The organism is Streptomyces sp. NPDC007896, from assembly GCF_042959425.1.
GTDB lineage: Bacteria > Actinomycetota > Actinomycetes > Streptomycetales > Streptomycetaceae > Streptomyces.
In genome coordinates this window covers 230,687-345,661 of record NZ_JBIBKX010000010.1, presented here as the reverse complement: position 1 = coordinate 345,661, position 114,975 = coordinate 230,687, and the positions used below count along the sequence as shown (strand labels likewise).

At 70.7% G+C, this 114,975-nt stretch carries 92 protein-coding genes, 5 tRNA genes and 3 pseudogenes (1 of these 100 running past the window's edge); 69 read left to right on the top strand and 31 right to left on the bottom strand.

The features are described from left to right. Positions 1-325: the final stretch of an aminotransferase class V-fold PLP-dependent enzyme gene (locus tag ACFZDJ_RS31160; protein WP_391063770.1), read on the top strand. It extends 845 nt beyond the left edge of the window; 325 of the gene's 1,170 nt are visible here — the last part of the coding sequence; its start codon lies off the left edge, out of view; the stop codon is at positions 323-325. 34 nt (positions 326-359) lie between these two features. Here ACFZDJ_RS31160 and ACFZDJ_RS31155 read toward each other — a convergent pair whose 3' ends face one another. Next, a complete protein-coding gene (locus tag ACFZDJ_RS31155; protein WP_391063768.1) occupies positions 360-1,877 on the bottom strand; it encodes a multicopper oxidase domain-containing protein in 1,518 nt (505 codons plus the stop codon). A gap of 261 nt (positions 1,878-2,138) precedes the next feature. After that, positions 2,139-2,837, bottom strand: a complete 699-nt coding sequence (locus ACFZDJ_RS31150; protein ID WP_384919386.1) for an N-acetylmuramoyl-L-alanine amidase — start codon at positions 2,835-2,837, stop codon at positions 2,139-2,141. Positions 2,838-3,168: 331 nt separating this feature from the next. Between ACFZDJ_RS31150 and mnmA the strand changes: the two genes are divergently transcribed. Then, complete coding sequence (mnmA, locus tag ACFZDJ_RS31145) at positions 3,169-4,296, top strand: tRNA 2-thiouridine(34) synthase MnmA (protein ID WP_390933669.1); 1,128 nt, start codon at positions 3,169-3,171, stop codon at positions 4,294-4,296. A gap of 136 nt (positions 4,297-4,432) precedes the next feature. On the opposite strand, the gene ACFZDJ_RS31140 is transcribed toward mnmA, so the two are convergent. Then, entirely contained in the window at positions 4,433-4,756 is a 324-nt protein-coding gene (locus tag ACFZDJ_RS31140; protein WP_060901251.1) for a DUF427 domain-containing protein, read from the bottom strand. A 50-nt stretch (positions 4,757-4,806) separates the two neighbouring features. On the opposite strand from ACFZDJ_RS31140, the gene ACFZDJ_RS31135 reads away from it, so the two are divergent. The 15 genes from ACFZDJ_RS31135 (at position 4,807) to ACFZDJ_RS31065 (ending at position 23,470) form a co-directional block, all read left to right on the top strand. Beyond that, positions 4,807-5,370 carry a TIGR00730 family Rossman fold protein gene (locus ACFZDJ_RS31135; RefSeq protein WP_384919247.1) on the top strand — a complete coding sequence of 188 codons (564 nt, stop codon included), beginning with the start codon at positions 4,807-4,809 and terminating at the stop codon, positions 5,368-5,370. A gap of 7 nt (positions 5,371-5,377) precedes the next feature. Then, positions 5,378-6,076 (top strand): SDR family oxidoreductase, encoded by a 699-nt coding sequence (locus ACFZDJ_RS31130; RefSeq protein ID WP_101400822.1) that lies wholly within the window; start codon positions 5,378-5,380, stop codon positions 6,074-6,076. Next, complete coding sequence (locus ACFZDJ_RS31125) at positions 6,073-7,068, top strand: methionine synthase (RefSeq protein ID WP_391063765.1); 996 nt, start codon at positions 6,073-6,075, stop codon at positions 7,066-7,068. Before ACFZDJ_RS31130 ends, ACFZDJ_RS31125 begins: the two co-directional genes overlap by 4 nt. 15 nt (positions 7,069-7,083) lie before the next feature. Then, positions 7,084-9,279: an NAD-dependent DNA ligase LigA gene (gene ligA / locus ACFZDJ_RS31120; RefSeq protein ID WP_391063762.1), complete on the top strand. Its 2,196-nt coding sequence runs from the start codon at positions 7,084-7,086 to the stop codon at positions 9,277-9,279. Between the two features lie 260 nt (positions 9,280-9,539). Continuing rightward, a complete protein-coding gene (locus tag ACFZDJ_RS31115; protein ID WP_391063759.1) occupies positions 9,540-11,786 on the top strand; it encodes an EAL domain-containing protein in 2,247 nt (748 codons plus the stop codon). A 529-nt stretch (positions 11,787-12,315) separates the two neighbouring features. Further along, positions 12,316-12,612: an Asp-tRNA(Asn)/Glu-tRNA(Gln) amidotransferase subunit GatC gene (gene gatC / locus ACFZDJ_RS31110; protein WP_010984178.1), complete on the top strand. Its 297-nt coding sequence runs from the start codon at positions 12,316-12,318 to the stop codon at positions 12,610-12,612. A gap of 5 nt (positions 12,613-12,617) precedes the next feature. Continuing rightward, positions 12,618-14,123 (top strand): Asp-tRNA(Asn)/Glu-tRNA(Gln) amidotransferase subunit GatA, encoded by a 1,506-nt coding sequence (gene gatA / locus ACFZDJ_RS31105; RefSeq protein ID WP_168511422.1) that lies wholly within the window; start codon positions 12,618-12,620, stop codon positions 14,121-14,123. Beyond that, on the top strand, positions 14,120-14,362 hold the full coding sequence (locus tag ACFZDJ_RS31100) for a hypothetical protein (protein WP_101400827.1): 243 nt from the start codon (positions 14,120-14,122) through the stop codon (positions 14,360-14,362). Before gatA ends, ACFZDJ_RS31100 begins: the two co-directional genes overlap by 4 nt. Positions 14,363-14,378: 16 nt before the next feature. Then, positions 14,379-15,896: an Asp-tRNA(Asn)/Glu-tRNA(Gln) amidotransferase subunit GatB gene (gatB, locus tag ACFZDJ_RS31095; protein ID WP_391063756.1), complete on the top strand. Its 1,518-nt coding sequence runs from the start codon at positions 14,379-14,381 to the stop codon at positions 15,894-15,896. A gap of 245 nt (positions 15,897-16,141) precedes the next feature. Further along, positions 16,142-18,397, top strand: a complete 2,256-nt coding sequence (locus ACFZDJ_RS31090) for an MMPL family transporter (RefSeq protein ID WP_391063753.1) — start codon at positions 16,142-16,144, stop codon at positions 18,395-18,397. Then, entirely contained in the window at positions 18,375-18,941 is a 567-nt protein-coding gene (locus tag ACFZDJ_RS31085; RefSeq protein WP_067370891.1) for a GNAT family N-acetyltransferase, read from the top strand. Before ACFZDJ_RS31090 ends, ACFZDJ_RS31085 begins: the two co-directional genes overlap by 23 nt. Positions 18,942-19,005: 64 nt before the next feature. Further along, on the top strand, positions 19,006-19,611 hold the full coding sequence (locus ACFZDJ_RS31080; RefSeq protein ID WP_391063750.1) for a hypothetical protein: 606 nt from the start codon (positions 19,006-19,008) through the stop codon (positions 19,609-19,611). A 198-nt stretch (positions 19,612-19,809) separates the two neighbouring features. Next, the gene (locus tag ACFZDJ_RS31075) at positions 19,810-20,007 is read left to right on the top strand and encodes a hypothetical protein (RefSeq protein ID WP_391063748.1); all 198 of its coding nucleotides are present in this window, start codon (positions 19,810-19,812) and stop codon (positions 20,005-20,007) included. A 104-nt stretch (positions 20,008-20,111) separates the two neighbouring features. Next, positions 20,112-23,195, top strand: a complete 3,084-nt coding sequence (locus tag ACFZDJ_RS31070) for an AAA family ATPase (RefSeq protein ID WP_391063746.1) — start codon at positions 20,112-20,114, stop codon at positions 23,193-23,195. Between the two features lie 47 nt (positions 23,196-23,242). Next, entirely contained in the window at positions 23,243-23,470 is a 228-nt protein-coding gene (locus ACFZDJ_RS31065; protein WP_391063862.1) for a DUF6191 domain-containing protein, read from the top strand. Between the two features lie 10 nt (positions 23,471-23,480). On the opposite strand, the gene ACFZDJ_RS31060 is transcribed toward ACFZDJ_RS31065, so the two are convergent. Continuing rightward, positions 23,481-24,632, bottom strand: a complete 1,152-nt coding sequence (locus ACFZDJ_RS31060; RefSeq protein WP_390933660.1) for a PQQ-dependent sugar dehydrogenase — start codon at positions 24,630-24,632, stop codon at positions 23,481-23,483. Between the two features lie 114 nt (positions 24,633-24,746). Beyond that, on the bottom strand, positions 24,747-25,754 hold the full coding sequence (locus ACFZDJ_RS31055; RefSeq protein ID WP_390933659.1) for an aldo/keto reductase: 1,008 nt from the start codon (positions 25,752-25,754) through the stop codon (positions 24,747-24,749). Between the two features lie 76 nt (positions 25,755-25,830). On the opposite strand from ACFZDJ_RS31055, the gene ACFZDJ_RS31050 reads away from it, so the two are divergent. The 6 genes from ACFZDJ_RS31050 (at position 25,831) to serA (ending at position 35,842) form a co-directional block, all read left to right on the top strand. Further along, positions 25,831-26,772 carry an NAD(P)-dependent oxidoreductase gene (locus tag ACFZDJ_RS31050; protein WP_390933658.1) on the top strand — a complete coding sequence of 314 codons (942 nt, stop codon included), beginning with the start codon at positions 25,831-25,833 and terminating at the stop codon, positions 26,770-26,772. A 197-nt stretch (positions 26,773-26,969) separates the two neighbouring features. Further along, the gene (locus tag ACFZDJ_RS31045) at positions 26,970-30,230 is read left to right on the top strand and encodes an EAL domain-containing protein (protein ID WP_391063743.1); all 3,261 of its coding nucleotides are present in this window, start codon (positions 26,970-26,972) and stop codon (positions 30,228-30,230) included. Between the two features lie 226 nt (positions 30,231-30,456). Beyond that, complete coding sequence (locus tag ACFZDJ_RS31040; protein WP_390933656.1) at positions 30,457-32,313, top strand: acetolactate synthase large subunit; 1,857 nt, start codon at positions 30,457-30,459, stop codon at positions 32,311-32,313. 27 nt (positions 32,314-32,340) lie between these two features. After that, a complete protein-coding gene (gene ilvN, locus ACFZDJ_RS31035) occupies positions 32,341-32,871 on the top strand; it encodes an acetolactate synthase small subunit (protein ID WP_054234575.1) in 531 nt (176 codons plus the stop codon). Between the two features lie 115 nt (positions 32,872-32,986). After that, on the top strand, positions 32,987-33,985 hold the full coding sequence (gene ilvC, locus ACFZDJ_RS31030) for a ketol-acid reductoisomerase (RefSeq protein ID WP_168511445.1): 999 nt from the start codon (positions 32,987-32,989) through the stop codon (positions 33,983-33,985). 267 nt (positions 33,986-34,252) lie between these two features. Next, positions 34,253-35,842: a phosphoglycerate dehydrogenase gene (gene serA / locus ACFZDJ_RS31025; protein WP_391063740.1), complete on the top strand. Its 1,590-nt coding sequence runs from the start codon at positions 34,253-34,255 to the stop codon at positions 35,840-35,842. A 69-nt stretch (positions 35,843-35,911) separates the two neighbouring features. On the opposite strand, the gene ACFZDJ_RS31020 is transcribed toward serA, so the two are convergent. Further along, complete coding sequence (locus ACFZDJ_RS31020; protein ID WP_391063737.1) at positions 35,912-38,878, bottom strand: AAA family ATPase; 2,967 nt, start codon at positions 38,876-38,878, stop codon at positions 35,912-35,914. 494 nt (positions 38,879-39,372) lie between these two features. Then, complete coding sequence (locus ACFZDJ_RS31015) at positions 39,373-40,938, bottom strand: MFS transporter (protein WP_391063734.1); 1,566 nt, start codon at positions 40,936-40,938, stop codon at positions 39,373-39,375. A 97-nt stretch (positions 40,939-41,035) separates the two neighbouring features. On the opposite strand from ACFZDJ_RS31015, the gene ACFZDJ_RS31010 reads away from it, so the two are divergent. After that, on the top strand, positions 41,036-41,623 hold the full coding sequence (locus ACFZDJ_RS31010) for a TetR/AcrR family transcriptional regulator (RefSeq protein ID WP_384911722.1): 588 nt from the start codon (positions 41,036-41,038) through the stop codon (positions 41,621-41,623). A gap of 6 nt (positions 41,624-41,629) precedes the next feature. Here ACFZDJ_RS31010 and ACFZDJ_RS31005 read toward each other — a convergent pair whose 3' ends face one another. Then, a complete protein-coding gene (locus ACFZDJ_RS31005; RefSeq protein WP_391063732.1) occupies positions 41,630-42,826 on the bottom strand; it encodes an MFS transporter in 1,197 nt (398 codons plus the stop codon). Positions 42,827-42,873: 47 nt separating this feature from the next. On the opposite strand from ACFZDJ_RS31005, the gene ACFZDJ_RS31000 reads away from it, so the two are divergent. After that, on the top strand, positions 42,874-44,322 hold the full coding sequence (locus ACFZDJ_RS31000) for an aminotransferase class I/II-fold pyridoxal phosphate-dependent enzyme (RefSeq protein ID WP_391063730.1): 1,449 nt from the start codon (positions 42,874-42,876) through the stop codon (positions 44,320-44,322). Here ACFZDJ_RS31000 and ACFZDJ_RS30995 read toward each other — a convergent pair. Both ACFZDJ_RS30995 and ACFZDJ_RS30990 read right to left on the bottom strand, forming a co-directional pair. Continuing rightward, positions 44,319-45,563, bottom strand: a complete 1,245-nt coding sequence (locus tag ACFZDJ_RS30995) for a DNA glycosylase AlkZ-like family protein (protein ID WP_391063727.1) — start codon at positions 45,561-45,563, stop codon at positions 44,319-44,321. The two genes, ACFZDJ_RS31000 and ACFZDJ_RS30995, sit on opposite strands and share 4 nt — an antisense overlap. 96 nt (positions 45,564-45,659) lie before the next feature. Beyond that, complete coding sequence (locus ACFZDJ_RS30990) at positions 45,660-46,967, bottom strand: helix-turn-helix domain-containing protein (protein WP_391063724.1); 1,308 nt, start codon at positions 46,965-46,967, stop codon at positions 45,660-45,662. Positions 46,968-47,130: 163 nt separating this feature from the next. Here ACFZDJ_RS30990 and ACFZDJ_RS30985 point away from each other — a divergent pair, with 163 nt between their 5' ends. The 3 genes from ACFZDJ_RS30985 (at position 47,131) to ACFZDJ_RS30975 (ending at position 50,714) form a co-directional block, all read left to right on the top strand. Next, positions 47,131-48,057 (top strand): proline dehydrogenase family protein, encoded by a 927-nt coding sequence (locus ACFZDJ_RS30985; RefSeq protein WP_054234566.1) that lies wholly within the window; start codon positions 47,131-47,133, stop codon positions 48,055-48,057. Positions 48,058-48,106: 49 nt separating this feature from the next. Next, the gene (pruA, locus tag ACFZDJ_RS30980) at positions 48,107-49,747 is read left to right on the top strand and encodes an L-glutamate gamma-semialdehyde dehydrogenase (RefSeq protein WP_390933650.1); all 1,641 of its coding nucleotides are present in this window, start codon (positions 48,107-48,109) and stop codon (positions 49,745-49,747) included. A 103-nt stretch (positions 49,748-49,850) separates the two neighbouring features. Then, on the top strand, positions 49,851-50,714 hold the full coding sequence (locus ACFZDJ_RS30975) for an alpha/beta fold hydrolase (protein ID WP_391063720.1): 864 nt from the start codon (positions 49,851-49,853) through the stop codon (positions 50,712-50,714). Between the two features lie 31 nt (positions 50,715-50,745). On the opposite strand, the gene ACFZDJ_RS30970 is transcribed toward ACFZDJ_RS30975, so the two are convergent. The 3 genes from ACFZDJ_RS30970 to ACFZDJ_RS30960 form a co-directional block, all read right to left on the bottom strand. Then, the gene (locus ACFZDJ_RS30970; RefSeq protein WP_054234564.1) at positions 50,746-50,952 is read right to left on the bottom strand and encodes a DUF5988 family protein; all 207 of its coding nucleotides are present in this window, start codon (positions 50,950-50,952) and stop codon (positions 50,746-50,748) included. A gap of 155 nt (positions 50,953-51,107) precedes the next feature. Beyond that, positions 51,108-53,042, bottom strand: a complete 1,935-nt coding sequence (locus tag ACFZDJ_RS30965; protein ID WP_391063717.1) for a glycoside hydrolase family 97 catalytic domain-containing protein — start codon at positions 53,040-53,042, stop codon at positions 51,108-51,110. Positions 53,043-53,147: 105 nt separating this feature from the next. Then, positions 53,148-54,104 (bottom strand): LysR substrate-binding domain-containing protein, encoded by a 957-nt coding sequence (locus tag ACFZDJ_RS30960; RefSeq protein ID WP_391063715.1) that lies wholly within the window; start codon positions 54,102-54,104, stop codon positions 53,148-53,150. A 66-nt stretch (positions 54,105-54,170) separates the two neighbouring features. Between ACFZDJ_RS30960 and ACFZDJ_RS30955 the strand changes: the two genes are divergently transcribed. Both ACFZDJ_RS30955 and ACFZDJ_RS30950 read left to right on the top strand, forming a co-directional pair. After that, positions 54,171-55,613, top strand: a complete 1,443-nt coding sequence (locus ACFZDJ_RS30955) for a DHA2 family efflux MFS transporter permease subunit (protein ID WP_391063712.1) — start codon at positions 54,171-54,173, stop codon at positions 55,611-55,613. Positions 55,614-55,818: 205 nt separating this feature from the next. Beyond that, entirely contained in the window at positions 55,819-55,947 is a 129-nt protein-coding gene (locus ACFZDJ_RS30950; protein WP_097286358.1) for a hypothetical protein, read from the top strand. Positions 55,948-56,050: 103 nt separating this feature from the next. On the opposite strand, the gene ACFZDJ_RS30945 is transcribed toward ACFZDJ_RS30950, so the two are convergent. Further along, on the bottom strand, positions 56,051-57,619 hold the full coding sequence (locus ACFZDJ_RS30945) for a fibronectin type III domain-containing protein (protein WP_391063710.1): 1,569 nt from the start codon (positions 57,617-57,619) through the stop codon (positions 56,051-56,053). A gap of 142 nt (positions 57,620-57,761) precedes the next feature. Here ACFZDJ_RS30945 and ACFZDJ_RS30940 point away from each other — a divergent pair, with 142 nt between their 5' ends. The 7 genes from ACFZDJ_RS30940 (at position 57,762) to ACFZDJ_RS30910 (ending at position 62,439) form a co-directional block, all read left to right on the top strand. Then, positions 57,762-58,805 (top strand): 3-isopropylmalate dehydrogenase, encoded by a 1,044-nt coding sequence (locus ACFZDJ_RS30940; RefSeq protein WP_168511468.1) that lies wholly within the window; start codon positions 57,762-57,764, stop codon positions 58,803-58,805. A gap of 265 nt (positions 58,806-59,070) precedes the next feature. Then, a complete protein-coding gene (locus ACFZDJ_RS30935; RefSeq protein WP_384911761.1) occupies positions 59,071-60,159 on the top strand; it encodes a branched-chain amino acid aminotransferase in 1,089 nt (362 codons plus the stop codon). A gap of 279 nt (positions 60,160-60,438) precedes the next feature. Continuing rightward, entirely contained in the window at positions 60,439-60,972 is a 534-nt protein-coding gene (locus ACFZDJ_RS30930; protein ID WP_391063707.1) for a hypothetical protein, read from the top strand. After that, positions 60,973-61,164 carry a hypothetical protein gene (locus ACFZDJ_RS30925; RefSeq protein ID WP_391063704.1) on the top strand — a complete coding sequence of 64 codons (192 nt, stop codon included), beginning with the start codon at positions 60,973-60,975 and terminating at the stop codon, positions 61,162-61,164. A gap of 172 nt (positions 61,165-61,336) precedes the next feature. Next, a complete protein-coding gene (locus ACFZDJ_RS30920; protein ID WP_391063702.1) occupies positions 61,337-61,597 on the top strand; it encodes a hypothetical protein in 261 nt (86 codons plus the stop codon). A gap of 142 nt (positions 61,598-61,739) precedes the next feature. Next, positions 61,740-62,021, top strand: coding sequence for a hypothetical protein (locus ACFZDJ_RS30915; protein ID WP_391063701.1), 282 nt, complete (start codon positions 61,740-61,742; stop codon positions 62,019-62,021). 70 nt (positions 62,022-62,091) lie between these two features. Further along, positions 62,092-62,439, top strand: a complete 348-nt coding sequence (locus tag ACFZDJ_RS30910; protein WP_391063699.1) for a hypothetical protein — start codon at positions 62,092-62,094, stop codon at positions 62,437-62,439. On the opposite strand, the pseudogene ACFZDJ_RS30905 reads toward ACFZDJ_RS30910, so the two are convergent. Continuing rightward, positions 62,386-63,859 (bottom strand): annotated as a pseudogene (locus ACFZDJ_RS30905) (cytosine permease). The gene ACFZDJ_RS30910 and the pseudogene ACFZDJ_RS30905 sit on opposite strands and share 54 nt — an antisense overlap. Positions 63,860-64,002: 143 nt before the next feature. Here ACFZDJ_RS30905 and ureA point away from each other — a divergent pair. The 6 genes from ureA to cimA all read left to right on the top strand — a co-directional run bounded on the left by ureA (position 64,003) and on the right by cimA (position 71,432). Further along, a complete protein-coding gene (gene ureA / locus ACFZDJ_RS30900; RefSeq protein WP_391063696.1) occupies positions 64,003-64,794 on the top strand; it encodes an urease subunit gamma in 792 nt (263 codons plus the stop codon). Further along, a complete protein-coding gene (locus ACFZDJ_RS30895; RefSeq protein ID WP_143609300.1) occupies positions 64,791-66,467 on the top strand; it encodes an urease subunit alpha in 1,677 nt (558 codons plus the stop codon). Before ureA ends, ACFZDJ_RS30895 begins: the two co-directional genes overlap by 4 nt. A gap of 14 nt (positions 66,468-66,481) precedes the next feature. Beyond that, positions 66,482-67,519, top strand: coding sequence for an agmatine deiminase family protein (locus ACFZDJ_RS30890; RefSeq protein WP_390933642.1), 1,038 nt, complete (start codon positions 66,482-66,484; stop codon positions 67,517-67,519). Positions 67,520-67,599: 80 nt separating this feature from the next. Next, positions 67,600-68,136 (top strand): TetR family transcriptional regulator C-terminal domain-containing protein, encoded by a 537-nt coding sequence (locus ACFZDJ_RS30885; protein WP_390933715.1) that lies wholly within the window; start codon positions 67,600-67,602, stop codon positions 68,134-68,136. An 87-nt stretch (positions 68,137-68,223) separates the two neighbouring features. Next, positions 68,224-69,543, top strand: coding sequence for an MFS transporter (locus tag ACFZDJ_RS30880; protein ID WP_390933641.1), 1,320 nt, complete (start codon positions 68,224-68,226; stop codon positions 69,541-69,543). Between the two features lie 284 nt (positions 69,544-69,827). Beyond that, complete coding sequence (gene cimA, locus ACFZDJ_RS30875; RefSeq protein WP_391063693.1) at positions 69,828-71,432, top strand: citramalate synthase; 1,605 nt, start codon at positions 69,828-69,830, stop codon at positions 71,430-71,432. Between the two features lie 612 nt (positions 71,433-72,044). Here cimA and ACFZDJ_RS30870 read toward each other — a convergent pair. Then, positions 72,045-73,913 (bottom strand): lectin, encoded by a 1,869-nt coding sequence (locus tag ACFZDJ_RS30870; RefSeq protein WP_384911789.1) that lies wholly within the window; start codon positions 73,911-73,913, stop codon positions 72,045-72,047. 282 nt (positions 73,914-74,195) lie between these two features. On the opposite strand from ACFZDJ_RS30870, the gene ACFZDJ_RS30865 reads away from it, so the two are divergent. Together ACFZDJ_RS30865 and ACFZDJ_RS30860 are read left to right on the top strand one after the other, a co-directional pair. Then, positions 74,196-77,213 carry a glycoside hydrolase family 3 N-terminal domain-containing protein gene (locus tag ACFZDJ_RS30865; RefSeq protein ID WP_391063691.1) on the top strand — a complete coding sequence of 1,006 codons (3,018 nt, stop codon included), beginning with the start codon at positions 74,196-74,198 and terminating at the stop codon, positions 77,211-77,213. Positions 77,214-77,416: 203 nt separating this feature from the next. Next, on the top strand, positions 77,417-78,763 hold the full coding sequence (locus ACFZDJ_RS30860; protein WP_391063689.1) for a hypothetical protein: 1,347 nt from the start codon (positions 77,417-77,419) through the stop codon (positions 78,761-78,763). 347 nt (positions 78,764-79,110) lie between these two features. Here the strand turns inward: ACFZDJ_RS30860 and ACFZDJ_RS30855 are convergent. Beyond that, positions 79,111-79,203, bottom strand: a pseudogene (locus ACFZDJ_RS30855) (MarR family transcriptional regulator); the annotation flags it as partial. A gap of 168 nt (positions 79,204-79,371) precedes the next feature. Here ACFZDJ_RS30855 and ACFZDJ_RS30850 point away from each other — a divergent pair. Then, complete coding sequence (locus tag ACFZDJ_RS30850; protein ID WP_391063686.1) at positions 79,372-80,418, top strand: FUSC family protein; 1,047 nt, start codon at positions 79,372-79,374, stop codon at positions 80,416-80,418. 135 nt (positions 80,419-80,553) lie between these two features. Here ACFZDJ_RS30850 and ACFZDJ_RS30845 read toward each other — a convergent pair. Continuing rightward, a pseudogene (locus tag ACFZDJ_RS30845) lies at positions 80,554-81,252 on the bottom strand (response regulator); the annotation flags it as partial. Then, complete coding sequence (locus tag ACFZDJ_RS30840) at positions 81,249-82,439, bottom strand: histidine kinase (RefSeq protein ID WP_391063684.1); 1,191 nt, start codon at positions 82,437-82,439, stop codon at positions 81,249-81,251. The pseudogene ACFZDJ_RS30845 and the gene ACFZDJ_RS30840, both read right to left, overlap by 4 nt. A gap of 158 nt (positions 82,440-82,597) precedes the next feature. Here ACFZDJ_RS30840 and ACFZDJ_RS30835 point away from each other — a divergent pair, with 158 nt between their 5' ends. Genes ACFZDJ_RS30835 through ACFZDJ_RS30820 form a run of 4 tightly spaced genes read left to right on the top strand, consistent with a single transcriptional unit; the run spans position 82,598 to position 86,356 of the window. After that, a complete protein-coding gene (locus ACFZDJ_RS30835; RefSeq protein WP_391063681.1) occupies positions 82,598-83,542 on the top strand; it encodes an ATP-binding cassette domain-containing protein in 945 nt (314 codons plus the stop codon). Further along, complete coding sequence (locus ACFZDJ_RS30830) at positions 83,539-85,086, top strand: ABC transporter permease subunit (protein ID WP_391063678.1); 1,548 nt, start codon at positions 83,539-83,541, stop codon at positions 85,084-85,086. Before ACFZDJ_RS30835 ends, ACFZDJ_RS30830 begins: the two co-directional genes overlap by 4 nt. Beyond that, positions 85,083-85,943, top strand: a complete 861-nt coding sequence (locus tag ACFZDJ_RS30825; RefSeq protein ID WP_391063675.1) for an ABC transporter permease — start codon at positions 85,083-85,085, stop codon at positions 85,941-85,943. The genes ACFZDJ_RS30830 and ACFZDJ_RS30825 overlap by 4 nt, the downstream gene beginning before the upstream one ends. A gap of 50 nt (positions 85,944-85,993) precedes the next feature. After that, complete coding sequence (locus ACFZDJ_RS30820) at positions 85,994-86,356, top strand: DUF4180 domain-containing protein (protein ID WP_391063672.1); 363 nt, start codon at positions 85,994-85,996, stop codon at positions 86,354-86,356. Between the two features lie 100 nt (positions 86,357-86,456). Here ACFZDJ_RS30820 and ACFZDJ_RS30815 read toward each other — a convergent pair whose 3' ends face one another. Then, positions 86,457-87,116 (bottom strand): methyltransferase domain-containing protein, encoded by a 660-nt coding sequence (locus tag ACFZDJ_RS30815; protein ID WP_390933631.1) that lies wholly within the window; start codon positions 87,114-87,116, stop codon positions 86,457-86,459. Positions 87,117-87,330: 214 nt separating this feature from the next. On the opposite strand from ACFZDJ_RS30815, the gene ACFZDJ_RS30810 reads away from it, so the two are divergent. From ACFZDJ_RS30810 to ACFZDJ_RS30795, 4 genes are all read left to right on the top strand, one after another. Next, positions 87,331-88,266: an ABC transporter ATP-binding protein gene (locus ACFZDJ_RS30810; RefSeq protein WP_075031636.1), complete on the top strand. Its 936-nt coding sequence runs from the start codon at positions 87,331-87,333 to the stop codon at positions 88,264-88,266. Continuing rightward, complete coding sequence (locus ACFZDJ_RS30805; protein WP_391063670.1) at positions 88,263-89,114, top strand: ABC transporter permease; 852 nt, start codon at positions 88,263-88,265, stop codon at positions 89,112-89,114. Before ACFZDJ_RS30810 ends, ACFZDJ_RS30805 begins: the two co-directional genes overlap by 4 nt. Positions 89,115-89,211: 97 nt before the next feature. Further along, entirely contained in the window at positions 89,212-90,570 is a 1,359-nt protein-coding gene (locus tag ACFZDJ_RS30800) for a histidine kinase (protein ID WP_390933630.1), read from the top strand. Further along, on the top strand, positions 90,567-91,271 hold the full coding sequence (locus ACFZDJ_RS30795) for a response regulator transcription factor (RefSeq protein WP_168511510.1): 705 nt from the start codon (positions 90,567-90,569) through the stop codon (positions 91,269-91,271). Before ACFZDJ_RS30800 ends, ACFZDJ_RS30795 begins: the two co-directional genes overlap by 4 nt. Before the next feature lie 104 nt (positions 91,272-91,375). Here the strand turns inward: ACFZDJ_RS30795 and ACFZDJ_RS30790 are convergent, their stop codons facing one another. Further along, the gene (locus ACFZDJ_RS30790; RefSeq protein WP_391063667.1) at positions 91,376-91,990 is read right to left on the bottom strand and encodes a YceI family protein; all 615 of its coding nucleotides are present in this window, start codon (positions 91,988-91,990) and stop codon (positions 91,376-91,378) included. Positions 91,991-92,598: 608 nt separating this feature from the next. Here ACFZDJ_RS30790 and ACFZDJ_RS30785 point away from each other — a divergent pair. Further along, on the top strand, positions 92,599-94,188 hold the full coding sequence (locus ACFZDJ_RS30785) for an acyl-CoA carboxylase subunit beta (protein ID WP_168511514.1): 1,590 nt from the start codon (positions 92,599-92,601) through the stop codon (positions 94,186-94,188). 57 nt (positions 94,189-94,245) lie between these two features. Then, a complete protein-coding gene (locus ACFZDJ_RS30780; protein WP_067370986.1) occupies positions 94,246-94,440 on the top strand; it encodes an acyl-CoA carboxylase subunit epsilon in 195 nt (64 codons plus the stop codon). Between the two features lie 156 nt (positions 94,441-94,596). On the opposite strand, the gene ACFZDJ_RS30775 is transcribed toward ACFZDJ_RS30780, so the two are convergent. The 8 genes from ACFZDJ_RS30775 to ACFZDJ_RS30740 form a co-directional block, all read right to left on the bottom strand. Beyond that, positions 94,597-95,178, bottom strand: coding sequence for an ATP/GTP-binding protein (locus tag ACFZDJ_RS30775; protein WP_015657622.1), 582 nt, complete (start codon positions 95,176-95,178; stop codon positions 94,597-94,599). After that, positions 95,159-95,749, bottom strand: a complete 591-nt coding sequence (locus tag ACFZDJ_RS30770) for a DUF742 domain-containing protein (protein WP_067370988.1) — start codon at positions 95,747-95,749, stop codon at positions 95,159-95,161. The genes ACFZDJ_RS30775 and ACFZDJ_RS30770 overlap by 20 nt, the downstream gene beginning before the upstream one ends. Before the next feature lie 94 nt (positions 95,750-95,843). Continuing rightward, positions 95,844-96,257: a roadblock/LC7 domain-containing protein gene (locus tag ACFZDJ_RS30765; protein ID WP_030948713.1), complete on the bottom strand. Its 414-nt coding sequence runs from the start codon at positions 96,255-96,257 to the stop codon at positions 95,844-95,846. Between the two features lie 10 nt (positions 96,258-96,267). Then, the gene (locus ACFZDJ_RS30760; RefSeq protein ID WP_391063664.1) at positions 96,268-99,471 is read right to left on the bottom strand and encodes a nitrate- and nitrite sensing domain-containing protein; all 3,204 of its coding nucleotides are present in this window, start codon (positions 99,469-99,471) and stop codon (positions 96,268-96,270) included. Positions 99,472-99,821: 350 nt separating this feature from the next. Further along, entirely contained in the window at positions 99,822-100,397 is a 576-nt protein-coding gene (locus ACFZDJ_RS30755) for an ATP/GTP-binding protein (protein WP_054235412.1), read from the bottom strand. Next, positions 100,378-100,776 carry a DUF742 domain-containing protein gene (locus ACFZDJ_RS30750; RefSeq protein ID WP_054235411.1) on the bottom strand — a complete coding sequence of 133 codons (399 nt, stop codon included), beginning with the start codon at positions 100,774-100,776 and terminating at the stop codon, positions 100,378-100,380. The genes ACFZDJ_RS30755 and ACFZDJ_RS30750 overlap by 20 nt, the downstream gene beginning before the upstream one ends. A 111-nt stretch (positions 100,777-100,887) precedes the next feature. After that, positions 100,888-101,301: a roadblock/LC7 domain-containing protein gene (locus ACFZDJ_RS30745; protein ID WP_010984127.1), complete on the bottom strand. Its 414-nt coding sequence runs from the start codon at positions 101,299-101,301 to the stop codon at positions 100,888-100,890. 9 nt (positions 101,302-101,310) lie between these two features. After that, on the bottom strand, positions 101,311-105,018 hold the full coding sequence (locus tag ACFZDJ_RS30740) for a nitrate- and nitrite sensing domain-containing protein (protein WP_391063661.1): 3,708 nt from the start codon (positions 105,016-105,018) through the stop codon (positions 101,311-101,313). Positions 105,019-105,615: 597 nt separating this feature from the next. Between ACFZDJ_RS30740 and ACFZDJ_RS30735 the strand changes: the two genes are divergently transcribed. The 9 genes from ACFZDJ_RS30735 (at position 105,616) to ACFZDJ_RS30695 (ending at position 110,023) form a co-directional block, all read left to right on the top strand. Beyond that, positions 105,616-105,804 carry a hypothetical protein gene (locus ACFZDJ_RS30735; RefSeq protein ID WP_067370993.1) on the top strand — a complete coding sequence of 63 codons (189 nt, stop codon included), beginning with the start codon at positions 105,616-105,618 and terminating at the stop codon, positions 105,802-105,804. A gap of 384 nt (positions 105,805-106,188) precedes the next feature. Next, complete coding sequence (locus ACFZDJ_RS30730) at positions 106,189-106,977, top strand: fumarylacetoacetate hydrolase family protein (RefSeq protein ID WP_101400869.1); 789 nt, start codon at positions 106,189-106,191, stop codon at positions 106,975-106,977. Continuing rightward, positions 106,970-108,478, top strand: a complete 1,509-nt coding sequence (gene gltX / locus ACFZDJ_RS30725) for a glutamate--tRNA ligase (RefSeq protein ID WP_385377882.1) — start codon at positions 106,970-106,972, stop codon at positions 108,476-108,478. Before ACFZDJ_RS30730 ends, gltX begins: the two co-directional genes overlap by 8 nt. A gap of 191 nt (positions 108,479-108,669) precedes the next feature. Beyond that, positions 108,670-109,425 carry an HAD-IA family hydrolase gene (locus tag ACFZDJ_RS30720; RefSeq protein ID WP_390933627.1) on the top strand — a complete coding sequence of 252 codons (756 nt, stop codon included), beginning with the start codon at positions 108,670-108,672 and terminating at the stop codon, positions 109,423-109,425. Positions 109,426-109,516: 91 nt separating this feature from the next. Then, positions 109,517-109,588, top strand: a tRNA-Gln gene (locus ACFZDJ_RS30715). A gap of 42 nt (positions 109,589-109,630) precedes the next feature. Beyond that, positions 109,631-109,703, top strand: a tRNA-Glu gene (locus tag ACFZDJ_RS30710). A 62-nt stretch (positions 109,704-109,765) separates the two neighbouring features. After that, positions 109,766-109,838: transfer RNA gene (locus ACFZDJ_RS30705), tRNA-Glu, on the top strand. Between the two features lie 20 nt (positions 109,839-109,858). Next, positions 109,859-109,930: transfer RNA gene (locus ACFZDJ_RS30700), tRNA-Gln, on the top strand. A 20-nt stretch (positions 109,931-109,950) separates the two neighbouring features. Next, a tRNA-Glu gene (locus ACFZDJ_RS30695) sits at positions 109,951-110,023 on the top strand. 130 nt (positions 110,024-110,153) lie between these two features. Here ACFZDJ_RS30695 and ACFZDJ_RS30690 read toward each other — a convergent pair. Continuing rightward, the gene (locus ACFZDJ_RS30690; RefSeq protein ID WP_390933626.1) at positions 110,154-110,798 is read right to left on the bottom strand and encodes a MerR family transcriptional regulator; all 645 of its coding nucleotides are present in this window, start codon (positions 110,796-110,798) and stop codon (positions 110,154-110,156) included. 79 nt (positions 110,799-110,877) lie between these two features. Here ACFZDJ_RS30690 and ACFZDJ_RS30685 point away from each other — a divergent pair, with 79 nt between their 5' ends. After that, entirely contained in the window at positions 110,878-111,411 is a 534-nt protein-coding gene (locus tag ACFZDJ_RS30685) for a monooxygenase family protein (protein WP_391063658.1), read from the top strand. 87 nt (positions 111,412-111,498) lie between these two features. On the opposite strand, the gene ndgR is transcribed toward ACFZDJ_RS30685, so the two are convergent. Next, positions 111,499-112,215 (bottom strand): IclR family transcriptional regulator NdgR, encoded by a 717-nt coding sequence (gene ndgR / locus ACFZDJ_RS30680; RefSeq protein ID WP_015036427.1) that lies wholly within the window; start codon positions 112,213-112,215, stop codon positions 111,499-111,501. Between the two features lie 189 nt (positions 112,216-112,404). Here ndgR and leuC point away from each other — a divergent pair, with 189 nt between their 5' ends. From leuC to ACFZDJ_RS30665, 3 genes are all read left to right on the top strand, one after another. Further along, positions 112,405-113,829 carry a 3-isopropylmalate dehydratase large subunit gene (gene leuC / locus ACFZDJ_RS30675; protein ID WP_384911852.1) on the top strand — a complete coding sequence of 475 codons (1,425 nt, stop codon included), beginning with the start codon at positions 112,405-112,407 and terminating at the stop codon, positions 113,827-113,829. 6 nt (positions 113,830-113,835) lie between these two features. Further along, positions 113,836-114,429: a 3-isopropylmalate dehydratase small subunit gene (gene leuD, locus ACFZDJ_RS30670; RefSeq protein ID WP_391063655.1), complete on the top strand. Its 594-nt coding sequence runs from the start codon at positions 113,836-113,838 to the stop codon at positions 114,427-114,429. Positions 114,430-114,695: 266 nt separating this feature from the next. Continuing rightward, a complete protein-coding gene (locus tag ACFZDJ_RS30665) occupies positions 114,696-114,926 on the top strand; it encodes a hypothetical protein (RefSeq protein ID WP_101400876.1) in 231 nt (76 codons plus the stop codon). Positions 114,927-114,975: the final 49 nt, after the last annotated feature.

The window sequence follows — 114,975 nt, the reverse complement described above, 5'->3', positions numbered from 1 at the left end:
CGTGCCCGACGCGATCCTCGGCGGCGACCCCGCGGCCGGGGGCCGGCTGCCCGCCAACGCGCACTTCACGTTCCCGGGCTGCGAGGGCGACTCCCTGCTGCTTCTGCTGGACGCCCAGGGCATCGAGTGCTCCACGGGCTCCGCGTGCACGGCGGGGGTCGCCCAGCCCAGCCACGTCCTGCTGGCCACCGGCACCGACCCCGACCTGGCCCGCGGCACCCTGCGCTTCTCCCTCGGCCACACCTCCACGGAGGCGGACGTCGAGGCGGTGGCCAAGGCGATCGGCCCGGCGGTGGAGCGGGCGCGGACGGCAGGTCTGACCTGACACGCCGGCGCCCGACCGCAGGGCCGGACAGGCGCTAGCTGTCCGTCACCATGAGGGACGCCATCATGCCCTCGTCCTCGTGCTGCAGCAGATGGCAGTGGAGCATGTACATGTAGGTGTTGTCCGAGAAGTCGGTGAACTTCATCGCGATCTCGATGGAACCGCCGCCGACCACCTCGAACGTGTCGTACCAGCCCAGTTGGACGCCCGTCGGATCCTCCCCGTTGATGGAGATCAACTGGAACGGCACATCATGCAGATGGAACGAGTGTTCAAGCTGCGTGCTGTTCTTGACCGTCCACACCTCCTCGGCGCCCAGGGTGGTGCTGATCATCGCCATCGAGGACATGCTCGTCCCGGCGGAGCCGTTGATCGTCATCGTTGTGCCGCTCTGGCCCAGCGTGATCGTCCGGGCGGTGAAGTCGCTGGTGTCGTAACGGGTGATGGTGTTGAGGGTCGGCAGGGTCTCCGGAGTGTCCGAGGTGTCCGGGGTGACGGTCAGGAACTCGTACGTCCCACTGCCGCCGCGCACCCAGCCCGTCGTCACCACGGCCTCCAGGGTCACCGCGTCGCTGAGCTCCATGACGAACTCGGCCCGCGCGCCCGCCACCAGTCGGATCGACGCCACCTCGGTGGCCTCCGTCAGATAGCCCTGGTCGGTGGCGATCTGGGTGAGCGTCGCGCCGTCGCTGCGCTGGACGGTGATGATGTCGGACGGTGAGGCGTTGAGCAGCCGGAAGCGGGTGCGCTTCTTGGTGGCGGTGAAGGAGAGCGTGGTGTCGTCGACGTTCGTGCCGTTGCACAGCAGCGGGAAGCTGAGACCGTTGCTGAGGTAGCCGCTCAGGTTGTACTTGATGTCTCCCGCGCTGTCCGTGGCCAGACACTGCAGGATGATCGGGATGTCGTCGGTGCCGTAGGTGCTGGGCAGGGCCGCGGACGCGTCCGAGTCGTCCTCGACGATGATCATGCCCGCGAGGCCGTGGGTGGCCTGCTCCGCCGTGGTGCCCAGGGCGTGCGGGTGGTACCAGAGCGTCTTCGCCTCGTCCTTGACCGTGAAGGTGGGCGACCAGGTCTTCCCCGCGGCGAAGGCGTTCTGCGGGCCGCCGTCCATGCTGGGCGGGACGTGTGCGCCGTGGAAGTGGACGGTGGTGTCCTCGGTGAGGCTGTTGGTGATGTTCAGCAGGACGGTGTCGCCGGAGGTCCACTTCATGGTGGGGCCGAGGAACGACTGGTTGTAGCCCGCGGTCGTGCTGGTCACTCCGCTGAGCACCTCGCTGGTGCCGGTCTTCGCCTCCAGGGTGAACGTCGTGGTGCCGTCCGAGGTGGTCCCCTCCAGGAGGTCGGGGATGGTCAGCGTGGTGCCTGCGGCGTGCGCCTTGTTCTGTGTCGCGTTCGTCAGTAAGGCGATGGCCGTGCCGCCGGCGGTCACCGCCGCGATGCCCGCCCCGGCCATCCCGCCGAGGAACTTGCGGCGGTGCATGCCCTTGCCCTTGGTCTTGGACTGGCCCTTGTCCTTGCCCGCGCCGGAGGCGGGCTGTGTGGTGTGCGTCATGGCGGTGGACTCTCGACCTAAGGGCTGTGTGAAGACTTGGGTCGACTTAGGAGAACGCCGTCTTCGCTGTGAAATCCGATGACTAAAAGTCAGGATCAACTCCCCTCGAAAGAAGGAGAGTTGACGTGTCGCTGGTCACATCGGCAGCACGGGACGCAATGGACAGGCGCGTCCCGCGAGTGCCTCACAGCATCACGATTAGGTGACTTGAGCCCTGCGTACCGCTGTCTGTGAGCGCACATCGAAAGCGCTCTCTGGCAGCTACGCCCCGGCTGTGCGCGTCGGCTGCGCCGCGGTGCGGGCCTGTCGTACGAGTCGTATGTACCGGTCCCAGTCCCAGTACCGCCCGGGGTCGGTGTGGTCCGTGCCCGGCACCTCGACGTGTCCGATGATGTGCGCACGGTCGACGGGAATGCCGTACCGCCCGCAGACGGCGGCCGTCAGCCGCGCCGAGGCCGCGTACATGGCGTCCGTGAACGACGAGGCGCGCTCGACGAAGCCCTCGTGCTCTATACCGACGCTCCGCTCGTTGTACCCCCGGTTGCCCGCGTGGAACGCCACGTCCAGCTCGCGGATCATCTGGGTGATGTGCCCGTCCTTGCGCACGATGTAGTGCGCCGCCGCGCCGTGTGCCGGGTCCTGGAAGACCTTCACGGCGCTTCGGTAGCTGCCCTGGGTGACGTGGATGACGACCCGGTCTATCCCGTAGTCGTCGGGCCGGTCCGCCCGCCGCCAGTTCGCCGACGAGGCGGCCACCCACTGCGCACCCCGGAAGTCGACGGCACCCGCCACCCGGGGCTTCTCGACGCCGGGCAGCCGCCACCACAGGTGGCCGAGCTCGCCGCGTGCGAGCACCGCTGTGCCCACGGCGGCCGCGGCGCCGCCGATCAGCAGCGCCCGCCGTCCGATCCGCCGGTCGCGGTCCCGGCCGGCACGCCCCTTGGTCTTGTTCGCGCCCACGCCGCCCCCGCCGCCCCCGCTGCTCCCGCTGCTCCCGGAGGATTCTCCGGCTCCGGTGATCCCCGTGGTGCCCACAGCCCCCGTGGTTCCCGTGGTTCCCGTGGTCCCTGTGCCGACCGCGGCCCCCTTGGTTCCCCCGGTCCCTGTGGCCTCGGTGGTCGCCGTGTTGCCTGTGTTGCCTGTGTTGCCTGTGTTCTCTGTGTTCTGCGCGGCCTCACTCATCGCGTCCGCCCCGTCCTTCGTGCCCGCCCGTCCTCCGGCGGTCCCCGTTGCGATCATCAACGGATACCCGCGGGCTTCGGTTCCCGCGGCCCCGTACTCTGGAGGGGCTATGACTGAGACCTCGCAGCGCCCCCGCCCCCTCCGCGTCCTCGCCGCCATGTCCGGCGGCGTGGACTCCGCCGTCGCCGCCGCCCGCGCGGCGGAAGCCGGTCACGACGTGACGGGCGTGCACCTCGCGCTCTCCGCCAACCCGCAATCGTTCCGCACGGGCGCGCGAGGCTGTTGCACCATCGAGGACTCGCGCGACGCCCGCCGCGCAGCGGACGTCATCGGCATCCCGTTCTACGTGTGGGACCTCGCCGAGCGCTTCCGCGAGGACGTGGTCGAGGACTTCATCGCCGAGTACGAGGCCGGGCGCACCCCCAACCCGTGTCTGCGCTGCAACGAGAAGATCAAGTTCGCCGCCCTGCTCGACAAGGCGCTCGCGCTCGGCTTCGACGCGGTCTGCACGGGCCACTACGCCAAGGTGATCGTGAACGAGGACGGCACGCGCGAGCTGCACCGCGCCTCGGACATGGCCAAGGACCAGTCGTACGTCCTCGGGGTCCTCGACGACCGTCAGCTCGCCCACGCGCTGTTCCCGCTGGGTGACACGGTGACGACGAAGGACGAGATCCGCGCGGAGGCGGAACTGCGGGGCCTGGCCGTCGCCAAGAAGCCCGACTCGCACGACATCTGCTTCATCGCCGACGGCGACACCCAGGGCTTCCTGGCGAACCGCCTGGGCAAGGCGGAGGGCGACATCGTCGACGAGTCCGGGTCGGTCATCGGCTCCCACGAGGGCGCGTTCGGCTTCACGATCGGGCAGCGCAAGGGGCTGCGCATCGGCACCCCGGCCGCGGACGGCAAGCCGCGCTACGTCCTGGACATCTCGCCGGTGAACAACACGGTGACGGTGGGTCCGGCGGCATCCCTCGATGTCAGTGGGCTGACCGCCATCAAGCCCCGCTGGTGCGGCGCCGCCCCCACCGGCCCGGGCACCTACACCGCCCAGCTCCGCGCCCACGGAGGCGAGACGGAGGTCGCCGCCGAGCTGATCGACGGCGAACTCGAGGTCACGTTCACCGAGCCGGTCCGCGGCGTCGCCCCCGGCCAGGCGATCGTCCTGTACGACGGCACGCGCGTGGTCGGCTCGGCGACGATCGCGACGACCACCCGCGCGACGGCGAGCGTCTAGGGCCTTTCCGGGGTCTGACCGGCCTCGCCGAAGAACTCCGTCAGGAGCGGGGCGAGGCCGTCCAGGACGCCGTACGTCCCCTGGGGTGCCGTGTCCGCGACCCTGCGCGGCCTCGCGGGCCACCTCGAAGGGTGCGTTACGCCACTTCGACTTCGTAGAAGCAGAAGTGGTCCTTGATCCGGGCGACGTCCGGCTTGGGGTCGGGGTAGGACCAGACGAGGTCGGGGGCGTCGGGCAGGGACCAGTAGGACGCGTCGCCCTTGAAGGGGCAGTGTGTGTGGGTGTCGGAGGTCGTCAGCAGGTCCAGGCGGACGTCCTCGGCCGGTAGGTAGTAACGCACGGGACAGCCGGTCTCGCGCAGCACCAGGGGACGGTCGCTCTCCGCCAGCACCTGGTCGCCGTGCACGACGCGTACCCGCTCCGTGCCCTGTTCGATCGTGATCGTGTGTCCATTGGCCATACCCGTACAGCGCGCGTGGGACCCGGGTTCTTCCCTCGTACCGTAGGCACATGAATATCTGCGTCTTCCTCTCCGCCGCCGACCTCGACGACCGCTACACCCGACCCGCACGGGAGTTCGCCGAACTCCTCGGCAAGGGCGGCCACTCGCTGGTGTGGGGCGGTTCCGACGTCGGGCTGATGAAGGTGGTCGCCGACGGGGTGCAGGAGGCGGGCGGACGGCTGCTGGGCGTCTCCGTGGACTTCCTGGCGGCCACGGCGCGGGCGGGTGCCGACGAGATGGTGTTCGCCCGGGACCTCGCCGAGCGCAAGGCGCTGCTCCTGGCCAAGGCCGACGCCGTCGTGATCATGGTGGGCGGCACCGGGACCCTCGACGAGGCGACCGAGATCCTGGAGCTGAAGAAGCACGGGAAGACCGAGAAGCCGGTCGTCCTGCTCAACACGGCGGGCTTCTACGACGGCCTGAAGGAGCAGTTCCGCCGCATGGACGCCGAGGGCTTCCTGCCGTGCCCGCTCACCGACCTGGTGTTCTTCGCCGAGGAGCCGGTAGGGGCGCTGGCCTACCTGGAGGCTGTGACATCAGCGGCTCCCGCCGCGGGCGTGGGCACCCAGTGATGCGAGCATGGCGTCCATGGCTACACATGTGATCACCGGGGCGGGCTCCGGTATCGGCGCGGCCGTCGCCCGCCGTCTGCACGCGCGCGGGGACGACCTCGTGCTCCACGCGCGTGACGCGGGCCGCGCGAAGGAACTGGCGGCCGAGTTCCCCGGGGCCCGGACACTGGTCGGCGACCTGGCGGACCCGGACAAGCTCTCCTGGGCGTTCTCGCACCAGTCCCTGCCCGAGCGCGTCGACTCGCTCCTGCACATCGCGGGCGTGGTCGACCTCGGCCCCGTCGGGGAGCTGACCCCCAAGTCCTGGCGTCACCAGCTCAACGTCAACCTGATCGCCCCCGCCGAGCTGACCCGCCACTTCCTGCCGCAACTCCGCGTCGCCCAGGGCCACGTCGTGTTCGTCAACTCCGGCGCCGGCCTCGCCGCGCACGCCGACTGGTCCGCGTACGCCGCCTCCAAGCACGGCCTGAAGGCCCTCGCGGACTCCCTGCGCCACGAGGAGCACGCGGGGGGCGTCCGGGTGACCTCCGTCTACCCCGGCCGGACGGCGAGCCCCATGCAGGCGAAGGTCCACCAGCAGGAGGGCAAGGAGTACGACGCCTCGAAGTGGATCGACCCGGAGTCCGTCGCGACGACGATCCTGATGGCCGTCGACCTGCCGCGCGACGCGGAGGTCAACGACCTGACCGTGCGGCCGGGACGATGAGCTTCACCTGGGGCCCCGCCACCGGGGTCGGATCCATGCCCGGCGACGACGCCCGCGAGGCCACCAAGACCGTGACCGGGTCCTTCGAGGACTTCCCGTTCCTGCCCGAGCTGCCCGCCCGGGGACCCGGCGCGGACATGATCGGACGGACCGCCGGGATGCTGGTCGAGCTCTACGCACGCGTGGAGCCCAGCGGCTGGCGGATCGGGGACCGGCCCGGGCGCGACACCAAGCGGGCCAGGTCCTGGCTCGGCGAAGACCTCGACGCGCTGGAGGAGTTCACCCAGGGCTACGAGGGGCCGCTCAAGGTACAGGCCGTGGGCCCCTGGACGCTGGCCGCCGCACTGGAGCTGCGGGGCGGCGAGGCGGCGCTCTCCGACCTCGGCGCCTGCCGGGACCTCGCCGGATCGCTCGCCGAGGGGCTGCGCACGCACCTCGACGAGGTACGGCGCCGGGTGCCCGGCGCCCAGATCGTGCTGCAGCTCGACGAGCCCTCGCTCATCGCGGTGCTGCGTGGCCAGGTGAAGTCCGCCAGCGGCTACCGCACCCACCGCGCCGTCGACCGGCAACGGGTGGAGTCGACGCTGCGGGACGTCGTCGGGGTGCACACCGACGGCCCGGTCGTGGTGCACTCGTGCGCACCCGACGTACCGTTCGCGCTGCTGCGCAGGGCGGGGGCCGCGGCCATCTCGTTCGACTTCTCACTGCTCACCGAGCGTGACGACGATGTCATCGGCGAGGCGGTGGAGGGCGGCACCCGGCTGTTCGCCGGTGTCGTGCCGGGCACGGACGGACCATTGTCAGACCCTGCCGGTAGCGTCATGGGTGTCAGGACGCTGTGGCGCAGGCTGGGGCTGCATCCGGGTCTTCTCGCGGAGGCGGTCACGGTCACTCCGTCGTGCGGACTCGCGGGCGCTTCCCCGCAGTACGCGCGCCGGGCACTCGCCCACTGCGCCCGGGCGGCGAGATCCCTCGCGGACAACCCAGAGTAACGGGAGGACAATACGGTGGCCGGCGACAAGGACGCACAGCCCAATTCCCTGCCCGCCGAGGCGCGGGAGCAGCACGCGCAGCTCGCTGAGCAGATCGAGGAGCACCGCTTCCGGTACTACGTGAAGGACCAGCCGGTCGTCAGCGACGCGGAGTTCGACCAGTTGCTGCGCTCGCTGGAGGCCCTGGAGGAGCGGTATCCCGAGCTGCGCACCCCCGACTCCCCGACCCAGAAGGTCGCGGGCGCGTACGCGACCGAGTTCACCTCCGTCCAGCACCGCTCGCGCATGCTCTCGCTGGACAACGCCTTCAGCGACCTGGAGCTCGCGGCCTGGGCCGAGCGCGTCGCCAAGGACGTGGGCACCCCGGACCACCACTTCCTGTGCGAGCTGAAGGTCGACGGCCTCGCGGTCAACCTGACCTACGAGCACGGCCGCCTCACCCGCGGGGCGACCCGCGGCGACGGCCGCACGGGCGAGGACATCACGCCCAATGTGCGCACGATCGCGGAGATTCCGGACCGCCTCAAGGGCGACCACGTCCCGGACCTGGTGGAGATCCGCGGCGAGGTCTACTTCCCGATGGAGAAGTTCGAGGAGCTCAACGCCCGCCTGGTGCAGTCCGGCGACAAGCCCTTCGCCAACCCGCGCAACGCGGCGGCGGGTTCGCTGCGCCAGAAGGACCCCCGCGTCACCGCGAGCCGCCCCCTGCACATGGTGGTCCACGGAATCGGCGCCCTGGAGGGCTTCGAGGGCCTCACCCGCCTCTCCGAGGCGTACACACTGCTGCACTCCTGGGGCCTGCCGACCACGCGGTACGCGAAGGTGGTCGACGACCTCGACGGCGTACGGGAGTTCATCGCGTACTACGGCGAGAACCGGCACTCCGTGGAGCACGAGATCGACGGAGTCGTCGTCAAGCTCGACGAGATCCGTCTCCAGGGCCGCCTCGGTTCCACGGCCCGCGCTCCACGCTGGGCCATCGCCTGGAAGTACGCGCCGGAAGAGGTCAACACCAAGCTGGTCGACATCAAGGTCGGCGTCGGCCGAACGGGACGCGTCACTCCGTACGCGCAGGTCGAGCCGGTCACCGTCGCCGGCTCAGAGGTCGAGTTCGCGACTCTGCACAACCAGGAGGTCGTGAAGGCCAAGGGCGTCCTCATCGGGGACACGGTCGTGCTCCGTAAGGCCGGTGACGTCATCCCGGAGATCCTCGGGCCGGTGGTGGATCTCCGCGACGGCACCGAGCGTGAGTTCGTGATGCCGGCCGAGTGCCCCGAGTGCGGGACGCCGCTGCGTGCCATGAAGGAAGGCGACATCGACCTGCGCTGCCCCAACGGCCGTACGTGCCCGGCCCAGTTGAGAGAGCGCGTCTCCTACCTCGCGGGCCGGGAATGCCTCGACATCGAGCACTTCGGCAATGTGGCCGCGGCGGCGCTGACCCGTCCGCTGGAGCCCGCCGCTCCGCCGCTCGTCGACGAGGGCGACCTCTTCGACCTCACGGTCGAGCAGCTGCTCCCCATCAAGGCTTACGTCCTCGACCAGAACAGCGGCTTGCCCAAGCGGGACCCCAAGACCGGTGAGGAGAAGGTCGTCACGGTCTTCGCCAACCAGCAGGGTGAGGCGAAGAAGAACACGCTCGCCCTGCTGGACAACATCGCCGAGGCCAGGAGCCGGCCGCTCGCCCGCTTCATCAACGGACTCTCCATCAGGCACGTCGGCCCGGTGGCCGCCGAGGCGCTGGCCCGCGAGTTCCGTTCCATCGACCGCATCGAGCAGGCCACCGAGCAGGAACTCGCCGCGGTCGACGGGGTCGGCGAGATCATCGCGACCTCGGTCAAGCAGTGGTTCACGGAGGACTGGCACCGCGAGATCATCCGCAAATGGAAGGCCGCCGGCGTCCGGTTGGAGGACGAGGGTTCCGGCGAGGACGAGGGCCCGAGGCCGCTCGCAGGACTCACCGTCGTCGTCACCGGCACGCTCGAACACCACACGCGGGACGGCGCGAAGGAGGCCCTTCAGAGCCGGGGAGCGAAGGTGACCGGTTCGGTCTCGAAGAAGACGTCTTTCGTGGTCGTGGGCGACAATCCAGGATCTAAGTACGACAAAGCGATGCAGCTGAAGGTGCCGGTTCTGAACGAGGAGGGCTTCACCGTCCTGCTCGAACAGGGACCGGAGGCCGCCGCGGAAGTCGCCCTCCCGACCGGGGAGTAGCGGTTGAAGACCACCCGTTCGGCGCATATCAGATGCATACGGGTGGCCGGGTCGCATTCGGGCAACCGTCGTCGACCGCTGCCCGTAGAAGCCTTCTGCGGCCTACTGTTGAGGTGTGCGCCTGCCGTGCCCAGCTGCGGTTGGGGCATCCCCTGCTCCACAAGAGTCTGGGGAAGGGTTTTCAGACGCGGTGCCGTTGGCAGTTGTCGCCGGCAACGGACCGCGTGGCGTGGGCACCGCCGGCTGTGAGAGGGACGGGAATGGAACCGACCGAGAGCGCCGCCCCGGACTCACGGCTGCGCCTGCGCCGGATGACCGGCGCGTGGATGGCCGGCCTCCGGACGGGGCGTTCGTCGGAGCGCCTCGGCACGGGCGGGCAGGGCTCCGCACCACCCCTCACCGTAACGGCTCCGGCCCCGGGTGTCGGCAGGCTCACCGCCGGGCGTGGCGGCGGCCTGTCCGGTCACGATCCCGAACGGCGCATCTCCTTGCCCACGCTGCCCGTCGCGGTCGTCGGGATGGCCGCGTTCGTCCTCGGCGGCGGCTTCTACCGGGCGTTCAGCGGCCACCACGCACTCTTCCCGTCCGGCGCGGTCGGCTGGTCGCTGGCCGTACTGACCGGCATCATCGTCGGCCATCTGGTCGCCCTCGGCCGCGCCCGCTGGTGGGGCGGCACGGGCTCCGGCGCCGCGCTCACCCTCGCGGTCCTGCTGCTGTACGGCTGGGTGGCCGCCGGGATGGTCAGCCTGACCGTCGTCGTGCTGGTCGGCGCCGCCCGCCGAGGCCGCTGGCGCCAGGGGGTGTTGCACGGCGCGGTCGACATCCTCGGCATCGGCGCCGGAGCGCTGGTCCTCGCCATGTTCGGGCGGGTGCCGTCCGTGGAGGCGCCCTGGAATCCGGAGAGCTGGAACTTCTACGCCGCACCCGAGGTGGTGCTGGTCGCGACCGCCTATCTCGCGGTCACCCGCGTCCTGCTCTGGTACCTGCACGCGCCGGGCACCGGCGGACTGCCCACCGCCACCCGCACGGCGCTGGTCAGGCAGGGCCTGGTCGCCGTCGCGCTGCTCGGTATCGCGCCGCTGATCTGTGTGGTCGCGGTCGCCCAGCCGATGCTGCTGCCGCTGTTCTCGATCCCCCTCATCGCACTCGACTCCACCCTGTGGATCGCCCGCGTCCGGGCCGAGGAGCAACTGCGCGACCCGCTGACCGGACTGCCCAACCGCCAATGGCTGCTCGAACGGACCTGGACGGCTCTGGACGATGCCGAGCGCATCGGTGCGCGCTCCGCCCTGATGCTGATCGACCTCGACCGCTTCCGTTCCGTGAATGACACGTTGGGGCACCTCGCCGGTGACCGACTGCTCCTTCAGATAGCCGATCGGCTGCGGCTGGCGCTGCCGCGCGGGGCGGAGGCCGCGCGGCTCGGCGGGGACGAGTTCGCCGTGTTACTGCCCGTCGCCGACTCCACCACGTCGGCCACGCGGGTCGCCCGCAATCTCGTCGCCGCCCTCGGCTCGCCGCTCGACCTCGACGGACTCACCCTCGTCCTGGAGGCCAGCGCCGGGCTGGCCGTCTTTCCCGACCACGCGCTGGACGCGGAGGGGCTGCTGCGGCGGGCGGACGTGGCGATGTACCAGGCCAAGCGGGACCGTACGGGGGTGGAGGTGTACGAGTCCAAGCGGGACTCGAACACGCCGGACCGGCTCGGTCTGCTCGGGGATCTGCGCCGGGCGCTGGACGCCGGTGACGTCGAACTGCACTACCAGCCGAAGGTCCGCTTCGACGGACAGGTGGCCGGGCTCGAGGCGCTGGTCCGCTGGGTGCATCCCGAGCGGGGGAAGGTGCCGCCGGACGAGTTCATCGCGATCGCCGAGTCGTCCGGGCTGATGCCGCACCTCACCGAGTACGTGCTGGAGACCGCGCTCGCCCAGGTCGCGCGCTGGCGGGCACAGGGACTGCGCGTACCGGTCGCGGTGAACGTGTCCCCGCGGGACGTCCACACCCCCGGTTTCGCGGGCTCGGTCGCCGCGCGGCTCGCCCGGCACGGGGTCCCCGCGGGGGCGTTGCAACTGGAGATAACGGAGCATGTGCTCCTCGAGGACCCGCAGCGAGCCGCGGACACGCTGGCCGGGCTGACCGGGCACGGCGTGAAGATGTCGCTGGACGACTTCGGTACGGGGTACTCCTCGCTGGTGCATCTGCGGCGGCTGCCGGTGAGCGAGCTGAAGATCGACCGGTCCTTCGTCGCGCGGCTCGCCGTGGACAACGAGGACGCGGAGATCGTGCGCTGCACCGTCGATCTCGCGCATTCGCTGGGGCTGCTCGTCGTGGCGGAGGGTGTCGAGGACGACGAGACGTGGGAGCGGTTGCGGGATCTCGGGTGTGACGCGGTGCAGGGGTGGCTGGTCGCGGCGGCGATGCCTCCGGAGGAGGCGACGGCGTGGCTGCTGGCGCGGGGGTCGCGCGGCTGGCAGCGGCCGCGTGCCGCGCTGCCGGCGGCGGAGTAGTTCCGGCGGTTCGTTGTCGGGTGCCGGTTCGTGGGGCATCCGCCGGGTTCTCCCACCGCCGCACCACCCGTGACGGCCACCCGACAAGCGGACCTCTCCCGTGCGGCTTGTTCGCCGTCGCCGTCGGCGTCCGCACCCCGCCAGGGGCACGGAGAACCGCACCATCAGCCACGGACGGCCCGCAGCTTCATCACGGCGGAGAATGCGGCCCCGACGGGAACGCGGGGAACTGAGCGCCCAGCCATGGACGGTCCGCAGGTTCATCACGGTGGAGGACGCGGCCCCGTCAGGGGCGCGGGGAACTGCGCGATCAGCCGCGGGCGGTTCGCAGGTTCTGGACGGTGGTGTCGGTCCCCGGACGGGTCGGCGCCGACGGCGAGGAACCCCCACCGGCGACTTCCACCTCGTACACGAACCGTCACGGGTGGCGCGGCTGGGAAAGGGGCCTGAGGCAAACCCGGGCGCGGGCATCGGCCCCGGACCCATAGGATTGGGCCAAACCACACACTCTCACCCAGAGGATCGCTGCATGCCTGGCATCACGCGCGAGGAGGTCGCCCACCTCGCACGGCTGGCGCGTCTGGAGCTGAAGGCCGAAGAGCTCGACCACTTCGCCGGCCAGCTCGACGACATCATCGGCGCGGTCGCCCGCGTCAGCGAGGTCGCCGACCAAGACGTACCGCCGACCTCTCACCCGCTGCCGCTGACGAACGTCATGCGCGCGGACGAGGTCCGTCCGTCGCTCACCCCCGAGCAGGCGCTCTCCGGCGCCCCGGCCCAGGAGCAGCAGCGTTTCAAGGTGCCGCAGATCCTGGGGGAGGACTAATCACCATGACGGACACCAACGTCAACATCATCAAGCTGACGGCGGCCGAGATCGCCGCGAAGATCGCCGCGGGCGAACTCACGGCCGTCGCGGTCACCGAGGCCCACCTCGCCCGGATCGAGGCCGTCGACGAGAAGGTGCACGCCTTCCTGCACGTCGACCGCGAGGGCGCCCTCGCGCAGGCCCGCGCCGTCGACGCGAAGCGGGAGCGGGGCGAGAAGCTCGGCCCGCTGGCCGGTGTGCCGCTCGCGCTCAAGGACATCTTCACCACCGAGGGCATCCCGACGACCGTCGGTTCGAAGATCCTCGAGGGCTGGATCCCGCCGTACGACGCGACGGTGACCGCGAAGCTGAAGGCCGCCGACGTCGTCATCCTCGGCAAGACCAACATGGACGAGTTCGCCATGGGGTCCTCCACCGAGAACAGCGCGTACGGCCCCACCGGCAACCCCTGGGACCTCACCCGTATCCCCGGCGGCTCCGGCGGCGGGTCGAGCGCCGCGCTCGCCTCGTTCGAGGCACCCCTCGCCATCGGCACGGACACGGGCGGCTCCATCCGCCAGCCCGCCGCCGTCACCGGCACGGTCGGCGTCAAGCCGACGTACGGCGGGGTGTCGCGCTACGGCATGGTCGCGTTCTCGTCCTCCCTCGACCAGGGCGGTCCCTGCGCCCGTACGGTCCTGGACGCCGCGCTGCTGCACGAGGTCATCGCGGGCCACGACCCGCTCGACTCCACCTCCATCGACGCCCCGGTCCCGCCGGTCGTCGAGGCGGCCCGCAACGGCTCGGTCGCCGGCATGCGTGTCGGTGTCGTCAAGCAGTTCCGCGGCGAGGGCTACCAGGCCGGTGTCGTGCAGCGCTTCGACGAGGCCGTCGCCCTGCTCAAGGAGCTCGGCGCCGAGATCGTCGAGCTGGACTGCCCGTCCTTCGACCTGGCGCTGGCGGCGTACTACCTGATCGCCCCGTCCGAGTGTTCGAGCAACCTCGCCCGCTTCGACGCCATGCGCTACGGCCTGCGGGTCGGCGACGACGGCACGAAGTCGGCCGAGGAGGTCACCTCGCTCACCCGTGAGGCGGGCTTCGGCCCCGAGGTCAAGCGCCGCATCATGCTCGGCACGTACGCGCTCAGCTCCGGCTACTACGACGCGTACTACGGCAGCGCCCAGAAGGTCCGTACGCTCATCACGCGCGACTTCGAGAAGTCGTTCGAGAAGGTCGACGTCATCGTCTCGCCGACCACGCCGACCACCGCCTTCCCGATCGGCGAGCGTGCCGACGACCCGATGGCGATGTACCTCGCGGACCTGTGCACCATCCCGACCAACCTGGCGGGCAACGCCGCCATGTCGCTGCCCTGCGGTCTCGCCCCGGAGGACAACCTCCCGGTCGGTCTGCAGATCATCGCCCCCGCGATGAAGGACGACAGGCTTTACAAGGTCGGCGCCGCAGTCGAGGCCGCCTTCGTGGAAAAGTGGGGGCACCCGCTGCTCGAGGAGGCTCCGTCGCTGTGAGTAAGGCTCTGACCAAGGCCAAGGGCTTCAAGAAGTCCAAGTCCGGCACGTACCTGTCCATCGCGACCACCGCGTTCGGTGCCGTAGGCGTCGCCAAGCAGGCCAAGAAGGCCCGCACGGAGCACGACACGCTGCGACTCATCGACGCGGCCGTGTCCGCCGCCGCCATCGTCACCGGCCTCGCCATTCTCTACCGGGAGCTCAGGCGCCTGGGCGACGACGACGTCCTGCTGGGCTGAGAGGGAAGTTTTCACCGTGACCACCACGACCGACGAGCTGGTGTCGTACGAGGACGCTCTCGCGACGTACGACCCCGTCATGGGCCTCGAAGTCCATGTCGAGCTCGGCACCAAGACCAAGATGTTCTGCGGGTGCTCCACCGAGCTGGGCGCCGCGCCCAACTCGCAGACCTGCCCGACCTGCCTCGGCATGCCCGGCTCGCTGCCCGTCGTCAACGCGACCGGCGTCGAGTCCGCCATCAAGATCGGCCTCGCGCTGCACTGCGAGATCGCCGAGTGGTGCCGCTTCGCCCGGAAGAACTACTTCTATCCGGACATGCCGAAGAACTTCCAGACCTCCCAGTACGACGAGCCGATCGCCTTCAACGGCTACCTCGACGTACAGATGGAGGACGGCGAGGTCTTCCGCGTGGAGATCGAGCGCGCCCACATGGAGGAGGACACCGGCAAGTCCACCCACGTGGGTGGCGCGACCGGCCGTATCCACGGCGCCTCGCACTCCCTGCTCGACTACAACCGCGCGGGCATCCCCCTCATCGAGATCGTCACCAAGCCGATCGAGGGTGCGGGCGAGCGCGCCCCCGAGGTCGCCAAGGCGTACGTCGCCGAGCTGCGCGAGCTCATCAAGGCGCTCGGCGTCTCGGAGGCCCGCATGGAGATGGGCCAGATGCGCTGCGACGTGAACCTGTCGCTGCGCCCGCACGGCCGCGAGAAGTTCGGCACGCGCTCCGAGACGAAGAACGTCAACTCGCTGCGCTCCGTGGAGCGTGCGGCCCGCTTCGAGATCCAGCGGCACGCCGCGGTTCTCAACAGCGGCGGCACGATCATCCAGGAGACCCGCCACTTCCACGAGGACACCGGGTCCACGACCTCGGGCCGCGTGAAGGAGGAGGCCGAGGACTACCGGTACTTCCCGGAGCCCGACCTCGTTCCGGTCGCCCCGTCCCGTGAGTGGGTCGAGGAGTTGCGCGCGGGCCTGCCCGAGCAGCCGCTCGCGCGTCGCAACCGCCTCCGTGAGGAGTGGGGTGTCTCGGCGCACGACATGCAGTCGATCCTGAACGCCGGTGCCATCGACCCGATCGTCGCCACGATCGAGGCCGGTGCGGACGCGGCGTCCGCCCGCAAGTGGTGGATGGGCGAACTGGCACGCAGCGCCAACGAGTCGGGCAAGGCCCTGGAGGACCTGCCCATCACCCCGGCGCAGGTCGCCCGGGTGGCGCAGCTCGTCGCCTCCGGAGATCTGAACGACAAGCTCGCCCGCCAGGTCATCGAGGGCGTGCTCGCGGGCAAGGGAACCCCGGACGAGGTCGTCGACAAGCGCGGTCTGAAGGTCGTCTCGGACGAGGGTGCGCTGACCGCCGCCGTCGACGAGGCCATCGTCGGCAACCCGGGCGTCGCGGACAAGATCCGCGGCGGCAAGGTGGCCGCGGTCGGCGCCCTGGTCGGCGCGGTCATGAAGGCCACCCGTGGCCAGGCCGACGCGGCCCGCGTCAAGGAACTCATCCTGGAGAAGCTGGGCGTCAGCGAGGGCTGAGTACCCGTCAAGTACCCACCTGGGGGGATGCATCGGCTCCGATGCATCCCCCCAGGCGTGCACGGGGCCCCTTGGTGCGACAGAGTTCATCGGATTGTCGTGTGAACTAACTCGCACTCTCGTGAGCAGACCCACGAATGAGAAGAACGATCGCTTCTGGCTGCAAGAGTGATGACGTATTCGTCATGCGTTCTTTGCGGGCAACTCCCGGTAAAGATCCATAAATCACTCAGGGAGCTTGTCCGTTGGCAGCCCTTGCACGCTGGTGTGTACGGCACCGCCTCGTCACCGTTCTGCTGTGGCTTCTCGCCCTCGGCGGGGTGAGCGCCGCCGCGGCCGTCACGGGCTCCGCGTACTCGAACAACTACGAGGCCCCCGGCACCGAATCGGGCCGCGCCGACCGGCTCCTGCAGCAGGGCTTCCCCGGTCTCGGCGGCGACAGCGACACCGTCGTCTGGCGGACCACCCCCGGCACCGTCCGCTCCGCCGCCGTCGAACAGACCATGACCCGCGCCCTCGACGAGATCGCCGCCCTGCCCGGCGTGGCCTCCGTCGTCAGCCCCTACGAAGGGCAGGGCACGGGCCGGATCAGCGGCGACGGACGTACGGCGTACGCCACCGTCACCTTCGACGGCCAGGCCGACAACATCTCCAGGAGCGAGGCGCAGGCCGTCGTCGACGCCGCCAAGGCCGCCGAGACCGACGGGCTCCAGGTGGAGTTGGGCGGCAGCGCCATCGGGCTCACGGAGTCCTCCGGCGGGCACCTCGCCGAGGTCGTCGGCGTGGTCGTGGCCGCCGTGGTGCTCTTTCTCGCCTTCGGCTCGCTCGCCGCCTCCCTGCTGCCCATCGCCACCGCCCTGGTCGGCGTCGGGACGGCGTACGCCTCGATCGTGCTCCTGGGGCACGCGATGACCGTCGCCGACTTCGCGCCCATGCTCGGCACGCTGATCGGCCTCGGCGTCGGCATCGACTACGCGCTGTTCATCGTGACCCGGCACCGGCGCGGGCTCAAACGCGGGCTTGCCGTGGCCGAGGCGGCCCGCAACGCCGTCGCCACCACCGGCCGCGCGGTCGTCTTCGCGGGCGCCACCGTCTGCATCGCCCTGCTCGGCATGCTCATCCTGCGGCTCAGCTTCCTGAACGGTGTCGCGATCGCGGCCTCCTCGACCGTGGTCCTCACCGTCGCGGCCTCCGTGACCCTGCTGCCCGCACTGCTGTCCTTCATCGGCCCGCGCGCCCTCAGCCGACGCGAGCGGCGCAGACTGTACGAGCACGGGCCCCAGCCGGAGCTCCCCACCGGACTCGCCGCCCGCTGGTCGGTGTTCGTGGAGCGCCACCCCAAGCTGCTCGGCGCGGTCGCCGTGGCCGTCATGGCGCTGCTCGCCCTGCCCACGCTCTCCCTCCATCTCGGCACCTCCGACCAGGGCAACAACCCGAGGTCGACGACGACCCGGCAGGCGTACGACCTCCTCGCCGAAGGCTTCGGGCCGGGCGTGAACGGGCCGCTGACCCTGGTCACCCACGTCGGCGGCGCCGAGGACAGGCTCGCCCTCGACAGCCTGGACAGCACGCTCCGGGCGACCGCCGGGGTCGCCTCGGTGACCCCGGTGACGTACGACACCGGGGGCGACACCGCGTACCTCACCGTCGTCCCGCACTCCGCGCCGCAGTCGAAGCAGACCAGCGACCTCGTGGACCGGCTGCGCACCGAGGTGCTGCCGCGCGTCGAGGCGGGCACCGGGCTCGACGTGCGCGTCGGCGGCGTGACGGCGAGCTACGACGACTTCGCCGCCGTCATCGTCGGCAAACTGCCCCTCTTCGTGGGCGTCGTGATCGGCCTCGGGTGTGTGCTGCTCCTGCTCGCCTTCCGCTCGCTCGGCATTCCGCTGAAGGCCGCCGTGATGAACATCGCCGCCGTGGCCGCCGCGTTCGGGGTGGTCGTCGCGATCTTCCAGTGGGGCTGGGGGAGCGAGCTGCTGGGTCTCGGCCGCGCGGGTCCGATCGAGCCCTTCCTCCCCGTGATCATGGTGTCGGTCCTCTTCGGGCTCTCCATGGACTACCAGGTCTTCCTGGTCAGCCGGATGTACGAGGAGTGGCTGGAGACCGGCGACAACCGCCGTGCCGTCCGGGTCGGGCTCGCCGAGACCAGCCGGGTGATCAACTCCGCCGCCGTCATCATGATCTCGGTCTTCCTCGCCTTCGTGCTCAGCGGCGACCGCGTCATCGCCATGTTCGGCATCGCCCTCGCCTCCGCCGTCGCTCTCGACGCCTTCGTCCTGCGCACTCTCCTGGTCCCCGCCCTCATGCATCTGCTCGGCGGCGCCAACTGGTGGCTGCCCCGCCGGCTCGACCGGTGGCTGCCGCGCATCAGCGTCGAACCGCCCGAGTGCCGAGCCGCCCATGAGAGGCTGGCCGCTGCGACGGACGCCGAGGTGGCGGACGTACTGGAGGACGAGCTGGAGAAGGAGCGGCAGCAGGATGTACGCGATATCCCTGGGTGACGACGGCGCGGAACTGCGGCCCCTGGAGCCCTGGCAGGCGGAGGAGTTTCTCGCGCACCTGGACCGGGGGAGGGAGTTCATCGGGCAGTACATCCCCTTCGGTTCCAAGGCCACGGACGTGCCCTCCGCGCGGGAGACACTCCAGCGGTACGCCGACATGCGCGCCGCCGACACCGGGTCCCTGCACGGCCTGTGGCTGGAGGGGAAGCTCGTGGGCGGGGTGCTCTTCCTGAATTTCGACGCCGAGCACGGCAACTGCGAGGTCGGCTGCTGGCTGGAACCCGCCGGCACCGGACGCGGTCTGGTCACCCGGGCGATGCGGATCCTCATCGACTGGGCGGTCGAGGAGCGCGGGATCCACCGTGTGGAGTGGATCGCCGCCTCGGCGAACGTGCCGAGCGTGAACGGCGCCCGGCGGCTCGGGATGACCCGGGACGCGGTGCTGCGGGAGAGCTACCCCCACCGGGGCGTACGCCTCGACATGGAGGTCTGGTCGGTGCTCGCGCCCGAGTGGCGGGCGGCACGCGCGCGTGAGCAACGATGATCTCGGCCGTCGCTCACAACGATCATTAAGAGACTTCTCAGACTCCGTCCGTACGGTGCGGGTCATGGGAACCAAGACAGTTGACGAAGCCGTGGACGCGAACGGCACCGAGGCAAAGAGCGACGAGGAGACCGTGGACGTCACCAAGACCGACGAGGCGCCGGACGCCGAGGTCGAGGAGACCGGCACCGCCGAAGCCGAGGACGCCGAGGACCAGGACGACCTCGACGCCGAGGCACTGGAGGGCGAGGACGCCCCCGAGGCCGAGAAGGGCACCCCCGGCGTCGGCCAGGGCGCCGCCGCCGTCGTCTCCGCCGGCCTTGGCGTCGTGTCCCTCACCGGCAGCTGGGTCGCCACCGTGGCCGCCGCCCGCGAGACCCTCGTCGGCCAGCTGGGGACCTCCTCGACCGCGAGCGTCGCCAAGCAGGTCAAGGAGGTCTACGGCGACGCGTGGGCGACCACCGCGCTGGTCGGCGGCCTCTTCGCGCTGGCCGCGCTGATCGTCGGCGTCGTGGTCCTGGTCCGGCCCGCCTTCGGGGCCCCCGGCAAGCCGCAGGCCGCCTGGATCAAGTCGGTCGCCTGGGCCGGCGTCTCGCTCGGCGTCATCGGCCTGGTCCTCGCCGTCGCCAAGTACTCCGACATCATTCTCGGACTGCCGTCCACCGGCTGAATCCCCGGCTGGATCTCCGGCTGGATCTCCGTACCTCTGAGGGGCCTTAGGGCTGCCGTAAGTCACTTATGGCGGCCCTAAGGCCCTTCGCGTGCGCAAGATGCGGAACTCTCCCGATGTGACGCACCCCCCTGGGAGACGAAGGTTGAGGCATCGCGGAAAGCGATGACGAAACCGACTCCTCACGAGGGACACGACATGTTCGAGTACGAGCTCCATCAGATGCGATCCAACGAGCTGATCCGCGAGGCGCAGAACCACCGCCAGGCGCAGGAAGTCCTCCGTGGCCGTCGCGCCGCCCGCCGCGCCGCCGCGCGCGAGTCCGGGTCGAACGACTCGGAGGGGCAGGCGCATAGCCCGCGTCCCCGCCGGCACCGGTTCGCCCGCGCCGCATGAGCGCGGGGGCGGGGGGCGGCCGTACGGGGGTCGGCCGCCTCCCGGCGAGCGGGGTGGCGGTCGCCCGCTCGATAACCAGTGCCGCACTGTCAGACCCCTGTGCGATGCTCGGGCCCGTGGAAACCAGGTCCGTCAGCCCGGTGTTCGTCGGTCGCACCGACGAACTCGGCGTCCTGCACGACGCGCTCGCCCGTACGGTCACTGGGGGTACCTCCCAGGAGTTCAACACCGGGGGAGAGCCGCAGGCGTTGCTGCTCGGCGGTGAGGCCGGAGTCGGAAAGACCCGCCTGCTCGAGGAGTTCGCCACCGTGGCCGTCCGCGAGGGCGCCGTCTTCGTGTGCGGCGGCTGTGTGGAGATCGGCGCCGACGGACTGCCCTTCGCCCCGTTCTCCACCGCCCTGCGCGCTCTGCGCCGGCTGCTCCCCGACGAGCTCGCCGCCGCGGCCGCCGGACAGGAGGACGAGCTGGCCCGGCTGCTGCCCGAGCTGGGCGAGACCGGCCGCGGCGGACGGCCCGACGAGGAGGGCATGGCCCGCCTCTTCGAGCTCACCGCCCGCCTCCTGGAGCGCGTCGCCGCCGACCGCACCGTCGTCGTCGCCCTCGAAGACCTGCACTGGGCCGACGCCTCCACCCGCCACCTGCTGGCCTACCTCTTCCGCACCCTGCGCAGCGGCCGCCTCGTCGTCATCGCCACCTACCGCGCCGACGACATCCACCGCCGCCACCCCCTGCGCCCCCTGCTGGCCGAACTCGACCGCCTCCGTACGGTCCGCCGCATCGAACTCGGCCGCTTCAGCCGCGCCGAGGTCGGCCGTCAGATCGCCGGCATCCTCGCCCACGAACCCGACCCCGCCCAGGTCGACGACATCTTCGAACGCTCCGACGGCAACGCGTTCTTCGTCGAGGAGCTCGCCGTCGCCGCCCACCAGGGCTGCCGCACGGGACTCACCGACTCCCTGCGCGACCTGCTCCTCGTCCGCGTCGAGGGCCTCCCCGAGAGCGCCCAGCGCATAGCCCGGATCGTCGCCGAGGGCGGCTCCACCGTCGAGTACCCGCTGCTGGCCGCCGTCGCCCGGCTCGCCGAGGACGACCTCATCGAGGCGCTGCGCGCCGCAGTCGGCGCCAACATCCTGCACGCCTCACCCGGCGGTGACGGCTACCGCTTCCGCCACTCCCTGGTCCGCGAGGCCGTCAGCGACGACCTGCTCCCCGGTGAGCGCTCCCGTTTCAACCGCCGCTACGCCGAAGCCCTGGAGGCCGACCCCACACTCGTCCCGGCCGACGAGCGCGCCACCCGCCTGGCCAGTTACTGGTACCACGCGCACGACGCGGCCAAGGCCCTCCCCGCCGTCCTCGACGCCTCCGTCGCGGCCCGCCGCCGCCACGCCCACTCCGAGCAACTCAGGCTCCTGGAGCGCGCGATGGAGCTGTGGGAGGCCACCCCCGAAGCCGTACGGGACGAGCTGCGCCCCATCGACTACGTGGAGGTCTTCCCACCCTGTGGCTGCGACCCGGCCACCACCCCCCTGCGCTACCTCGACCTGATGGCCGAGGCCGCCGTCGCGGGCCGGCTGTGCGGGGAGCGTGAGCGCGCCCTGAAGATCACCAAGCGGGCGCTGCGCGTCCTGGAGGACGAGGACGACCCCCTGCGCGCCGCGTGGTTCTGGATCCAGCGCTCCCGCCTGGTGCAGGCACAGGCCCGCGGGGACGGCTGGACGGAGCTCGCCACCGCCCAGGACCTGGTGCGTGGCCTGCCGCCGTCGGAGGTGCACGCCGAGGTGCTCTCCATGGTCGCCGCCTGGTGCAGTCTGCACGAACCGGGTCCCGGCGCCCTCTCGGCCGCCGAGCGCGCCGTGGAGTACGCGCGCATGGTGGGCGCCCGGGACATCGAGCTGAATGCCCGGCTCACGCTCGGCGGCCTCATGGTCGACGCGGGCGACGTGGAGACGGGCATCGCGGAGATGTACGTGGTCAAGGAACGGGTGCTCCGGCACGCCCCCTCCATGGTCACGGGGCGCGTCCACATCAACCTGCCCTCCCACCTGGAGTCCGTCGGCCGCTCCCGGGAAGCGGTCACGGTCCTGCGCGAGGGCATCGAACTCGCCCGTAAATCCGGGCTGTTGGACACCGAGGCCTGGGTGTGGGGCAACCTCTCGGAGTCGCTCTACGCGCTCGGCCAGTGGGACGAGGCCGTGGAGGCCGCGCGCAACGCCCTGGGTGTCGGCCTCAGCGGCAAACCGTCCGGCTGTGGTGCCATGCGCCTCGCGGATCTCGCGCTCGCCCGCGGCGACCTCGCCGAGGCCGCACGTCAACTCACCGCCGCCCGCGCCCACTTCGGCACCCACGACCCCATGCCGCAGCACTCGCTTCCCCTGGTCCGCACCGCGATCGGCGTCGCCGCCGCAGAGGGACGCCTCCTCGACGCCCGCGCCGCCCTGGAGGACACCCTCGACGCGGGCTTCCCGCCCGGCACCCAGCGCGACGGCTGGCCGCTGCTGCTCGCCGCCGCCACCGCGGAGGCCGACGCCCGCGGACTGCCCGTCGCCGAGGCGGGCCGCGCCGGGACCCTGGAGCGGCTGCGCAAGGCCGCCAAGTCCCTGGCCACCGGAGCACCCGTCTGGCTCGCCCATGAACGGTGGGTACGCGCCGAGCTCCGCCGCGCCGAGGGCACGGCCGACCCGCACGAATGGTCCGAGGCGGTCACCGCCTTCGAACCGCTGGAGCGTCCCTACGACCTCGCCCGTGTCCGTCACCGACTCGCCGAGTCCCTGCTGATCTCGGGAGCCGACGAGGACGACCGGGCCCGCGCCACGGAGCTTCTGCGGCTGGCCGGGGCGGCGGCCGGCCACCTCGGCGCCCGCCCGCTCGCCGACGCCGTCGCGCTCCTCGCCCAGCGGGCCCGCCTCGCCCTGGGCCGCGCCCCCGAGCCGTCGGCCCCGGCTCCCGCCGACCCGGCCGGGGCCCTCGGCCTCACCAGCCGTGAGCGCGACGTCCTGCGCCTCGTCGCCGCCGGCCGCAGCAACCGCCAGATCGCCGAGGAACTCTTCATCTCCCCGAAGACCGCCAGCGTCCATGTCTCGAACATCCTGGCCAAGCTGGACGTCTCGGGCCGGGGCGAGGCGGCGGCGCTGGCGCACCGACTGCGTCTGTTCCCCCAGGAGGCCCCCACCGTCCGGACGGCGGGCTGAGGCATACGCTGGTACGGACCCGGGCCGAGGGAGGCGCCGTGTTCAACATGTTCGAGGAGCTCTTCGCACCAGGCCGCAAGCACACCAACGACGAACGCAAGCGACTCGAACTGAGCCGCGTGGACCTGAACGACGGTGACCCGGGCCGCGGCCCCATAGACCTGACCTCCGGCAAGGTGGTCGTACGGCTGCCCAAGCAGGAGCGAGACCAGGAGCAGGAGGACGGGCGGGACGCCACGGGGGAGGAACCCGTGTCGGAACCGGACGAGTCCTGAGGCCGGACGCCTACTTCACCTCCAGCTCCAGAATCCTGTCGTCGCCCTTCCCGGGGCTGCCGCGGCCGTCCGTCTCGCTCGTCACGAGCCAGAGCTTGTCGCCGCCCGCCGGGACCACCGTGCGCAGCCGGCCGTACTCGCCCTTCAGGAAGGCCTGCGGGGCGGCGGCGGCCTCCGTGCCCTTCAACGGGATGCGCCACAGACGCCGGCCGCGCAGCCCCGCCATCCAGATGGAGCCCTCGGCATAGGCGATACCGCTCGGGGAGGCCTGATCCGTGTGCCACTGGGCGACCGGATTGTGGTATTTGGGGTCGCCGCTCCTGCCCTCGACCACCGGCCAGCCGTAGTTGTCGCCCGGCTTGATCTGGTTCAGCTCGTCCCAGGTGTCCTGGCCGAACTCGGAGGCCCACAGCCGCTGCTTGTCGTCCCAGGCGAGGCCCTGCACATTGCGATGGCCGTACGAGTAGACCACCGAGTTGTCGAAGGGGTTGCCGGGCGCGGGATCGCCGTCCGGCGTCATCCGCAGGATCTTGCCGCCCAGCGCCTTCGTGTCCTGGGCCTGCCCCCGGTCACCCGTCTCGCCCGCCCCCGCGTACAGCATCCGGTCCGGACCGAAGGCGATCCGCCCACCGTTGTGGATCATCCCCTTGGGGATGCCCTTGAAGATCGTGTCCGGCGCCCCGAGCTGCTCCCCGGACGGCTTCTTCTCGTCGTACAGCATGCGGACGATGCGGTTGTCCGAGGCCGTCGTGAAGTACGCGTAGATCATGTGGTCGGAGGCGTACGCGGGGGAGAGCGCGATGCCGAGGAGGCCGCCCTCGCCGGCGGGGGCCACGCCGGGCACCTGGCCCAGTTCGGTCTTCCTGCCCGTCTCCTCGTCGACCCGCGTGATCGTCCCCTCGTCCCGCGAGGACACCAGCAGGCCGCCCTCCGGCAGCGGTGCCAGGCCCCAGGGCGACTTGAGGTCCTCGGTGACGGTGCGCACCACCTTCACCGAGCCCTTGGCGGGCGCGGCCGTCTCGGTGGCCCGCGGGGCGGACGACGCCCCCGTCCCCGTACCGCTCGACGACGGGCTCAGGCCGCCGATCGGCGCCCCTCCTCCGCCACCGGAGGAACAGCCGGCCGTCACCACCAGCGCTGCCGCGGCCAACACGGCCTTCATCACTCGACGTTGCACGATCAGAGGTCCCTTCGACGCGGCGGTCCTACTGTTCATACACCGCGCGAGTCCCAGGGGTTCCCGAACCCGGACACCCGGTCCCTCCGGAGCGGGGCCTCAGTCCCAGGACCCCCGTGCCCCCGGCAGCGCCGCCACCTCCGCCAGGTCCTGCGCCGTCAGCCGCAGCCCGGCCGCGCCCGCGTTCTCCGTGACCCACCGCTCCCGCTTGGCGCCCGGCACCGGGACCACGTGCCGCCCCTGGGCCAGCACCCAGGCCAGCGCCACCTGGGCCGGCGTGACCGGGTTCCCGAGGTGGCCGTGGCGCCGGGCGATGCGCCGCAGCCCGACGAGGATGGGCTGGTTCGCGGCCATCATCTCGGCCGTGAAGCGGGGGTGGCGGGCGCGCAGGTCATCGGGCTCGAACCCCTCGCCCGGGGTGAGGGTGCCGGTCAGGAAGCCGTTGCCGAGGGGCATCGCCGCCAGGAAGCCCACCCCGCGCGCCGCACACCACGGCAGCAGCGCGTCCAGCGCCTCCGTCGACCACACCGACAGCTCAGCCTCCACCGCGCTCACCGGGAAGACCTGCTGCACCCGCTCCAGTTGCCGGATCGTTCCGTCGTGCAGCCGCCCCCCGGAGCGACGGGCGGACCGGGCGCCCACCGCGCACAGCCCGAGCGAGCGCACCTTTCCGGCCGACACCAGGTCGGCCATCGCGCCCCACGTCTCCTCGACCGGAATCTCCGGGTCCGCGCGGTGCAGCTGGTACAGGTCGATCACATCGGTCTGGAGGCGGCGCAGCGACGCGTCGCACGCCCGCTTCACATAGCCGGGGCGCCCATTGGCCACGATGTGCTGCTCGCCCACCAGCAGTCCCACCTTCGTCGACACGAAGGCCTCGGAGCGCCGCTCCTTCAGCACCCGCCCCACCAGCAGCTCGTTGGTGAAGGGCCCGTACATGTCCGCCGTGTCGAGCAGTGTCGACCCCCGGTCGAGCGCCGCGTGCACCGCGCGCAGCGACTCCTCACCGCGCTGTCGCGAACAGGTGTACGCCCAGCTCATCGGCATGCACCCGAGCCCGATCGCCCCCACATCGAGCGTTGCCGCGCCGATCGTCCTGCGCTCCACCTGGCCCTGACCCTCCTTCTCCCGGCACCCCAACCTAACCTCTGCGCGACCAGGCACCTGGCATAGCCTCCTGACCATGACTTCCGATGTGTGGCTTCCCTTTCACGCCGACGAGATCGAGGGCCTCCCCGAGGGCCTGAGCTACCGCTTCTGGGACGGCGACCAGGAGTTTCCCGCGGATCCCGCCGACTGCGAGTTCTACGTCGTCCCCTATATGAAGGCGCTCGGCGTAGGGCAGCGGCCGCTGGCCGAAATGACCTCCCTGCGGGTCGTGCAGACGCTCTCCGCCGGGGTCGACCACGTCCTGAAGGGCGTGCAGTCCCTGCCCCCGGGCGTGCAGTTGTGCAACGCCCGTGGAGTGCACGAGGCGAGCACCGCCGAGCTCGCGCTCACGCTGATCCTCGCCTCGCTGCGGGGCGTCCCCGACTTCGTACGGGCGCAGGACAAGGGGGAGTGGCACTCCGGATTCCATCCGGCGCTGGCCGACAAGTCCGTACTGATCGTGGGCTACGGCTCGATCGGGTCCGCGATCGAGGACCGGCTCACGCCCTTCGAAGTGGCGCGGGTGGCGCGCGTCGCGCGCTCCGAGCGCACCACGGCGCGCGGTCCGGTGCACCCACTCACGGAACTGCCCGCACTGCTCCCAGAGGCCGACGTCGTGGTGCTCTCCACGCCCCTCACCGACAGCACACGGGGCCTGGTGAACGCCGAGTTCCTGGCCCGGATGAAGGACGGCGCGCTGCTGGTGAACGTCGCCCGTGGGCCGGTCGTCGACACCAAGGCGCTGCTCGCCGAGCTGGACAGCGGACGCCTCACCGCGGCCCTCGACGTCACCGATCCGGAGCCGCTGCCCCAGGGACATCCCTTGTGGCAGACGCCCGGCGTGCTCATCAGCCCCCATGTCGGCGGCCCCACCTCCGCGTTCCTGCCGCGCGCCAAGCGGCTTCTGACCGCGCAGTTGAATCGTTTCGTGAACCAGGAACCCCTGGGCAACGTGGTCCTTACGACGGGCGCGTAGCCGGGTTCGGGCACCCTCCGCAGTCCTGCGAATGCGGGCGGTGTCCGCGCGGCCGCTGATCGTCACGGAGCGTAGAGGAACTATGTCCCTGAGTGACGAGACTGGTGTATCGTCCCGACAGGGGCTGCGCCGCGCACCGTTCGGCGCCGGGGATGGACATTCGGACTGCGAGGGGGGCGACGGGCGATGCACGGCCTATGGACCAACGATCCGACGCGGCGGGGCCGCCGACGACCCTGGCGCGCGGCCACGCGCAGACGCGGCCACGGCGGCCATGGTGGTCACGGTGGCCATCACCACCGCGGGCACAGCGGCCGCAGAAGGCATGCGCACCCAGCGCACACGGGCCGGCGGGACCCCGCGCGGACCGGGTGGGCCCGGTGAGCTCCCCCGGGGCGCTGCCGTCCCGGCGGCCCTCGCACGGCGGTGGGACGGGCCTGATTTCGCAACTCGTGCTGGCCCTGGTGTGCGCGGGATACGCCTTCGGTTCCGCGCTCGGCTGGGGCTCCGTGACCCTAGCGCTGTTCATGGGCGACTTCGGGCTGAGCGCCGCCGCGGGCACCGCCGCGGTCTCCTGCTTCCTCTACGCCCGCAGCCGCCGCAGCCGCTTTCGACCCGCGTGGCTGCTGTTCGCGCTCTCCTCCACCATGGCCGCGCTGGGCAACGGAGTCTGGGGTTGGTACGAGGTCGTCCTCGACCGCCAGGTCCCGAGTCCCAGCTACGCCGATCTCTTCTTCCTCTGTTTCGCTCCGCCCGCCATCGTAGGACTGCTCGTGCTAGCCAAGAGGCCTGTGACCAAGGCGGGTTGGGTCTGCCTGGCGCTCGACTCCTGGCTGATCGGCGGTTCCCTGCTCACGCTGTCCTGGAGCCTCGCGCTCGCCCAGGCGGCGAAGTTCGACGGGCCGAGCGTCGCGCACACCGCGCTCTCGCTGGCGTACCCGCTGCTGGACATCGCCCTGGTCAGCATGGTGCTCGCGCTGCACTTCAGGCGCTCGTCGGTGAACCGCTCGGCGGTGAACACCGCGATCGGCGCGCTCGCCCTGACCGTGATGTGCGACGCCCTGTTCACCTCGCCCCTCCTGCACAACAGCTACCACTCCGGGCAGCTCCTCGACGCGGGCTGGTTCGCCGGGTCACTGCTCCTCGCGTACGCCCCGTGGGTCGGTCCCCGGCTCGGGCAGTCGACCGCCGACGGTCACAGCGCGGACGAGCCCCGTAGGGACGGGCACGCACGCGTGGTGCACGAGCACAACCCCAGGCCCCGCCAGAGCGGACCCGGGATCACCCACCAGGGAACTCAGGGATCTCAAGAGCCTCAGGGATCTCAAGAGCCTCAGGGATCTCAGGGGTCTCAGGGGTCTCAGGGGTCTGAGGGATCTCAAGAGCCTCAGGGGCCTCAGGGCGCAGGCCACAACCGGTACCCGACCACCCGCCCGATCGCCGGATCACTGGCCGCGCTCACGCCCTACCTGGCCGCCGCCGTGTGCACGCTGGGCATTCTCTACAACGTCCTGAACGGCCGCAGCGTCGACCGCGTCGTGCTCATCACCGCCGGGCTCGTCGTACTCGCCCTAGTGGTGCGCCAGGGCATCATGCTGCTCGACAACATCACCCTCACCCAGGAGCTGGCCCAGCAGGAGAACCACTTCCGCTCCCTGGTGCAGGGCTCCAGCGACGTCATCATGATCGCCGCACCGAACGGCATCCTGCGGTACGTCAGCCCGGCCGCCGCCGGGGTCTACGGCCGCAACGCCGAGGAGCTCGTCGGCTCCGAGCTCGCCTCCCTCATCCACCCCGAGGACCTCGGCTGTGTGGTGCACGAGGTGCGCCGCTTCCTGGCCGCCAGCCACCTGGAGGAGCCCACCACCCGCATCGAGTGCCGCTTCAAGTCCGGCGACGGCGGCTGGCTCAATGTGGAGTCCACCGTCAACCGACACCACGGCGGCCTCATCTTCAACAGCCGTGACGTGACCGAGCGGGTCCGGCTCCAGGCGCAGCTCCAGCACAACGCCGAACACGATCCGCTCACCGACCTGCCCAACCGCGCGCTGTTCACCCGGCGCGTCCAGCAGGCGCTGTCCGGCCGCCGCTCCACCGACCGCGGCGCCGCACTGCGCGGCACGGCCGTCCTCTTCATCGACCTCGACGGCTTCAAGGCCGTCAACGACACGATCGGGCACCAGGCAGGCGACGAGCTCCTCGTCCAGGCCGCCCGCAGACTCCAGGACTCGGTGCGGCAGGGCGACACCGCCGCCCGCCTCGGCGGCGACGAGTTCGCGGCGCTCATCGTCGGCGACGGCAGCCGTGACCTGAGCGCGCGCGAGCAACAGATCCTGGAGCTCGCCGACCGGCTGCGGATCAAGCTCTCCCAGCCGTACGCCATCGACGGCAACGATGTCCGGGTCGCCGCCTCCATCGGCGTCGGCTTCGCAGAGCCCGGACTGGGGGCGGGCGAGTTGCTGCGCAACGCCGACCTCGCCATGTACCGGGCCAAGGCGGCCGGAAAGGGACGCGTCGAGCTGTACGCGCCCCAGATGCAGCAGGACGTCGTACGGAAGGCGGAGCTGGCCACCCGGCTGCGCTCCGCCCTCCAGGACGGCGAGTTCGCGCTGCTCCACCAGCCCGTGGTCTGCCTCGGGAACGGCCGGATCGTGACGGTCACCGCCCAGGCCCGCTGGCGCTCCTCCCAAGGGGTGCTCTTCACGCCGGCGGAGTTCCTGCGCGTCGCCGAGGACAGCGACAAGACCGCCGAGCTGGGCCGCTGGATGCTCGAGGAGGCGGTCGAGCAGGCCGCCGAGCGGGCCGCCGCGGGTGTCACGGTGCCCGTCGCCGTGCGGATGAGCGCGCGGCGTCTGCTGGACCGCTCGATGCCTCTCGGCTCCGTGGAGGCTCTGCTGACCCGGCACGGGCTCGCCTCCGGCTCCCTGATCGTCGAGCTGGCCGACACCGACCCCCGGGTCTCCCTGGACGAGCTGGAGCGGCGGCTGAACGCGCTGCGGCGGCTCGGCGTCCGGGTCGCCCTGGACGGATTCGGCAGTGGCTACGCGGCCATCACGACGCTCAGGAGGCTGCCCGTCGACGTGCTGAAGCTCGACCGGGGTCTCGTCGAGGGTGTCGTCGAGTCCGCCAGGCTGCACAAGATCACCAGCGGGCTGCTGCGGATCGCCACCGACCTGGGGCTGCAGTCCGTGGCCGACGGTGTGGACCTGCCCGAGCAGGTCGTCGCCCTGCGCGCGATGGGCTGCACGCACGGACAGGGCATGGCCTTCTCCGGGCCGCTCGACGAGTACCGGCTGCGCAGAGCGCTGTCCTGTGGCCACTACCCGGTGCCGCACGGCCCGGCCGAGCCCGCGTTCGCGGGCGGCGGCGCGGGGGTGTATACGAGTGGTGTGCCCGCGGTTCTCGGGGGTGGTGCGGCCCTCCGCTCACATAATGAGACTCCCGTCCCACCCACTTGACAGTCGGTGCGTGCCGGGGGGAGGGTCAATGCCATGCGCACCCGAATTCTCGTACTTGGAAAGCGCGTCGGCTGAAGCTGGTGGCCACCGGACGGACCCGGAACACCCAGCGACCGCACCCGGCGCGCTCCCCTCGCTTGCCTCACGGCACGAGGGGTTTTTTGTTGCACAGGCACCAGTCGTACACCGCACAAAACTCGCAAAAACCCTCAGCATCGAGAAGAGAATGCCGATGACCGAGCAGGCCACCGGGGCCCATCACCCGCAGCCGCGGCCCCGTTCCGGAGGACAGCAGTCCGCCCCCGAGCACGTCACGGGAGCGCAGTCCCTCATCCGCTCGCTTGAGGAGGTCGGGGCCGAGACGGTATTCGGCATTCCCGGCGGCGCGATCCTTCCGGCGTACGACCCGCTGATGGACTCCAGGCGTGTGCGGCACGTGCTCGTGCGGCACGAGCAGGGCGCAGGTCACGCGGCCACCGGTTACGCGCAGGCCACCGGCAAGGTCGGCGTCTGCATGGCGACCAGCGGCCCGGGTGCCACCAACCTGGTCACGCCGATCGCGGACGCGCACATGGACTCGGTGCCGCTCGTGGCGATCACCGGGCAGGTCGCGTCCAAGGCGATCGGCACGGACGCCTTCCAGGAGGCGGACATCGTCGGCATCACCATGCCGATCACCAAGCACAACTTCCTGGTGACCAAGGCCGAGGACATCCCGAGGACGATCGCGGAGGCCTTCCACATCGCCTCCACCGGCCGCCCGGGCCCCGTCCTCGTCGACATCGCCAAGGACGCCCTCCAGGCGCAGACCACCTTCCAGTGGCCGCCCACCCAGGACCTGCCCGGCTACCGCCCGGTGACCAAGCCGCACGCCAAGCAGATCCGCGAGGCCGCCAAGCTGATCACCCAGGCCAAGCGGCCCGTCCTCTACGTCGGCGGCGGCGTCCTCAAGGCCAAGGCCACCGCCGAGCTGAAGGTCCTCGCAGAACTCACCGGAGCGCCCGTCACCACCACCCTGATGGCGCTCGGCGCATTCCCCGACAGCCACCCGCTGCACGTGGGAATGCCGGGCATGCACGGTGCGGTCACCGCCGTCACCGCGCTGCAGAAGGCCGACCTGATCGTCGCCCTCGGAGCCCGCTTCGACGACCGCGTCACCGGCAAGCTGGACAGCTTCGCCCCGTACGCCAAGATCGTCCACGCCGACATCGACCCGGCCGAGATCGGCAAGAACCGCGCCGCGGACGTGCCGATCGTCGGTGACGCCCGCGAGGTCATCGCCGACCTGGTCCAGGCCGTGCAGAAGGAGCACAGCGAGGGTCACGCAGGCGACTACACCGCCTGGTGGAAGGACCTCAACCGCTGGCGCGAGACGTACCCGCTGGGCTACGAGCAGCCGGACAACGGCTCCCTGGCGCCGCAGCAGGTCATCGAGCGCATCGGACAGCTCGCCCCTGAGGGCACCATCTTCGCGGCGGGCGTCGGCCAGCACCAGATGTGGGCCGCGCACTACGTCCAGTACGAGCAGCCCGCGACCTGGCTGAACTCCGGCGGCGCCGGAACGATGGGCTACGCGGTTCCGGCCGCGATGGGCGCCAAGGCCGGTCAGCCGGGCAGGACGGTCTGGGCGATCGACGGTGACGGCTGCTTCCAGATGACCAATCAGGAGCTCACCACCTGCGCCCTGAACAACATCCCGATCAAGGTCGCCATCATCAACAACGGCGCCCTCGGGATGGTCCGCCAGTGGCAGACCCTCTTCTACAACCAGCGCTACTCCAACACCGTGCTGCACTCCGGCCCGGACGCGGACGGCAAGCAGCCGAGCGCCGGCACCCGCGTCCCCGACTTCGTCAAGCTGTCGGAGGCCATGGGCTGCTACGCGATCCGCTGCGAGTCCCCCGAGGACCTCGACAAGGTCATCGCGGAGGCGAACTCGATCAACGACCGCCCCGTCGTGGTCGACTTCATCGTGCACGAGGACGCCATGGTGTGGCCGATGGTCGCCGCCGGCACCTCGAACGACGAGATCATGGCCGCCCGGGACGTCCGCCCCGACTTCGGCGACAACGAAGACGACTGAGACCGAGAGAGAGCCGAGTCCACCACCATGAGCACCAAGCACACCCTCTCCGTCCTCGTCGAGAACAAGCCGGGTGTCCTCGCCCGGATCACCGCCCTGTTCTCCCGCCGCGGCTTCAACATCGACTCGCTCGCCGTCGGCGTCACCGAGCACCCCGACATCTCGCGCATCACCATCGTGGTGAACGTGATCGAGGCGCTGCCACTCGAACAGGTCACCAAGCAGCTCAACAAGCTCGTCAACGTGCTGAAGATCGTCGAGCTGGAACCCGGCTCGGCCGTGCAGCGCGAACTCGTTCTGGTGAAGGTGCGCGCGGACAACGAGACGCGCTCCCAGATCGTCGAGATCGTTCAGCTGTTCCGCGCCAAGACCGTGGACGTCTCTCCGGAGGCCGTCACCATCGAGGCCACCGGCGGCAGCGACAAGCTGGAGGCCATGCTCAAGATGCTGGAGCCGTTCGGCATCAAGGAGCTCGTCCAGTCCGGCACGATCGCGATCGGACGCGGGGCGCGTTCGATCACGGACCGCTCGCTGCGCGCGCTCGACCGATCAGCCTGATCCTTGGTAGGGGCGGTCGGTCATCGCCGACCGCCCGTATACCGAGACCGGAAATCTTCCCTTCCCCCGCCCGCCGTACGGTGGGACGCAACACCGCACACCAAGGAGAACCCCAGTGGCCGAGCTGTTCTACGACGACGACGCCGACCTGTCCATCATCCAGGGCCGCAAGGTCGCGGTCATCGGCTACGGCAGCCAGGGCCACGCCCACGCGCTGTCGCTGCGCGACTCGGGTGTGGACGTCCGCGTCGGTCTGCACGAGGGCTCCAAGTCCAAGGCCAAGGCCGAGGAGCAGGGCCTGCGCGTGGTGACGCCGTCGGAGGCCGCGGCCGAGGCCGACGTCATCATGATCCTGGTGCCGGACCCGATCCAGGCCCAGGTCTACGAGGAGTCCATCAAGGACAACCTGAAGGACGGCGACGCGCTGTTCTTCGGCCACGGTCTGAACATCCGCTTCGGCTTCATCAAGCCCCCGGCCGGCATCGACGTGTGCATGGTCGCCCCCAAGGGCCCGGGCCACCTGGTGCGCCGCCAGTACGAGGAGGGTCGCGGCGTTCCCTGCATCGCGGCCGTCGAGCAGGACTCCACGGGCAGCGCCTTCCCGCTCGCCCTCTCCTACGCCAAGGGCATCGGCGGCACCCGCGCGGGCGTCATCAAGACGACCTTCACGGAGGAGACCGAGACCGACCTGTTCGGTGAGCAGGCCGTTCTCTGCGGTGGCACCGCGGCGCTGGTCAAGGCGGGCTTCGAGACGCTGACCGAGGCCGGCTACCAGCCGGAGATCGCGTACTTCGAGTGCCTCCACGAGCTGAAGCTCATCGTCGACCTCATGTACGAGGGCGGCCTGGAGAAGATGCGCTGGTCGGTCTCCGAGACCGCCGAGTGGGGCGACTACGTCACCGGCCCGCGGATCATCACGGACGCCACCAAGGCCGAGATGAAGAAGGTCCTCGCGGAGATCCAGGACGGCACCTTCGCCAAGAACTGGATGGAGGAGTACCACTCCGGCCTGAAGAAGTACAACGAGTACAAGACGCAGGACGAGAAGAGCCTCCTGGAGACCACCGGCAAGGAGCTCCGCAAGCTCATGTCGTGGGTCAACGACGAGGCGTAAGCCGTACGGCCGAAGGGGCCGGAGCATCCGCTCCGGCCCCTTCGGTCAACCCTGGGTAACGCCCGTGAGCGCGACGTTGTCCACCCCGTCCAGCCACGGACGGGTGATCCTTCCACGGAGGCGCAAGAAGGCCCCCGTAGCGGCACTACACTGCTGCACAACATACGCGTCAGGCCCACAGCGTCGTGCGTCTTCCACGCGGCTAGCAACCCTCCACCGCATGCGGCCGTCGGGACGGCCGTCCGCATTGGACTTGTGAGGACTCACGTGAGCTCGAAACCTGTCGTACTCATCGCTGAAGAGCTGTCGCCCGCGACCGTCGACGCCCTGGGCCCGGACTTCGAGATCCGGCACGCGAACGGCGCGGACCGCGCCGAGCTGCTGCCCGCGATCGCCGACGTCGACGCGATCCTGATCCGTTCGGCCACCAAAGTCGACGCGGAGGCCGTTGCCGCCGCGAAGAAGCTCAAGGTCGTCGCACGAGCCGGCGTCGGCCTGGACAACGTCGACGTCTCCGCCGCCACCAAGGCCGGCGTGATGGTCGTCAACGCCCCCACCTCGAACATCGTGACCGCGGCCGAGCTGGCCTGTGGCCTCCTGCTCGCCACCGCGCGTCACATTCCGCAGGCCAACTCCGCGCTGAAGAACGGCGAGTGGAAGCGCTCGAAGTACACCGGCGTCGAGCTCGCCGAGAAGACCCTCGGTGTCGTCGGCCTCGGCCGCATCGGCGCGCTGGTCGCCCAGCGCATGTCCGCGTTCGGTATGAAGGTCGTCGCCTACGACCCCTACGTCCAGCCTGCCCGGGCCGCGCAGATGGGCGTCAAGGTCCTCTCCCTCGACGAGCTGCTCGAGGTCTCGGACTTCATCACCGTGCACCTGCCCAAGACCCCCGAGACGATCGGTCTCATCGGCGACGAGGCGCTGCACAAGGTCAAGCCGTCGGTGCGGATCGTCAACGCCGCGCGCGGCGGGATCGTCGACGAGGAGGCGCTGTTCTCGGCACTCAAGGAGGGCCGCGTCGCCGGCGCCGGCCTCGACGTGTACGCGAAGGAGCCCTGCACGGACTCCCCGCTCTTCGAGCTCGACCAGGTCGTCTGCACCCCGCACCTCGGCGCCTCCACGGACGAGGCGCAGGAGAAGGCCGGTGTCTCCGTCGCCCGCTCGGTGCGCCTCGCCCTCGCCGGTGAGCTCGTCCCGGACGCGGTGAACGTGCAGGGCGGTGTCATCGCCGAGGACGTCAAGCCCGGTCTGCCGCTCGCCGAGAAGCTCGGCCGCATCTTCACCGCCCTCGCGGGCGAGGTCGCGGTCCGCCTCGACGTCGAGGTGTACGGCGAGATCACCCAGCACGATGTCAAGGTGCTCGAACTCTCCGCGCTCAAGGGCGTGTTCGAGGACGTCGTCGACGAGACGGTGTCGTACGTCAACGCCCCGCTGTTCGCGCAGGAGCGCGGCGTCGAGGTCCGTCTGACCACGAGCTCGGAGTCCCCCGACCACCGCAACGTGGTCACCGTGCGCGGCACGCTCGGCGACGGCCAGGAGGTCTCGGTCTCCGGCACGCTGGCGGGCCCCAAGCACCTGCAGAAGATCGTCGCCGTCGGTGAGTACGACGTGGACCTCGCGCTCGCCGAGCACATGGTCGTGCTGAGCTACGAGGACCGTCCCGGTGTCGTCGGCACCGTCGGCCGCATCCTCGGCGAGGCGGGCATCAACATCGCCGGCATGCAGGTCGCGCGTGCCGCCGCGGGCGGCGAGGCCCTCGCGGTCCTCACGGTCGACGACACGGTCCCGCAGAACGTGCTGAGCGAGGTGGCCGAGGAGATCGGCGCCACCTCGGCGCGTTCGGTGAACCTCGTCTGACCTTCGCAGTACGCGGGCTGGGGCCCGGTCACCTGGGGTGACCGGGCCCCGGTCATGCGCGGGGGTCGGTCATGCGCGAGGGTTCCGGGGTGGCTCGACCAGCCCCTCCCGGTAGGCGATGGCCACGGCCTCGGTGCGGCCCGCGGCGCCCAGCTTGGCGAGGATGTTGGAGACGTGCACGCTCGCCGTCTTCCCCGTGATGAACAGCTCCTCGCCGATCTGACGGTTGGTGCGGCCACGCGCCAGCAGCCTCAGGACATCGCTCTCGCGGGCGGTCAGCGCCGGGACACGGTCCGCGGCGGACGGTGAGTCGGCGAGACGACCGCGCCGGATCAGGGTGTCCAGCTCCTCGCGCAGCGGTACGGCGCCGAGCCGGACGGCGGTGTCGCGCGCCGCGCGGGCCCGCTCGGCCGCCTCCTCCCGACGGTCCGCCACGAGCAGCGCCTCGGCCAGCCGCCTTTCGCAGCGGGCCAGTTCATAGGGATCGCCGTAGTCGAACGCGGCGACCGCCTTCTCCCAGGCGGCCACATCGGGACCCGAGTGTGCGCGCAGCCACTCCGCCTCGGCGCGGGCGAGCCAGGCAAGCCCCTCCGGTCCCTGGCGCGACCCGTCCTCCCCTTTGGCGGCCGTACTCCGGGCCACCTCCACCAGCTCGGTCGCGATGTCCGTCCAGCGTCGGGCGCCCGCTTCGTCGCCGGTCAGACGCAGTTCGACGGCGGCGTCCGCGACCGCCGCCAGAGCCAGCGCCGCGAGCCGCACACCGATGTCGGGCCGCTCGTTGCCGGAGCTGTCGCTGAGCGCCGCGAGCGTCGAACGCACGGAGGCGACGGCACCCTCGGGGTCGCCGTGCAGGGCGGCGGCGTCGGTCAGCACGATGCCCGCGACGAGCGTGGCCATCCAGTCGAACGGCCCGTCGAGCAGCGCGCGGGCCCGCTCGGCGGGCCCCTCCTGGCCGCGCGCCAGGGCCACGTACAACGCGGGCCCGACGGCGAAGCCGCCCGCCGGTGGCAGCCGTTCGGCGTCGACGGCGGCCGCCCGCGCGCACTCGTCCCAGCGGCCCAGGGTGTAGAGGATCAGGGACTGGAGGTAGCGCAGCTCCAGCGCGTACGGGGAGGAGACGAGGCCGGAGCGGTTCGCCCGCTCGAGTCCCTGGGCGAGCCAGGTCAGGCACTCGTCCAGGGCCCCGGACTCGTAGGCCCCGATGGCGAGGTTGAACAGCGCGCGCATCTCGACGGAGACATTGCCTGCGCGCCGGGCCAGGTCACGGGCCTGCCGAAGCCGCTCCCGGCCCTCGGCCGTACGCCGGTTGTGGTCTTCAAGACCGACCAGGGAGATGATCAAGTCGGCCTGGGCGTCGGTGAGTCGGAGCTCCTTCGCGGTGCGCAGCGCCTGCCGGGCGACGCGCTCGGCGTCCTCGTCGTGGCCCATGTACCGCGCGGCCATGACATGGGTGGCCGCCGCCCACACCCAGGTGTGCGACGGGGGCTCGGCCGGGATCATGGCCAGTGCCTCGCTGCTGTAGGTGAAGGCGGCCTTCAGACTGTCGACGCGCATCAGATTGCCCGCGAGGGTGTAGCGGACGCGGGCGGCGAGCTCCGAGTCCGCGTCCGACCCCGCCCTGGCGAGTGCGGCGCGGGTGAGGGAGACCGCCCGGTGGGTCTCCCCGGCGTGCGCGGCGGCAGCGGAGGCGCGCAGGGTGAGCGTGACCGGGTCGCCGTCCCGGGGGCGGGCGCCGGGGTCCACCGCGGGCCACAGTTCGAGCGCGGCCTCCACGTGGCGCAGCTCCTCGGCGGGCGCGCCGACCCGCTGGGCGTGGTCGGCGGCTTCCAGCGAGGCGGTCAGCGCGTCCGCGAGATCGTGGCTCTCCCGCGAGTGGTGGGCGCGCTCGGCCGCGCTCTGTGCCGTGTGACCGCGCCCGGCGAGGAGTTTGGCGAACGCGCCGTGCAGCCGGACCCGCTCGCCGGGCAGCAGATCGGCGTAGACGGCCTCACGGGCGAGGGCGTGCCGGAAGGAGTACGTGGCGTCGTCGCCGGGGACCAGCAGCTGCCGTCCTACGGCCTCCCGCAGCGCCGACTCCAATTCGTCCTCGGGCAGTTGTACGGCGTCACGCAGCAGGTCGTGCTCGACGCGCCGCCCGGCGACCGCGGCCGTGCGCAGCACCTGCTGGGCGGTGTCGGAGAGTTGCTCGATCCGGATGAGGAGGAGGTCGGCGAGGCCGCTCGGCATGGCGGGCGCCGCCGGGTCGAGGTCGCCCGGCAGCGCGGCGAGCAGCTCCTCCGCGTAGAAGGCGTTGCCCTCGGCGCGGTCGACGATGCGGCGGACGGTGGTGTCGGAGAGGGCGTCCGTCCGCAGGGCGCGCACCAGGCGGGCCACTTCGGCGTCGGCCATCGGGCGCAGTTCGAGTCGGTCCACGGAGGGCAGGCGGGCCAGCTCGGCGAGCAGGGGGCGCAGGGGGTGGCGGCGGTGCAGGTCGTCCGCGCGGTACGAGGCGAAGAGGGCGAGGCGGTGGGCGGGGGAGCCGGGGGTCGGGTTCTGCAGGACGCCCCGGCTGAGGAGGAAGCGCAGGAGGTCCCTCGATGACTGGTCCGCCCAGTGGAGGTCTTCGAGGACCAGGAGGAGGGGGGCGATGTCGGCGGCGTCCGCCAGCAGGCCGGCCATGCCCTCGAAGAGCCGCAGCCGGCTGCCGGTGTCCGTGTCCGTCCCGCTGCCGGCGCCCAGCAGGCGGTCGACCGCCGGGTGCGCCGCGAGGGCGGCGGCGAACCGCTCGTCCCCGCCGAGCACGCCGAGGATCTCCGTGAACGGCAGATAGGGCAGGCCCACGTCGCCGAGGTCCACGCAGTGGCCGGTGAGTACCGTCATGCCGGTGCGCGTGGCGTGTGTGGCGGCCTCCGTCAGGACGCGGGTCTTGCCGACGCCGGCGTCTCCGGAGAGCACGACGGCGCGGGGGGTGCCGTCGCGGGCGCGGTCCAGCACGCCGGTGAGCCGGGCGAGTTCGCCGTCACGGCCGATGAACGGCGTACCGAATGTCTGTGCCACGCCGCCCATCCTGACACGCCCCACCGACACGGCCCCGCCCCTTTGTCCTCGCCCCCGCCGCCCCTACCCGTCCCATCCCCCAGGGACTCCGCCCCTTCGACCCCACCAGGGGCGCTACGCCCCCTGGACCCCCGCATCGGCCTGAACGGCCTCGTCCTCAAACGCCGGACGGGCTGAGTGATACGGGCCGGGGTGGGTGGGGTGGACCTGGGGGTGGGTGGGGCATCGGCCTGAACGGCCTCGTCCTCGAACGCCGGACGGGCTGGATGGTGCGGGCCGGGGCTTTTAGGGGCGCGGGGAACTGCGCGATCAGCCCCCACCGGCCCGCAGGCAAAACACTTCGGGTGGGTGGGGTTTTGGGGCGTAGGCCCGTCTGAGGGGCGCGGGGAACTGCGCGATCAGCCCCCACCGGCCCGCGGTGGAGGGCAAGGCCGGGGTCCACGGGCGCAGCCCCTGGTGAGGGCCAGGGGCTGCGTGCGGGGGTGGGGGCGGTGTCAGGCGGGAGCCTGTTCGGAGTGGGGGGCCTCGGCCCCGACCTCCCGCACCGGCACTCGCCGCAACGTCGCAGACGCCAACACCGCCGCCCCCAACAACAGCACCGCCCCCGCGATCGCCGCCGCCTGCATCCCACTGGTGAACGCCTCCCGCGCGACCCGCACCAGCGCGTCCCCCGCGTCACCCGGCAACTGGTGGGCGACCGCCAGCGCGCCGCCGAGGGTCTCCTGGGCCGGAGCCGGGGCGCCGGACGGGATCTCGTGGCGGTAGACGGCCGTACCGATGGAGCCGAGGACCGCCATACCGAGCGCCCCGCCGAACTCGGCACCCGTCTCCAGCAGCGAGGACGCCGCGCCCGCGTTGCCGACGGGGACGGTGCCCAGTGCCAGATCCATCATCTGCGACATCACGGTGACGATCCCCGAGGCGAGGACACCGGCACCGGCGAGGACCAGCCACAGAGAGTCGGTCCCGGCGAGGGCCAGCTGACCGTAGCCGCACGCGGCGAGGACGAAGCCGCCGGAGACGACGTGGGCGCGGTGGACGCCCTTCTGCACCAGCTGCGCGGCGACCGGCGCGGCGACCCCGACCAGGACCGTCGGCAGCAGCGACCACAGGGCGGCCTCCATGGAGCTCTTGCCGAGGACCGACTGCAGGTACTGGGTGGTGAAGTACGCCGAACCCATCATCCCGAACGCGGAGACCAGGTTGAGCACGACGGCGGGCGCGAAGCCCCGGCCCCGGAACAACTCGGGGGAGATCAGCGGAGACTTGGCGGTGCGCTGCCGCTGGACGAAGAGCGCGGCGAAGACGAGACCGACGACGATCGAGGCGCCGTACTCGAACTTCCAGCCCTCGGACGGGATTTCCTTCACGCCGTAGATGACGGGCAGCACGGCGGCCATCGACAGCGGCACGCTGAGCAGGTCGAAACGGCCCGCTTCCGGGTTCCTGGACTCGGGAAGCAGGACCGGGCCGAGGACCAGCAGCAGCACCATCGCGGGCAGGTTGACGAGGAAGACCGAGCCCCACCAGAAGTACTCGACGAGGACACCGCTCATCACCGAACCGAGCGCGATACCGCCGGTCATGACGCCGGACCACAGACCGATCGCCTTCGCGCGCTGGCCGGGGTCGGTGAACATCGTGCGGATGATCGCCATCGTCGACGGCATGAGGGTGGCGCCACCGATGCCGAGTACCGCGCGGGCCGCGATCAGCATCTCGGCGCTGTCGGCGTAGGCGGCCATGACCGAGGCCGTGCCGAAGGCGGCGGCGCCGAAGAGGAGGAGCTTGCGGCGGCCTATGCGGTCGCCGAGCGAGCCCATCGTCATCAGCAGTCCGGCGAGCACGAACGCGTAGATGTCGAAGATCCACAGCTGCTGGGTGCCGCTCGGCTCCAGGTCCGCGCTGATCGCGGGGATCGCGAAGTAGAGGACCGAGACGTCCATCGAGACCAGGAGCAGCGGAAGCATCAGAACGCCGAGGGCGGTCCATTCGCGGCGGCCGGCGAGGCCTCCGCCGGGTGCGGGGGTGGTGCTCGTCGAGTGCTTCGAGTTCGTCATGACAGGGACTGTACGGACGTCTTAAACGCTTGTCTAGTACGGTTGTTTAAAACGAGCGTCTGGGACGGTTGTCTGTATCGGGGGTACGCTGATCGGCATGGGACACCGTGAGGATCTGCTCGAAGGCGCCAAGCGCTGCCTGCTGGAGAAGGGGTTCGTGCGCACCACGGCGCGCGACATCGTGAAGGAGTCCGGGACGAACCTGGCGTCCATCGGCTACCACTACGGGTCGAAGGACGCGCTGCTCACGCAGGCCTTCGTGGAGCTGGTGCAGGAGTGGGGCGAGAAGTTCGCCCCTCACCAGGAGCACGAGGGCGCGCCCGGGGGTTCCGTGGAGCGGTTCCACGACGTGTGGGCGCGGATGCTGGAGTCCTTCGAGGACTTCAAGCCCGTGTGGGCGGCCAGCATGGAGATCGTGACGCAGGGGGAGCGGGTGCCGCAGTTGCGGGACCTCATGGCGAAGGCGCAGATCGAGGGCCGGTCCGGGCTCGTCGCGATGCTCACGGGCCTGGACGAGGAGACGCTCGACGAGCGCACCGTCCAGTCCCTCGGCGGCTTCTACCAGGCGCTGCTCAACGGTCTGATGGTGCAGTGGCTCTTCGATCCGGCGAGCGCCTCCACGGCGGACGACCTCACGGAGGGGCTGCGACGGGTGATCGAGGGCGCGACCAGGGCGCGGGACTGAGAAGCGTCACCCGGCCACGACTCCGGTCGGCGTGGTGCCGGACCCGCGATCGGCTCGGGCATCGCGGTACGCCGGGACCAGCGCCACCAGCATCAGTACGGCGGTGACGGCGAAGGCCGACGGATACCCCGTCACCCCGGCCAGCACGCCGAACCCCGCCGCGCCGACGCCCATGCCACCGTCGTACGCGATGTTCCACAGCGCGGTGACGGTGCCGTATCCGGAGGCCGGTACCCGCGCGTACATCAGGGTCAGCGTGGCGTTCTGGGTGATGCCGAAACCGGTGCCGAAGACCGCGACCCCGGCGAGGACCGCGACGGGACTGCCGGTCACCGCCGTGATCGACAGGCCCCCGGCCGAGAGGACAAGGCCGGGCACGACGAGTCGCGCGGGCCCGTGCCGGTCGCCGTACCGGCCCGCCGTCCAACGGGCCGCGGTCGACGCGGCCGGCTGCACGAAGAGGGCCACGGCGACGACCGTGTCGTACGCGGCCGGGACCGCCAGCGGCAGGAAGGTGACGACGATCCCGGCGGCGAGGGCGGTGGTCGCGAAGACGGCCCCGGGCCGCATCAGACCGCCGGTGCGCAGCCCGGCCAGCACCCCCACCGGTTTCCCGGACGTTCGCTCCCGGTCCGGCAGGCCCGGTACGGCGACGATCGCGGCCAGCGCCGCCACGCCCGCGGCCACGGCGACCGGCCCGTACCCGGCGTGCCCGGCGAGCCACACGCCCAGCGGCAGCGCGATCAGCGACGGCACTCCGGAGACCAGGCCCACCAGCGCGAGACCCTCCCCGCGCCGCTCGGCCGGAATGAGCGACGCGGTGAGCGCGCCGCCCGCGACGAGCGTGAGTGCGAAGCCGAGGCCGCGGACGAGACAGACCGTCACGATCCACGCCATGCCGTCGGAGGCGGTCAGGACCAGCGCGGGAGCGCCGAGCAGGGTGAGCCCGGCGATCAGCGCGACCCGGTAGCCGTAGCGGGCGACGAGGCGGGGAGCGGCCAGTTCGCCCAGGACCGTGGAGAGCATCAGGGCGCCGGTGGCGAGGCCCGCACCCGACGCCGTCGCGTAACGGGGCACCACCGACAGGAGCAGGAAGAAGCTCACCGAGGCGCCGACCATGCTCACGAAACGGAGCAGCAGGGGGCGGGTGAGCAGAGGGGGCCTCGAAGCCGTCGCGGAGTTGCGGGGCGTGGTCGGTGTCATGGGAACGACGTTAGGCAGCGGGCGGACCCCCGGTAAGCTCCAATTCCATGCCGCCGCAGTGGGCCGGTCTGTCACCCGAACTGCTCCTGTCCGTCGACCGGGAGAGCGGTGAGCAGTTGCGCGCCCAGCTCGAACGGCAGCTGCGGGACGCGATCCGCACGGGACGTCTCGGCGTCGGCGAGCGGCTGCCCTCCTCGCGTGAACTCGCCCGCGAAATGGGGTTGTCGAGGGGTCTCGTCCAGGACTGCTACGCCCAACTCCAGTCCGAGGGCTATCTCGTGACCCGCGTCGGCTCGGCCACCCGGGTCGCGGCGTGCGCCCACGTACCGCCCGCGCCCGCGCCGAACCGGAGCGCGTCCGAGCGGCTGATCGCCGACTTCCGGCACGGCGTGCCGGACCTGACCGGCTTTCCGCTCTCCGACTGGCTCTGGGCGCTGCGCGAGGCGGGCCGCGCCCTGCCGACCGCGGACCTCGACTACGGGGATCCGCGCGGGAGCCGCGTGCTGCGCGAGGTCGTCGCCGGATATCTGCGCCGGGTACGTGCCGCCGCGGCCGACCCCGAGCGGATCGTCGTCTGCTCCGGTTACGCGCAGGGCCTCGGCCTCACGCTGGAGAGCCTGGCCGGGGCGGGGGTGCGCGTCGTGGCGTACGAGGACCCGGGCGCCCCCGTCACGGTGACGGCGGCCGCGGCCGCGGCGGGTCTGACGGCGGTGCCCGTCCCGGTCGACGAGCGGGGCATCGACGTACGGGCACTGGAGGCGACCGGGGCACGGGCCGTCGTCGTCACCCCCGCGCACCAGTGGCCCACCGGCGTCGTCCTCGCGCCCGAACGCCGGCTCGCGTTGATCGAGTGGGCGACGCGGCAGGACGCGTACGTCGTCGAGGACGACTACGACGCGGAGTTCCGCTACGACCGTGAGCCCGTCGGCGCCCTGCACGGACTGGCCGCCGACCGGGTCGTCTCCATCGGCACCGTCAGCAAGTCCCTCGCTCCGGCGCTGCGCATCGGCTGGCTGCTCTGCCCGCCCGGGCTCGCCGCCCCGATCGCGGCGGCCAAGCTGCGCACCGACCGCGGTTCTCCGACCCTCGACCAGCTCGCCCTCGCCCGCCTCGTCGAGTCCGGCCGCTACGACCGCCATCTGCGGCGCATGCGCACGACGTACGCGGCCCGGCGTACGGCCCTGGTCACGGCCCTCGCCGCACACGCCCCGGAGGTCCGGCTGACGGGTCTCGCGGCCGGGTTCCACGCCGTCGCGCACCTGCCCGGAACGGACGCGGCCGCCGAACGGGCCGTCATCGACGGGGCGCGCGCACGGTCCGTCGGCCTGTACGGGATGAGCGCCTGCCGCTCGAACCGGGCGACGGCGCCGCCCCGACTCGTCCTGGGCTTCGGTGACGTGGGGGAACGCGCGATCGCGGAAGGCATCGCGACGATCGGCGACCTGCTCGCCCGGCCCTGTCGGCCCTGTCGGCCCGGACGGGTCGTGGCGGGCTAGGACCGGCGCAGGGCCTCGCGCCAGGGTTCGGGTACCGTCTCGCCGTACTCGACGTCGGTCGCTCCCACGAGGGTTGCCAGGTCGGCGAGTTGTCCGGTGACGGCCTTGCGCAGGGCCACCGTCGGTCTGACGTCGGGCTCCAGGTAGAGGCCCTCGACCAGCAGGGTGCCCCGGTTCCGGTCACGACGGGGCGAGACACGGCCGACCAGGCGGTCTTCGTGCAGGATCGGCAGCAGGTAGTAGCCGTACTCCCGTTTGGCCTTGGGCACGTACATCTCGTTGCGGAAGGCGAAGCCCCACAGGCGTTCGGTCAGGCGGCGGTCGCCCACGAGGTTGTCGAAGGGGGAGAGCAGCGCGGTGCGCCCGTGCCAGTCACCGGCGCGGATCGCCTCCAGCTCGGCCATGGCGTCGACGTGCACGTACCACGTCTCGGTGGCCGAGGTGGCCCCCTCCACCCGTACGGGTATGACGCGACCCTCCTGCGTGAGGGTGCGCAGCACCTCGGCCAGGCCGTCGTACTTGCCTCGCAGGAAGTACTGCTTGATGTCCAGGGGACGGGCGACGCCGAGGGCGCGCAGGGTGTGCTCCGCGGCCGTGGTCACCATCTCCCGCGCCGACAACGCGACCCGGTCGGTGCCGGGTGGCAGACAGGCGTCGGGGAGGCCCCACAACCGCCGGCCCGCCTCGCGCCCCGCGACCATGATCCGGCCCTGAAGCCACAGGAAGGTCAGCATCCGCTCGACGTTGCGGCCCGCGGTCCAGCCGCTGGAGGGCCACTCCATGACCGAGCGGTCCTCGAAGGCGTCGGTGGACAGCGGGGTGCCTTCGGCGAGCCGGGTGAGGATGTGCTCCAGGAGCCCTTCGTTGGCCTCCATCCACACCTTGGTCAACGACAGGTTCTTCGGGGGATAGCCGTCCATCGACACCCGGTGGATCGGATAGTCCTCGGTGAGCACCAGGGCCGCGGCGTGCGCCCAGTACTCGAACAGCCATCGCTCCCCCCACCACAACGCGCCGAGATGCGCACCGGCCCCCGCCCCGAGGCGGCTCCACACCACGAGCTCATGACTGGGCGCCACGACACTGATGGGGTCCAACTGCAGATAGCGCAACGACCGCAGAACGGCCCGCAGCCCCTCCCCGTCACCCGACGGACGTACCCCGCCGAGCCACTGCCGCGTCAGCGCGAGCCGACGCGCCTCCACCTGACTGATGGTCAACTTCTGCTGAGATGTGGGCATGTCGGGTCCCCCTACTCCCTGCGCGGCGCACCGTCGCCCGAGCCCGCGGCGCACGTTTCGACGGCACACCCTACGGCTGATCGCCGCGCGCAGGCATTACAGTCGCGCCCCCTTCAACGCCATGTGCAGCAGCAGGCGGTCCTCGCCGTCGTCCAGGTCGAGGCCGGTCAGCTGCTCGACGCGGGACAGGCGGTAGTAGAGGGTCTGCCGGTGGATGCCCAACTCCGCCGCCGTGCGCCCCGCCTGGCCCGCGCAGTCGAGGAACACCTCGGCGGTGCGGGCGAGTTCACGGTGCGCGGGGGAGAGGAGGGTGCGGACGGTGGGATCGTGGGCCGCCTCCGGGGGGAGCGCCGTGAGGAGGCGGTACGGGCCGATGGAGGCCCACTCGGCGACCGGGCCGAGGCGGGGCTCCGCGAGGACGGCGCGGGCGGCGGCGGACGCCTCCTGCCAGGCGGCCCCCAGCTCGGCGAGGCCCACCCGGGCCCCGGCGACTCCGGCGGCCACGGTCGTCCCGGCGGTCCCGGCAGCCTTGGCTGTTCCGGCCCCCGCCCCCTGCCCGCCGCCCCCGCGCTCCCCGTCCGCCTCCCGTACGAAGCGTGTCGCCGCCGTGAGTGCCGGAGTCAGTACGTCCGCCGAGCGCAGCCGTACGAGGAGGGCCAGGCTCTGGCCGGTGGCCCCCCACGGCACCGTGCACAGCGCGGTCGCGCCCGGCACCGTACGGACCGAAGGGGCGTCGTCCGGGTCGGCGGAGGGCCAGGGGGCGACGCACACCACCGCGTGCAGGCCGTCGCCGCGCGGGCCGAGGGCGGTGCGCAGTTCGGCCACCGCCATGTCCCGCTGCCAGCCGCGCTCGGCGGTGAGGACCGCGCGCAGCTCGCGGGTGAGGTCCGCGCCCGCCTGCGCCTCGTCCGCGAGCAGGTCGCCGATGCGGGCGGCGACCTCCATCGCCGCGGAGAGCTGCGCCTCGGACGGCCCGGGGTCGTCCTCCAGCAGCCAGACGTAGCCGAGGACGACACCCCGATGGCGTACCGGCAGACAGATCCGGCCCCGGTACACGCCCGCCTCCGGGGTGGGCGGGATGTGCACGGGGGCCGTCGCGCGCGTGATGCCGAAGCCCTCGAACCAGGTACGGACCGCCGTCGTGGAGCGACGGGTGAGGATCGAGCGGGTCCGCACGGGGTCCAGGGCCGACGGGTCGAGCTCGCCCTCGCTGTCGTAGGCGCCGAAGGCGATCAGCTCGAAGTCCCGGTTCTCCAGCGTCGCGGGCACGCCGAGGAGCGCCGAGATCTCGTCGACCAGCTCCTGATAGCCGCCGTGGTCGCCACGGTGATCTCGGTGCTCCCGGTGGTCCCGGTGCTCTCTGTGATCCCTGTGTTCGTCGCTCACCCGGGCATTCTCCCGCAATTCCGCAGCCCTTCATACATCTGTCTGAGATCCAGGGCACGGATGCGTGACAGCTGTCGATGGCTCAGGATCGGAGGGATCCTTAGGTTTCACGGTGGTTCTCCGTGCCGTACCCGAATGGTCGGGATACGGCCTTCTGCTCGCCTTGTTGTGGAGGTGCCCCGTGCTGGGTCCCGTGATTCTCGCCGCGTCGCGCAGCGACCGGATGCGCCGCTTCGTGTCGGCGGCCCCCGGCACCAAGCAGGTGGTCGCCCGCTTCATCGCCGGTGAGAGCGTCGACCAGGTCGTTCCGGTCGTCCAGGACGCCGTCGCCAAGGGCCTGGAAGTCACCCTCGACGTCGTCGGTGAGGACATCACCACCCGCGAGCAGGCCTTCGCCGCCCGGGACGCGTACCTGGAGCTCATCGAGCACCTGAAGGAGCTGGACCTCGGCACCAAGGCCGAGATGTCGATCAAGCTGTCGATGTTCGGACAGGCGCTGGAGGGCGGCCACGAGCTGGCCCTCGCCAACGTGCGCCCCGTCGTCGAGGCCGCCGCCGCCATCGGCACCACCGTCACCCTGGACGCCGAGGACCACACCACCCTCGACTCGATGTTCGCCATCCACGAGGAGCTGCGGAAGGACTTCCCCCGGACCGGCTGCGTCATCCAGGCCTACCTGTACCGCACCGAGGCCGACGCCCGCCGCCTCGCCGCGAGCGGCAGCCGCGTCCGCCTGGTGAAGGGCGCCTACAAGGAGCCCGCCGAGGTCGCGTACCAGGACAAGGCCGAGACCGACAAGGCGTACGTCCGCGTCCTGCGCGTCCTGATGGAGGGCGAGGGGTACCCGATGATCGGGTCCCACGACCCGCGCCTCATCTCCATCGCCCAGGAGCTGGCGCGCAAGGCCGGGCGCAAGCTGGACGAGTACGAGTTCCAGATGCTGTACGGCATCCGGAGCGAGGAGCACCTGCGGCTCGCCGCCGAGGGCCACCGCATGCGGGTGTACACCGCGTACGGCACCGACTGGTACGGCTACTTCATGCGCCGCCTGGCCGAGAAGCCGGCCAACCTCCTCTTCTTCGCCCGCTCGATTCTGACCAAGGGCTGATCCACGGGCCGAGCCCGAACCACCCGCTCATAAAGGAGTTACGGACACCATGGACGCTGTGACCCAGGTCCCCACCCCCGTCAACGAGCCGGTGCACGGCTACGCCCCGGGTTCGCCCGAGCGCGCCCGCCTGGAGGCCAAGCTCAAGGAACTGGCGGAGAACCCGATCGAGCTGCCGATGACCATCGGCGGCGAGAAGCGGCTCGGCGGCGGTGAGCGCTTCGAGGTCGTGCAGCCGCACAACCACAAGGCCGTCATCGGCACCGGCGCGCACGCCACCCAGCAGGACGCGCAGGACGCCATCGACGCGGCCCTCGCCGCCGCGCCGGCCTGGCGCGCGATGTCCTTCGACGACCGCGCCGCGATCATCCTGCGCGCCGCCGAGCTGCTGGCAGGCCCCTGGCGCGAGACGCTGGCCGCCTCCACCATGCTCGGCCAGTCGAAGACCGCTCAGCAGGCCGAGATCGACTGCCCCTGCGAGCTCGTCGACTTCTGGCGCTTCAACGTTGCCTACGCCCGCCAGATCCTCGCCGAGCAGCCCCCGGCGAACTCCCCGGGCGTCTGGAACCGCCTCGACCACCGCCCGCTCGAGGGCTTCGTCTACGCGATCACGCCGTTCAACTTCTCGGCGATCGCGGGCAACCTGCCGACCGCGCCCGCGCTGATGGGCAACGTCGTGGTCTGGAAGCCGTCCCCGACGCAGACCCACGCCGCCGTGCTGCTCATGCGGCTCCTGGAGGAGGCCGGTCTCCCCAAGGGCGTCATCAACCTCGTCACCGGAGACGGCATCGAGGTCTCCAAGGTCGCCCTGGAGCACCGAGACCTCGCGGGCATCCACTTCACCGGGTCGACCAAGACCTTCCAGTACCTGTGGAAGACGGTCGGCAACAACATCGAGAAGTACCGCTCGTACCCGCGCCTGGTCGGCGAGACCGGCGGCAAGGACTTCCTGGTCGCCCACCCCAGCGCCGACCGCGCGGTCCTGAAGACCGCCCTGACCCGCGGTGCCTTCGAGTACCAGGGCCAGAAGTGCTCGGCCACCTCCCGCGCGTACATCCCGGCGTCCATCTGGAACTCCGGGTTCAAGGAGGAGTTCGCGGCCGAGGTCGACTACCTGACCATGGGTGACGTCACCGACCTCGCGAACTTCGTCGGCGCGGTCATCGACGAGCGCGCGTTCGCCAAGAACAAGGCGGCGATCGACCGGGCGAAGGCCGACCCGACCTGCACGATCGTCGCGGGCGGCTCGTACGACGACGCGGTCGGCTACTTCGTGCGTCCGACCGTCGTGGAGTGCTCGGACCCGGAGAACGAGGTCTTCAAGACGGAGTACTTCGGCCCGTTCCTCGCCGTGCACGTGTACGACGACAGCTCGGCCGAGAGCTACGACGAGATGCTGACGCAGATGGAGTCGGCGTCCGACTACGCGCTGACCGGCTCGGTCGTCTCGGGCGACCGTGCGGCGGCGGCTTACACGATGGAGAAGCTCCGCTACGCCGCGGGCAACTTCTACATCAACGACAAGTCGACCGGCGCCGTCGTCGGCCAGCAGCCCTTCGGCGGCGGCCGCGCCTCCGGCACCAACGACAAGGCGGGCGCCCCGCAGAACCTGATGCGCTGGACGCTGACCCGCGCCATCAAGGAGACGCTGGTCCCGCCGACCGACTACACGTACCCGCACATGGGCTGATCAGCCCTTTCGAACCCGGGCCGGGAAGCCTGACCCCCGAGCGGGCTTCCCGGCCCGTCTCCATGTCGGGGTGTCTTCGGACGTCTTTGGGCAGAATCTCCCCATGGCCCGGACGCGAAGCGAGACGGTCGAGACCGACGACGGAGTACGACTGTGGGCGGAGCGGTCGGGCGAAGGCCCCCCGCTCGTGCTGTGCCACGGCGGACCCGGCCTGTGGGACATGTTCACCGACGTGACGGAACTACTGGCCGACGTGACCCCGGTCGTCCGCTGGGACCAGCGAGGCTGCGGGCGCTCGGAGCGGAGCGCCGGGCCCTGGACGACCGGGCGGTTCGTCGCCGACCTGGACGCCGTACGGCGGCACTTCGGGCTGGAGCGGATGGCGCTGCTCGGCCACTCGTGGGGCGCGCAGCTGGTGCTGAGCTATGCGCTGGCCCATCCCGAGCGGGTGAACGCGCTGGTCTATGTGAGCGGTACGGGGATCGGACCCGACTCCGACTGGTTCGACGGCTTCAAGGCGAACCTCCTCGCCCGGCTGGGCGAGCGCCCCGAACGCCTGGCCCGCTGGCGGGAGTTGACGGACCGTCCGGTTCGCTCCGCGGCGCGGGAACGGGAGTGTGCGGTGCTGCAGTGGTCCGCCGAGTTCGTGGACCGCGAGCGGGACCTGGAGCATGCCCGGCGGATGACCGAGCCCTGGTTCGACATCAGCACCGAGTGCAACAAGGCCTTCAACGCCGAGCGGAGAAGGACCTGGGGCACCCCGGAGCTGTACGCCGCCTGCGAGAAGCTCGACCTGCCCGTGGTCGTCGTCGACGGGGCGCTCGACATCCGGCCGCGCTCGGCGGTCGACTCACTGGAGAGGGCGCTGCCCCGGGTACGCCGGGTGATCCTGCCGGAGGCCGGGCACCTGCCGTGGGTCGAGGACCCGAGGGGATTCCGGGAGGCGGTGACGGCGGCGTTGCGGTGATCCGCCGTCCCTCGCCGCGGCGGACATGGCGTCACCCGGCGAACTCCGTCCGCTCCCACCACTCGTACACGGGCAGCCTGCCCTCCGGCGTGTCCGCCTGCCGTGGGGTCGCTCTGAAGTGTTCGTATCCACCGCGCAACTCGATCTTCACGTCCGTTCCAGGGGGCGGGACCGGGACGATCCGCTCGGGCAGATCGTCCGGGCCGCCCTCGAGCAGTGCTTTGGTCGTGTCGCTCATGACGTCACCGTTCCCCCTGCCGGAGTCCGATGTCGCATGCGGCGCGGAGGATCAGTCGTGTGGGCGATCCGCTGCTGAGCCGTCGGCGGTCGTCGTGCGTGAGCGGCTCCCTGACCCCGCTCGGGGTCAGGGGAGGGGGGTGTCGCTTCGGTGGGTCAGTTCTCGCAGGTCGTACGGCCTTCGCGCGCGCGGCAGGCGAGCGCCGCGAAGCCGCCGTCCGCCACGACCGGTACGGCCAGCGTGCCGCCGCCCCGGACGACGTGCGTCTCGCGCACCAGCCCCGACGGTCCGTCCGTCAGGGTCTCCACCAGCCAGCGGCCCGCGCCCAGCCGCATCGGTACGTCGACCGTGCGGGCCGCGCCCGTGAACGTGCCGCCGATGAACCACCGGCCGTCGGCGGCACGCCTGGCCAGGACCGCCGAGCGGCCCGGATCGCCGGTCAGCAGCCGGGTCTCCTCCCAGCGGGCGGGCAGCTGCTCCAGATAGCGGCGGGCCTCGGGCCGCGCGTCGTACGACTCCGGGGTGCCGGAGAGGTTCTGGATCCCGGACTCGTACAGGACGCTCAGGCCCAGCTCACCCGCGTCCGAGGCGACGTTCGGGCGGTACGGGCGGTGGAAGGCGCCCGGGGTGAAGTCCATGGAGCCGATGGCATTGCGGGTGAAGGGGAGCGAGGCCAGCTGCTCCGCCGTGTTGTTGCGCTTCTCCTCGCCGCCGACCCCCTCCATCGTCATGACCTGCGGCCAGGTGCGCTGGATGCCCTTGGGGATCGTCGAGCCGTGGAAGTTCACCATGAGGTGGTGGCGGGCCGTGGACTCCAGCACGTCGTCGTACCAGCGCATCCGCTCCTGGGACTCCGAGTCCATGAAGTCGATCTTCACGCCCTTGACGCCCCACCGCGCCAGCGTGGAAAGCCACTTCTCGCGCTCGACGGGATCGGTCAGCAGGCTGTAGTGCAGCCAGACATGGATGCCCACGCCCTTGGCCGCCGCGTAGCGCACCAGCTCCGGCATCCAGCTGTCCGTCTGCCACTGGGGATCGATCACCTCCCAGTCGCCGGTCTTGTAGTACCAGCCCGCGTCCACCACTTCGTACGGCCAGCCGCGCTCGGCCGCGTAGTCCACGTACTTCTCCTGCGCGGCCAGGCTCTGCCCGGCCTCCTTGCCGCCCGCCAGCCAGGTCCACAGCGCCGGGCCCGGCGTGATCCACGAGGTGTCGCGGACCCGGGACGCCGGGGCGAGGTCGTCGACGAAGGTCGACTCGGTGACGGTCGCGAGGTCACCGGTGACGATCGCGCGCCAGGGGGTGGTGAGCGGGCCGGTCGTCAGGATCGGCTCGTCGTTCCAGAGGCTCAGCCCGTACGTCGACGAGTCCGCGGTGTGCGTCAGGTGGGCTCCCGCGTAGGTGCCGTTGACGTCCGACTCGGCGATCAGGGCGTAGTCGCCGTCAGCGGCGGCGCCGTTGCCCCCGTCCGTCCTGAACAGGCCCTGCATCATGTACGCGCCCGCCGGCGCCGCCGCCGCGGAGTCGTAGCGGGTGAAGCGGAGCTCGTTGTCGGCGCGGTAGCCGCCGAGGAGGGCGTTCGCGCCGGTGGGGAGGGTGAAGGCGGAGGCCTCGCGCAGTACGTTGCCGTGGTTCTGCGGCAGGACGTAGCGGTAGGCGACGCCGTCGCGGGCGACCCGCGTCACCAGGTCGAGCCGGGCGCCGTCGGCGGTGCGGAAGCGGAAGCGGGCCTCGGTCATGCGGGCGACGCGGTCGCGGGACTTGCCGGTCGGGCTCGTGTAGTGCTCGGTGATCGTGCGCTCGGAGCGTCCGGTGAGGGTCAACCCCCGGGAGAAGTCGGTCTGTTCGGTGACCAGGCCGAGGGGGGAGGGCTCCAGGACCGTTCTGCCCTCGCGTCTCACGGCGAGCGTGGGATGTCCGTCGGTCCGGTCGAGCGCGACGACCGCCGTCGGGGAGCCGTGCGGCCCCTTCACCTCCCAGGCGGCCCGCGCCGTCCCCTCGGCGCGGGCGGGGAGCGCCGCCACGGCCGTGGCGAGCAGGGCGGAACAGAGCGTCAACACGATGGTGCGGGCCCGTAACTGGACCGACATCAGGAACCCTCCTTCTCGCAGTCATCACCTGTAGTCATCCGATGATTGTGAGAGTGAAGGTGCGTGATGGGCCTGTCAAGGCGTCCGACCGCATCAGAGATAGGATCAATTTTCGTCGGCGCACCTCACCTCCTCCGCCACCCGCGCCAGCGCCCCCCGCAACCACCGGTGCGCCGGATCCGTGTCCAGCCGTACGTGCCATGCCTGGCCCGTCGAGAACCTCGGCAGGTCCAGCGGGATCTCCAGCACCGTCAGCGGCATCCAGTGCTCCGCCTCCCTCGCGACCTCCGCCGGGACGAGCGCCAGGGCGTCGGAGCGCAGGACGAAGAAGCAGGCCGCGCCGAAGGTGGGGGCGGTGGCCAGGACGTCGCGGTGCAGGCCGAGTCCGGCGAGGCGTTCGTCCACCACGCTGTGCGCCCGGCCGCGCCGTGTCACCGTGATGTGCGGCAGCGCGGCGAACCGCTCGGGCGTCAGCGGCTCGCGCGCGAACTCCGCGCCGGCCCGCGCCACCGCCACCATCCGGTGTTCGTGCAACGTCGAGGCGCGCACGTCGTGCGGCAGCGGGTCCGGCAACTCGCCCACGTCCAGGTCGACATGGGTGCGCAGATCCGCCGGGTCCTCCTCGCCCTCGGGCAACAGTCGCAGCCGTACGCCGGGTGCCTCCCGGGCTGCCAGTTCCAGCAACGGGGCGCCGAGGGACAGGACGACCCCGTCGTTGGTGCGGATTCTGAACTCCCGTCGAAGAGAGGAGAGTTCGACGTCGGTCGGCGGTCGCAGCGCCGCCACCGCGCCCGCCAGCGCCGTCTGCACCCGAGGCTGCATCTCCCGCGCGCGGGGCGTCAGGGTCAGACCCCGCCCCGACGGGACGAGGAGCGGGTCGCCGACCACCCGGCGCAGCCGGCCCAGGGTGCGGCTCATCGCCGAGGGGGAGACGTTCAGTTCGGCCGCCGCGCCCGCCACGCTGCCCGCCCGCAGCAGGGCGTCGAGGGCGGGCAGGAGGTTCATGTCGGGGAGAGGAGCGGTCAGCCCGGAGCCGGACGACGCATGCGCTGAATGCTGCATGAGACGCAAGGCTATGTGAAGCAATCGGACCTTGTGTGCAGCAATCGACGCCCCGAACCTGGACCCATGACGGATTCTCACCGGCGCGGCACCGCGACCGCGCTCCTCGTCGCGGGCTGCTTCTTCATGGAGATGCTGGACGGCACCATCGTGTCGACCGCGGCCCCGCAGATAGCCCGGGACCTGCACACCGCCCCCACTTCCGTGGGCCTGGTCATCACCGCCTACCTCGTCACCCTCGCCGTCCTCATCCCCCTCTCCGGCTGGCTCACCGCCCGCTTCGGCCCACGCCGGGTCTTCCTCGCCGCGATCACGGTCTTCACCCTCGCCTCCCTGGCCTGCGCGCTCGCCCCGAACCTCGGCGTGCTCGTCGGCACCCGTGTGCTGCAGGGCGTCGGCGGCGCCATGATGGTGCCGGTCGGCCGGCTGGTCGTCCTGACCGGCACCGCCAAGCGCGAACTGCCGCGCATGGTCGCGTACATCGTGTGGCCCGGCCTCGTCGCCCCGGTGCTCGCGCCCCTGCTCGGGGGCCTGATCACCACGTACGCCTCCTGGCACTGGATCTTCCTGCTGAACGTGCCCCTCGGCGTGGTCGCCCTGCTCGTCGCGCACCGCCTCATCGCGCCGGCCCCGCCGGACGAGACACCCCCGCTGGACCTCGTCGGCACCCTGCTCACCTGCACCGGTCTCGCCGCCCTGACCTGGACCGCGCACCTGCTCTCCGACCAGGCCCAAGGATCCGCCGCGCAGACGGTGGCGGTCGGCGCGATCGCCGCCGTGGCGCTCACCGCGGCCGTACGGCATCTGCTGCGCACCCCGCACCCGCTGGTCAACCTGCGCACCCTGGACGTCCAGTCCTTCCGCGCGTCGGCGCTCGACGGCTCGCTCTACATGGCGGTCGTCGCCGCCCTCCCCTTCCTTCTCCCGCTGCTCTTCCAGGAGGTGTTCGGCTGGAGCGCGGTGAAGTCGGGCGCGGTGGTGCTGTTCGTCTTCGTCGGGAACATCGGGGTCAAGCCCGCGACGACGTATCTGATCAACCGCTTCGGCTTCCGTCCGCTGCTGATCGTCTCCACGCTCGGGCTCGCGGTCACCACCACGGCCTGCGCGCTGTTCACGCGGGAGACGCCGGTCGCGGTGATCGCGGTCGTCTCGGTGCTCTCCGGTGTCGCCCGTTCGGTCGGCCTCAGCGGCTACGCGACCATCGCCTTCAGCGAGACCCCGCCGGAGCGGCTGCGCGACGCCAACGCCCTCTTCGCGACCTCCCATCAACTGGCCGCCGGGCTGGGCGTGGCCGTCACCGCCGTCGCGCTGCGCGGGGGCGCGGCGCTGACGGACGGGACGCGCTCGGCGTACGCCGTCGCGTTCGTGGTGCTCGGCGTGCTGTGTCTCGTTCCGACGGCGGGCGCCCTGCGGCTGCACCCGGCGGCGGGCGATGCCGCGCGAACTGTTGTCCCAGCTCAGAGCCGTGTGACCCAATCCACCGTCTCAGATAGTAGGAAGTCCGACTAACTGTGGAGACAGATGCTCCTTCCTCGCTTAGTTTTGTAGGAGCCGAACGTCTCGCTAGACCAAGCGAATGGCGGTCGTGAGCCGGAGCCCCTGGCAGGCAACCCCTGCGGCACCGCTCCCCGCCCCCGGCGTCTCGTATCCCTCCCTCATCGCACTTCCGGTGGTCCGTTTGGGGCCGCTTCCGGAAGCAAGGAGTCGATTCATCATGGCCGAGACGACCGTCCGCCGAGTCCGCCACGTGTCCCGCACGAGCGAGTCCGACCGCAAGAACGCGGCCGCCGCCCTCCAGCGCGCCCTCGACCGCAGGGACAACGGCGGCGAGACGGGTCACTGACCCGCCCGCACCCCCCTCATACCGGGAGCCGCACCCGCACGGGGTGCGGCGCGGGGTTCACGCCCCGCGCCGCACCTCGCAGTGCCGAGGCGCTGCCGTGCGCTCAGCCACCGCGCCGCACCTCGAAGTGGTCGATGCGCCTGCCGCTCTCCGCGAGCGCCGACACCTTGAGCCGGGGCGTCGTGCCCGCCTCCGCCTCCACCGAGAGGAAGGAGAAGCCGGCGTACCGCACCCGGGACCACTCCACCGTCTCCCGCTGCTGGTCCTGCGACTTGGTCCAGTGGAAGCTGCTCACGGACTCGTGGCGGCCGACGTGCCCCTCGTAGCTGTCCTTCACGCCCGACGGAAAGCCGTACAGATCCTTGCCGCCGCCGCCCGCGGTGACGTAGACGATCCCGTCCCGCGTCGGATCCGTCGAGCCGCCCACCGGCACCGAACGGCCCACCGCGCCGTTCTTGACGGCGTCCGTCCGCTCGTACACATGGTTGTGCCCGTTGATCACCAGGTCCACCTGATGCTTGCTGAACAGCGGCAGCCACGCCGCGCGCACCCCGCCGTCGGAGGCGTGCGCGGACGTCGAATAGGCGCAGTGGTGGAAGAAGACCACGATGAAGTCCACCGCCGCCGAGGAGCGCAGCTCGCCCAGCTTCCTGTCCAGCCACTTCGTCTGCTTCCCGCCCGTGTAGCCCTGGTTGGCGGGAATCTCGTACGACACGTCGTTCGCGTCCAGTGCCACGATGCCGACGTTGCCATACGTGAAGGAGTAGACGCCCGGTGCCGTCCGGGGGTCGAAGCCGCTGTCCGGGAGGGAGAAACGGGCCGCCTGGCCGCCGTAGCCGTCCGGCGAGTACCAGGCCTCCATGTCGTGGTTGCCGGTCGTCACCATCCACGGCACCGACTTCGCCACCGGCTCGGTCTGCTTGAGGAACAGGTCCCAGTATCCGGGGTCGAACCCGTCCGACTTCTTGCCGCGCCCTGTCCCGTCCGCGTAGCAGATGTCACCCGCGTGGAGGTGGAAGGCGGGCTTCTGGCGCAGCAGCACCTTGTCGTTGGCGAGCGCGGCCGAGCTGACGCCCTGGTCGCCGAAGGCGGTGAACACGAACTTCTCCGGGTTCGCGGGCGCCGTGCGGAAGGAGCCGACGGTCGGCCTGTGCGCCGGTGAGGCCGGGTCGAAGCCGTCGTGGCCGACGCCGTAGTAGTACGTCGTGCCGGGCTTCAGACCGTCCAGGGCCGCGTGCACGTAGTACTGGTCCAGTGCCAGCCGTACGCCCGTGACCCCCGGCGTGTGCAGGGCGCGGACCTCGGCCTCGACCTTCCGGCTCAGCTGTCCGGGATGCGTGCCCACCCGCAGATACGGCCTCCGGACCGCGAGCGGCACCTGCCAGGAGACCCGCATCTGGCTCTTCGGGTCGGCGCCGAAGGCGAGATGGCGGCCGAAGGGGGTGACGACGGAACCGTGCACCTGCCCGGTGACGCTCGTGCCCGGGGCGGAGCCGCGCGTCACCGTCCCCGACGGGGACGAGCAGCCGGCCAGCAGCCCACCGCCCGCGAACGCACCCGCCGACACCAGGGCGCGACGCCTCGTGAGCTTCGTACGCAGGTACTCGTACTGCTCCGCCATGCTCATCCGGCTCGCGAGCTGCTGCGGAATGCCGAAGTCGGGAAGGTCCATGTCGGTGAACTTCCCAGCAAGTCCCAACGCCCGCCATACGTACGGGTGAACGCACGTCGACGAAACGATCCGCGACACCCCGACCATGTCCGGATGGCGGACGCGCCGTGTCATTCCATGGGACACGGAGTACGGTGCCTTCATGTCTCGCAGCATCAATCTCGCAGTGATCCCCGGTGACGGCATCGGCCAGGAGGTCGTGGCCCAGGGGCTGAAGGTGCTCTCCGCCGTCCTTCCGCAGGATGTGAAGCTGGAGACCAAGGAGTTCGACTTCGGGGCCAAGCGCTACCACGCCACCGGTGAGACCCTCACCGAGGCCGACCTCGACGCCCTCAAGCAGCACGACGCCATCCTGCTCGGCGCGATCGGCGACCCCTCGGTCCCGTCCGGCGTCCTGGAGCGCGGCTTCCTGCTCAAGCTCCGCTTCGCCTTCGACCACCACGTCAACCTGCGTCCGTCGAAGCTCCTTCCGGGTGTCGCCACCCCGCTGGCCGGCCAGCCGGAGATCGACTTCGTCGTGGTCCGCGAGGGCACCGAGGGCCCGTACACGGGCAACGGCGGCACGATCCGCAAGGGCACCGAGCACGAGGTCGCCACCGAGGTCTCCGTCAACACGGCCTTCGGTGTCGAGCGTGTCGTCCGTGACGCCTTCGCCCGCGCGCAGGCCCGCCCGCGCAAGAAGCTGACGCTGGTCCACAAGAACAACGTGCTGACCTTCGCCGGTCACCTCTGGACGAACGTCTTCAACAAGGTGGCCGAGGAGTTCCCCGAGGTCACCACGGACTACATCCACGTGGACGCCGCGACGATCTACCTCGTCACGGACCCCGCGCGCTTCGACGTGATCGTCACCGACAACCTCTTCGGCGACATCATCACCGACCTCGCCGCGGCCGTCTCCGGCGGCATCGGCGTCGCCGCGAGCGGGAACATCAACCCCTCCGGCGAGTTCCCCTCGATGTTCGAACCCGTGCACGGCTCGGCGCCCGACATCGCGGGCCAGGGCAAGGCCGACCCCAGCGCCACCGTCCTGTCCGTCGCCCTCCTGCTGCGCCACCTCGGCTACGAGACCGAGGCCGCCCGCATCGAGGACGCCGTCTCGGCCGACCTCGCCGAGCGCGTGGGCAAGCCCGCCCGCAGCACCGAGGAAATCGGCGACGCGCTCGCCGTACGAGTAGCCGGCTGACCCGCCGCTCCACGTACCTCCCGTAGGAGCCGCCGGGTCGCATCCGCACCCGGCGGCTTTTCCTATGCCCTCGCCGGGTGCCACCATCAACAACCCCTGGGTAACCCCTGGGCCGTCTTCACCCCGTTTCGTCCACGGCTGCGCGCGCGCGATAATCGAACGCGGAGCCGCGGGAATGAGGGAATGCTCGGACGTCCTAGTACTGGCCACTGGCAGTACGGGCGTGAGCGCGGCCCGTCACACACAACCGGTGAAGGACAACCACATGACGACGCCCACGATCGAGCTCAAGCCCTCTTCGCAGCCCCGCTCCGCGGCGGAGCGCGAGGCGATCCTCGCCAACCCCGGGTTCGGCCGCCACTTCACCGACCACATGGTGACGATCAAGTGGACCGAGGGCCGCGGCTGGCACGACGGCCAGCTCGTTCCGTACGGCCCGCTCTCCCTCGACCCCGCGAACATGACCCTGCACTACGCGCAGGAGATCTTCGAGGGCCTCAAGGCCTACCGCCAGCCCGACGGCTCCGTCGCCACCTTCCGCCCGGACAAGAACGCCCGGCGCTTCCAGTCCTCCGCCCGCCGGCTCGGCATGCCGGAGCTGCCCGTGGAGACGTTCATCGAGGCCTGTGACCTGCTGGTCCAGCAGGACCGCGCCTGGGTCCCCGCCCACGGCGGCGAGGAGTCCCTCTACCTGCGTCCGTTCATGATCGCGACCGAGGTCGGCCTGGGTGTGAAGCCCGCCAACGAGTACCTCTTCCTCGTCATCGCGTCCCCCGCGGGCGCGTACTTCGCGGGCGGCGTGAAGCCGGTGTCGATCTGGCTCTCCGAGGACCATGTGCGCGCCGTCCCCGGCGGCATGGGCGACGCCAAGACCGGCGGCAACTACGCGGCCTCCCTCCTCGCCCAGGCCGAGGCCGCGGCGAAGGGCTGCGACCAGGTCTGCTACCTCGACGCGGTCGAGCACAAGTGGATCGAGGAGCTCGGCGGCATGAACCTGTACTTCGTGTACGGGGACAAGATCATCACCCCCTCCCTCACCGGCTCCATCCTGGAGGGCGTCACCCGCGACTCCCTCCTCACCGTCGCCCGCGACCTTGGCTACACCTCCGAGGAGGGCCGCGTCTCCATCGACCAGTGGCAGCGCGACGCGGAGAACGGCACCCTGACGGAGGTCTTCGCCTGCGGCACGGCCGCGGTCATCACCCCCGTCGGCACGGTCAAGCGCACCGGCACCGAGTGGCAGCAGTCCGGCGGCGAGCCCGGCGAGGTCACCCTGAAGCTGCGCGAGGCGCTTCTCGACATCCAGCGCGGCATCAGCGTGGACAAGCACGGCTGGATGCACCCGCTGGGCTAGGACGCTCCTCGCGCCTGTCGCGACCCTCGCGGCCTTCGCGCCTGTCGCGACCCTCGCGCCCGTCGGTCCCGGCACCCCACGCCTCCCGCCGGTCCTCCTCTCCCCAACAGGAGTGCGGGGACCGGCGGTTCGTTCGACGCGTAGCGGCTCCGTGACACGGGTATCCACAGATTCCACGGGGGGGAGCGTGCCGCCCTCCCGCGTGCCCGCACGGCCACGGAGGAGAACCTCACCCTCAACCTCGGCACCGACATCGTCGGCGTCGTCGTCACCGTCTTCGTGATCGGCCCGCTGATCAGCCGCGCCCAGGAGGGCCGGGTCCGCGAACACACCTGGCTGGACTACGAGTGGTTCAGCGCCCAGGTCTACGGCTCGACCTCGAACGTGAAGGTCCGTGAGCTGGGCGAGCGGAGTGCCGACATCCGCCGCGACATCATGCGCAACCTGCGCACGCTGGACCGGTTCGCGCTCCGGCTCGACGAGAACTCCCGCCAGCTCCTCGAAGTACGCCTCTGCTCCACGTCCCCCGGCGTGACCCTCTACCGCTGGGACGAGCGCTCCCTGGTCTCCTTCCTCACCGTCGGGCGCTTCTCCGGCGAAGGCGTCCAGCTCGAAGTCGCCGTCCGCTCCCCGCTCGGCACCTTCGTCGAACAGCGCTTCGACGAACTGTGGCAGCAGAGCAAGTGGATGGAGCGGTTCACCCATCTGCGGGTGACCCTGGTCGACGCGACCGACGGCCGCCGGGCGTTCAGCTGTCGCTTCGTCTACGTGGACGACTGCCTCTACGTCGCCGGACACGACCTCGTGTCGTAGATGGCCCGCCACCGCCTCGATCAACTCTCCGCGTACAGCGAGGCCTTGGGCGTGCAGGGCGCGCACGAACTGATCGTCGGCGACGACGAAAGTGAGCTTCACCGGCTGCTCATGCAGCACTTCGCGGAGAAGTACGATGCGTCGGCGGGCGCCTTCGTCGAGTTGCGGCCGTTGGTCCTGGTCGGGGAATAGAGGCCCCGGCACACATGAGTTCAGCGCTCCACCCCGCTCAGCCCACGAGACCCGGCTCCGCGCACCCGAGCCCCCGCTTTCGCGCCTTCACGCCCCGTGACCTGGACGGCCTGTTCCAGCGCGTGTCCCTGCCGCCCACCGACCGCATCGATTCCCCTGATCGGAGCGCCCCATGAACCCCTCCGGCGCTACGGCAGGTGGTGTCGCGGCGGTGATCACAGCACTAGCCCATGCGCCGTGGCCGAGCATTGTCGGCGTCAGCGTGGGCGTCACGCTGATCGGCAACGCGCAGCAGCTCGCCGATGCGTGGAACACGCTACTGCGAGGAGTCTACGAACGACGGGCCCTCCGGTCCGCCGAACCCGCCGTCGTGATCGAGTACTTCAAGGAGACCTCAACCAACGGCCAGAACGTCACCGAACCTGGAGATTAGATAGGGGTTCTGTCCGAGTACCAGCCCGATCCCCACTAGGTGGCCCCGCCTCGGCGGGGCCACCGACCACATCGCCACCACATCCGCCTATCTGCGCGCCCACCCGGAGGTCACCAGCGCGCTCATCACGGGTGGCGACCCGATGGTGATGAGCACCGAGGTGCTGCGCCGCCACGTCGAACCGCTCCTGGAGATCGAGTCGATCCAGTCGATCCGTATCGGCACCAAGTCGCTCGCCTTCTGGCCGTACCGTTTCCTCACCGACCGCGACGCCGATGACGTGCTGCGCCTGTTCGAGAAGGTCGTCGCCAGCGGCCGCCACCTCGCGCTGATGGCCCACTTCACCCACCCCCAGGAGCTGCGGCCCCCGGTGGTGCGCGAGGCGATGCGCCGGGTGCGTGACACGGGTGCCGTGATCCGCTGACAGGGGCCGCTGGTCAGGGGTATCAACGACAGTGCCGAGGCGTGGGCCGGGCTGTGGAACCGCGCTGGGGGTGCCGTACTACCAGTTCGTGGAGCGGGACACCGGCCCGCAGGGCTACTTCGGGGTGCCGCTCGCCCGCGGTCACCAGATCTTCCGCGACGCCTACGCCCAGGTGTCCGGCCTAGCGCGGACCGTGCGCGGCCCGGTCATGTCGGCGATGCCGGGCAAGGTGTGCGTGGACGGGATCACGGAGGTGGCCGGCGAGAAGGTCTTCGTGCTCCATCTCATCCAGGCCCGCGACCCGGAGCTGGTGGGCCGCCCGTTCTTCGCCGCGTACGACGAGAACGCCACCTGGTTCAGCGACCTAAAGCCCGCTTTCGGCGCGCGCCGGTTCCTGCCCGGCCTCGACCCGGTGTGACGCCCGCTTCGGCGAGAGGGCCAGGTGGACGAGGCCGCCGACCAGCCCTGACAGGACGAAGCTGCAGTCCACTCCACCGGTGAGGGGCAGCAGCGGTCCCTGGTACGAGGGGAGGGAGACGGCGAGGAGGCCGGCGAACGCGCCCAGTGCCCAGGAGACCGTCGCCTGGACGTTCCAGCCGGCGCGGTACCAGTAGATCCCGCCGCGGGAGCGGCGGTTGAAGACCTGGAGGGCGTCCGGGTCGTAGATTCCGCGGCAGCGGGCGAAGCCGATGAGGGTGATGACCGCCCACGGGGTGCCGATGGCGGTCAGGAGAAGGACGAAGGACGTCATCGCGGACTGCGCGTTCCAGGCGATGGGGGTACCTCCCTGCTCGAGCGAAGCCGAGAGCTTGGGGGAGGCCGACGAAGACACAGACGGTGGCGACGACGGCGACCGTGAGCGTGGCCCGGGCGCGCGAGGCCTTCGGCAGGATCGCGTCCAGGTCCAGGCCCATGGAGTACAGCATCAGGCCCGCGTTGCCGACCGACCCGGCGGAGGCGGCGAGCAGCAGCGGGACCAGGTACCAGGTGGGGGAGGCGGAGACCAGCGGCCCCGCGTAGTCGAGGGCCGCGCGGGCCGCGTACGCCGTGAAGGTGCCGAAGAGCTGCGGGACCAGCAGCCCGGCGATCAGGCCCAGCCAGGTGGCGTGCAGGACCGTACGGGAGGAGTGCCGGGACGGGGAGATGTAGCGCGTGTAGTCGCCGAGCAGGGTGATGAACGCGATCGGTCCGGACAGGCCCGCCGCGACCGCCGCCAGCAGCCAGGTCGGCCAGAACGAACCCAGCAGATAGCCGCCGGTCTCCGGGAGCGCGGCGGTGGTGAAGTGCGGCGCGTAGGCGAGCACCCCGAGCGCGAGGAGCGCGGTCATGCCGACCGCGAGGACCCGGGACATCGCGAGCAGCACGCGGTAGCCGTACACCGCGCCCGCGACGGTGGCGGCGGCGAGGACGGCGTACACGACGGCGTACGACAGCCCGTTCGCCGGCAGCCCGAACAGGCGGCCGAGCACGCTCACCATCACATCGCCGCCGATCCAGACGGTCAGCGCGGTGTAGCCGAGGGCGAGCAGCAGCCCGACGACCGAGCCGACCAGCCGTCCGCGCACGCCGAACTGGGCGCCGGAGGAGGTGGAGAGGTTCGTCGCCGTGCGCAGGGACACCAGCGCGAGCGGCGCGGTGAGCGCGGTGCCGATCACCGTGCCCGCCACGATCGCGCTCACCGACGACCACCAGTCGAGCCCGAAGGAGGGTGGCAGCCAGCCGAAGATGATCACGCCCAGACAGAGGTTCGATCCCAGCAGGATCGAGACGAGGTCCCCCGGCCCGCTGGTCCGTTCCTCGTCGGGGATGGTGTCGACTCCGCGCTGTTCGATCGGCATGGCTGGTCTCCTTCGACGGCCGCCCGAGAGTTAGAGCGACGTTCAATGTCTGTGACCAGATTCTGGATGTCAATCTTTCCGTTCCATGGATCTCACGTTTAGAGTGGTGCTCTAAATCGAGGAAGGCAAGGAGGTGCCCGGACATGAGACTGACCCCCACGGAACGTGACCGGCTGCTGCTCTTCGGGGCCGCGGAGCTGGCACGTGCCCGCCGGGCCCGGGGCCTCAGGCTGAACGTCCCCGAAGCGACCGCCCTCATCGCGGACACCGTGTGCGAGGCGGCCCGGGACGGGCGTCGGCTCGCCGAGGCGATCGCGGCGGCCCGGGCGGTGCTCGGCCCGGACGACGTCCTGCCGGGCGTCGCCGACGTCGTCACCGAGGTGCATGTCGAGGCCGTCTTCGACGACGGGTCCCGGCTCGCGATCGTCAGCGACCCCCTCGGGGGCGGGCTGGGGGAGCGGGCACCCGGCGCGCTGCTGCCGGGGCCGGAGCACGCCGAGCCCGCCGCCGTCGTCCGGCTGACCGTCACCAACACCGCGACCGTGCCCGTCTCCGTCACCTCGCACTTCCACTTCTTCGAGACCAATCCGCGGCTCGACTTCCCGCGGGCGGCGGCCTACGGGATGCGGCTCGCGGTCCCCGCCGGGTCCTCCGTGCGCTTCGGGCCGGGGGAGAGCGCCGAGGTCGGGCTGCTGCCCATCGGCGGTGAACGGATCGCCATCGGTTTCGCGGGGCTGGTCGACGGGCCGCTGGACGCGCCCGGAGCCAGGGAGGAGGCCCTGCGCAGGGCCGCCGCCTGCGGGTACCTCGGGGCCGGAGACGCCGGAGACGCCGGAGACGCCGGAGACGCCGGGGACACCGGGGACACCGGGGACACCGGGGACAACGGAGATGCCGGAAGCGTCGGGGAGAACGAGGGAGCTGAGCGGCGATGAATCCTTACGAGTACGCAGCCACCCACGGCCCCCGCGCCGGCGACCGCGTCCGCCTCGGTGACTCCGGGCTGACCATCCGCGTCGAGTCCGACGCCCAGCGCTACGGCGACGAGTTCCTCGCCGGCTTCGGCAAGACCGCCCGCGACGGACTGCACCTCAAGGCCGCCGCCGTCCGCGAGACCTGCGACGTCGTCATCAGCAACGTGGTGGTGATCGACGCGGCCCAGGGGATCCGCAAGGTCTCCATCGGCATCCGCGAGGGGCGGATCTGCTCGATCGGGCGGGCCGGGAACCCCGACACCCTCGACGGGGTCGACGTGGTGGTCGGTACGGGGACGTCGATCGTCTCGGGCGAGGGACTGATCGCCACCGCCGGAGCCGTCGACACCCATGTGCACCTGCTGTCGCCGCGCATCATGGAGGCCTCGCTCGCCTCCGGCGTCACCACGATCATCGGCCAGGAGTTCGGGCCGGTGTGGGGCGTCGGCGTCAACTCGCCCTGGGCGCTGCGCCACGCCTTCAGCGCCTTCGACGCCTGGCCGGTCAACATCGGCTTCCTGGGCCGGGGTTCGTCCTCCGACGCCGCCCCCCTCGTCGAGGCCCTGGCCGAGGGCGGCGCGAGCGGCTTCAAGGTCCACGAGGACATGGGCGCCCACACCCGCGCCCTCGACACCGCGCTGCGCGTCGCCGAGGAGCACGACGTCCAGGTCGCCCTGCACAGCGACGGGCTGAACGAATGCCTGTCGGTCGAGGACACCCTGCGCGTCCTCGAAGGCCGGACCATCCACGCCTTCCACATCGAGGGTTGCGGCGGCGGTCACGTACCGAACGTCCTGAAGATGGCGGGAGTCCCGAACGTCATCGGCTCCTCCACCAACCCCACCCTGCCCTTCGGCCGGGACGCGGTCGCCGAGCACTACGGCATGATCGTCTCCGTCCACGACCTGAAGACCGACCTGCCCGGCGACGCGGCCATGGCCCGCGACCGGATCCGCGCCGGGACCATGGGCGCCGAGGACGTGCTGCACGACCTGGGCGCGATCGGGATCACCTCCTCGGACGCGCAGGGCATGGGACGCGCGGGCGAGACCGTACGCCGCACCTTCGCGATGGCCGGAAAGATGAAGGCCGAGCGCGGCGCCCCGGCGGACGTGGACCACGACAACGAGCGCGTCCTGCGCTACATGGCCAAGCTCACCATCAACCCCGCCATCGCGCACGGACTCGCCCATGAGGTCGGCTCGATCGAGGTCGGCAAGCTCGCCGACATCGTCCTGTGGCGCCCGGAGTTCTTCGGCGCCAAGCCGCAGCTCGTCCTCAAGTCCGGCTTCCCGGCGTACGGCGTCGTCGGCGACCCGAACGCCGCCACCGACACCTGCGAACCTCTCGTCCTGGGGCCCCAGTTCGGGGCGCACGGCGCGACGCCCGCCGAGATCTCGGTCGCCTTCGTCGCCCAGGCCGCGCTCGACCAGGGCAACGACCTCATGCCGACACGCCGGCGCCGGGTCGCCGTGCGCGGCACCCGCGGGATCGGCCCCGCCGACCTGCGCCTCAACTCCCGTACGGGATCCGTCGACGTCGACCAGCGCACCGGCCTGGTCACCCTCGACGGTGACCCGCTGCGCTCCGAGCCCGCCGACTCGGTCTCCCTCAACCGCCTCTACTTCCTCTGATGAAGGTGCACGTCATGACCCCTGCCGCCGACGGCTTCCGGATGCCCGCCGAGTGGACCGAGCACGAGCGCACCTGGATGGCGTGGCCGGGCCCCAACCCCACCTTCGACAACCCCGACGACCTCGCCGAGGCGCGCGCGGCCTGGGCGGCGGTGGCGCGCGCGATCCGCCGGTTCGAACCGGTGACGGTCGTGTGCGGGCCGGGCCAGTCGCAGGCCGCCCGGGCACTGCTCGGCCCGGACGTCGACACCGTCGAACGCGAACTCGACGACGCCTGGATGCGTGACATCGGCCCCACCTTCCTCACCAACGGGAAGGGCGAACTGGCCGCGGTGGACTGGACGTTCAACGGCTGGGGCGCCCAGGACTGGGCCCGCTGGGAGCACGACGCCAAGATCGGCGCGTATGTCTCGGACCTCTCGGGGGCGAAGACGTACGCCTCGAAGCTGGTCAACGAGGGCGGTGCGATCCACGTCGACGGCGAGGGCACCGTGCTCCTGACCGAGACCGTGCAGCTCGGCCCCGAGCGCAACCCCGACTGGACGCGCGAGCAGGTGGAGGCGGAGATCCACGCCCACCTCGGCACCCGCAAGGCGATCTGGCTGCCGCGCGGGCTGACCGGCGACTACCCCCCGTACGGCTTCGGCACGCTCGGCCATGTCGACATCGTGGCCGCCTTCGCCCGCCCCGGAGTCGTGGTCGCGCACTCCCAGCCCGACCCGGCGCACCCCGACCACGAGGTGACCAAGGAGGTCATCGGCCTGCTCAAGGCCGCGACCGACGCGCGCGGGCGCCGCCTGGAGGTCGTCGAGGTCCAGGCCCCGACGATCCTGGAGGCCGACGGCCACTGGGCCGACTACTCCTACATCAACCACTACCTCTGCAACGGCGGCGTGGTCCTGTGCGGCTTCGACGACCCGCGCGACGAGCTCGCGGCCGGCATCTTCCGACGGCTCTTCCCCGAGCGGACGGTGACACTGGTGGACGCACGTACGATCTTTGCCGGAGGCGGTGGCATCCACTGCATCACCCAGCAGCAGCCGAGGATCTGAACCAGGAGTCGCACGTGGCAGGGGACAGCGCGCCGCGGAGGAAGAACGCGCCTCCGCGCGAGGACGTGCTGGCCGCCGCCATGGACATGATCGCCGAGCGTGGTCTGGAAAAGCTCACCATGGCGGCGCTCGGCCGCGAGGTCGGCATGAGCAGCGGTCATCTCCTCTACTACTTCCACTCCAAGGACGAACTGCTGCTGCAGACCCTGGAGTGGAGCGAGGGGCGGCTCGGCGCCGAGCGCGGCCGGTTGCTCGCCGCGCGGGGCACCGCCCGGGAGCGGCTCGACGCGTACGTGGACCTGTACGTCCCCGACGGCCACCGCGACCCGCACTGGACGCTCTGGCTGGAGGTCTGGAACCGCTCGCAGAACGCCGACGACGAGGCCCGCGAGCGGCAGGTCGCCATCGAGGGCGCCTGGCACCGCGACCTGGTCGCGCTGCTCGCCGAGGGTGTCTCGCGCGGCGAGTTCCGGCCGGTCGACCCGGACCGCTGCGCCGCCCGGCTGCGGGCCCTCCTCGACGGCTTCTCCATCCATGTGGCGATCGGACTGCGCGGCACGGACAGAGAGCGGATCCTGCTCCACGTAAGGGAGTTTCTGGACGAATCCCTGAGCTGACGGTCACTCGGCCGAACGTGATGAACGCAATGAACAAAACGCGAGGCGCCCTTGTCGCGGCCGTGATCAGCGGGCACGTTACGGCTCATGGCACCCACGGGACGAGAGCACTGGAAGAAGATCTGGGTCGGCTCGGCGGGCAACATGGTGGAGTGGTTCGACTGGTTCGTGTACGCGAGCTTCGCCACCTACTTCGCCGGAGCCTTCTTCCCCGACGACAACCCCACCGCCCAGCTCATGAACACCGCGGGCATCTTCGCGGTCGGCTTCTTCATGCGCCCGGTCGGCGGCTGGCTGCTCGGCCGGATCGCCGACCGCAGAGGCCGCAAGACCGCCCTGACGCTGACCGTCACCCTGATGTCGCTGTCGGCGCTCCTCATCGCCTTCGCACCGACCTACGCGGTGGCGGGCTACGGCGGTGCGGTCGTCCTGCTGGTCGCCCGCCTGCTGCAAGGACTCTCGGTGGGCGGCGAGTACGCGGCCAGCGCCACCTACCTCACCGAGGCCTCCGCCCCCGAGCGGCGCGGCTTCGCCTCCAGCTTCCAGTACGTGTCGATGACCGCGGGCCAGATCCTCGGCCTCGGCCTGCAGATCATCCTCCAGCGCACCCTGTCCGACGACGCGCTGCACAGCTGGGGCTGGCGCATTCCCTTCATCGTGGGCGCGCTGGGCGCGGCCGTCGTCTTCTATCTGCGGCGCACGATGCTGGAGACCGAGGTGTACGAGGAGGCCGCGTCCGGCGAGGAGCGCGGCACGATGCGCGCGCTGTGGCAGCACCGGAGGGAGGCCTTCCTGGTCATCGCGCTCACGATGGGCGGCACGGTCGCCTACTACACGTACACCACCTACCTGACGAAGTACCTCTCCAACTCGGCGGGCCTGCCCAAGGAGACCGCGACCCTCGTCTCCTTCACCGCGCTGATCGTCTTCGCCTGTCTCCAGCCGCTCGCGGGCCGCCTCTCCGACCGTGTCGGCCGCCGCCCGCTGCTCATCACCTTCGCGGTGGGCTCGACGTTCCTGACGGTCCCGATCATGACGATGCTGCGGCACGCGGGCAGCTTCTGGCCCGCCCTCGGCCTGGCTCTGCTGGCCCTGGTGGTGGTCACCGGCTACACCTCCATCAACGCCTGTGTGAAGGCGGAGCTGTTCCCGACCGGCGTCCGCGCCCTGGGCGTCGCCCTCCCTTACGCCATCGCCAACGCCCTCTTCGGCGGTACGGCCGAATATGTCGCCCTGTGGTTCAAGGACGCGGGCATCGAGTCCGGCTTCTCCTGGTACGTGGCGGGCTGTGCGGCGGTGTCGCTGGTGGTCTACGTCACCATGCGGGAGACCCGCGACCTGGACCTCAACCGGGCCGGCCCCGGCCAGGAACCCTCCTCGGAGCCCAAGGCGCGGCTCGCATCCTGAGACAACCGGTGAGCACGGGGGCGGTATGTGCCAGACTGCCCCCGTGCTCTCGTTCGCCATGATTATGGGCAGCAGGCGCGCCGGTCCGCAGTGACCGCCACGTACTACCACGTACGGGCGGACATCGTCGTCCTCGACCCGCGCGCAGACCTCTCGCACCCGCGAGAGGTTTTTCGTTTTCCTGGCCCACCTCAAGCCGGGAAGGGAGCGCGAGGGATCATTGGAGGACGGTGGAGCCGGTCATTCCGGTACAGACCGAGATCCGACATCAGGAGCCGAACACCATGACCGAAACCAGCGAGCTCGACGATTCGTTCCACGTCTTCGACACGACGCTGCGCGACGGCGCGCAGCGTGAGGGCATCAACCTCACCGTGGCGGACAAGCTGGCCATCGCACGGCACCTGGACGACTTCGGGGTGGGCTTCATCGAGGGCGGCTGGCCCGGTGCCAACCCGCGCGACACCGAGTTCTTCGCCCGCGCCCAGCGGGAGATCGACTTCAAGCACGCCCAGCTGGTCGCGTTCGGCGCCACCCGCCGCGCGGGCGGTAAGGCGAGCGAGGACCCGCAGGTCAAGGCCCTTCTCGACGCCGGTGCCCAGGTGATCACCCTGGTCGCCAAGTCCCACGACCGTCACGTCGAACTCGCACTGCGCACCACCCTCGACGAAAACCTGGAGATGGTCCGCGACACGGTCTCGTACCTGCGCGAGCAGGGCCGCCGGGTCTTCGTCGACTGCGAGCACTTCTTCGACGGCTACCGAGCGAACCCCGAGTACGCCAAGGCGGTCGTCCGCGCCGCCTGGGAGGCGGGCGCCGACGTCGTCATCCTCTGCGACACCAACGGCGGCATGCTCCCCGCCCAGGTCCAGGCGGTCGTCGCCACGGTCCTCGCCGACACCGGCGCCCGGCTCGGTATGCACGCCCAGGACGACACGGGCTGCGCGGTCGCCAACACCCTGGCCGCCGTCGACGCGGGCGCGACCCACGTCCAGTGCACCGCGAACGGCTACGGCGAACGGGTCGGCAACTCGAACCTGTTCCCGGTCGTGGCCGCCCTGGAACTGAAGTACGGCAAGAAGGTCCTCCCGGACGGCGCCCTGCGCGAGATGACCCGGATCTCGCACGCGATCGCCGAGGTCGTCAACCTCACCCCCTCCACGCACCAGCCGTACGTCGGCGTCTCGGCCTTCGCCCACAAGGCGGGCCTGCACGCTTCCGCGATCAAGGTCGACCCGGACCTCTACCAGCACATCGACCCCGAACAGGTCGGCAACACCATGCGGATGCTGGTCTCCGACATGGCGGGCCGCGCGTCGATCGAGCTCAAGGGCAAGGAACTCGGCATCGACCTCGGCGGCGACCGCGAGCTGGTGGGCCGCGTCGTGGAACGCGTCAAGGAGCGCGAGCTCCAGGGCTACACGTACGAGGCGGCGGACGCGTCCTTCGAACTCCTGCTCCGCGAGGAGGCGGAGGGGCGGGCCCGCACGTACTTCCAGGTCGAGTCCTGGCGCGCGATCGTCGAGGACCGCCCCGACGGCACCCATGCCAACGAAGCCACCGTCAAACTCTTCGCCAAGGGCGAGCGCATCGTCGCCACGGCGGAGGGCAACGGTCCGGTGAACGCGCTCGACCGCGCCCTGCGGGTCGCCCTCGAAAAGATCTACCCCCAGCTCGCCAAGCTGGAGCTCGTGGACTACAAGGTCCGCATCCTGGAAGGCAAGCACGGCACCCAGTCCACCACCCGCGTCCTGATCTCCACCTCCGACGGAGCGGGGGAGTGGTCCACGGTGGGTGTCGCGGAGAACGTGATCGCGGCGTCCTGGCAGGCGCTGGAGGACGCGTACACGTACGGCTTGCTGCGCGCGGGCGTAGAGCCGGCGGAGTAGCCGACCGCGCCTGCTCAGCTCCCCGCCCACCCGATTCGTCTGTCTGCGGGTGGGCGGGGGCTGGTCGCGCAGTTCCCCGCGCCCCTGGGGCGGAGCTTCGCCCCGCGTCCCCCGCCCGCCCGGATTGGTTCGGCCGCCGGCCGGTGGGGGCTGGTCGCGCAGTTCCCCGCGCCCCTGGGGCGCGGGGCTTCGCCCCGCGTCCCCCGCCCGCCCGGATTCGTTCGGCCGCCGGCCGGTGGGGGCTTGGCGCGCAGTTCCCCGCGCCCCTGGGGCGCGGGGCTTCGCCCCGCGTCCCCCGCCCGCCCGGATTGGTTCGGCCATCGGCCGGCGGGGGCTGGTCGCGCAGTTCCCCGCGCCCCTGACGGGGCGCTGCGCGCATCTTCAGCCCGTCCGGCGTTGAGGACGAGGCGGGAGACCGATACCCCACCCACCCTCGTCAACCCACCCACCCCGGCCCGTATCACTCAGCCCGTCCGGCGTTTGAGGACGAGGCCGTTCAGGCCGATGCGGGGGGCCAGGGGGCGCAGCGCCCCTGTCGGGGGTGAGGGGGCGGAGCCCCTGGGGGATGGGACGGGTAGGGGCGGCGGGGGCGAGGAAAGACGGCGAGCCCTGTCAGCGCAGCGCCCACTTCTGATTGGCCGCCCCCGTGCAGGACCAGATCTGCGCCCGAGCCCCGTTCACCGCCGAGTTGCCCGTCACATCCAGACACTTGCCCGCCGCCGAATTGACCACGTCACCCGTCGACCCGTTGTACGACCACCGCTGCGCCCCGCTCCCATTGCAGTCGTAGAGCTGAACCTTCGCCCCATCAGCCGTGGACGCCGACGTGACGTCGAGGCACTTGCCCAGCGCCTGGACCGACCCGTCCCCCGCCACCGTCCACCGCTGGGCGTCCGAGCCATTGCAGTCGTACAGCTGAACCGCCGTACCGTTCGCCGACGACCCCCCGGCCACATCAAGACACTTGCCCGCGAGCCCCACGAACGCCCCGGTCTGTCCACCCCCACCGACCTGCTGCCCAGCCCAGGTGAACGTCGCGGACGTCTTCCCCGGCAGCGAGTACGTCGCGTGCTGCGAGCCCCAGTTGATGGTCACGGTCTTCGCGGACGAGGAGTCGTTGTAGGCGATCAGCGCCTTGGAACCGTCAGGATTCCGCCACGCCACGTTCGGCACGGACGTACTCGCCGTAGAGGCCACCCGCTGCGCCCCTGGCCGCACGAACTTCGTCAACTGCCCCATCGTGTAGTACTCGATCGTGTAGTCGACCTGCCCACTCGCCCCGTCGCCGTTGTGGACGGTGATCAGCCCGGAGCACGTCCCGCACCCCCCGTTGTGCGGCCCCCGGTTCTGATCGACGGCCAGCGACCACTTCGTCACCGACTTCGCCCAGTTCCGCGTGTAGTCGACGATGTTGAGCATGTCCTCGCGCTGCTGGTTGGCGATCCAGGTGCCACCGGAGTGCTCGGTCCCGAAGGCGTCCACCCCCGGGTACTGGTTGTGCACGCTCGTCTGCTTGCCCACGTCCCCGCCGTACCCGTGCCAGGCGATCCCCCCGAAGTTCGGATGCGCGCGCACGGCCGCGTCGTCGACGGTCTGGGCGGCGTACGAGTCGTACACGTCCCAGTTCCAGTCGTGCGCCAGCACCTTCGTGGACAGCCCCGCGGCCTGCAGCTTCGGCAGCAGCTCACTCTTCGTGAAGTACGCGAGCCCCGAAGCGTTCCAGCTCATCGACGGGTACCCCGAGCAGCACGTCGGCTCGTTCTGCGCGGTGACGTAGGAGACCGGCACCCCCTGGTCCCGGTACGCCTGGAGGTACTTCACGAAGTACGAGGCGTACGCCCCGTAGTCCTCCGCCTTCAGCCAGCCCCCGTTGAGCTGCCCGCTGTCCTTCATCCAGGCGGGCGCCGTCCACGGCGAGGCCATCACGGTGAGCGAGGGGTTCAGCTGGAGCGCCTGCTTGGTCAGCGGCACCACGTCGGCCAGATCGTGCGCGATCGAGAACGACGAGAGGGACGGGTCGCTCTGCCCGGCCGGCACGTCGTCGTACGTGTACCCGTACCGGGCGAGATCGGACGCGCCCATCGGATTGCGCAGGAACGAGAGCCCGATGCCCTCCGTCGGCGAGAACAGCTTCCGCATCGTCGCGTCCCGGGTGGCTCCCGACAGCGCTCCGCTGCTGTTCATCAGCCAGGCCGCGGTGTCGGTGAAGGACGCGCCGCCGCCCGTGAAGGTCTGGTAGCGGGTGTTCTCGTCGACGGTGATGTTCTCGCCGCTGCCACCGGTACCGGCCTGGAAGGCGAACGGCGTCTGGGCCTGCAGCCCGCGGACGACATGGCGTCCGCCGTCGTCGTCCGTCGTGGTCAGCCAGGCCGTGACGGGTTCGCCCGCGGCGTGCGCGGGCGCCGCCGTGACGGCGGTCAGCCCGGCGGTGGTGAGCAGTCCGGCGAGAAGAAGCCGGACCGCCCGAGTGGATCTCCTCATGACGCGTCGCCCTTCTGGGGTGTGGGGGAGGGGGCGTGCGAGCCGTGAGTAAATGACGGCTTCGGGTCCACGTCAAGGGGTCTCGCGTTCAGAGCGTGAAAGAACAACTGCCCTGATCCGGCCGCACATTGCACGTGTACCGGTTCTGACGTGAAGTCTTGACGGCCTCCCGGGACGCCAGTTAACTCACGCCGTGATCTAAGTCGTAAGAGACCAACCGGAGATGCCGTCAGGCGCCCGGTCAGGGAACACCAGGGACTACGTAGAGTCGAGGGAAGGTCCATGCGAAGAACCGCCCTGCTCGCCTCCGCCGCTTTGCTCACGGGGCTGCTGCCGCTCCTTTCGGCCGGAGCGGCCACGGCCGACGAACCGGCCCCCGTCCCCGTCGACCGCTTCGAGGGCGAGGTCCCCTTCGCCAATCCCCCCGCCGGGGGCCTGTTCACCTGGGGCGGCGACGCCGACGACCCGCCCGCGCTCGCGCTGACCACCCGCACCGACGCCCCCGAGGGCACCCAGGTCCTCACCGGCACCTACGACATCAGCGGCTACGGTGGCTTCACCCACGACTTCGCCTTCGACCAGCCGGCCCACGACTGGTCGGCCCACAAGGGCATCCGTTTCTGGTGGGACGGCCAGAACAACGCCAAGAAGGTCGCCTTCGAGATCAAGGACGGCGGCGCCAACGGCGAGGCCTCCGAGCTGTGGACGACGTCCTTCACCGACGACTTCACCGGCTGGAAACAGATCGAGATCCCCTTCACCGACTTCACCTACCGCACGGACTACCAGCCCGTCGGCGGCATTGACCAGGTACTCGGCCTCACCCAGATGTGGGGGTACGCCCTCACGCTCCCGGTCGGCGTCAAGGGCCGGTTCGCCATGGACGACGTCGAGTTGTACGGCAAGGCCGACCAGTCCCTGCGCGCCTCCGTCACCACCGACTCCGCCGTCCACCCGGTGAAGGAGGGAGCGACGGCGACGGTGAAGCTCTCCGTCGCCACCACCGGAGCCGCCCCGATCGACGAACCCGTGACCGTCGCCTACGAGAGCGCGGGCGGCACCGCCGAGCCCGGCAAGGACTACACACCGGTCAAGGGCGAGATCACCTTCCCGGCGGGCACGGCCTCCGGCGCCACCCGCACCATCCAGGTCCCGACGCTGCGTGACAAGTCCGCCGAACCCGCCGAGACGATCCCCCTGAAGCTCACGGTCACCGGCGCGAAGGCCCCCGCCGAGACTCCGCAGATCGTCATCGACGCCCACGGCCTGCCGTACCTGGACCCGAAACTGCCCGTGAAGAAGCGGGTCGCCGACCTCGTCTCCCGCATGTCCCTGGAGGAGAAGGCCGGGCAGATGACCCAGGCCGAACGCGGCGCGCTCACCGCGCAGGGCGACATCGCCACGTACGACCTCGGCTCGCTCCTGTCCGGCGGCGGCTCGACCCCGACGCCCAACACCCCCGAGGCATGGGCGAAGATGATCGACGCCTTCCAGCTCCGGGCGCAGGCGACACGGTTCCAGATCCCGCTGATCTACGGCGTGGACGCGGTACACGGCCACAACAACCTCACCGGCGCGACGATCATGCCGCACAACATCGGCATCGGCGCGACCCGTGATCCCCAGCTGGCCGAGCGGACAGGCGCCGTGACGGCGGCCGAGGTGCGCGCCACCGGCATCCCCTGGGACTTCGCCCCCTGCCTCTGCGTCACGCGCGACGAACGCTGGGGCCGCTCCTACGAGTCCTTCGGCGAGGACCCCGCGCTCGTCGAGTCCATGGAGACGATGATCCAGGGCCTCCAGGGCGCCGCCAACGGCAAGGACCTGAAGGACAACGACAAGGTACTGGCCACGGCCAAGCACTTCGTCGGCGACGGCGGCACGGAGTACGGCTCGTCCACGACGGGCTCGTACACCATCGACCAGGGCGTCACGAAGGTCACCCGGCAGCAGTTGGAGGCCGTCCACCTGGCGCCGTACCAGACGGCGGTCGACCGTGGCATCGGCTCGGTCATGCCCTCCTACTCCTCCCTCGACATCCTCGGTGACGGCCGGGGCCCGGTGAAGATGCACGCCCGCGCGGACATGATCAACGGTGTGCTCAAGGACCGCATGGGCTTCGACGGATTCGTCATCAGCGACTGGCAGGCCATCGACCAGATCCCCGGCGACTACGCGTCCGACGTCCGTACGTCGATCAACGCGGGCCTGGACATGATCATGGTTCCGTACGCCTACAAGGACTTCCGTACGACGCTGGTCGACGAGGTACGGGCGGGCCGCGTCAGCGAGGCACGAGTGAACGACGCCGTGTCCCGCATCCTCACCCAGAAGTTCAAACTCGGCCTCTTCGAGAAGCCGTACGCGGACACGAGCGGCGCGGCGGCGATCGGCTCCGCCGGTCACCGGGCGGTCGCCCGCGAGGCGGCGGCCAAGTCCCAGGTCCTCCTGAAGAACGCGGCCGGCGTACTGCCCCTGAAGAAGTCCCAGAAGGTGTACGTCGCCGGTTCGAACGCCGACGACCTCGGCAACCAGACCGGAGGCTGGACGATCACCTGGCAGGGCGCGTCCGGGAAGCACACGGACGGTACGACGATCCTTCAAGGCATGCGGAACGCCGGCGGTGACGTCACCTACTCGAAGGACGCCTCGGCGCCGACGTCCGGCTACGACGTGGGTGTGGTCGTCGTGGGCGAGACCCCCTACGCGGAGGGCGTCGGCGATGTGGGCAACGGCAACGACCTCGCCCTGACCCCCGCCGACCAGGCCGCCGTGGACAAGGTGTGCGCCGCCATGAAGTGCGCGGTCCTGATCGTCTCGGGCCGCCCGCAACTCATCGGCGACCGCCTGGGTGAGATCGACGCCCTGGTGGCCTCGTGGCTGCCCGGCACGGAGGGCGACGGCGTGGCGGACGTGCTGTACGGCAAGCGCGCCTTCACCGGCCAGCTCCCCGTCACCTGGCCCAAGTCGGAGAGCCAACTCCCGATCAACGTCGGTGACGCGTCCTACGATCCCCAGTTCCCCTACGGCTGGGGCCTGACCACACGCACGAAGATCCCCGGGGGCGGCGAGGCCACGCTCAAGGCCCTCACCCTCCTCGCCCGGACAGCGGACCGAACCGGCTCGGCGCGACTGGGCCACGCCGCGGTCACCAAGGCCCGCCTCCTGGTCCAGCAGAGCACGGGCTCAACCATCACCCCCGCACTCGCCAAACCCTTCGCGGAAGCCGACCACCTACTCCTGACCGCCCACTACACCCAGGCACTGACGAAACTCCTGGAGACATACCGAGCCAGGTGACGGCCAGAGGCCGATGTGTTGCGGGGGCGTGGGGGCTGATCACACAGTTCCCCGCGCCCCTGAAGGAGCGCTGCGCGCATCCCCAGCCCGTCCGGCGTTCGAGGACGAGCCCTTCGGGCGCCGGGGGCGAGAACCCCTAGGGTCACCCCACCCCCACCAACCCCAATGCCCAGTTTTGCGCACGTTCGGGTAGCTTCGGAGATATGAAGGCCGCACTGATCCGAGGACTCCCCGGACTGCTGATCGCGCTGGCACTCGCCGCCCTCACGGCACTCACCCTGACCGCACCCCCCGCCCGCGCGGCCACAGACGTGGGAACAGTGGCGGCAGCCCTCCGCAAGAGCCCCGTCTACGTGGACCCGGCAGCCTCCGCACAACTCTCCAAGGCGGACGCCGACACCCTGGCCAAGAAGATCAAGAACGCGAACAAGCCCGTCTTCGTGGCCGTCCTCCCCGCGGACTTCCCCACCCAGAACCTCTTCCAGAACCTCCGCACCGACACCGGCGTCACAGGCCTGTACGCCATCAGACTGGGCACCCGCTTCGACGCCCGCGCCGACACCGCGGTCATGCCCCGCACCGCCGTCCAGAACCTCGTCACCAGCGTCCAGGGCGAACCCACGAAGACCCAGCTGAACAACTTCACGGACCGCGCCCTGGCCAACATCAACGGCTCGGCCCCCAAGAGCTGGGGCTCGACCGACGGAAACGGCGTCTCCACCGGCGCCCTCATCGCGGTGGCCGCGGTAGCCGTGGCGGGCGGCGCGGGCGCCTACACCCTCGTACGCCGCAACCGCCGCCGCAAAGAGCAGGAACAACAGGAAGCACTGGACAAACTCCGCGTGGTCGTCGACGAGGACATCACCGCGTTCGGCGAGGAACTCGACCGGCTCGACTTCCACCCCGCCGAGGCCGGCGCCGACGACGCGATGCGCGCCGACTACGAACGCGCGCTCGACGCCTACGAACAGGCGAAGTCGTCCATGGCCGCGGCCCGCCGCCCGGAGGACGTACGCGCCGTCACCCAGTCCTTGGAGGACGGCCGCTTCTCCCTCGCGCTCCTGTCCGCCCGTCGCGAGGGCAAGCCCCTGCCCGAACGCCGCGCCCCCTGCTTCTTCGACCCGCGACACGGCCCGTCGGTCGCCGACGCGACCTGGACCCCGGCAGGCGGCGCTCCCCGCGAGGTCCCGGTCTGCGCGGCGGACCAGGCCCGTCTGGCGGACGGCCGCGCCCCGGCGGTCCGCGAGGTCGACACCGACTACGGCCGCCGCCCGTACTGGGACGCCGGCCCGGCCTACGGCCCCTGGGCGGGCGGCTACTTCGGCGGCGGCCTCCTCCCCGGCCTCCTCGTCGGCACCCTGCTCGGCAGCGTGATGGCCACTCCCTCCTACGCGTCCGACTACGGCTCCGGTTACGGAGACTTCGGCGGCTACGGCGGCGGTGACGTCTCCGGCTCCGACTTCGACCCCGGCGACTTCGGCAGCGGCTTCGGGGACGGCGGTGGCGGCGACTTCGGCGGCGGCGGAGGAGACTTCGGCAGCGGCTTCTGAAGCGGAGCCTCCCGAGACGAAGGCGGAACCTCCCGAGACGAAGGCCGCTGAAGCGAAGGCTTCCGAAGCTCGGCCGTCCCGGACAAAGGCTCCTGAAGCGCAGCCGTCCCGGACGAAGGCTCCTGAGGCTCCGTATCCGCGAGGCGGTCCATCAGCGCTCCCGCCAGCCGCAACACCTCGCGCTCGGTCTCGTTCAACGTGCCGAGCGCCGCCGCCAGCCAGGCATCCCGCTCAGCCATGTCCCGCTCCAGCGCCCGCAGCCCCTCCGCAGTGAGCGTCAGCACGGACTGGCGCCGGTCCGCGCTGTCGGCCGTCCGCGCGATCAGCCCGTCCGCCTCCAGTTCGGCGAAGACCCGGGTCAACGACTGCGGCCGCTGCCGCTCGGCCGCCGCGACCTCGCCGGGCGTCGCCGCCCCGTGCCGACGCAAGTGCCCCAGCACCCCCAGCTGATTCGGACTGAGGCTGCCCTCGCCCCGCTCCTGCCGCAGCCGCCGATTGAGCCGGACGACACCACGTCGGATCTGGGCGGCATAGGAAAGGTGATCCACTCTCTTATCGTAAGCTAAAACTTACTATCCGCCAGCGTTCATCCCCCTACTATCAGCACCATGCCCGTCAAACACATACGCAATGCTTACGAAGCGGCGCTGACCATGACGGCCGTGCTGCTCTCCTACTCCCTAGCCCTGTGGCTGGAGGACGTCGCCGCACTGCACACGGACGTCCTCGTCCTCGCGGTCGCACTGACCCTCACCCTGGCCCGCACTCAACGGACCGCCGACGCCCGCGGTCGCCTCATGGCCTGTGTCCTGCTGCCCGCCCTGGCCGGCGCGGCGACCCTGCTCGGCCACCTGATCGCCGACCACTACGCGCTCGGCGCCGCGGTGTTCACCCTCGCCATCTCCTTGCCCATCTGGATCCGCCGCTTCGGCCCGGCCGCGACGAAAGCGGGCACGCTGATGACGTTGCCGCTGGTGGCCCTGCTCGTCGTCCCCGGCCCCGCGCTGCCGCCCAGGGCCCAGAGCGCGCTGGTGAGCTGGGGCTGGTCGGCGGTGATCGGGCTGCTGGCATGCGGCTGCGTCTGGCTGGTCCAGATGTCCGCCGACCGCCTCGGCCCCTGGCAGCCCGACCCGGAGCCGCACCGCCCCCGACGAGCCTCCCGACTGCGCCCCGTCCCCAGCACCCGCATGGCATGGCAGATGGCCGCCGCCGTCGCCGCGGCCTTCACCCTCGGACGGCTCCTCTTCGACCACCACTGGCCGTGGACGGTCCTGACCGTCTACGTGGTCGCGAGTGGCAACCGCGGCCGCGACGACGTCATACGCAAAGGCGTCGAGCGCCTGGTCGGCGCCTGCGCCGGCACACTGCTCGCCACCGTGGTGGCCGCCGCCGGCATCACCGGCCGGACCTCCGTCGTCCTGATCTTCGCCGTACTGGCCGTCGCCCTGTGGCTGCGTCCGCTGAACTACGCCTACTGGGCCGCCGGCATGACCACCGCCCTCTCCCTCCTTCTCGGCTACTTCGGCCAGGACGCGCAGGACCTGCTGCCCACCCGCCTCGCGGCGATCGCGGTCGGCGCGGTCCTGGCGGTCGCGTCGGCCTGCTGCGTTCTGCCGGTCCCGCGCCGCCGCACACCGGCCCCCAGCCCCGCCTGACTAACCCCGCCACCCCTGTCCACGCAGTCCCTCCCCACGCAGTCCCTCCCCAGGCAGTCCCTCCCCACTCGGTCTCATCCCGCGGATGCCCTCCCCCCGCGGATCCTGCCGCCCGAACGCCTCCGGGGCCGCCGCACGCGGCACGACCAGCCCTGTCTCGTACGCCGTCACGACCGCCTGCGTACGGTCGCGCAGCCCCAGCTTGGACAGCACCCGGCTGACATGGGTCTTCACGGTCTCCTCGCCCACCTGAAGCCGCGCGGCGATCTCCGGGTTGGACAGCCCTTCCGCCAGCAGCCGCAACACCTCCGTCTCGCGCGGGGTGAGCACACCGAGCGCCGTCCCCGTCGGTGCCCTGGGTTTGAGCCGGGCGAACTCGGCGATCAGCCGACGGGTGATGACGGGCGCGAGCAGCGCCTCCCCGGCGGCCACGACCCGTACCGCCTCGAACAGCCGCTCCGCCGTCACGTCCTTCAGCAGGAACCCGCTCGCCCCGGCCGCGAGCGCGTCATACACATGCTCGTCCAGATCGAAGGTGGTGAGGATGAGTACGCGCGGCGCGTCCCCGGCCTTCGGCTCCATCAGCTCGGCGGTGGCCTGGATCCCGTCCATGACCGGCATCCGTACGTCCATGAGGACCACGTCGGGACGCCGCTCCCGGCAGACCCGCACCGCCTCGGCGCCGTCGCACGCCGTGCCGACGACGGTGAAGTCCGCCTGGGTGGCGAGAAGTCCGGCGTACCCGGCGCGCACCACCTCGTGGTCGTCGGCCACCACGATCCGCACGGCAGGGACCGGTCCTTCGGCATCCGAGGCCTCTACGGCGGTCGTCATACGAGAGCCTCCGCCCGCACCGGCAGCCGCGCCTCGACCAGGAAGCCACCGCCACGCGCCGGCCCGGTGCGCAGGGTGCCTCCGACCGTGGCGGCCCGCTCGCGCATGCCGAGCAGGCCGTGCCCGGCGGTCGTGGACGCGGGCCCCGGCCCGTTGTCGCGGACACGGATCGCCAAGTCGTCCTCCGTGTAACGAAGTTCGACGTCCACGGCGGCACCCGGAGCATGCCGGCGGGCGTTGGTGAGGGCCTCCTGCACGATCCGGTACGCGGTGACCTCGATGCCCGGGTCGAGCGGGGCGACCGGCCCGCTGACGATCAGCCGCGTACGGGAGCCGGAGGCGTCCCGGGACTCGTCGATGAGCTCCAGGAGCTGGCGCAGCCCTGGCTGTGGACGCCGGTTGACCCCCGTGTCGGCGTCCTCCCGCAGTACCCCCAGCAGGCGCCGCATCTCCGTCAGCGCGGTCCGCGCGGTGTCCCCGATGGCGAGCAGTCGGGTGGCGCCGTCGGCCGGGAGCCCCGCGGTGGTCAGCCTGGCCGTCTCGGCCTGCACGGCGATCATCGAGATGTGGTGCGCGACCACGTCGTGCAACTCCCTCGCGATGCGCGCCCGTTCACCCCGTGCGGCGTGGGCGAGGAGCGTGTCCGCGAAGGCCCGCTCCGTCGCGCTGTGGGCCAGCGCGGCGCTGCGGACGTGGTGCGTGATGCCCGTCGCGGCCGCCGCCGAGGCGAGCGTGGCCACCAGCACGGCCGTCACCCGGGTGGTGAGGTCGTCCTGGCTGACGAGGGCCAGCACGACGTACGGCACGACGAGTATTCCGCTGAGCCGGGGCGCCCCCGCCCGTCCCAGCCAGTACACCGAGGCCAGCTGGGCCGCGACCCCCGCCAGCGTGAGGCTGCGGAACGGCGCCAGTGCCAGCACGCCCGCCGAGGTCACGGCCACGGCGGCCCCGGCCCGCGCCGGCAGGACCCGGTCGGCGCCCAGTACGAAGGTGAGCGGAAGGGTGGTGCAGACCCCGAGCAGCAGGGCGAGCGACAGGTTCTCGCGCAGGCCCCCGAGTCGGATCAGGACCTCGGCGCAGGCGAGGAGCGCGAGGGCAACCGGGTAGGTCACGGAGGCGGGGAAGTGCCGCAGCAACTTCCGCACCCCCGCGATTACTTCGCCGTGTCGCGCCGTGTCCTCGCCCATGCCGCCATTGTGCCGTCGGACGTGCCGCAGCGCGTCACCCTGGGGTTTCTCCCTCACACGGGGGACCCGGCCGACGATCCGTCCCTCGTGACAGGGGTGCCGAAGACGGCTCCGTGGCGGGACGACGTCGAGGCCCGCCCGTCCCTAATCTCGCTGGCATGAGCGATGCAACGATCGAAGTCCAGGACCTGCGCAAGCGGTTCGGGCGGACCGTCGCGGTCGACGGACTCACCTTCACCGTCCGGCCGGGACAGGTCACCGGTTTCGTGGGTCCGAACGGGGCGGGCAAGTCCACCACCATGCGGGCCGTGCTCGGCCTGGACACTCCCGACGAGGGACGCGCGCTCATCGGCGGCCGTCCCTACCACGCCCTGCGCTCACCGCTGTTGGAGGTAGGCGCGCTCCTCGACGCGGCCGCCCTGCACCCGAGCCGGCGCGGACGCGACCATCTGCGCTGGCTGGCGCACTCGCACGGGCTGTCCCTGCGCCGGGTCGACGAGGTGCTCGAACAGGTGGGCATGGACCAGGCCGCCCGCCGCCGCGCGGGCGGCTACTCACTCGGTATGCGCCAACGCCTCGGCATAGCGGCCGCCTTGCTCGGAGATCCTCCGGTCCTCCTGCTCGACGAACCGGTCAACGGCCTTGATCCCGAGGGCATCCAGTGGATCCGCGGCCTGCTGCGCCGACTGGCCGGAGAGGGCCGCGCCGTCCTGGTCTCCAGCCACCTCATGAGCGAGCTGGAGGACACCGCTCACCACCTGCTGGTCGTCGGCCGCGGCCGCCTCATCGCGGACACCTCCGTCGCCACCCTGCTCGCCGCCGCGTCCGGCGACCGCGTGGCCCTGCGCACGGGCGCCCGCACGGAGGCGATGGAACTGCTCACCAGGGAGGGCGGCACGGTCGCGGTCACCGGCGCCGACACCCTCACGGTCACCGGTCTGCCCGCGGAGCGGATCGTCGCACTGCTCGCCGCGGCCGGCGTCCCCTTCGCCGAGGTCGGTGCGCACCGGGCGTCGTTGGAGGAGGCGTACATGGAGCTCACCCGGGACGCGGCGGAGTTCACGTCGACTTTGGACCTGACGGACGGCGAGGTGACCCGATGACCTCGACCGTCACTCCCTACCGTTCCCCGCTCAAGCCCGCCCGCGAGGGATTCGGACGCCTGTTGCGCGCGGAATGGAGCAAGTTCTGGACGGTGCGCGTGTGGGTGCTGGCGCTCGTCGTGGCGGCGGCGGTCACGGTCGCCATCTCCCAGCTCGCCGCCAGCGGCTCCGTCGACGATTCCAACGAGCACCCGGTCACCGTCGGGCCCGACGGCACCCGCGTCAACGACAGCTTCCACTACGTCCACCAGTCCCTCCCGGCGGACGGCAGCGTGACGGTCCGCGTGTCCGACCTGTTGGGCAGCGGCCGGGACCCGGAGCCGTGGGCGAAGGCCGGCGTGCTGGTCAAGGCGAGCACGAAGGCCGGCAGCTCGTACGCGGCCCTGATGCTCACCCCCGACCACGGCGTCCGCCTCCAGTGGAACTTCACGCACGACCAGGCGGGCAGTGCCGCCTCCGGTACGGCCCCGCACTGGCTGCGCATGACCCGCTCGGGCACCCGCCTGACCGGATACGAGTCCTCCGACGGCGTCCACTGGACGAAGGTCGGCGCGGTCACCCTGCCGGAGCTGCCGAAAACGGCACAGGCGGGCCTGTTCGTCGCCTCACCGCTGCACAACAACCTGCGCCGCTCGTTCGGCGGCACGTCGGAGACGGCCAGCGGCACGACCGCCGGGGCGACCTTCGACCACCTGGCCCTGAGCGGCGCCACCGCGACCGGCTCGGCCACCTGGACGAGCACGGACGTGGGCGCCCCCGATCCGAACGACCCGGACACCCCCCGATCCGGCCCTGCCCGCGCCGAGCCGGGCACCACCACCGTCTCCGCGACCGGTGTCTACACCCTCACCGGCCATGGCGACATCGCCCCCGACGAGACCGGCGCCGACAGCGTCCAGATGAGCTTCCAGGGCGTCTTCGTGGCCGTCCTCTTCATGGTCGCCCTGGGGGCCCTGTTCATCACGACCGAGTACAAGCGCGGCATGATCCGTACGACGTTCACGGCGACCCCGCGCCGCGTGCGGGTCCTCGCCGCGAAGGCCCTGGTGATCGGGGGCGTCACCTTCGCCGTCAGCCTGCCCGCCACGGCGATCACCTTCCCCCTGGCCCAACGTACGATGCGTGCCCACGGCTTCGCGCCACCCGCCTACCCCGACCTGTCACTCCTCGACTCACCCGCCCTGCGAGCGGTGGTGGGCAGCGCGGCACTGCTGTCCCTGGTGGCGGTCCTCGCCCTCGCCCTGGGAGCGATACTCCGCAACAGCGCGGGCGCGATCACGGCCGTCGTGGTCCTCGTGATCCTCCCGCAGATCCTTGCCTTCGCCCTCCCGCTCCCGATCGCGAACTGGCTGTTGCGTGCGACCCCGGCGGCGGCCTTCGCGGTCCAGCAGGGCGTGACGTACTACCCCCAGGTGCAGCACAACTGTCTCCCGGAGAGCGGCTGTTACCCCATGGCCCCGTGGAACGGCTTCGCCGTCCTGTGCGCGTACGTGGCCGTGGCGCTCGCCCTCGCGGCCTGGCGCCTGCGCAGGAGGGACGTATGAGGCGCGCACGGCCGGTACTCCGCGCCCACCCCGCAGGGCCCTCGCTCCGCGCCCACCCCGCACAGCCCGCACTCCGCGCACTCCACGCCGAGTGGACCAAACTCCGCACGCTGCCGAGCAGTTGGCTGCTGCTGGCCGCCACGGTGGCCCTGACCTTCGCCGTGGGCACGGCCGCGGTGTCATCGGTCAGCACCCGCGAGTGCGCGAGTGCCGCGGCCTGTCACGAGGACACGGTGAAGCTCGCCCTGACGGGTATGTGGCTCGGCCAGGCGATCGTCCTCGTCCTGGGCGCCCTGTCGATGGGGGCGGAGTACGGCACGGGCACGGTACGGACGACGCTGACGGCGATCCCGCGCCGGGCGACGGTCCTGGTGTCGAAGGCGACGGTGCTGGCCGCGGCGACAGGTATCGCGGCCGGCACGGCGATCCTCGCCTCCCTCGTCACGGCCCGCTGGATCCTCCCGGCCAACGGCTTCACGCCCGAGGCGGGCTACCCCCTCCTCTCCCTCACCGACACCCCCACCCTCCGCGCCGCCTTCGGCTCCACCCTCTGCCTGATCCTCATAGCCTTCCTGGGCCTGGGTCTGGCGGTGCTGTTCCGCGACAGCGCGGCGGCGATCACCACGGGCCTGGGAATCCTCTACGTGGTCCCGCTCATGTCCGACCTCCTGGGCTCACCCACCTGGAAGGACCGCCTCGAGCGCTGGGCCCCCATGCCGGCGGGCCTCGCCATCCGCGCGACGAAGGACCTCACCCGCCTGCCGATCGGCCCCTGGCCGGGGCTGGGGGTTCTGGCGGCGTACGCGCTGGGGGTGCTGCTGGTGGGCGGCGCGATATTCGCACGCCGGGACGTGTAGCCGGGAAATGCGTGGCCCGGAGGGCGCGTTCATGCCTAGCCTCGATCTTCATGAGCACCCTGCAGACGATCCATGACGTGCCCGTGATGATGTGTGCCGCCGAGGGCGAGATCATCGGAGGCGAGGGCGACGCCCTGGACCTCATCGGCAACGCCGCCTATCAGGGTGCCCGGTGGGTGGTCATTCCCGCCGAGCGGCTCGACGAGGCGTTCTTTCAGCTGCGTACCCGCGTGGCCGGTGACATCGTCCAGAAGTTCGCCAACTACCGAGTGGCACTCGTCGTCCTTGGAGACATCTCCCGTCACACGGAGGCCAGTTCGGCGCTGCGGGACTTCGTCCGTGAGTGCAACCGGGGGCGGCAGACCTGGTTCCTCACCGATGTCGAGGAACTGCGCGAACGGCTGAAGGGCTGACGGCGGAAGGGCCAATGGCTGCTGAAGGGCCAACGGCTGCTGAAGGGCCACTGGCTGAAGGGCTGGGCGTGTTGCGCCGTGGCGTTGTCGGAATCCGACCTCATGACCGTTCCGGCTTTCGGGCGAGGAACGTGGCGACCGTCCTCTTGGCTCCTTCGCCGGGCTCCTGCACCAGCCGCGCGGTGACGACGAGCCCGGCCTGCTCCAACAGCTCGGCAACCCGGTCCGGCGGCAACAGGTAGGACTCGAAGGACACCGGATGGCCGCCGTACGCCTGCGTCGGACGCAGACGTTCTCCGGCTCCCACATAACCGGCGATCATGAGACGGCCGCCGGGCGCGAGCGTGCGACGGAACTCGGCGAACACGACGGGCAGCAACTCCGGTGGCGTGTGGTGGACGGAGTAGTAGGCGAGGATGCCGCCGAGCTCGTCGTCCTCGAGAGGCAGCTCGGTCATCGACCCGACGGTGAAGCGCAGACCGGGGTTGGCCCGACGGGCCAGCTCGACCATCGCGGGGGAGAGGTCGATGCCGAAGGTGGACACCCCCAGCTCGGCGAGGTAGGCCGTCACCAGGCCGGGCCCGCATCCCAGGTCCGCGAGCGCGCCGGCGTCGGCCGTCCGCACCATCTCGGCGAACGCGACGAGCATCGCGCGCGACAGCGGATCCAGCTGCGCCGGGGTCTTGACCTGTTCGGCGTAGTCGGCGGCCACCCTGTCGTACGACTCCCGGACGGCGGCAAGGTAGGCGAGATCAGTCACGCGGGCGACTGTAGGGGAGGGCCCGCGACCTCCGTAACCACCAGGGCGTATGCGGGAGGTGACGTCATCCCCCACGCGTGGCCCCGTGGTACCTCGGTACTACGGGCCGCACCTCATTGAGCTCCCGGGTACCACGGATCCCGCTCCGCGGGCCCCTAGCGTGGCGAGTGAGCAGTCTGGCGGGGCCAGGCCCCCCGAGCGTGAGGGAAGAGCGATGATCGAGGCACATCAGCTGACGAAGCGGTACGGGGAGAAGACGGCGGTCGACCGGCTCGACTTCGTCGTCAGGCCCGGCACGGTCACCGGCTTCCTGGGCCCCAACGGCGCGGGCAAGTCCACCACCATGCGCATGATCGTCGGACTCGACGCGCCGTCCGGCGGCAGCGTGACGGTCAACGGCAAGCACTACGCCGAGCACACCGCGCCGCTCCAGGAGGTCGGCGCGCTGCTGGAGGCCAAGTCGATCCACCCGGGCCGCTCCGCGTTCGACCACCTGATGGCGCAGGCCTACACCCACGGCATTCCGCGCCGCCGGGTGGACGAGGTCATCGAGCTGACCGGTCTGCAGTCCGTGGCCAAGAAGCGCGCGGGCGCCTTCTCCCTCGGCATGGGCCAGCGGCTGGGCATCGCCGCGGCGCTCCTCGGCGACCCGGCCACCATCATGCTCGACGAGCCGGTCAACGGACTGGACCCCGAGGGCGTGCTGTGGATCCGCAACCTGCTGACCGGACTCGCGGCGGACGGCCGTACGGTCTTCGTCTCCTCGCACCTGATGAGCGAGATGGCACTGGTCGCCGACCACCTGATCGTCGTCGGCCGTGGTCGCCTGCTCGCCGACACCACCGTGCAGGAGCTGGTCCAGCAGGCGGGCGGTGACACCGTGACCGTGGCCTCCGACCAGTCGGCCCGCCTGCGCGAGGTCCTGGCCGGTCCCGGCGTCGAGATCACCGGCGAGGTCGGCTCCGAGGAGCTGCACGTGACGGGCCTGTCCGCGCGGGCCATCGGTCTCAAGGCCGCCGAACACGGTATCCCCCTGTTCGAGCTCAGCTCCCGGACCGTCTCGCTGGAACAGGCGTTCATGGACCTGACCCGTGACGCCGTCGAGTACCACGCCACCGCCACCGTCGAGGCCCCTGGGAGGGCGGCATGAGCACCACCATCACCGTCACCGACAGTTCCGCGCCCGCACCGGCGCGGACCGCACGTCCCGAGTACAAGGTCACCGGCCGGCGCGTGCTGCGCTCGGAGTGGGCCAAGCTGTGGTCCCTGCGCTCCACCTGGATCACCCTCGGTCTGGGCCTGCTGTTCCTGGTCGCCTTCGGCGTGATCGCCGCCGCGCACTACAAGTCCCAGATCAACTCCGGTGAGCGGCTGCGCCCGGACGACGCCACGGCGACCGCGCTCAGCCTCTCCGTGTTCGGCACGAACTTCGCCCAGCTGGCGCTCGGCGTCCTGGGCGTGCTGGTCACCGCCGGCGAGTACTCCACCGGCATGATCCGCTCCACCCTGGCCGCCGTCCCGCGCCGCCTGCCGGTGCTGTGGTCCAAGGCGTCGGTGTTCGGCCTGGTCGCCCTCGTCGTCTCCACCATCGGCGTCTTCGTCGCGTTCATGATCACCAGCGGGATAGTCTCCGGCACCCCCGCGGCCCTCACGATCTCCCACGCCGGTGTCGTGCGCAGCCTGCTGGGCGCGGGCCTCTACCTCGGCCTGGTCGGCGTGATCGGCACCGCCCTGGGTGCCCTGCTGCGCTCGGTCGCCGGCGGCATATCGGTCCTGGTCGCCTCGCTGATGCTGATCCCCGGCCTGATCTCGCTGCTGCCCACCTCGTGGCAGGACAACATCAGCCCGTACCTGCCCAGCAACGCGGGTCAGTCGATGTTCGCGCTCACCCACGACTCGACGACCCTCGCGCCCACGGCCGGGCTCCTGGTCTTCCTCGGCTGGACCGTGCTCGCCCTGGCGGGCGCCGCCTACCGCCTCACGCGCACCGACGCCTGACGCCTGCTGGAGAGACACCCGGAGAGACACGCGGACGGGAAGGCGGCCGGACACACAATGGACAGGTGACACCCATGAACGCGGACCAGTGACCCCCATGAGCATCGACGACACCGCCCACCCAGGTGCACCCTCCGACCTGCCCCTCGCGGAGGCGGAGCTCCCGTGGAACCACCCCCTGGCCCGTGGGCTGTCCCAGCTCGGCCGACGGCTCAAGCAGGGCGACCGGAACCATCCGTGGGTCCTGGACACGAGCGTGATCGTGGTCGTGGCACTGATGTTCTGCGTGCCGGACCTGGTGCACGACGGCGACGGCCGACGACGCGCCTTCGACACCCAGGTCACCCACCTGCCCTGGCCGGTGACGGTCGCGCTGCAGGCCGGACTGGTCCTGCCGCTGCTGTGGCGGCGCCGAAGGCCGTCACTCGCCTTCGCCGTGATCGCCGCGGTGCTCTTCCTCCAGGTGGCGCTGGGAGTCTGGCTGCGTGCCGACGTCGCCCTGCTGATCGCCCTCTACAGCCTGGTGCTGCACGGACAGCTCCGGCGGCTGCCGGTGGCCTGCGCGGTCACCGCGGCCGCCCTCGGCCTTGTCGCGCTGCGGCTGCCGTCCGCGGTGTCCGTCCTGGACGCGCTGTTCTTCCTGTTCAGCACGATCACCGCGGCGGTCGCGCTCGGTCTGGCCGTACGCATCCGGCGCGCCCAGCTCGCCGTCCTGCGCGACCGCGCGACCCGCCTGGAGATCGAACGCGACCAGCGCAGCAAGCTCGCCGCCGCCGCCGAACGCACCCGGGTGGCCCGCGAGATGCACGACATCGTCGGGCACAACCTCTCCGTCATCATCACGCTCGCCGACGGTGGCGCGTACGCGAGCGACATCGCACCGGAACGCGGCAAGCAGGCCCTGCTGCTCATCGGTGACACCGGGCGGCAGGCGCTGGGCGAACTGCGCCGCATGCTCGGCGTGCTGCGCGAGCAGACCCAGACCCCCGCCGCGCCCCAGCTCAGCCCCCAGCCGGGTATCGCGGACATCGACGCCCTGTGCGCCCGGATTCGCGCCGCCGGTCCCCAGGTCGTCTACCGCACGGGCGGCGAGCTGGACACCCTGGACCGCGGGGTCCAGCTGACGGTGTACCGCATAGTGCAGGAAGCACTCACCAATGCCCTCAAGCACGCGGGCCACGACACCCGCGTCGAACTCGCGGTCGGCGTCAAGGACACGCGGCTGCACATCGACGTCCACGACACCGGCCGGGGCGACGGTACCGTCCGTCCGGGGCCGCCTCAGGAGGAAGGACACGGACTCGCCGGCATGAGAGAACGCGCAGCCCTCTACAGCGGGACCGTCACCGCGGGACCGGCCCCCGGCGGAGGATGGACGGTGCGGGCCACCCTCGACCTCACTCCCCTGGCCGAGACCGATGCCACCCCGCCGGCCGCCACGGGCGGTGCGGTGTGACCACCGTGCTCATCGTGGACGACCAGCCACTGCAACGCCTCGGCTTCCGGATGCTCCTGGAGAGCACCCCCGACACCGAGGTCGTCGGCGAGGCGGCCCACGGCGCCGACGCCGTGCGCAGGGCCGCCGAACTGCGCCCCGACGTGATCCTCATGGACGTACGGATGCCCGGCATGGACGGCATCGAGGCCACCCGTCGGGTGGTCGCCTCCGGTGACCGCTCCCGCGTCCTCATCCTGACCACGTTCGACCTGGACGAATACGCCCACGCGGCGCTGCGCGCGGGAGCCAGCGGATTCCTCCTCAAGGACGCCCACCCCGAGGAACTGCTGGCCGGCATCCGCGCGGTCGCGGCGGGCGACGCGGTGATCGCCCCCGCACTGACCCGCCGCCTCCTCGATGCCTACGCCAAGCACCTGCCCCGGGATTCGCCCGGCCAGGCGGGTCAGCCAGGCGGGTCGGGTCATAGGACGGCGGACGACCCCCGGGTGCGCGCTCTCACCGAACGGGAGTACGAGATCTTCGTCGCCATCGGCCAGGGCTGGAGCAACAGCGAGATCGCCGAGCGCCTGGTCGTCGCGGAATCCACCGTGAAGACCCATGTCGGCCGGGTCCTGGCGAAAGTGGGAGCCCGCGACCGCGTCCAGGCGGTCATCCTCGCCTACGACCTCGGCCTGGCCCACCCGAACCCGCCCGACTAGAGCCTGTCCGGCGGAGCGACGTACGCGGGCATGCCGAGCGCCCGCCCTCCCGCTGGGGGAGTCAGAGGGCGGGCGCGCTCAGGGCACCGGCGGCAGTCGACGGATCAGGCGTTCTTGATCGCCGAGATGTCGAAGGTGAGCTTGATCTTGTCGGAGACGAGGACGCCACCGGTCTCCAGGGCTGCGTTCCAGGTGAGGCCCCACTCGGAGCGCAGGATCTCCGCCTTGCCCTCGAAGCCGACGCGCTCGTTGCCGAAGGGGTCCTTCGCGGAGCCGTTGAACTCGAGGTCGATGGAGAGCGGCTTGGTGACGCCGAGGATCGACAGGTCGCCGGTGATCCGGTAGTCGTCGCCGCCCAGGGCCTCCGCCTTGGTGGAGCGGAAGGTCATCGTCGGGAACTCGTCGATCTTGAAGAAGTCGGAGCTCTTCAGGTGGCCGTCACGGTCCGCGGAGCCCGTCTCGATGCTTTCCATCTTGACGTCGATCGTGGCGGTGGACTTGGACGGGTCCGTGCCGTCCAGGTGCAGGGTGCCGTCGAAGTCCTTGAAGTAGCCCTTGACGTTCGTCACCATCGCGTGACGGGCGACGAAACCGATCTCCGAGTGGGACGGGTCGATCGCGTAGTCGCCGGTGAGTGCCGCGAGTTCGGGGCTCACAGCGGCGGGGGCCGTGGTCGCGGCGGCGGGGGTGTCGGTGGTCTTTCGGCCGAAGATGCCCATGACGTGCTCCTAGGGGGACGGGTCGCGGTTTCGGCGGGAGTCGAGAGCCGCGGCAAATGTTTGTTGAAGATTCAACGAGGCCAACAAGGGAGACACTAGACCTATTCCGTTCAAGTTTCAACATCATCCGCCATGTGTTTACGACGTTACGTCGCGGTTCCCCGACATGCTTCCTGATGGTCACTCCCCGCTCTCGCGCGGTGACAGCCGTGGTCGTGCGTGGGTGATGGCCGCGCGGCGCCTTGTGGAAGCCGCAGTGGTCATGGCGGCCTGCGTATCCTCGTCTCCAAGCCCGCCGGTACCGCCCGGTCCACGTTTCAGACCGGGGGCTGATACACCTGGACGGGGGGGCGGGTCGATGGCCCGGTGTACGCCGAACGGGTCTCGTTCAAGGCTCCGTGTCACTCTAGGGATGGCATGGGACCCTCACGAATGTGAGCGGACTCTCAGCCCACGGCTTTGTGTGACCTCTACAAGCCAGATGCCCTCTGAGCAGTCAGATCGCCTGCATGCCGTCACGGTTCTGTTCAGGGGTACCAGGAAAACGGGCCGGAGACTGTACGGAGTCGACGGCCCGCTTTTCTTGTTCGACTTCGTATGGTCGCTACATGACCGTTTTGGATGAGGCCGCACCCTCAGGCGAACCCACGGACGCACGCGGGCGCGTGGCCGAACTGCACGCGATTCGTGCGGCGGCGCTGCGAGGACCCAGCGAGAAGGCGACCGAGGCGCAGCACGCCAAGGGCAAGCTGACCGCCCGGGAGCGCATCGAGCTGCTTGTCGACCCCGGGTCCTTCCAGGAGGTCGAGCAGCTGCGCCGGCACCGGGCGACCGGGTTCGGCCTGGAGGCCAAGAAGCCGTACACCGACGGTGTCATCACCGGCTGGGGCACGGTGGAGGGCCGTACGGTCTTCGTCTACGCGCACGACTTCCGTATCTTCGGCGGCGCGCTGGGCGAGGCCCACGCCACGAAGATCCACAAGATCATGGACATGGCCATCGCGGCCGGCGCGCCGCTGGTCTCCCTCAACGACGGCGCCGGTGCCCGCATCCAGGAGGGTGTGAGCGCGCTCGCCGGGTACGGCGGCATCTTCCAGCGCAACACCAAGGCCTCCGGCGTCATCCCGCAGATCTCGGTGATGCTCGGCCCGTGCGCGGGCGGTGCGGCGTACTCGCCCGCCCTGACGGACTTCGTGTTCATGGTCCGCGAGACCTCGCAGATGTTCATCACCGGCCCCGACGTCGTCAAGGCGGTCACGGGCGAGGAGATCACCCAGAACGGGCTCGGCGGCGCCGACGTCCACGCGGAGACCTCCGGTGTCTGTCACTTCGCGTACGACGACGAGGAGACCTGCATCGCGGAGGTTCGCTACCTCCTGTCGATGCTCCCGCAGAACAACCGCGAGAACCCCCCGCACGTGGCCTCGCAGGACCCCGCGGACCGCCGCTCGGACGTCCTCCTGGACCTGGTCCCGGCGGACGGCAACCGGCCGTACGACATGACGAAGGTCATCGAGGAACTCGTCGACGACGGCGACTACCTGGAGGTCCACGAGCGCTGGGCCCGCAACATCATCTGCGCCCTGGCCCGTCTGGACGGCCAGGTGGTCGGCATCGTCGCCAACCAGCCGCAGTCCCTCGCGGGCGTGCTGGACATCGAGGCCTCCGAAAAAGCTGCGCGCTTTGTCCAGATGTGTGACGCTTTTAATATTCCGATCGTCACCCTCCTGGACGTTCCCGGGTTCCTGCCCGGGGTGGACCAGGAGCACGGCGGGATCATCCGGCACGGCGCGAAGCTGCTGTACGCGTACTGCAACGCGACGGTGCCGCGGATCTCGCTCATCCTGCGCAAGGCGTACGGAGGTGCCTACATCGTCATGGACAGCCAGTCCATCGGGGCCGACCTCACCTACGCCTGGCCCACCAACGAGATCGCCGTGATGGGTGCGGAAGGTGCGGCCAACGTCATCTTCCGCCGGCAGATCGCCGAGGCCGCCGACCCCGAGGCCATGCGCGTACGCATGGTCAAGGAGTACAAGGCCGAACTCATGCACCCCTACTACGCGGCAGAGCGGGGCCTGGTCGACGACGTCATCGACCCGGCGGAGACCCGCGAGGTGCTGATCCGCTCCCTGGCCATGCTGCAGTCCAAGCACGCGGACCTGCCCTCCCGCAAGCACGGCAACCCCCCGCAGTAACCCTGCGGATCCTTCGCGGTACCGCCGCGGAAACCTCTCTCACGGAGACTGAAACCTATGGACACCCCTGACATCCGCGTCGAGAAGGGCCACGCCGAGCCCGAGGAAGTCGCCGCCATCACGGCCATCCTCCTGGCCCGCGCCGCCGCCCAGCCGGACACCACCCCGACCCACCGTGGCCGTGCGAAAGCAGGCTGGCGCCGTCTGGAGCGCGAGCCCGGCTTCCGCGCGCCGCACAGCTGGCACGGCTAGCCCCTGGCGCCTCAGCAACGGGGAAGGGCCCGCTCTGTGAAGAGCGGGCCCTTCCCTTTGTCCTTGTCCCATTGTCCTTGTCCCAGGCAAAAGAAGGGGCGCCCTCTCCATTCGGTGGAGAGGGCGCCCCTTCTTTTGCCTCGCCGCGCGCAGGCGCTACCGCAGACGTGCCATCAGGGCGTGCTCGACCAGCGTGATCAGTGCCGACTTCGCGTCGGCGCGGTGCCGGGCGTCCGTCGTGATGATCGGCGTGTCGGGGCCGATCTGAAGGGCTTCACGGACCTCGTCCGGGTTGTAAGGCTGGTTGCCGTCGAAGCCGTTGAGGGCGATGACGAACGGCAGGCCGCTGTTCTCGAAGTAGTCGACCGCGGGGAAGCAGTCGGCCAGGCGGCGGGTGTCGACCAGGACGACGGCACCGATGGCGCCGCGGACCAGGTCGTCCCACATGAACCAGAAGCGGTCCTGACCCGGCGTACCGAAGAGGTACAGGATCAGGTCCTGGTCCAGGGTGATGCGGCCGAAGTCCATGGCGACGGTGGTCGTCGTCTTGTCTCCGGTGTGCGTGAGGTCGTCGATGCCGGCGGACGCGGACGTCATGACGGCCTCGGTGCGCAGCGGGTTGATCTCCGAGACGGCGCCGACGAACGTGGTCTTGCCCACGCCGAAGCCGCCCGCCACCACGATCTTCGCGGACGTGGTGGAGCGGGAAGGCCCTCCGCTAGAGCTTGCGAAGTCCACTGAGCACCCTTTCGAGCAATGTCACGGCTGGCTGGCCGCCGGCGCTCTCGTCGCCGCCGGGCTGATGAATGGCGACCAGGCCCGCCTCCGCCAAGTCGGCGACGAGAATCCTGGCCACGCCGAGAGGGATCGTCAGCAGCGCCGAGATTTCGGCCACCGACTTGATCTCCCGGCAGAGGTTGCAGATCCGCTGATGTTCGGGCAACTGGCCCTGCATCTGGTGCGGTTGTGCGGTGGTGTGCACCAGTGCCTCGATGGCGAGCTGGTAGCGGGGCCTGGTGCGGCCGCCCGTCATCGCGTACGGGCGCACCAGAGGGTTGTTCGACGATCCCGCGGGCGCCGCCTCGGGGGTGCGTCGCTGCGGCTGCACAGGCTGGATGCGCGGCGCCGGCGGCTGGTCGTACGGCGAGGGGCCGGGGCCCTGCGGTGCGTACGGCTGCTGCCGCCGGTGGCTCGGCGCGGAGGGGAAGTTGAATCGGTTCGGGTTCTGAGAACCGTCACCCTGGCCCTGCCCCTGGCCGGGGCCGTACGACCAGTTGCCCGAAGACGAACCGCCTGGGGGTGTTGCCACTTTCTCCTCCTCCGACTGTGCCGGGCACCCATCACTGTGGGACCGCGTCCCGAAACCTTACGGCCCCGGGACGCCAATACGCACGGTCTGTCTGTTAGTTGAGAAGGCTCCCTTGGAGCTCCGCTCGAAGATCCGGGGTCAGAACCGTACCGGCACGGTCCACCAGAAGGGCCATCTCGTACCCGATGAGACCGATGTCCGCTTCGGGATGTGCAAGGACCGCGAGCGAGGAACCATCGGAAATGGACATGAGGAAGAGGAATCCTCGCTCCATCTCCACAACTGTCTGGTTCACGCTGCCGCCCTCGAAGATGCGGGACGCGCCCGCGGTCAACGAGGTCAGCCCGGACGCGACGGCCGCGAGCTGGTCGGCGCGGTCACGGGGAAAGCCTTCGGACATCGCCAGAAGGAGTCCGTCGGCGGAGACCACCACCGTGTGGGACACCCCGGGGGTGTTGTCCACGAAGTTGGTGATCAACCAGTTGAGGTTCTGCGCCGCCTGGCTCATCGGGCTCACACTAACGCTCCTGGTTGTAGGTGCTGTCAGGACCGAAGCCCTGGCCGTTCGTGTCACTACCTGCATTGCGTCCCTGCTGGACGCCGCGGCGCAGGTTGCTCAGCCTGCCCCGGATGTCCTCGGGAGCGCGGGAGACCTGGGGGCCGCCCTGTGGGGTCGTTTCCGCGGTGCCCTCGACCAGATTGGCCTTGGGTACCCGCCGGGGAAGACCGGACGAGGTGACCCCGCCCGCCTTGGGCTTCTTGAGCTGCTCGGCGCGCTGCCAGCGGTTGTCGTTGGACGTACGCCAGTCGCCGTCGCCATTGCTCGCGGTGGCCGCGGGCGGTGCCTGAACCCCCTGGGTGCCATGGTCCACGGGCCGCTGGCCGTTGGTGCCGCTCGCGGTGGATCCGCGGCGCGGCAGCCCGGCGTCGGTCAGCTCATGGGGGGCGGAGGAGGTCGGTCCCGGACGGCTGAAGCCTACGCGGTCCTGCTCACTCACGTCAGCGGCCTGCGAAGATTCCGCTTCGGGAGCGTACTCGGACGGGTAGCCGTTCCGGTACGAGTCCTGCTGCGGCCAGTCGTCCTGGTAGGACGGCTCGTCGAAGGTCGAGAAGGTGTCCGAAGCGGAACTCCGGGCTCCCGTGTGCTCCTCCTGGACCGGCTCCGCATACGCGGGTTCCGGGTAGCCGCCGTTCGACGGGAAGTACGTCTCGTCGTACGTCCCCTGCTGCGGCTCCTCGTACGCCGTCTGCTGGTCGTACGAGGCCTGCTGCTCCTCGTAGGCACCCTGGCCGTTGTCGTATCCGGGCTGCCCGTTGTCGTACGCGGGCTGGGGGGCCTCGAAGTCCTCCTGGTACCTCGGTGCCTCGATGGCCTCCGGCTGGCCCTGTGCCTGGGCCTCCAGGGCCGCACGGCGCTCCTCACGCATCAGCGAGCGCCCGACGGGGTCCAGCTCCCGGATGTCGTCGGGGACCTCCGTGTAGCGGCTGTCGTCGAAGCCGAGTTCGGCGGCGGTGCGCATCGGCTGGGCCTGAGACTGGAAGGCCTGCTCCGGCTGGAAGCCCTGCGGCTCCGGGATGATCTGCGAGACGGTGAACTCGTCGCGCTGGAGCTGCTGTTCGCCGCCGCCACCACCGTGGGTGATCGCGTCGGGGAGCATGACGAGCGAGGTCGTACCGGCCTGCTCGCCGGAGGGGCGCAGCTGGACGCGGATGCCGTGCCGGTCGGACAGCCGGCCGACCACGAACAGGCCCATGCGCTGCGAGATCGCGGCGTCCACGGTCGGCGGGTTGGCCAGCTTGTGGTTGATGTCCGCGAAGTCCTCGGCGGTGAGGCCGATGCCCTTGTCGTGGATCTCGACCATGATGCGGCCGTCGGGCAGCCGGGTCGCGGTGACGCGGACCTTGGTCTGCGGGGAGGAGAACGTGGTGGCGTTCTCCAGGAGCTCGGCGAGCAGGTGCACGAGGTCGGTCACGGCGCGGCCGTGGATCTCGGCCTCCGGGACGCCGGACAGCTCGACGCGCTCGTACTGTTCCACCTCGGAGGAGGCGGCGCGCAGCACGTCGACCAGCGGGACCGGCTGGTCCCAGCGGCGGCCGGGCTCCTCGCCGGCGAGGACCAGGAGGTTCTCGCCGTTGCGGCGCATACGGGTCGCGAGGTGGTCCAGGCGGAAGAGGTTCTCCAGCTGGTCCGGGTCGGCCTCGTTGTTCTCCAGGTCGGTGATCAGGGTCAGCTGGCCCTCGATCAGGGACTGGTTGCGGCGCGACAGGTTGGTGAAGATCGCGTTGATGTTGCCCCGCAGGAGGGCCTGCTCGGCGGCGAGCCGGACGGCCTCGCGGTGGACCTGGTCGAAGGCGCGGGCGACTTCGCCGATCTCGTCCGTGGTGGTGATCGGGATGGGCGTGACACGGGTGTCGACGCGGCCCGGGTCGGTGCGCGAGAGCTGGTCGACCAGCATCGGCAGACGCTGCTCGGCGACCCCGAAGGCCGCGTTGCGCAGCTGGCGCATCGCGCGGCTCATCTGGCGGGCCATGAGCCCGGCCAGGATGAAGGCGGCGAGCAGGGAGATCACGACGATGGCGCCGTTGATGTAGGCCCGGCGCTGGGCGTCGGAGGCGATGCTTCCGGCGTCGTTGACGGCCCGGTCGATGAGTTCCTTCTCGACCTGGCTGTAGCCCTGGAACTTGAGGGTGGCGGCGGCCATCCAGGTCTCTGGGGTGATGCCCTGAGCGGCGAGCTGGGTGGGCGTGGCGCCGCTGGCGATCGCCTGGATCATCTTGTTCATGGCGGGCGGCGTCACGAAGGTCCCGCCCGCGGCCTCGGTCTTGCTCTTGGCCGCGGCCAGCTGGCTCTTGCCCTCGGCGGTCTTCTGCTCCATGACCGTGGTGAGCCGGGCGGCGTCCGCCTCGGTACCACCGGAGACGTACTCCTGAAGAGCGATGTTCTCCAGGTACGCGTACGAGGTGAAGGAGGTGACCTGCAGCGCGTGGTTCTGCGCGTTGGTGCTGGGCTTGACCAGCAGGTGGGTGCCGATCGAGCGCTGCAGCGACTCGGCGCCCTTGGCGAGCGCGATGGCGTACACCGAACGGCCGTAGCTCGTGATGTTGCCGGTGCCCAGGCCCAGCTCGTTCGAGAACTCCATGAGGAGGTGCTCGACGGTGACGTAGCCCTCTTCGGTCTTCACCGGGTCCATGGACTTGGTGAAGGCGGCCTTGCGGATCTGGTCCAGCTGGGGCTCGGCCTTGATCACCAGGCTCAGCCGACGCTCAAGACCCTGCTTGGCCGGCATGCCGACGACTTCCTTGTGGAAGGCGTCGGCCATCTGGTCGGTGGTCGCGCGGACCTGCTTGACCGTGGCGTTGTTCCGGTCGCCCTTGAGCAGTGGCTCGGCGGACACGTCGCGCTCGTTGAGCAGAGCCTCGGCGTAGTCGCTGGAGGCCGCCACGATCTTGGCGACCTTCTCGGCGTCGCGCGCCTCCTGCCAGGTGTCGATCGAGTTCTTCACCTGGAAGCCGCCCATGATGAGGCCGACGATCACAGGTATGAGCAGGATCGCGTTCAGCCTGGTGGGCACACGCCAGTTACGGGGGGACAGACGACCGCCGCTCGGCGCGGGCGCCGGCGTGGGCTCCGGGACGGGCACCTGTGCGGGCGCCGCGCCGCGCGGCGGCGGGGTGAAGTTGCCCCGTGCCGACGGCTCGGGACCGTTCTTGCTTCGCCTCACTCGACCAACAACCTCTCGGCGTCGGCACCTACGTTGTGCCGCGGTGTCTCCAGCGCCCTTGACTACTGGGCAGTTCAGCGCATTCCAGCACGTCAGGCAGCGCCCTTCCAAACACTCGGAACCGCTGGTTCCGGGTGACGTATCCCCTAGATAAAACGGTCATAAAGAGCGAGCCCCGTCAAAAGACGGGGCTTTCGTGAGCGCAGCGACACCGAATGACCGCGATGCGTGTCGGTGTCCACCGAATTCCATGTCGAAACGTTATGAACACTGTGGCCGACCGTGTCAAACGACACAGCCGGCTCCAATGTCCCTACGACAACTGTCTTATGAAGCTGTCGACTTGAGTGCTACCGCAGTCGTGCCATGAGCGCGTGCTCGACCAGCGTGATGAGCGCGCTCTTCGCATCCGCACGGTGCCGGGCGTCCGTCGTGATGATCGGGGCGTCCGGTCCGATCTGGAGCGCCTCGCGCACCTCTTCGGGGTTGTAGGGCTGATGTCCGTCGAAGCCGTTGAGGGCGATGACGAACGGCAGGCCGCTGTTCTCGAAGTAGTCGACCGCGGGGAAGCAGTCGGCCAGGCGGCGGGTGTCGACCAGGACGACGGCACCGATGGCGCCGCGGACCAGGTCGTCCCACATGAACCAGAAGCGGTCCTGACCCGGCGTACCGAAGAGGTACAGGATCAGGTCCTGGTCCAGGGTGATGCGGCCGAAGTCCATGGCGACGGTGGTCGTCGTCTTGTCTCCGGTGTGCGTGAGGTCGTCGATGCCGGCGGACGCGGACGTCATGACGGCCTCGGTGCGCAGCGGGTTGATCTCCGAGACGGCGCCGACGAACGTGGTCTTGCCCACGCCGAAGCCTCCCGCCACCACGATCTTCGCGGAGGTGGTCGTCCTACCTCCGTCAGAGCTTGCGAAGTCCACTGAGCACCCTTTCGAGCAAAGTCACGTCCGGCGCGCCGCCGTTGTTCTCATCGCCGCCAGGCTGGTGAATGGCGACGAGGCCGGCCTCCGCGAGGTCCGCGACGAGGATCCTGGCCACACCGAGCGGCATGGACAGGAGGGCCGACACCTCGGCCACCGACTTGACCTCACGGCACAGGTGGCAGATCCGCTGGTGCTCGGGGAGCAGCCCCATCAGCTGCGCGGGGTCGGCCGTAGTGCTGATCAGCGCCTCGATGGCGAGTTGGTACCGCGGCCGGGTCCGGCCGCCGGTCATCGCGTACGGACGTACCAGCGGCTGGTCGCCCTCGTCCCCGTACGGCTGTGCGTACGGATCATGAGAGGCGGTGGGCGGGGTCATGAATCCTCCGGGCGGGACAGCAAGTCGGTCATTCGTGCCGTCTGTTGGGGCCGGTGGGGGGATTGTGGCGGCCGGACGGTGATTTCGTGCAGTCTCTAGAACCAGGGCCCTTTAGTGGAGCAGACTTCCCTGGAGTTCAGCGCGCAGGTCCGGTGTGAGTACGGCACCCGCCCGATCGACGAGCAGCGCCATCTCGTAGCCGACGAGGCCGATGTCGCACTCCGGGTGGGAGAGGACCGCCAGGGACGAGCCGTCCGAGACGGACATGAGGAAGAGGAAGCCGCGCTCCATTTCGACGACCGTCTGGGCCACCGTGCCGCCCTCGAAGATCCGGGAGGCCCCGGCGGTCAGCGAGGTCAGACCGGAGGCGACGGCCGCAAGCTGGTCGGCGCGGTCGCGTGGGAATCCTTCGGACATGGCCAGAAGGAGCCCGTCGGCGGACACGACGACGGTGTGGGACACCCCGGGGGTGTTGTCCACAAAGTTGGTGATCAACCAGTTCAGGTTCTGTGCCGCCTGGCTCATCGGGCTCAACTAACGCTCCTGCTGGTGAGTGGGGCTGGGGAAGCTGCCGGTCTGGCCGTTACCGGCCTGTCGACCCTGCTGAATGCCCCTACGGAGATTGGTCAGCCGGCCGCGTACGTCATCAGGCGCACGGGAGACCTGCGGACCAGTTTGGTGCTGTTGCTGCTGTGCCGTGCCCGCGACGAGGTTGGCTCGCGGGACGCGGCGCGGCAGGCCTGAGGTGGTGACCCCGCCCGCCGACGGTTGACGGACGCGTTCTGCCTGCCGGACGAGGTCGTCGTTCGGCGAGGTGCGCCAGTTGGCGGAGGCCGGTGCGGCGGCCGGCCGTTGCGGTGGTGCTGTGGGGGTCTGCGGCGGCTGCTGCGAGGGCTGCGAGCCGTTGGTGTGGACGCCGTTGTTCTGGGCGCCGTTGTGAGCTCCGTTGGGGGAGCCGTTCTGGGCGCCGTTCGCCTGACCGTGGAACCAGTTGGTCTCCAGCGTGTCGTACAGCGGCGTACGTCCGTCACCGGGGCCCGTCGCCGGAGGCAGCGCCTCGGGCTCCTGCGGACGCGTGGGCCGCTGCTGCGGAGGCGCCGGGCGCTCGAACTGGCCGGTGGACGAGGGGTCCTGGCGGTTGCCGTAGCCGGGCGTCGCGAACTGGCCGGTCGACGAAGGGTCCTGGGAGGCGCCGTAGCCGGGCGTCGCGAACTGGCCCGTGGACGACGGGTCCTGGGAGGCGCCGTAGCCCGGGGTGGCGAACTGGCCCGTGGCGGACGGGCTCGGGGCGGCCGGAGCCGTGCCCGAGGAACCGTACACGTCGGGGCGGACGAACTGACCGCCGTTCTGCCCGTTGTTCTGCGGCGCGTTCACGCCGGGGCGCGGGGCGTCGAAGTCGGGACGGGGGAATCCCGAAGTGGCGGCGGGCCCCTGTCGGTCGTCGATCCGCGGCATCTCCGAGGTCGCGGCCGGGTCCTGCCGGTCGTCGATCCGCGGCATGCGCGAAGTGGAGTCGGGTTCCTCGTGACCGCGCGGGGCGTCGAGGGACGCGCGCGGCACCGGCGGCTGCGCGTTGTCGTCGCTCCAGCTCGGCCGGGACTGCTGCGGGCTGCCACCGGGCAGCTCGGCACGCGGACCACCGCGTCCGGGCAGCTGCGGCCTGCGGCGGCCGCCGCCCTTGTTGCCCGCGGGCTGCTGCGGAGGAGCGGCCGCGGGGCCGCTGTTGTCACCGAAGTCGAAGCCCTGGGGCGCGCCGCTTCCGGCGGCCCCCAGGCCCTGCGGACCCTGTCCGAAGGCACCCGCACCGGCCGGAGCCGGCCTGCCCTGCTGCTGGTTGCCGGGACTCTGCGGTCCACGCGCTCCACCCGGGGCGCCGCCAGGACGACCGCCCTGGTTGCTGCCGGGGAGCGCGGCCCGCGGACCCTGACCGGCGCCGACCTGTCCGCGCTGCGGCTGGGCACCGAGGAGACCGCCCCCGCCACCGGCGGGGGCACCCGCCCCGAGGGACGGACCGCCGCCCTGGCCGCCGCGGCGGGCCGCCGCGACACCGGCCGAGGCCTGTGCGGCGGCCGGACCACCGGAACCACCCGGACCCGGCTTGCCCGGAGCCTTCTTGCCGCCCTGGGCGACATCGACGGGGAGCATGACGAGCGCGGTGGTGCCACCGGAGTCGGACGGGCGCAGCTGGATACGGATGCCGTGGCGCTGCGACAGACGACCGACCACGAACAGACCCATGCGGCGGGAGACGGAGACGTCCACGGTGGGCGGCGAGGCGAGCCGCTCGTTGATCGCGGCCAGGTCCTCGGGGGAGAGGCCGATACCGGTGTCGTGGATCTCGATCAGCACGCGGCCGTCGGGCAGCGCGTGACCGGTGACCTTGACCTTGGTCTGCGGGGAGGAGAACGAGGTGGCGTTCTCGAGGAGCTCGGCGAGCAGGTGCACGAGGTCGTTGACGACTCGTCCGGCGACCTGCGTCGTCGGGACCGAGGAAAGTTCGATGCGCTCGTACTGCTCCACCTCGGAGGCGGCGGCGCGGAGCACGTCGACCAGCGGGACCGGGCGGGTCCAGCGGCGGCCGGGCTCTTCACCGGCGAGGACGAGGAGGTTCTCACCGTTACGGCGCATGCGGGTCGCGAGGTGGTCGAGCTTGAAGAGGGAGGACAGCTGGTCCGGGTCGGCCTCGCGGGACTCCAGCTCGGAGATGAGCGAGAGCTGACGCTGGATGAGGCCCTGGGAGCGGCGCGAGAGGTTGGTGAACATCGCGTTGACGTTGCCTCGCAGGAGGGCCTGCTCGGCGGCCAGTCGGACGGCCTCGCGGTGCACGTCGTCGAAGGCCGCGGCCACCTGGCCGATCTCGTCCCGGGAGTGCACACCGACGGACTCGACGGAGGTGTCGACGTCCTGCGGGTCGGACTCGGAGAGCTGCTTGACCAGCTCGGGCAGACGGTCCTGGGCGACCTTGGTCGCGGTGTCCTGGAGCCGGCGCAGCGAGCGGATCATGGAGCGGGCCACGACGAAGGCGCCGACGAGAGAGACGCCGAGGACCAGCAGGATCAGCGCACCGGAGATGATCGCCTCCTGCTGGGAGGCGTTCTTCAGCTCACGGGCCTTCTGCTCCATCTGGTTGAGCAGCGTCAGCTCGATCTTCGACATCTGCTCGATCTTGGCCGTGTCGTCGTCGACCCAGTCCTTGTACGAGCGCTTGTCCTGGGTGTTCAGACCGCCCGTCGAGCCGAGTACGCGGTTGGAGTACGCGTCGGCGGCCTGGATGGTCGGGTTGCCCTGGTCGATCGGCTTGGTGAGGTCTTCCGCACCGCTGCCGTAGATGCTCGCGAAGCTGGTGCGCTCGGAGGCCTCGCTGTCCTGCGCGGAGTTCGCGTACAGCCGGTCGTTCTCGGAGAGCTGGCCGAAGGTGGTGTTGCCCGCGGGCAGCGCGGCGGCGATGACGGCGCGCTGGACGGAGGCGTACTCCTTGGCGGAGGAGAAGGCCGACAGGGCGCGGGTGCGCGAGATCATCTCCGGGTTGCTGGTCGCCTCGGCCATGTCCTGGGAGAGGTTGATCAGCTGGGTGATGAGGCGGTGGTACCCGTCGACCGTCTGCGAGGAGTTCTTCGCGTCGCTGTAGGCGCCGTTGCGGATGGTGCTCAGCTTGTTCAGCTCGCCCGCGATGGCCACGAGGCTGTCACGGACACCGGTGAGCTGTCCGTTCGCGCTGGCGGTGTCGATCTCCTGGGTGCCCTCGATGAACTGCTGCTTGGCGACGTCCGTCGCGTCGCGGACTCCCTTGACCGTGATGTCGGTGGGCTTCGCGCCGTGCGCGAGCGGGCCGGCCGACTGGTCGCGCTCCTTCTGGAGGGCGGCGGCGAGCTCCGTCGCCTGCTTGGTCATGTCGGTCAGCAGCTTCATGTTGTCGAGCTGCTGGATGTCGTCCATCGACTGGTTGATGCGCAGGGCACCCAGGGTGGTCGCGGCGACCACGGGGAGCGCGAGCAGCGACACCAGGCGCGTGGAGATGCGCCAGTTGCGCAGGGCTATTCGGGAGCCGGGGCCGGGGGGACCGTTCGGCTTCGCGGGTGGTTGGTCGGGAGCCTTCGCGCCGGGGCGCGCGGAGCGCTCACCGCCGCCGAGTTCTGATTGTCCCGGGTTCTGGGCGTGCTGGGGCGAGGAACCGCGGTCGGTCCCGCCGTGCGGCTCCGGCTCCGCCGAAGCGCTGCCATCCCTCTTGAAACGTCCCTGCACTAGCGTCGCAACCTCTGGACCAGGCGCCCCTCCGCGAAAACGGCGGGACGGTGTCGGCGTCGTTCAGGGGCGCAGGCGCACCCCCACGTGTGGTCGTGAGTGACCGGCGCTGCTCCCCCTTCCCGCCGCCACCCGGCGCTGAGTCGCGCCCCCTGTGCGCCGGTTCGATCCCGCGGCGGTCCGTGGAATTCCAGCACAGTGCAGGATCTCCAACAAGGCCCGTGTACCAGGCTGTGACCACCGTGACACCTTGTGAGGGATGCGTTACGAGACGTAGAAAGTGATCTCGTACATAAAGGGCGTATGCCTACGAGCCATGGGTGCGCGAGGGGTGTCCCAGTCGCGATGATCAGGAGCGGAATGTTGGGTTCAGTGGAGCAATGTCCGTTTCGCCGAGACGGGTTGGCGGCCTGAATTGACCGGTTTGCCTGCTAGTAAGTGAGCAAACTCACATGGCGATCATGAGGTCTTCACGGCTTCGACCGGGAATTGCATGTTTAGCCTGACGCTTTACAGGGATGGCAAATCCGACAACCCGCGCCGACCCGGCGGTCCTTGACCCCTGCGGCGCCCACCAAGACGAGGTCTGGAACAACAGTGAAGACGACGATGATGTTCCGCAACATAGCCAACCCGCGACGCACCACGCTGGCGCACCTCGAGGACGCCGACGCGCTGCAGACGCCGGAGCAGCCGGAGCACTCGGTCGACCTCCCCACCCAGACCGCCAACCCCCGCCGCACCATCCTGATGGAAGCCCCGGTCACGGCCGCCGTCGCCGAGTAATACGCACGCGGACCGCCGCCGACTCACTGCGCCGGGGGTCGGCCGCCGCACATGACCGAGGGTCGCGCGAGGCAGGTGGCTGATGGGCCGCCCGGCGACGGCCGGCGGGCGGCACGCATGGTCGACGATCGCCCCGCGCACTTCGTCGGCGGCCGACCGCCACTTTCGGCCGATGGCCGGTGGGGCATGTGGATGACGGCCCCCCGGCGCCGGTGGCCGACGGCGGCCGCACGCGGCGGACAGTCAACCGGCACACACGGTGGACAGCCGCCCGGCGCACACGGCTTGCGGCCCACCGGCGGATATACGCGAAGCTCGGCCCCCTCCCCGCGTTAGCCTGGAGCGTCAGACTCCAGCCAGCTCAGTGAGGGGCGCAAGGATCCCGTGCGCATCGCCAGGTTCTCCATCGACGGCAACGTCGCTTTCGGCGCGGTCGAGGGCGACAAGCCGGACGAACTCGTCCTCGACATCATCAAGGGCATTCCGTTCGCGGACTTCGAGCTCTCCGGTACGAAGGTCCCGCTGAGCAAGGTACGGCTGCTGCCGCCGGTGCTCCCGAACAAGGTCGTGGCCTTCGGCCGCAACTACGCGGAGCACGCGAAGGAGCTCGGCAACGAGGTGCCCGACGCCCCGTTCGCCTTCTTCAAGCCGTCGACCTCGGTGATCGGTCCCGGCGACGACATCCAGTACCCCTCCTTCTCCAGCGAGCTGCACCACGAGGCCGAGCTCGCCGTGGTCATCGGCCGCATGTGCCGCGAGGTCCCGCGCGAGCGCGTCAAGGACGTCATCCTCGGTTACACCTGCGCCAACGACGTCACCGCGCGTGACGTCCAGAAGCGCGAGAAGCAGTGGGCCCGGGCCAAGGGCTTCGACAACTCCTGCCCGCTCGGCCCCTGGGTGGAGACGGACCTCGACCTCGCCGCGATCGCCGAGGGCATCACGATCCAGTGCACGGTCAACGGCGCGCAGCGCCAGCTCGGCCGCACCAGCGAGATGATCCACTCCGTCGAGGACCTGATCGTCAACATCACCGAGGCCATGACGCTGCTCCCCGGCGACGTGATCCTCACCGGCACCCCGGCTGGGGTCGGCCCCCTGAACGTCGGCGACGAGGTCGCCGTCACCATCGAAGGCATCGGCACTCTCACCAACAAGGTGATCAAGCGTGGCTAACGCGAACTCCCCCAAGTCCTCGACTCCGCTCGGACAGGGGGTGCCCCCACGCGTACGTTTCTGTCCGTCCCCGACCGGCAACCCCCACGTGGGCCTGGTCCGCACCGCCCTGTTCAACTGGGCGTTCGCCCGGCACAACGAAGGCACCCTGGTCTTCCGCATCGAGGACACCGACGCGGCCCGCGACTCCGAGGAGTCGTACAACCAGCTGCTCGACTCGATGCGCTGGCTGGGCTTCGACTGGGACGAGGGCCCCGAGATCGGCGGCCCGCACGCGCCGTACCGTCAGTCGCAGCGCATGGACATCTACAAGGATGTCGCCCAGAAGCTGCTGGACGCCGGCCACGCGTACCACTGCTACTGCTCCACCGAGGAGCTGGACGCCCGCCGCGAGGCCGCCCGTGCCGCCGGCAAGCCCTCCGGCTACGACGGCCACTGTCGCGACCTCACCGACGAGCAGAAGGCCGCCTACGTGGCCGAGGGTCGCACGGCCATCGTCCGCTTCCGGATGCCCGACGAGGCGATCACCTTCGACGACCTGGTCCGCGGCGAGATCACCTACCTTCCGGAGAACGTCCCGGACTACGGCATCGTCCGTGCCAACGGCGCGCCGCTGTACACCCTGGTCAACCCGGTCGACGACGCCCTGATGGAGATCACCCACGTCCTGCGCGGCGAGGACCTGCTCTCCTCCACCCCGCGGCAGATCGCCCTCTACAAGGCGCTGACCGAGCTGGGCATCGCCAAGGAGACCCCGGCCTTCGGTCACCTCCCGTATGTGATGGGCGAGGGCAACAAGAAGCTCTCCAAGCGCGACCCGGAGTCCTCGCTCAACCTCTACAGGGAGCGCGGTTTCCTCCCCGAGGGCCTGCTGAACTACCTCTCCCTGCTCGGCTGGTCGCTCTCGGCGGACCGCGACATCTTCTCCATCGACGAGATGGTCGCCGCCTTCGACGTCACGGACGTGAACCCGAACCCGGCCCGCTTCGACCTGAAGAAGTGCGAGGCGATCAACGCCGACCACATCCGCCTGCTCGACGTGAAGGACTTCACCGAGCGCTGTGCCCCCTGGCTGCGGGCCCCGTTCGCCCCCTGGGCGCCACAGGACTTCGACGAGGCGAAGTGGCAGGCGATCGCCCCGCACGCCCAGTCGCGGATGAAGGTCCTCTCCGAGATCACGGACAACGTCGACTTCCTGTTCCTGCCGGAGCCGGCCGTCGACGAGGCCTCCTGGACGAAGGCCATGAAGGAGGGCAGCGACGCCCTGCTCCGCACGGCCCGCGAGAAGCTGGACGCCGCCGACTGGTCCTCCCCGGAGTCCCTCAAGGAGGCCGTCCTGGCCGCCGGTGAGGAGCACGGCCTCAAGCTCGGCAAGGCCCAGGCCCCGGTCCGCGTCGCCGTCACCGGCCGTACGGTGGGCCTGCCGCTCTTCGAGTCCCTGCAGATCCTGGGCAAGGAGAAGACCCTGGCCCGCATCGACGCGGCGCTGGCGAAGCTGTAGCCGCACGTCGTACGACGAGACGAGGGGGCGACGTCCGGTTCGGACGCCGCCCCCTCGTCGTGTGCCGTGGCGCCGCGCCCGGCCCAACTTCCGCCCGTAGGGCGACGGTCGAGGCCGTCGCCGACGGTTCACCGGCGCGACAAGCGTCAACCGGCCGACACGGGAAGCACACTCCGGGATACCGTCGAACCATGACCATCAGGGCCGTGATCTGGGACGTGGACGACACCCTCTTCGACTACACCACCGCCGACCGCACCGGCATGCACGGTCATCTGGCGGCCGAGGGGCTGCTCGACGCGTACGAGTCCGCCGAGCAGGCCCTCGCGTACTGGCGGGAGATCACCGACCAGCAGTGGGCGCGCTTCTCGGCGGGGGAGACCGACTTCGAGGGGCAGCGCCGGGAACGTGTCCGGGTCTTCCTGGGCGAGCGGCTGACGGACGCCGAGGCCGACGCCTGGTTCCAGCGGTACTTCACGCACTACGAGGCCGCCTGGACGCTCTTCCCGGACGTGCTGCCCGTCCTGGACGCACTCGCCGAAAGTCACCGGCACGGGGTGCTGTCGAACTCCAGCCTCACCGTCCAGGACCGCAAGCTGCGCGTCCTCGGCGTGCGCGACCGCTTCGAGGCCGTCCTGTGCGCCGCCGAGCTCGGCGTCTCCAAGCCGGACGCCCAGGCCTTCCACGCGGCCTGCGAGGCCCTGGAACTCGCCCCGCGGCAGGTCGCGTACGTCGGCGACCACCCGGAGATCGACGGGCGAGGAGCCGCAGACGCCGGTCTGCTGTCGGTCTGGCTCGACCGCGACGGCGGCCGGGCCGTCGTCGACACGCCCGTCGACACGCCCATCGACAGGCCCGTCGGCCCGCACCGGATCGCCTCGCTGGCCGAACTCCCCGCGATCGTCGGCGCCGATACCCGTTTTGGAGCGCCGTCCACCTTCAGGTAATGTTCTTCCTGCGCCGCCGGAGAGCGGGCCGAAAGGTCCGGAACCGGAGGCGCAAGCTAAAACAAGATCCCCGCAGGGGATTGAGTTTCAGTGGCCTATGGTGTAATTGGCAGCACGACGGTTTCTGGTTCCGTTAGTCTAGGTTCGAGTCCTGGTAGGCCAGCTCGCAGAGCTCATCTGCAAACGCGGAGATCGATTCCGCAACGCCCCCGTTGTGTAGCGGCCTAGCACGCTGCCCTCTCAAGGCAGTAGCGCCGGTTCGAATCCGGTCGGGGGTACAGATCCTTCCCAGGAAGGCAGTCCGGGTCGCACCCGCTGCCTCTCATGCAGGATCGCTAGGGCCCCCGTTGTGTAGCGGCCTAGCACGCCGCCCTCTCAAGGCGGTAGCGCCGGTTCGAATCCGGTCGGGGGTACTCGGTGGTCTAGACCACTTTGGGCTATGGTGTAATTGGCAACACGACGGTTTCTGGTTCCGTTGTTCTAGGTTCGAGTCCTGGTAGCCCAGCTGGATCAGTTGTGATCCTTGCCCCCGTTGTGTAGCGGCCTAGCACGCCGCCCTCTCAAGGCGGTAGCGCCGGTTCGAATCCGGTCGGGGGTACGTGAGTCCGATGGGCCTCCACTTCGGTGGGGGTCCATCGGCGTTTGTGGGGTCCTGGAGCCGGCGGTGCCGCCCGCTGGGTTCACGGACTCCGCCGCCCCGCACTCCGCCGCCCCGGATGTCGTACGCGTCACTCGATGCCGTAGCGCCGAGCCGACTCCTCCTCCTGGGCCAGCCGGTGCAGCGCCTTGAGGACCGGCTCGAAGAGAACCGCCGCCGCGACCGCCGTCTCGACCTTCTCCTCCTCCGAGGGATGCTTCTCCAGGAAGTCCAGGTCGTGGACAGCCGCCTGGTGCATCAACTGCGCGTACGGCGCCATGAGTTCGGCGTCCCAGGCGTAGCCGAGCCGGATGAGCGTGGCCACCGCCGACACCAGGGAGCGGTGCACGGGGGAGAGGGTGCTCAGCTCCCGGGCGGTCTCCCAGCCCAGCGACTCCAGCAGTCGGTCCACCTCTTGGCGCGCGGACTGGACGGCCGGGTCCCGCTCGTCCGGTTCGGGCTCCTGCGGCAGCGCCCACAGGGCCGCGCCCAGCCGGATCGTCCGGCCCAGGGACTCGTCGTCGACGTGCCCGAGGATCTCCTTGGCCGTCGCCACGGGGACCCGGCCCGCCTGGATCAGCGCCCGCACCAGCCGCAGCCGGCGCAGATGGCTCTCGTCGTACTCCGCCGTCGTCGCACTGATCCGGCGGCCCGGAGCCAACAGCCCCTCGCGCAGGTAGTACTTGATCGTCGCGGTGGACACCCCGCTGCGCTCGCTCAACTCCGACAGCCGCATCCCTTGCGCCCTTCCTTGGGTGGCGGCACTATCCAAACAGATGTCATCGGATAGTGCCGCTGACCAACAGGGGGACGACATGTTCGGGAAGCCCGTGGCCGCTGGCCGTACGACCGCGGCAGCCGAGGGGGACGTGGTCGTCCTGTTGATCGGCATGCGTGTCCACCACTTCTGGGCGGTGCACCAGTGGGTACCGGTGTTCTTCGCCATGCTGCGCATGGTGCGCGACCTGGAGAAGGACGGCAGCCGAGGCCTGCTCGGCCGGGTGCTGCTGACGGCGTCACCACGGACGTACTACGTCGTCCAGTACTGGGAGTCCAAGGAGAAGCTGTACGCGTACGCGTCGGCGCCCGACATGTTCCATCACAAGGTGTGGGCGATCATCAACCGCAAGGAACGGGCGGGGAAGGTGCGGCAGCACGTGGGGATCTGGCACGAGGCGTATGTGGTGCCGGAGGGGTCGTACGAGTCGATCTACGCGGACATGCCGCCCTTCGGGCTCGCGGCCGCGTACGGGGCGTTGCCCGTGGAGAAGCGGGGGCGGCGGGCGGCGGACCGGTTCGCTCACCGGTCGCCCAAGGCGGGGGCGGAGGCCGGGGGAGCGGCGGGTTGATCGGATCGTGCGGGTAGGTGTCCGGGGGATGAGCCTGCCGCGGCGTTGAGGCCGGCTCGTCCCCGGGTGTCGTACCGGAGGTGTGACTCAGCCCGTGCGGCGGAGGGCCTCGGAGAGGCGGGCGGCGGCGTCGATGACCGCCTGGGCGTGCATACGGCCCGGGTGCCGGGTCAGGCGCTCGATCGGACCGGAGACCGAGACGGCGGCCACCACCCGGTTCGAGGGACCGCGTACGGGCGCGGAGACCGACGCGACGCCCGGCTCGCGCTCGCCGATCGACTGGGCCCAGCCCCGGCGCCGTACGCCCGAGAGCGCCGTGGCGGTGAAGCGGGCGCCCTGGAGACCGCGGTGCAGGCGCTCCGGCTCCTCCCAGGCCATCAGGATCTGCGCCGAGGAGCCGGCCTTCATCGTCAGCGTCGAGCCGACCGGGACCGTGTCCCGCAGGCCGGACAGGCGCTCGGCCGCGGCGACGCAGATGCGCATGTCGCCCTGGCGGCGGTAGAGCTGGGCGCTCTCGCCCGTGACGTCGCGCAGATGCGTGAGCACCGGGCCGGCCGTCGCGAGGAGACGGTCCTCGCCCGCGGCCGCGGCCAGCTCGGCGAGGCGGGGGCCGAGAATGAAGCGGCCCTGCATGTCACGCGCCACCATGCGGTGGTGTTCAAGTGCCACGGCGAGGCGATGTGCCGTGGGTCGTGCCAGTCCGGTCGCCGCGACCAGTCCCGCGAGGGTGGCCGGACCGGACTCCAGAGCGCTCAGGACAAGGGCTGCCTTGTCCAGAACGCCGACGCCGCTACTGTTGTCCATGCAACGATACTCGCGTCTCACTCTGTGAAACGCAAGTTCAATTTTCGGTGGAACGCGCCACCCTTGTAGACACAGCGGCCCGCGGACCAACGGGCCCGGTGGAGGGCGTCCGGACAAGGGGTACGGACGCCGCCGCCCCGGAAATCTCTAGTTGGGCCGGCGCCACACAGGCCGGCCGGAGGGAAAGCGATGGGTAGGACACTCGCGGAGAAGGTCTGGGACGACCATGTCGTCCGGCGCGCCGAGGGCGAGCCCGACCTCCTCTTCATCGATCTGCACCTGCTGCACGAGGTGACCAGCCCGCAGGCCTTCGACGGCCTCCGCCAGGCGGGGCGTCCCGTGCGCCGTCTCGACCTCACCATCGCCACCGAGGATCACAACACCCCGACCCTCGACATCGACAAGCCCATCGCGGACCCGGTCTCCCGGGCTCAGCTGGAGACCCTGCGCAAGAACTGTGCCGAGTTCGGTGTACGGCTGCACTCGCTGGGTGACGTCGAGCAGGGCGTCGTCCACGTGGTGGGACCGCAGCTGGGTCTGACCCAGCCCGGCACCACCGTGGTCTGTGGCGACTCCCACACCTCCACGCACGGCGCCTTCGGCGCGCTGGCGTTCGGCATCGGCACCTCGCAGGTCGAGCACGTGCTGGCCACCCAGACGCTGCCGCTGGCCCGCCCCAAGACCATGGCCATCACGGTCGACGGCGAGCTGCCCGAGGGCGTCACCGCCAAGGACCTGATCCTGGCGATCATCGCCAAGATCGGTACGGGTGGCGGCCAGGGCTACATCCTGGAATACCGCGGCTCCGCCATCGAGAAGCTCTCGATGGAAGCCCGGATGACCATCTGCAACATGTCGATCGAGGCCGGTGCCCGCGCGGGCATGATCGCCCCCGACGAGACCACCTTCGAGTACCTCAAGGGCCGTGCGCACGCCCCCGAGGGCGAGGAGTGGGACGCCGCGGTCGCGTACTGGAAGACCCTGAAGACGGACGAGGACGCGGTCTTCGACGCCGAGGTGGTCATCGACGGCCCGTCGCTGGCGCCGTTCGTCACCTGGGGCACCAACCCGGGCCAGGGAGCGCCGCTTTCGGCGTCCGTCCCCGACCCGGCTTCGTACGAAGACGCTTCGGAGCGCATGGCCGCCGAAAAGGCCCTGGAGTACATGGGGTTGACCGCCGGACAGCCGCTGCGCGACATCAAGGTCGACACCGTCTTCGTAGGTTCGTGCACCAACGGCCGCATCGAGGATCTGCGCGCCGCCGCCTCGATCGTCGAGGGCCGCAAAGTCGCCGACGGCGTACGGATGCTGGTGGTCCCCGGTTCCGCGCGGGTCGGTCTGCAGGCCGTCTCCGAGGGCCTGGACGTGGTCTTCAAGGAGGCTGGCGCCGAGTGGCGGCACGCGGGCTGCTCGATGTGCCTGGGCATGAACCCCGACCAGCTGGCCCCCGGTGAGCGCTCCGCGTCCACCTCGAACCGTAACTTCGAGGGCAGGCAGGGCAAGGGCGGCCGTACGCACCTCGTATCGCCGCAGGTGGCCGCCGCGACCGCGGTGCTGGGCCACCTGGCCTCCCCGGCCGACCTGTCCGACGCCCCCGTGCCCGCTGGAGTCTGAGAAGTCATGGAAGCATTCATCACGCACACCGGCCGGGCCGTTCCGCTGCGGCGCAGCAACGTCGACACCGACCAGATCATCCCCGCCCACTGGCTCAAGAAGGTGACCAGGGACGGTTTCGAGGACGGGCTGTTCGAGGCCTGGCGCAAGGACCCGTCCTTCATCCTCAACCAGCCCGAGCGCAAGGGCGCCACGGTCCTGGTCGCGGGCCCCGACTTCGGTACCGGCTCCTCCCGTGAGCACGCCGTCTGGGCGCTGCAGAACTACGGCTTCAAGGCCGTCATCTCGTCCCGGTTCGCGGACATCTTCCGGGGCAACTCGCTCAAGAACGGCCTGCTCACGGTGGTTCTGGAGCAGAAGGTCGTGGACGCGCTCCAGGAGCTGACGGAGAAGGACCCCGAGGCCGAGATCACGGTCGACCTGGAGGCCCGCGAAGTGCGCGCCGAGGGCATCACCGCGGCCTTCGAGCTCGACGAGAACGCCCGCTGGCGGCTGCTGAACGGCCTGGACGACATCTCCATCACCCTCCAGAACGAGGGCGGCATCGCGGAGTACGAGGCCAAGCGGCCGTCGTACAAGCCGAAGACGCTCCAGGTCTGACGCCCGGGCCGCTTCGCGGCTGAGGCAGGGCTGATTTCAGCCACCGCAACACCCCTCTGTACCCCCAATCGTGGACGGTTGGGGGTACAGCTGTGTCTGCCTCCGAACGCCCCTTCGGGTGGCCTCAACTCCCCCAGTTACAAAGGAGATTGCCTGGGTACGCGCCTGTTGGGGCCGCGGCGCTCCGGGGCGCTCAGGACCCTCTCCAGGTACGGCAGTTACCCCCTGGGCAGGCGACAACTCGCCCCAGATGGCACAATCTGTGCATGGAACACGACGGCCAACTCGAGCTCTATGCGGCAGTCGCGGCCCAACTGAAGGAAGCGCACACAAGAGTGCGCGCACTGCAAGTCCCGGAGGGCGTACGGATGGCGCTGACCCGGAAGCTGCTGGTCATTACGGCCGTGGCCAAGCACGATCTCGCCGACGCGACAAGGCGGCTGGAGCGGTTCACCACCGACCTCGACGAGGGTCGATTCCTCGAAGGGGAACGCTGAGGAACTCCGCGACAGCCCGAGTTCGTTGCGGCACAAGGGTGATTAGCCC

What these genes read in the sequence shown, in the direction of transcription:
- ACFZDJ_RS31155 (WP_391063768.1), bottom strand. Translation starts at nt 1,877, where the DNA reads ATGACGCACACCACACAGCCCGCCTCCGGCGCGGGCAAGGACAAGGGC.
- mnmA (WP_390933669.1), top strand. Translation starts at nt 3,169, where the DNA reads ATGACTGAGACCTCGCAGCGCCCCCGCCCCCTCCGCGTCCTCGCCGCC.
- ACFZDJ_RS31140 (WP_060901251.1), bottom strand. Translation starts at nt 4,756, where the DNA reads ATGGCCAATGGACACACGATCACGATCGAACAGGGCACGGAGCGGGTA.
- ACFZDJ_RS31135 (WP_384919247.1), top strand. Translation starts at nt 4,807, where the DNA reads ATGAATATCTGCGTCTTCCTCTCCGCCGCCGACCTCGACGACCGCTAC.
- ACFZDJ_RS31130 (WP_101400822.1), top strand. Translation starts at nt 5,378, where the DNA reads ATGGCGTCCATGGCTACACATGTGATCACCGGGGCGGGCTCCGGTATC.
- ACFZDJ_RS31125 (WP_391063765.1), top strand. Translation starts at nt 6,073, where the DNA reads ATGAGCTTCACCTGGGGCCCCGCCACCGGGGTCGGATCCATGCCCGGC.
- ACFZDJ_RS31115 (WP_391063759.1), top strand. Translation starts at nt 9,540, where the DNA reads ATGGAACCGACCGAGAGCGCCGCCCCGGACTCACGGCTGCGCCTGCGC.
- gatC (WP_010984178.1), top strand. Translation starts at nt 12,316, where the DNA reads ATGCCTGGCATCACGCGCGAGGAGGTCGCCCACCTCGCACGGCTGGCG.
- gatA (WP_168511422.1), top strand. Translation starts at nt 12,618, where the DNA reads ATGACGGACACCAACGTCAACATCATCAAGCTGACGGCGGCCGAGATC.
- ACFZDJ_RS31085 (WP_067370891.1), top strand. Translation starts at nt 18,375, where the DNA reads ATGTACGCGATATCCCTGGGTGACGACGGCGCGGAACTGCGGCCCCTG.
- ACFZDJ_RS31080 (WP_391063750.1), top strand. Translation starts at nt 19,006, where the DNA reads ATGGGAACCAAGACAGTTGACGAAGCCGTGGACGCGAACGGCACCGAG.
- ACFZDJ_RS31075 (WP_391063748.1), top strand. Translation starts at nt 19,810, where the DNA reads ATGTTCGAGTACGAGCTCCATCAGATGCGATCCAACGAGCTGATCCGC.
- ACFZDJ_RS31070 (WP_391063746.1), top strand. Translation starts at nt 20,112, where the DNA reads ATGCTCGGGCCCGTGGAAACCAGGTCCGTCAGCCCGGTGTTCGTCGGT.
- ACFZDJ_RS31065 (WP_391063862.1), top strand. Translation starts at nt 23,243, where the DNA reads ATGTTCGAGGAGCTCTTCGCACCAGGCCGCAAGCACACCAACGACGAA.
- ACFZDJ_RS31060 (WP_390933660.1), bottom strand. Translation starts at nt 24,632, where the DNA reads ATGAAGGCCGTGTTGGCCGCGGCAGCGCTGGTGGTGACGGCCGGCTGT.
- ACFZDJ_RS31050 (WP_390933658.1), top strand. Translation starts at nt 25,831, where the DNA reads ATGACTTCCGATGTGTGGCTTCCCTTTCACGCCGACGAGATCGAGGGC.
- ACFZDJ_RS31045 (WP_391063743.1), top strand. Translation starts at nt 26,970, where the DNA reads ATGGACCAACGATCCGACGCGGCGGGGCCGCCGACGACCCTGGCGCGC.
- ACFZDJ_RS31040 (WP_390933656.1), top strand. Translation starts at nt 30,457, where the DNA reads ATGCCGATGACCGAGCAGGCCACCGGGGCCCATCACCCGCAGCCGCGG.
- ilvN (WP_054234575.1), top strand. Translation starts at nt 32,341, where the DNA reads ATGAGCACCAAGCACACCCTCTCCGTCCTCGTCGAGAACAAGCCGGGT.
- ACFZDJ_RS31015 (WP_391063734.1), bottom strand. Translation starts at nt 40,938, where the DNA reads ATGACGAACTCGAAGCACTCGACGAGCACCACCCCCGCACCCGGCGGA.
- ACFZDJ_RS31010 (WP_384911722.1), top strand. Translation starts at nt 41,036, where the DNA reads ATGGGACACCGTGAGGATCTGCTCGAAGGCGCCAAGCGCTGCCTGCTG.
- ACFZDJ_RS31005 (WP_391063732.1), bottom strand. Translation starts at nt 42,826, where the DNA reads ATGACACCGACCACGCCCCGCAACTCCGCGACGGCTTCGAGGCCCCCT.
- ACFZDJ_RS31000 (WP_391063730.1), top strand. Translation starts at nt 42,874, where the DNA reads ATGCCGCCGCAGTGGGCCGGTCTGTCACCCGAACTGCTCCTGTCCGTC.
- ACFZDJ_RS30995 (WP_391063727.1), bottom strand. Translation starts at nt 45,563, where the DNA reads ATGCCCACATCTCAGCAGAAGTTGACCATCAGTCAGGTGGAGGCGCGT.
- pruA (WP_390933650.1), top strand. Translation starts at nt 48,107, where the DNA reads ATGGACGCTGTGACCCAGGTCCCCACCCCCGTCAACGAGCCGGTGCAC.
- ACFZDJ_RS30975 (WP_391063720.1), top strand. Translation starts at nt 49,851, where the DNA reads ATGGCCCGGACGCGAAGCGAGACGGTCGAGACCGACGACGGAGTACGA.
- ACFZDJ_RS30970 (WP_054234564.1), bottom strand. Translation starts at nt 50,952, where the DNA reads ATGAGCGACACGACCAAAGCACTGCTCGAGGGCGGCCCGGACGATCTG.
- ACFZDJ_RS30965 (WP_391063717.1), bottom strand. Translation starts at nt 53,042, where the DNA reads ATGTCGGTCCAGTTACGGGCCCGCACCATCGTGTTGACGCTCTGTTCC.
- ACFZDJ_RS30960 (WP_391063715.1), bottom strand. Translation starts at nt 54,104, where the DNA reads ATGCAGCATTCAGCGCATGCGTCGTCCGGCTCCGGGCTGACCGCTCCT.
- ACFZDJ_RS30955 (WP_391063712.1), top strand. Translation starts at nt 54,171, where the DNA reads ATGACGGATTCTCACCGGCGCGGCACCGCGACCGCGCTCCTCGTCGCG.
- ACFZDJ_RS30950 (WP_097286358.1), top strand. Translation starts at nt 55,819, where the DNA reads ATGGCCGAGACGACCGTCCGCCGAGTCCGCCACGTGTCCCGCACGAGC.
- ACFZDJ_RS30945 (WP_391063710.1), bottom strand. Translation starts at nt 57,619, where the DNA reads ATGGACCTTCCCGACTTCGGCATTCCGCAGCAGCTCGCGAGCCGGATG.
- ACFZDJ_RS30940 (WP_168511468.1), top strand. Translation starts at nt 57,762, where the DNA reads ATGTCTCGCAGCATCAATCTCGCAGTGATCCCCGGTGACGGCATCGGC.
- ACFZDJ_RS30935 (WP_384911761.1), top strand. Translation starts at nt 59,071, where the DNA reads ATGACGACGCCCACGATCGAGCTCAAGCCCTCTTCGCAGCCCCGCTCC.
- ACFZDJ_RS30925 (WP_391063704.1), top strand. Translation starts at nt 60,973, where the DNA reads ATGGCCCGCCACCGCCTCGATCAACTCTCCGCGTACAGCGAGGCCTTG.
- ACFZDJ_RS30920 (WP_391063702.1), top strand. Translation starts at nt 61,337, where the DNA reads ATGAACCCCTCCGGCGCTACGGCAGGTGGTGTCGCGGCGGTGATCACA.
- ACFZDJ_RS30915 (WP_391063701.1), top strand. Translation starts at nt 61,740, where the DNA reads ATGGTGATGAGCACCGAGGTGCTGCGCCGCCACGTCGAACCGCTCCTG.
- ureA (WP_391063696.1), top strand. Translation starts at nt 64,003, where the DNA reads ATGAGACTGACCCCCACGGAACGTGACCGGCTGCTGCTCTTCGGGGCC.
- ACFZDJ_RS30895 (WP_143609300.1), top strand. Translation starts at nt 64,791, where the DNA reads ATGAATCCTTACGAGTACGCAGCCACCCACGGCCCCCGCGCCGGCGAC.
- ACFZDJ_RS30890 (WP_390933642.1), top strand. Translation starts at nt 66,482, where the DNA reads ATGACCCCTGCCGCCGACGGCTTCCGGATGCCCGCCGAGTGGACCGAG.
- ACFZDJ_RS30885 (WP_390933715.1), top strand. Translation starts at nt 67,600, where the DNA reads ATGGACATGATCGCCGAGCGTGGTCTGGAAAAGCTCACCATGGCGGCG.
- ACFZDJ_RS30880 (WP_390933641.1), top strand. Translation starts at nt 68,224, where the DNA reads ATGGCACCCACGGGACGAGAGCACTGGAAGAAGATCTGGGTCGGCTCG.
- cimA (WP_391063693.1), top strand. Translation starts at nt 69,828, where the DNA reads ATGACCGAAACCAGCGAGCTCGACGATTCGTTCCACGTCTTCGACACG.
- ACFZDJ_RS30870 (WP_384911789.1), bottom strand. Translation starts at nt 73,913, where the DNA reads ATGAGGAGATCCACTCGGGCGGTCCGGCTTCTTCTCGCCGGACTGCTC.
- ACFZDJ_RS30865 (WP_391063691.1), top strand. Translation starts at nt 74,196, where the DNA reads ATGCGAAGAACCGCCCTGCTCGCCTCCGCCGCTTTGCTCACGGGGCTG.
- ACFZDJ_RS30860 (WP_391063689.1), top strand. Translation starts at nt 77,417, where the DNA reads ATGAAGGCCGCACTGATCCGAGGACTCCCCGGACTGCTGATCGCGCTG.
- ACFZDJ_RS30850 (WP_391063686.1), top strand. Translation starts at nt 79,372, where the DNA reads ATGCCCGTCAAACACATACGCAATGCTTACGAAGCGGCGCTGACCATG.
- ACFZDJ_RS30840 (WP_391063684.1), bottom strand. Translation starts at nt 82,439, where the DNA reads ATGGGCGAGGACACGGCGCGACACGGCGAAGTAATCGCGGGGGTGCGG.
- ACFZDJ_RS30835 (WP_391063681.1), top strand. Translation starts at nt 82,598, where the DNA reads ATGAGCGATGCAACGATCGAAGTCCAGGACCTGCGCAAGCGGTTCGGG.
- ACFZDJ_RS30830 (WP_391063678.1), top strand. Translation starts at nt 83,539, where the DNA reads ATGACCTCGACCGTCACTCCCTACCGTTCCCCGCTCAAGCCCGCCCGC.
- ACFZDJ_RS30825 (WP_391063675.1), top strand. Translation starts at nt 85,083, where the DNA reads ATGAGGCGCGCACGGCCGGTACTCCGCGCCCACCCCGCAGGGCCCTCG.
- ACFZDJ_RS30820 (WP_391063672.1), top strand. Translation starts at nt 85,994, where the DNA reads ATGAGCACCCTGCAGACGATCCATGACGTGCCCGTGATGATGTGTGCC.
- ACFZDJ_RS30810 (WP_075031636.1), top strand. Translation starts at nt 87,331, where the DNA reads ATGATCGAGGCACATCAGCTGACGAAGCGGTACGGGGAGAAGACGGCG.
- ACFZDJ_RS30805 (WP_391063670.1), top strand. Translation starts at nt 88,263, where the DNA reads ATGAGCACCACCATCACCGTCACCGACAGTTCCGCGCCCGCACCGGCG.
- ACFZDJ_RS30800 (WP_390933630.1), top strand. Translation starts at nt 89,212, where the DNA reads ATGAGCATCGACGACACCGCCCACCCAGGTGCACCCTCCGACCTGCCC.
- ACFZDJ_RS30790 (WP_391063667.1), bottom strand. Translation starts at nt 91,990, where the DNA reads ATGGGCATCTTCGGCCGAAAGACCACCGACACCCCCGCCGCCGCGACC.
- ACFZDJ_RS30785 (WP_168511514.1), top strand. Translation starts at nt 92,599, where the DNA reads ATGACCGTTTTGGATGAGGCCGCACCCTCAGGCGAACCCACGGACGCA.
- ACFZDJ_RS30780 (WP_067370986.1), top strand. Translation starts at nt 94,246, where the DNA reads ATGGACACCCCTGACATCCGCGTCGAGAAGGGCCACGCCGAGCCCGAG.
- ACFZDJ_RS30765 (WP_030948713.1), bottom strand. Translation starts at nt 96,257, where the DNA reads ATGAGCCAGGCGGCGCAGAACCTCAACTGGTTGATCACCAACTTCGTG.
- ACFZDJ_RS30750 (WP_054235411.1), bottom strand. Translation starts at nt 100,776, where the DNA reads ATGACCCCGCCCACCGCCTCTCATGATCCGTACGCACAGCCGTACGGG.
- ACFZDJ_RS30745 (WP_010984127.1), bottom strand. Translation starts at nt 101,301, where the DNA reads ATGAGCCAGGCGGCACAGAACCTGAACTGGTTGATCACCAACTTTGTG.
- ACFZDJ_RS30720 (WP_390933627.1), top strand. Translation starts at nt 108,670, where the DNA reads ATGACCATCAGGGCCGTGATCTGGGACGTGGACGACACCCTCTTCGAC.
- ACFZDJ_RS30690 (WP_390933626.1), bottom strand. Translation starts at nt 110,798, where the DNA reads ATGCGGCTGTCGGAGTTGAGCGAGCGCAGCGGGGTGTCCACCGCGACG.
- ACFZDJ_RS30685 (WP_391063658.1), top strand. Translation starts at nt 110,878, where the DNA reads ATGTTCGGGAAGCCCGTGGCCGCTGGCCGTACGACCGCGGCAGCCGAG.
- ndgR (WP_015036427.1), bottom strand. Translation starts at nt 112,215, where the DNA reads ATGGACAACAGTAGCGGCGTCGGCGTTCTGGACAAGGCAGCCCTTGTC.
- leuC (WP_384911852.1), top strand. Translation starts at nt 112,405, where the DNA reads ATGGGTAGGACACTCGCGGAGAAGGTCTGGGACGACCATGTCGTCCGG.
- leuD (WP_391063655.1), top strand. Translation starts at nt 113,836, where the DNA reads ATGGAAGCATTCATCACGCACACCGGCCGGGCCGTTCCGCTGCGGCGC.
- ACFZDJ_RS30665 (WP_101400876.1), top strand. Translation starts at nt 114,696, where the DNA reads ATGGAACACGACGGCCAACTCGAGCTCTATGCGGCAGTCGCGGCCCAA.